General features: G+C 64.1%; 99 protein-coding genes and 1 tRNA gene (1 of these 100 cut by a window edge). 49 read left to right on the forward strand and 51 right to left on the reverse strand.

Going from position 1 to position 115,343, the window contains the following annotated elements; all coding sequences use genetic code 11:
- On the forward strand, positions 1–1,516 hold the 3' portion of the coding sequence (locus S58_RS34795) for a DHA2 family efflux MFS transporter permease subunit (RefSeq protein ID WP_015670136.1). Its footprint begins 32 nt before the window's first position; only the last 1,516 of its 1,548 coding nucleotides appear in the window; the start codon falls outside the window, past its left edge; the stop codon is at positions 1,514–1,516.
- 583 nt (positions 1,517–2,099) lie between these two features.
- On the opposite strand, the gene S58_RS34800 is transcribed toward S58_RS34795, so the two are convergent.
- The 6 genes from S58_RS34800 to pcaF form a co-directional block, all read right to left on the reverse strand.
- A complete protein-coding gene (locus S58_RS34800; RefSeq protein ID WP_015670137.1) occupies positions 2,100–3,806 on the reverse strand; it encodes a flotillin family protein in 1,707 nt (568 codons plus the stop codon).
- 36 nt (positions 3,807–3,842) lie between these two features.
- Positions 3,843–4,493, reverse strand: a complete 651-nt coding sequence (locus S58_RS34805; RefSeq protein WP_015670138.1) for an OB-fold-containig protein — start codon at positions 4,491–4,493, stop codon at positions 3,843–3,845.
- A gap of 22 nt (positions 4,494–4,515) precedes the next feature.
- Positions 4,516–5,685 carry a PspA/IM30 family protein gene (locus S58_RS34810; protein ID WP_015670139.1) on the reverse strand — a complete coding sequence of 390 codons (1,170 nt, stop codon included), beginning with the start codon at positions 5,683–5,685 and terminating at the stop codon, positions 4,516–4,518.
- A gap of 354 nt (positions 5,686–6,039) precedes the next feature.
- Positions 6,040–7,104: a phosphotransferase gene (locus S58_RS34815; RefSeq protein ID WP_042340430.1), complete on the reverse strand. Its 1,065-nt coding sequence runs from the start codon at positions 7,102–7,104 to the stop codon at positions 6,040–6,042.
- Positions 7,105–7,164: 60 nt separating this feature from the next.
- A complete protein-coding gene (locus S58_RS34820) occupies positions 7,165–8,058 on the reverse strand; it encodes a dioxygenase family protein (protein WP_015670142.1) in 894 nt (297 codons plus the stop codon).
- 112 nt (positions 8,059–8,170) lie between these two features.
- Positions 8,171–9,379, reverse strand: coding sequence for a 3-oxoadipyl-CoA thiolase (gene pcaF / locus S58_RS34825; protein ID WP_015670143.1), 1,209 nt, complete (start codon positions 9,377–9,379; stop codon positions 8,171–8,173).
- A gap of 553 nt (positions 9,380–9,932) precedes the next feature.
- On the opposite strand from pcaF, the gene mutS reads away from it, so the two are divergent.
- Complete coding sequence (gene mutS, locus S58_RS34830; RefSeq protein ID WP_042340431.1) at positions 9,933–12,665, forward strand: DNA mismatch repair protein MutS; 2,733 nt, start codon at positions 9,933–9,935, stop codon at positions 12,663–12,665.
- Positions 12,666–12,751: 86 nt separating this feature from the next.
- Here mutS and S58_RS34835 read toward each other — a convergent pair whose 3' ends face one another.
- From S58_RS34835 to S58_RS34860, 6 genes are all read right to left on the reverse strand, one after another.
- Entirely contained in the window at positions 12,752–13,264 is a 513-nt protein-coding gene (locus S58_RS34835; RefSeq protein ID WP_015670145.1) for a TIGR02594 family protein, read from the reverse strand.
- Positions 13,265–13,378: 114 nt separating this feature from the next.
- Positions 13,379–14,173: a hypothetical protein gene (locus S58_RS34840; RefSeq protein WP_015670146.1), complete on the reverse strand. Its 795-nt coding sequence runs from the start codon at positions 14,171–14,173 to the stop codon at positions 13,379–13,381.
- Between the two features lie 181 nt (positions 14,174–14,354).
- Positions 14,355–14,864 carry an OsmC family protein gene (locus tag S58_RS34845; protein ID WP_015670147.1) on the reverse strand — a complete coding sequence of 170 codons (510 nt, stop codon included), beginning with the start codon at positions 14,862–14,864 and terminating at the stop codon, positions 14,355–14,357.
- A gap of 57 nt (positions 14,865–14,921) precedes the next feature.
- The gene (locus tag S58_RS34850; protein ID WP_015670148.1) at positions 14,922–15,707 is read right to left on the reverse strand and encodes an ABC transporter ATP-binding protein; all 786 of its coding nucleotides are present in this window, start codon (positions 15,705–15,707) and stop codon (positions 14,922–14,924) included.
- Positions 15,707–16,552: an ABC transporter permease gene (locus S58_RS34855; protein ID WP_015670149.1), complete on the reverse strand. Its 846-nt coding sequence runs from the start codon at positions 16,550–16,552 to the stop codon at positions 15,707–15,709. The genes S58_RS34850 and S58_RS34855 overlap by 1 nt, the downstream gene beginning before the upstream one ends.
- Before the next feature lie 318 nt (positions 16,553–16,870).
- Complete coding sequence (locus tag S58_RS34860) at positions 16,871–17,845, reverse strand: aliphatic sulfonate ABC transporter substrate-binding protein (protein WP_042341095.1); 975 nt, start codon at positions 17,843–17,845, stop codon at positions 16,871–16,873.
- Positions 17,846–18,040: 195 nt separating this feature from the next.
- Between S58_RS34860 and S58_RS34865 the strand changes: the two genes are divergently transcribed.
- The 4 genes from S58_RS34865 (at position 18,041) to S58_RS34880 (ending at position 24,447) form a co-directional block, all read left to right on the forward strand.
- Positions 18,041–20,836, forward strand: a complete 2,796-nt coding sequence (locus S58_RS34865) for a [protein-PII] uridylyltransferase (protein WP_015670151.1) — start codon at positions 18,041–18,043, stop codon at positions 20,834–20,836.
- A 92-nt stretch (positions 20,837–20,928) separates the two neighbouring features.
- Complete coding sequence (locus S58_RS34870; RefSeq protein WP_015670152.1) at positions 20,929–21,294, forward strand: DUF1304 domain-containing protein; 366 nt, start codon at positions 20,929–20,931, stop codon at positions 21,292–21,294.
- 410 nt (positions 21,295–21,704) lie between these two features.
- Positions 21,705–22,931: an ABC transporter substrate-binding protein gene (locus tag S58_RS34875; protein ID WP_015670153.1), complete on the forward strand. Its 1,227-nt coding sequence runs from the start codon at positions 21,705–21,707 to the stop codon at positions 22,929–22,931.
- A 280-nt stretch (positions 22,932–23,211) separates the two neighbouring features.
- Positions 23,212–24,447, forward strand: a complete 1,236-nt coding sequence (locus S58_RS34880; RefSeq protein WP_015670154.1) for an ABC transporter substrate-binding protein — start codon at positions 23,212–23,214, stop codon at positions 24,445–24,447.
- A gap of 187 nt (positions 24,448–24,634) precedes the next feature.
- Here S58_RS34880 and S58_RS34885 read toward each other — a convergent pair whose 3' ends face one another.
- The 4 genes from S58_RS34885 to S58_RS34900 all read right to left on the reverse strand — a co-directional run bounded on the left by S58_RS34885 (position 24,635) and on the right by S58_RS34900 (position 26,837).
- Positions 24,635–25,240, reverse strand: coding sequence for an ATP-dependent Clp protease proteolytic subunit (locus tag S58_RS34885; RefSeq protein WP_015670155.1), 606 nt, complete (start codon positions 25,238–25,240; stop codon positions 24,635–24,637).
- 41 nt (positions 25,241–25,281) lie between these two features.
- A complete protein-coding gene (locus S58_RS34890) occupies positions 25,282–25,641 on the reverse strand; it encodes an SRPBCC family protein (protein ID WP_015670156.1) in 360 nt (119 codons plus the stop codon).
- The gene (locus S58_RS34895; protein WP_015670157.1) at positions 25,638–25,952 is read right to left on the reverse strand and encodes an ArsR/SmtB family transcription factor; all 315 of its coding nucleotides are present in this window, start codon (positions 25,950–25,952) and stop codon (positions 25,638–25,640) included. Before S58_RS34895 ends, S58_RS34890 begins: the two co-directional genes overlap by 4 nt.
- Positions 25,953–26,411: 459 nt before the next feature.
- Entirely contained in the window at positions 26,412–26,837 is a 426-nt protein-coding gene (locus S58_RS34900; RefSeq protein WP_015670158.1) for a DUF1330 domain-containing protein, read from the reverse strand.
- 154 nt (positions 26,838–26,991) lie between these two features.
- Here S58_RS34900 and S58_RS34905 point away from each other — a divergent pair, with 154 nt between their 5' ends.
- Positions 26,992–29,190, forward strand: a complete 2,199-nt coding sequence (locus tag S58_RS34905) for a transglycosylase domain-containing protein (protein WP_042340432.1) — start codon at positions 26,992–26,994, stop codon at positions 29,188–29,190.
- A 43-nt stretch (positions 29,191–29,233) separates the two neighbouring features.
- Here the strand turns inward: S58_RS34905 and S58_RS34910 are convergent, their stop codons facing one another.
- The 5 genes from S58_RS34910 to S58_RS34930 all read right to left on the reverse strand — a co-directional run bounded on the left by S58_RS34910 (position 29,234) and on the right by S58_RS34930 (position 36,304).
- Positions 29,234–31,885, reverse strand: coding sequence for an EAL domain-containing protein (locus S58_RS34910; protein ID WP_042341097.1), 2,652 nt, complete (start codon positions 31,883–31,885; stop codon positions 29,234–29,236).
- A gap of 317 nt (positions 31,886–32,202) precedes the next feature.
- A complete protein-coding gene (locus S58_RS34915) occupies positions 32,203–33,042 on the reverse strand; it encodes a M48 family metallopeptidase (protein ID WP_083938752.1) in 840 nt (279 codons plus the stop codon).
- Positions 33,043–33,250: 208 nt separating this feature from the next.
- Positions 33,251–34,579 (reverse strand): polyhydroxyalkanoate depolymerase, encoded by a 1,329-nt coding sequence (locus S58_RS34920; protein ID WP_042340433.1) that lies wholly within the window; start codon positions 34,577–34,579, stop codon positions 33,251–33,253.
- Between the two features lie 124 nt (positions 34,580–34,703).
- Entirely contained in the window at positions 34,704–35,516 is an 813-nt protein-coding gene (locus tag S58_RS34925; RefSeq protein WP_015670164.1) for an ABC transporter permease, read from the reverse strand.
- A complete protein-coding gene (locus S58_RS34930; protein WP_015670165.1) occupies positions 35,513–36,304 on the reverse strand; it encodes an ABC transporter ATP-binding protein in 792 nt (263 codons plus the stop codon). The genes S58_RS34925 and S58_RS34930 overlap by 4 nt, the downstream gene beginning before the upstream one ends.
- Positions 36,305–36,402: 98 nt before the next feature.
- Between S58_RS34930 and S58_RS34935 the strand changes: the two genes are divergently transcribed.
- Together S58_RS34935 and S58_RS34940 are read left to right on the forward strand one after the other, a co-directional pair.
- Entirely contained in the window at positions 36,403–37,737 is a 1,335-nt protein-coding gene (locus S58_RS34935) for an ActS/PrrB/RegB family redox-sensitive histidine kinase (RefSeq protein WP_042340434.1), read from the forward strand.
- A 159-nt stretch (positions 37,738–37,896) separates the two neighbouring features.
- Positions 37,897–38,451 (forward strand): ActR/PrrA/RegA family redox response regulator transcription factor, encoded by a 555-nt coding sequence (locus tag S58_RS34940; RefSeq protein ID WP_015670167.1) that lies wholly within the window; start codon positions 37,897–37,899, stop codon positions 38,449–38,451.
- A 34-nt stretch (positions 38,452–38,485) separates the two neighbouring features.
- On the opposite strand, the gene S58_RS34945 is transcribed toward S58_RS34940, so the two are convergent.
- The 3 genes from S58_RS34945 to S58_RS34955 form a co-directional block, all read right to left on the reverse strand.
- The gene (locus tag S58_RS34945) at positions 38,486–38,851 is read right to left on the reverse strand and encodes a hypothetical protein (RefSeq protein WP_042340435.1); all 366 of its coding nucleotides are present in this window, start codon (positions 38,849–38,851) and stop codon (positions 38,486–38,488) included.
- A gap of 255 nt (positions 38,852–39,106) precedes the next feature.
- Entirely contained in the window at positions 39,107–39,403 is a 297-nt protein-coding gene (locus S58_RS34950) for a hypothetical protein (protein ID WP_015670169.1), read from the reverse strand.
- Positions 39,396–39,665 carry a hypothetical protein gene (locus S58_RS34955; protein WP_015670170.1) on the reverse strand — a complete coding sequence of 90 codons (270 nt, stop codon included), beginning with the start codon at positions 39,663–39,665 and terminating at the stop codon, positions 39,396–39,398. Before S58_RS34955 ends, S58_RS34950 begins: the two co-directional genes overlap by 8 nt.
- 517 nt (positions 39,666–40,182) lie before the next feature.
- Here S58_RS34955 and S58_RS38760 point away from each other — a divergent pair.
- The 6 genes from S58_RS38760 (at position 40,183) to S58_RS34980 (ending at position 46,239) form a co-directional block, all read left to right on the forward strand.
- On the forward strand, positions 40,183–40,320 hold the full coding sequence (locus S58_RS38760; RefSeq protein WP_015670171.1) for a hypothetical protein: 138 nt from the start codon (positions 40,183–40,185) through the stop codon (positions 40,318–40,320).
- Between the two features lie 469 nt (positions 40,321–40,789).
- Positions 40,790–41,722: a class I mannose-6-phosphate isomerase gene (locus S58_RS34960; protein ID WP_015670172.1), complete on the forward strand. Its 933-nt coding sequence runs from the start codon at positions 40,790–40,792 to the stop codon at positions 41,720–41,722.
- Complete coding sequence (locus S58_RS34965; RefSeq protein ID WP_015670173.1) at positions 41,719–44,010, forward strand: glycosyltransferase family 4 protein; 2,292 nt, start codon at positions 41,719–41,721, stop codon at positions 44,008–44,010. The genes S58_RS34960 and S58_RS34965 overlap by 4 nt, the downstream gene beginning before the upstream one ends.
- A 35-nt stretch (positions 44,011–44,045) precedes the next feature.
- On the forward strand, positions 44,046–45,338 hold the full coding sequence (locus tag S58_RS34970; protein ID WP_015670174.1) for a glycoside hydrolase family 130 protein: 1,293 nt from the start codon (positions 44,046–44,048) through the stop codon (positions 45,336–45,338).
- A gap of 47 nt (positions 45,339–45,385) precedes the next feature.
- A complete protein-coding gene (locus tag S58_RS34975) occupies positions 45,386–45,628 on the forward strand; it encodes a hypothetical protein (RefSeq protein WP_015670175.1) in 243 nt (80 codons plus the stop codon).
- A 350-nt stretch (positions 45,629–45,978) separates the two neighbouring features.
- The gene (locus tag S58_RS34980; RefSeq protein ID WP_015670176.1) at positions 45,979–46,239 is read left to right on the forward strand and encodes a DUF1488 family protein; all 261 of its coding nucleotides are present in this window, start codon (positions 45,979–45,981) and stop codon (positions 46,237–46,239) included.
- 174 nt (positions 46,240–46,413) lie between these two features.
- Here S58_RS34980 and S58_RS34985 read toward each other — a convergent pair whose 3' ends face one another.
- On the reverse strand, positions 46,414–46,893 hold the full coding sequence (locus S58_RS34985) for an MmcB family DNA repair protein (protein WP_042340436.1): 480 nt from the start codon (positions 46,891–46,893) through the stop codon (positions 46,414–46,416).
- A gap of 123 nt (positions 46,894–47,016) precedes the next feature.
- Here S58_RS34985 and S58_RS34990 point away from each other — a divergent pair, with 123 nt between their 5' ends.
- Entirely contained in the window at positions 47,017–48,744 is a 1,728-nt protein-coding gene (locus tag S58_RS34990; protein WP_015670178.1) for an alpha-amylase family protein, read from the forward strand.
- Positions 48,745–48,822: 78 nt separating this feature from the next.
- Here the strand turns inward: S58_RS34990 and S58_RS34995 are convergent, their stop codons facing one another.
- A complete protein-coding gene (locus S58_RS34995; protein ID WP_015670179.1) occupies positions 48,823–50,421 on the reverse strand; it encodes an alpha-amylase family glycosyl hydrolase in 1,599 nt (532 codons plus the stop codon).
- A gap of 155 nt (positions 50,422–50,576) precedes the next feature.
- On the opposite strand from S58_RS34995, the gene S58_RS35000 reads away from it, so the two are divergent.
- On the forward strand, positions 50,577–51,245 hold the full coding sequence (locus S58_RS35000) for an MBL fold metallo-hydrolase (protein ID WP_015670180.1): 669 nt from the start codon (positions 50,577–50,579) through the stop codon (positions 51,243–51,245).
- Between the two features lie 48 nt (positions 51,246–51,293).
- Here the strand turns inward: S58_RS35000 and S58_RS35005 are convergent, their stop codons facing one another.
- Entirely contained in the window at positions 51,294–52,769 is a 1,476-nt protein-coding gene (locus tag S58_RS35005) for an extracellular catalytic domain type 1 short-chain-length polyhydroxyalkanoate depolymerase (protein WP_015670181.1), read from the reverse strand.
- 441 nt (positions 52,770–53,210) lie between these two features.
- Here S58_RS35005 and S58_RS35010 point away from each other — a divergent pair, with 441 nt between their 5' ends.
- Positions 53,211–54,449 (forward strand): LLM class flavin-dependent oxidoreductase, encoded by a 1,239-nt coding sequence (locus S58_RS35010; protein ID WP_015670182.1) that lies wholly within the window; start codon positions 53,211–53,213, stop codon positions 54,447–54,449.
- Between the two features lie 344 nt (positions 54,450–54,793).
- On the opposite strand, the gene S58_RS35015 is transcribed toward S58_RS35010, so the two are convergent.
- On the reverse strand, positions 54,794–55,204 hold the full coding sequence (locus S58_RS35015) for a response regulator (protein WP_015670183.1): 411 nt from the start codon (positions 55,202–55,204) through the stop codon (positions 54,794–54,796).
- Between the two features lie 130 nt (positions 55,205–55,334).
- Complete coding sequence (locus S58_RS35020; protein WP_015670184.1) at positions 55,335–55,760, reverse strand: MerR family transcriptional regulator; 426 nt, start codon at positions 55,758–55,760, stop codon at positions 55,335–55,337.
- Between the two features lie 87 nt (positions 55,761–55,847).
- Here S58_RS35020 and S58_RS38810 point away from each other — a divergent pair, with 87 nt between their 5' ends.
- The 5 genes from S58_RS38810 (at position 55,848) to S58_RS38765 (ending at position 59,099) form a co-directional block, all read left to right on the forward strand.
- Positions 55,848–56,567, forward strand: a complete 720-nt coding sequence (locus tag S58_RS38810) for a hypothetical protein (protein ID WP_015670185.1) — start codon at positions 55,848–55,850, stop codon at positions 56,565–56,567.
- Positions 56,568–56,623: 56 nt separating this feature from the next.
- A complete protein-coding gene (locus S58_RS35035) occupies positions 56,624–56,947 on the forward strand; it encodes a YnfA family protein (RefSeq protein ID WP_015670186.1) in 324 nt (107 codons plus the stop codon).
- Between the two features lie 580 nt (positions 56,948–57,527).
- Positions 57,528–58,304 carry an outer membrane protein gene (locus S58_RS35040; RefSeq protein WP_015670187.1) on the forward strand — a complete coding sequence of 259 codons (777 nt, stop codon included), beginning with the start codon at positions 57,528–57,530 and terminating at the stop codon, positions 58,302–58,304.
- A gap of 157 nt (positions 58,305–58,461) precedes the next feature.
- Positions 58,462–58,728: a hypothetical protein gene (locus S58_RS35045; protein WP_042340437.1), complete on the forward strand. Its 267-nt coding sequence runs from the start codon at positions 58,462–58,464 to the stop codon at positions 58,726–58,728.
- 215 nt (positions 58,729–58,943) lie between these two features.
- Complete coding sequence (locus S58_RS38765) at positions 58,944–59,099, forward strand: hypothetical protein (RefSeq protein ID WP_006610278.1); 156 nt, start codon at positions 58,944–58,946, stop codon at positions 59,097–59,099.
- Between the two features lie 176 nt (positions 59,100–59,275).
- Here S58_RS38765 and S58_RS35050 read toward each other — a convergent pair whose 3' ends face one another.
- From S58_RS35050 to S58_RS35060, 3 genes are all read right to left on the reverse strand, one after another.
- A complete protein-coding gene (locus S58_RS35050; RefSeq protein ID WP_015670189.1) occupies positions 59,276–59,674 on the reverse strand; it encodes a hypothetical protein in 399 nt (132 codons plus the stop codon).
- A 77-nt stretch (positions 59,675–59,751) separates the two neighbouring features.
- Positions 59,752–60,258, reverse strand: coding sequence for a hypothetical protein (locus S58_RS35055; RefSeq protein WP_144058445.1), 507 nt, complete (start codon positions 60,256–60,258; stop codon positions 59,752–59,754).
- Between the two features lie 22 nt (positions 60,259–60,280).
- Positions 60,281–61,756 (reverse strand): hypothetical protein, encoded by a 1,476-nt coding sequence (locus S58_RS35060; protein ID WP_160167624.1) that lies wholly within the window; start codon positions 61,754–61,756, stop codon positions 60,281–60,283.
- A gap of 881 nt (positions 61,757–62,637) precedes the next feature.
- Here S58_RS35060 and S58_RS35065 point away from each other — a divergent pair.
- A complete protein-coding gene (locus tag S58_RS35065) occupies positions 62,638–64,014 on the forward strand; it encodes a cytochrome P450 (RefSeq protein WP_015670192.1) in 1,377 nt (458 codons plus the stop codon).
- 177 nt (positions 64,015–64,191) lie between these two features.
- Here the strand turns inward: S58_RS35065 and S58_RS35070 are convergent, their stop codons facing one another.
- Positions 64,192–65,034 (reverse strand): SDR family NAD(P)-dependent oxidoreductase, encoded by an 843-nt coding sequence (locus S58_RS35070; RefSeq protein ID WP_015670193.1) that lies wholly within the window; start codon positions 65,032–65,034, stop codon positions 64,192–64,194.
- A 174-nt stretch (positions 65,035–65,208) separates the two neighbouring features.
- Between S58_RS35070 and S58_RS35075 the strand changes: the two genes are divergently transcribed.
- The 8 genes from S58_RS35075 (at position 65,209) to S58_RS35110 (ending at position 76,402) form a co-directional block, all read left to right on the forward strand.
- Complete coding sequence (locus S58_RS35075) at positions 65,209–66,177, forward strand: sensor histidine kinase (protein WP_015670194.1); 969 nt, start codon at positions 65,209–65,211, stop codon at positions 66,175–66,177.
- A gap of 191 nt (positions 66,178–66,368) precedes the next feature.
- Entirely contained in the window at positions 66,369–68,147 is a 1,779-nt protein-coding gene (locus S58_RS35080) for a putative bifunctional diguanylate cyclase/phosphodiesterase (RefSeq protein ID WP_015670195.1), read from the forward strand.
- A gap of 131 nt (positions 68,148–68,278) precedes the next feature.
- Entirely contained in the window at positions 68,279–69,472 is a 1,194-nt protein-coding gene (locus S58_RS35085) for a substrate-binding domain-containing protein (protein ID WP_015670196.1), read from the forward strand.
- A gap of 67 nt (positions 69,473–69,539) precedes the next feature.
- A complete protein-coding gene (locus tag S58_RS35090; protein WP_042340438.1) occupies positions 69,540–70,304 on the forward strand; it encodes an ABC transporter ATP-binding protein in 765 nt (254 codons plus the stop codon).
- A complete protein-coding gene (locus S58_RS35095; protein ID WP_015670198.1) occupies positions 70,301–71,023 on the forward strand; it encodes an ABC transporter ATP-binding protein in 723 nt (240 codons plus the stop codon). The genes S58_RS35090 and S58_RS35095 overlap by 4 nt, the downstream gene beginning before the upstream one ends.
- Positions 71,020–72,030 (forward strand): branched-chain amino acid ABC transporter permease, encoded by a 1,011-nt coding sequence (locus tag S58_RS35100; RefSeq protein WP_015670199.1) that lies wholly within the window; start codon positions 71,020–71,022, stop codon positions 72,028–72,030. Before S58_RS35095 ends, S58_RS35100 begins: the two co-directional genes overlap by 4 nt.
- The gene (locus tag S58_RS35105; protein WP_015670200.1) at positions 72,027–73,097 is read left to right on the forward strand and encodes a branched-chain amino acid ABC transporter permease; all 1,071 of its coding nucleotides are present in this window, start codon (positions 72,027–72,029) and stop codon (positions 73,095–73,097) included. Before S58_RS35100 ends, S58_RS35105 begins: the two co-directional genes overlap by 4 nt.
- Before the next feature lie 203 nt (positions 73,098–73,300).
- On the forward strand, positions 73,301–76,402 hold the full coding sequence (locus S58_RS35110; RefSeq protein WP_015670201.1) for an EAL domain-containing protein: 3,102 nt from the start codon (positions 73,301–73,303) through the stop codon (positions 76,400–76,402).
- Between the two features lie 42 nt (positions 76,403–76,444).
- Here the strand turns inward: S58_RS35110 and S58_RS35115 are convergent, their stop codons facing one another.
- The gene (locus S58_RS35115; protein WP_015670202.1) at positions 76,445–76,687 is read right to left on the reverse strand and encodes a hypothetical protein; all 243 of its coding nucleotides are present in this window, start codon (positions 76,685–76,687) and stop codon (positions 76,445–76,447) included.
- A 204-nt stretch (positions 76,688–76,891) separates the two neighbouring features.
- Here S58_RS35115 and S58_RS35120 point away from each other — a divergent pair, with 204 nt between their 5' ends.
- Both S58_RS35120 and S58_RS35125 read left to right on the forward strand, forming a co-directional pair.
- A complete protein-coding gene (locus S58_RS35120; RefSeq protein ID WP_015670203.1) occupies positions 76,892–77,296 on the forward strand; it encodes a YccF domain-containing protein in 405 nt (134 codons plus the stop codon).
- A 302-nt stretch (positions 77,297–77,598) separates the two neighbouring features.
- Positions 77,599–77,675: transfer RNA gene (locus S58_RS35125), tRNA-Arg, on the forward strand.
- Between the two features lie 197 nt (positions 77,676–77,872).
- Here S58_RS35125 and S58_RS35130 read toward each other — a convergent pair.
- Positions 77,873–78,109, reverse strand: a complete 237-nt coding sequence (locus tag S58_RS35130) for a helix-turn-helix domain-containing protein (protein WP_015670204.1) — start codon at positions 78,107–78,109, stop codon at positions 77,873–77,875.
- A gap of 718 nt (positions 78,110–78,827) precedes the next feature.
- On the opposite strand from S58_RS35130, the gene S58_RS35135 reads away from it, so the two are divergent.
- Positions 78,828–79,007, forward strand: coding sequence for a hypothetical protein (locus S58_RS35135; protein WP_015670206.1), 180 nt, complete (start codon positions 78,828–78,830; stop codon positions 79,005–79,007).
- A 295-nt stretch (positions 79,008–79,302) separates the two neighbouring features.
- Here S58_RS35135 and S58_RS35140 read toward each other — a convergent pair whose 3' ends face one another.
- The 5 genes from S58_RS35140 to S58_RS35160 all read right to left on the reverse strand — a co-directional run bounded on the left by S58_RS35140 (position 79,303) and on the right by S58_RS35160 (position 83,218).
- Positions 79,303–79,854, reverse strand: coding sequence for a hypothetical protein (locus S58_RS35140; RefSeq protein ID WP_015670207.1), 552 nt, complete (start codon positions 79,852–79,854; stop codon positions 79,303–79,305).
- 105 nt (positions 79,855–79,959) lie between these two features.
- Complete coding sequence (locus S58_RS35145; protein ID WP_015670208.1) at positions 79,960–80,688, reverse strand: SOS response-associated peptidase family protein; 729 nt, start codon at positions 80,686–80,688, stop codon at positions 79,960–79,962.
- 6 nt (positions 80,689–80,694) lie between these two features.
- Entirely contained in the window at positions 80,695–81,342 is a 648-nt protein-coding gene (locus tag S58_RS35915; RefSeq protein ID WP_015670209.1) for a hypothetical protein, read from the reverse strand.
- Positions 81,343–82,116: 774 nt separating this feature from the next.
- A complete protein-coding gene (locus S58_RS35155) occupies positions 82,117–82,851 on the reverse strand; it encodes an RES family NAD+ phosphorylase (protein ID WP_015670210.1) in 735 nt (244 codons plus the stop codon).
- Positions 82,832–83,218, reverse strand: a complete 387-nt coding sequence (locus S58_RS35160) for an MbcA/ParS/Xre antitoxin family protein (protein ID WP_015670211.1) — start codon at positions 83,216–83,218, stop codon at positions 82,832–82,834. Before S58_RS35160 ends, S58_RS35155 begins: the two co-directional genes overlap by 20 nt.
- Before the next feature lie 145 nt (positions 83,219–83,363).
- On the opposite strand from S58_RS35160, the gene S58_RS35165 reads away from it, so the two are divergent.
- The 4 genes from S58_RS35165 to S58_RS35180 are packed head-to-tail and all read left to right on the forward strand — an operon-like array spanning position 83,364 to position 86,323.
- Entirely contained in the window at positions 83,364–84,074 is a 711-nt protein-coding gene (locus tag S58_RS35165; protein ID WP_015670212.1) for a multiubiquitin domain-containing protein, read from the forward strand.
- Positions 84,067–84,504 carry a putative metal-binding protein gene (locus S58_RS35170; protein WP_015670213.1) on the forward strand — a complete coding sequence of 146 codons (438 nt, stop codon included), beginning with the start codon at positions 84,067–84,069 and terminating at the stop codon, positions 84,502–84,504. Before S58_RS35165 ends, S58_RS35170 begins: the two co-directional genes overlap by 8 nt.
- Positions 84,501–84,971 (forward strand): Mov34/MPN/PAD-1 family protein, encoded by a 471-nt coding sequence (locus S58_RS35175; RefSeq protein ID WP_015670214.1) that lies wholly within the window; start codon positions 84,501–84,503, stop codon positions 84,969–84,971. Before S58_RS35170 ends, S58_RS35175 begins: the two co-directional genes overlap by 4 nt.
- Positions 84,968–86,323, forward strand: a complete 1,356-nt coding sequence (locus S58_RS35180) for a ThiF family adenylyltransferase (protein ID WP_015670215.1) — start codon at positions 84,968–84,970, stop codon at positions 86,321–86,323. The genes S58_RS35175 and S58_RS35180 overlap by 4 nt, the downstream gene beginning before the upstream one ends.
- Before the next feature lie 950 nt (positions 86,324–87,273).
- On the opposite strand, the gene S58_RS35185 is transcribed toward S58_RS35180, so the two are convergent.
- The 6 genes from S58_RS35185 to S58_RS35210 form a co-directional block, all read right to left on the reverse strand.
- Positions 87,274–90,702: a TM0106 family RecB-like putative nuclease gene (locus S58_RS35185; RefSeq protein WP_015670216.1), complete on the reverse strand. Its 3,429-nt coding sequence runs from the start codon at positions 90,700–90,702 to the stop codon at positions 87,274–87,276.
- A 36-nt stretch (positions 90,703–90,738) separates the two neighbouring features.
- The gene (locus S58_RS35190; protein ID WP_015670217.1) at positions 90,739–92,976 is read right to left on the reverse strand and encodes a DEAD/DEAH box helicase; all 2,238 of its coding nucleotides are present in this window, start codon (positions 92,974–92,976) and stop codon (positions 90,739–90,741) included.
- Positions 92,945–94,276, reverse strand: a complete 1,332-nt coding sequence (locus S58_RS35195) for an ATP-binding protein (protein WP_015670218.1) — start codon at positions 94,274–94,276, stop codon at positions 92,945–92,947. The genes S58_RS35190 and S58_RS35195 overlap by 32 nt, the downstream gene beginning before the upstream one ends.
- Positions 94,273–96,594, reverse strand: coding sequence for a tellurite resistance TerB family protein (locus tag S58_RS35200; RefSeq protein ID WP_244440839.1), 2,322 nt, complete (start codon positions 96,592–96,594; stop codon positions 94,273–94,275). Before S58_RS35200 ends, S58_RS35195 begins: the two co-directional genes overlap by 4 nt.
- Positions 96,595–97,066: 472 nt before the next feature.
- Positions 97,067–97,282 (reverse strand): conjugal transfer protein TraD, encoded by a 216-nt coding sequence (locus tag S58_RS35205; RefSeq protein WP_015670220.1) that lies wholly within the window; start codon positions 97,280–97,282, stop codon positions 97,067–97,069.
- 1 nt (position 97,283) lies between these two features.
- Positions 97,284–97,610, reverse strand: a complete 327-nt coding sequence (locus S58_RS35210) for a conjugal transfer protein TraD (RefSeq protein ID WP_015670221.1) — start codon at positions 97,608–97,610, stop codon at positions 97,284–97,286.
- Positions 97,611–97,780: 170 nt separating this feature from the next.
- Here S58_RS35210 and traA point away from each other — a divergent pair, with 170 nt between their 5' ends.
- The 4 genes from traA to S58_RS35230 all read left to right on the forward strand — a co-directional run bounded on the left by traA (position 97,781) and on the right by S58_RS35230 (position 102,475).
- Entirely contained in the window at positions 97,781–100,792 is a 3,012-nt protein-coding gene (gene traA, locus S58_RS35215) for a Ti-type conjugative transfer relaxase TraA (RefSeq protein WP_015670222.1), read from the forward strand.
- A gap of 128 nt (positions 100,793–100,920) precedes the next feature.
- Positions 100,921–101,136 (forward strand): helix-turn-helix transcriptional regulator, encoded by a 216-nt coding sequence (locus S58_RS35220; protein ID WP_042340441.1) that lies wholly within the window; start codon positions 100,921–100,923, stop codon positions 101,134–101,136.
- A 246-nt stretch (positions 101,137–101,382) separates the two neighbouring features.
- Complete coding sequence (locus tag S58_RS35225; protein ID WP_244440840.1) at positions 101,383–102,042, forward strand: nucleotidyltransferase domain-containing protein; 660 nt, start codon at positions 101,383–101,385, stop codon at positions 102,040–102,042.
- Entirely contained in the window at positions 102,035–102,475 is a 441-nt protein-coding gene (locus tag S58_RS35230) for a hypothetical protein (RefSeq protein ID WP_015670225.1), read from the forward strand. The genes S58_RS35225 and S58_RS35230 overlap by 8 nt, the downstream gene beginning before the upstream one ends.
- Positions 102,476–102,487: 12 nt before the next feature.
- Here S58_RS35230 and S58_RS35235 read toward each other — a convergent pair whose 3' ends face one another.
- Genes S58_RS35235 through S58_RS35245 form a run of 3 tightly spaced genes read right to left on the reverse strand, consistent with a single transcriptional unit; the run spans position 102,488 to position 104,715 of the window.
- Entirely contained in the window at positions 102,488–103,855 is a 1,368-nt protein-coding gene (locus tag S58_RS35235) for an exonuclease domain-containing protein (protein ID WP_015670226.1), read from the reverse strand.
- A 12-nt stretch (positions 103,856–103,867) separates the two neighbouring features.
- Entirely contained in the window at positions 103,868–104,383 is a 516-nt protein-coding gene (locus S58_RS35240) for an ImmA/IrrE family metallo-endopeptidase (RefSeq protein ID WP_015670227.1), read from the reverse strand.
- Positions 104,384–104,385: 2 nt separating this feature from the next.
- Positions 104,386–104,715 carry a helix-turn-helix domain-containing protein gene (locus S58_RS35245; protein ID WP_052351236.1) on the reverse strand — a complete coding sequence of 110 codons (330 nt, stop codon included), beginning with the start codon at positions 104,713–104,715 and terminating at the stop codon, positions 104,386–104,388.
- A 194-nt stretch (positions 104,716–104,909) separates the two neighbouring features.
- On the opposite strand from S58_RS35245, the gene S58_RS35250 reads away from it, so the two are divergent.
- The 6 genes from S58_RS35250 (at position 104,910) to S58_RS35275 (ending at position 111,513) form a co-directional block, all read left to right on the forward strand.
- Complete coding sequence (locus tag S58_RS35250) at positions 104,910–106,085, forward strand: adenylate/guanylate cyclase domain-containing protein (RefSeq protein ID WP_015670229.1); 1,176 nt, start codon at positions 104,910–104,912, stop codon at positions 106,083–106,085.
- A gap of 85 nt (positions 106,086–106,170) precedes the next feature.
- On the forward strand, positions 106,171–107,577 hold the full coding sequence (locus tag S58_RS35255) for an adenylate/guanylate cyclase domain-containing protein (RefSeq protein ID WP_244440686.1): 1,407 nt from the start codon (positions 106,171–106,173) through the stop codon (positions 107,575–107,577).
- Positions 107,578–107,586: 9 nt separating this feature from the next.
- Positions 107,587–108,354, forward strand: coding sequence for an E2 domain-containing protein (locus tag S58_RS35260; protein ID WP_015670231.1), 768 nt, complete (start codon positions 107,587–107,589; stop codon positions 108,352–108,354).
- The gene (locus S58_RS35265) at positions 108,351–109,562 is read left to right on the forward strand and encodes a hypothetical protein (protein ID WP_015670232.1); all 1,212 of its coding nucleotides are present in this window, start codon (positions 108,351–108,353) and stop codon (positions 109,560–109,562) included. Before S58_RS35260 ends, S58_RS35265 begins: the two co-directional genes overlap by 4 nt.
- Complete coding sequence (locus tag S58_RS35270; RefSeq protein ID WP_015670233.1) at positions 109,559–110,692, forward strand: DUF2235 domain-containing protein; 1,134 nt, start codon at positions 109,559–109,561, stop codon at positions 110,690–110,692. The genes S58_RS35265 and S58_RS35270 overlap by 4 nt, the downstream gene beginning before the upstream one ends.
- Before the next feature lie 50 nt (positions 110,693–110,742).
- Positions 110,743–111,513 (forward strand): hypothetical protein, encoded by a 771-nt coding sequence (locus S58_RS35275; RefSeq protein ID WP_015670234.1) that lies wholly within the window; start codon positions 110,743–110,745, stop codon positions 111,511–111,513.
- Between the two features lie 262 nt (positions 111,514–111,775).
- Here S58_RS35275 and S58_RS35280 read toward each other — a convergent pair whose 3' ends face one another.
- Together S58_RS35280 and S58_RS35285 are read right to left on the reverse strand one after the other, a co-directional pair.
- Positions 111,776–113,146: a tyrosine-type recombinase/integrase gene (locus S58_RS35280; protein ID WP_015670235.1), complete on the reverse strand. Its 1,371-nt coding sequence runs from the start codon at positions 113,144–113,146 to the stop codon at positions 111,776–111,778.
- 402 nt (positions 113,147–113,548) lie between these two features.
- Entirely contained in the window at positions 113,549–115,243 is a 1,695-nt protein-coding gene (locus tag S58_RS35285; RefSeq protein ID WP_144058448.1) for a hypothetical protein, read from the reverse strand.
- Positions 115,244–115,343: the final 100 nt, after the last annotated feature.

The raw sequence follows: 115,343 nt of genomic DNA on the forward strand, positions 1-115,343 counted from the left end.
GCGCAACATGGTGACGATCTGCGCCATGACGGCGACGGTCATGCAGGCGCTCGACACCACCATCGCCAACGTCGCCTTGCCGTATATGCAGGGCACGCTGTCGGCGTCGCAGGACCAGATCAACTGGGTGCTGACATCCTACATCGTCGCGGCGGCGATCATGACGGCGCCGGTGGGCTGGATCGCCAACCGCTTCGGCCGCAAGCGCACCTTCATCGTCTGCTCCGCAGGTTTCACCATCGCTTCGGTAATGTGCGGGCTGGCGCAGGACATCACCCAGATGGTGCTGTTCCGCCTGCTGCAGGGCGTGTTCGGCGCCGCGCTGGTACCGCTGTCGCAGGCCGTGATGCTCGATTCCTACGCGCTGCACGAGCGCGCCAAGGCGATGGCGATCTGGGGCATGGGCGTGATGCTCGGCCCGATCATGGGGCCCTCGCTCGGGGCCTGGCTGACCGAGACCTATTCCTGGCACTGGGTGTTCTTCGTCAACCTGCCGTTCGGCGCCGTCACCGTGCTTGGGCTGATCGCGTTCATGGAGGAGACCAAGCCGAATGCGGAGCTGACCTTCGACTGGTTCGGCTTTCTCGCGCTCGCGATCGGCATCGGTTCGCTGCAGATCGCGCTCGACCGCGGCGAGGACCAAGGCTGGCTCGAGAGCTACGAGATCATCATCGAGTTCATCGTCGCCGGCGTCGGCTTCTACTACTTCCTGGCGCATTCGCTGACGACGAAGCGGCCGTTCATCCAGTTCGCGCTGTTCAGGGACCGCAACTTCGTCGGCGGCTGCGTGTTCATGACGGTCATGGGACTGGTGCTGTTTTCGACGATGGCGCTGTCGTCGCCCTATCTGCAGAACGTCATCGGCTATCCCATCATCACCGCCGGCGTGCTGCTGGCGACGCGCGGCTGCGGCACCTTCGTCGCGATGATGCTGGTCGGGCGTCTCTTGCGCTATATCGAGGCGCGCACGTTGATCGTCGTCGGGCTGGGGCTGACCGCGCTGTCGCTGTTCCAGATGACCGCGTGGACCGACCAGACCGGCGTGCCCGAGATCATCGCCATCAGCATCATGCAGGGTTTTGGCTTCGGCCTGGTGTTCGTGCCGCTGTCGACGGTGGCGTTCCTGACCTTGCCGGGCGAGCTCCGCACCGACGGAACCTCGATGCTGACCCTGGTGCGAAATGTCGCCAGCTCGATCGGCATTTCGATCGCGATCGCGCAGCTCACCGAGGCAACCCGGCGCAACCACGCCATCCTGGTCGAGCACATCAACCCGTTCAATCACGCGCTCCAGATGCCCAATGTCGCGGGCATGTTGAACCTGTCCACCGACGCGGGACGCGCGATGGCCGACGCGATGGTCATGGTGCAGGCCCAGATCCTCGCCTTCTCGCACGACTATCAACTCGTGATGACGTTCATCCTGGTGTCGATCCCGCTCGCGGTCATGATCGGCTCGACGCGGTCAGCATTGCGTGCGCAGTCTGCACCGACAGATCATGCCGTGATGGAGTGATCGTTCCCTGCGATGGAAAAAGCGTGCGCTGTTCCGACGCAATGGGGCCGGGGATAGCAAAAAGGTGACCACGACGTGATGGATTTGTAACTTCAATCCGGCGCGTTTCCGGCTATCTTGTCATCACCCCACTCGGTTCTCTGCGTATGAGTTGCGCGCAGAGACTGCACTTCATGAGCGCCCCACTCGTGATGTGCCGGGCGGGGGCGGTGGCTCCTCCAGCGCCGCCCCCAGCCCCCGGGGGATCTTTTCCCCGCGCACGCGTTGGACCTGTCCTCACCACCAACTGCCTTCCGGGTGAATGACCGCTCCATCGCTATGAGCGGTTTTGTTGCTCGACCGTTTCAACATCCAGCCTGCCCCCAGTGACATCACGCGGTATGGGTCCCGGGTCGGCGCCAGCCGACGCTGCGCATCGGCCGGCTTGCCCGGGACGACAGTCGTTGTTTGTCGCGTCAGCTCGGTTTGTCGCGCCAGCTTGGCTCTTGCGCCCAGCCCCATCCTCCGCTGTCGTCCCGGCGAACGCCGGGACCCATACCGCGTGATGTCACTTGGGGCAGGCTGGTTATTGATCCCCGTCGACCTACGATGACGGAGCCGAGACCGGCAGCGGCTCGATCTTGGCGGCGCCGCTCGCGCCCTTCGTCGGCGCGCTCGGCAGGATCACGCCCGCCAGTGCCTGCACCGGATCGTCGCCGGGCTTGAAGCCGGACTGCACCAGGATCTCGTCGATCAAGGGCTTCAGCGCATGCACGCGCAGCAGCTCGCCGGCGAGACCTTCGCCGAAGCCGACATTGCCACCGGCACCACCGCCATTGCCGCCGAAGGCGCCGCCGGTGTGCAGGATGCGGACGTCCTTCAGATTGGCGATCGGCTTCACCATCTCGCCCAGCGCCGCCGGCATGGTCGCGATGCGCTGCTTGGCGAGCTCGAAATCGATCACGTTGCTGCCGAGCTTGTTCTGGGCCTCGTTCTTCATCAGGATCACGGCCGCTTCCGCCTCGCCGATCTGGCGCACGCCGACGGCCTTGATCTTGTTGGCCTCGGCCTCCGCTTCGGCGAGCGTCTTGGCCGCCTCGCCGCGATCGACCGCGGCACGCTTCTCGGCCTCAGCGGCGACGGTAATGCCGGTCGAGCGCTGCTCGGCCTCTTTGCGCGCGGCCATGACCGCGGTCTGACGTTCTCGATCGGCGATCTCGATCGCGCGCGCCGTCGTCACCTTTTCCTCCGCAGACACCGCCAGCGCCTCGGCCTGCTTGGCCACCGCGCGCGCCTCCGAGGTTTCCTTGCTCTTGCTCGCGATCTGGATGTCGTTGTCCTGGGTGGCGATCTGGATCTCGCGGTCGGCGTCGGTCTTGCGGCGGTTGATGGCGAGATTGGATTCGATCGCGGCGGTCTCGCGCACCTTCAGCGCCTCCGCCTCGCGCTGGGCGATTCTCTGCTGCGCCTCGATGCGCGCGTTCTCCTCGGTCTGCCACGCCGTCTGGGTTGCGCTCGCCACCTCGGCGCGGGTGCTCGCCGTCTTGTTGGCGATGTCGCGCTCCTGGCTGAGCTCGGCCTCCTTCTTGGTGCGCTCGATCTGCAAGGTGAGCTGGCGCGCCTCGAGATCCTTCTGCGCGATCGCCACTTCATTGTCGCGCACGATCGCGTTGCGGTCGCGGCGCCGCGTCTCGGTCACGGTTTTCAACAGGGTCAGGCCTTCGGCGTCGAAGAAGTTCTCGGCATTAAAGAAGGAGATGTCGGTCTGGTCGAGCTTCGTCAGCGACACCGATTCGAGCTCCAGACCATTCGACTGCACATCGGCCTCGACCGCGGCCTGGACGTGCTTGACGAAATCTGAGCGCTTCTCCTGCAGCTCCAGGAGCTCCATCGTCGCCGAGACCGAGCGAAGGCCGTCGACGAACTTGGCCTCGACCTGGTCGCGCAGCAGTTCGGCATTGTTGGTGACGGCGCCGAGGGTTTGCGCGGCGAGCGCGATCGAATCGACGTCGGGCTTCACGCGGACATAGAACTCGGCGTCGATGTCGACGCGCATGCGATCCTTGGTGATCAGCGAGTCCTTCTTGGAGCGCTCGACCCGCAGCCGCAGCGTCTTCAGGTTCACGCGCGCAACCGAGTGGAAGATCGGCAACACGACGGCGCCGCCGTCGAGCACGACCTTCTTGCCACCGAGGCCGGTGCGCACGAAGGCCTCGTCGCGGGTGGAGCGGTGATAGAGAACGGCAAAGACGGTGCCGAGAACGATCAGCAGCACGACGCCGATCGACGCAGGCAGAACCAGATCAAACATGGGGATTACTTTCGGGTTGAGGAAAGTGTCGTGGAGCTAAAGCGTCTTGACATTCGTAAGCTCGTCGGTTGCGGCGATCGCGATGAAGCGGCCGTCCTTGCGGTCGACGAGCAGAACCGATGCACCCACCGGCAGCGGCGGCGAGCCCGGCGCGGCCGAGGCCGTCACCGAATGCCAGTTGCCGTGGATGTCCTTGACGCGGACACGGCCGGGCAGCCCGTCATCGAGCGGACCAACGGCGACCTCGCCGGTGCGGCCGACGAGATCGGACAGACCAACCGCATAGCTCTCGTCCTGCGGGACCAGCCGCGCCGCATAGCGCGTCGAGCTGCGCAGCAGCGGCACGGTGACAACGGCGGCGAGCACGCCCGCGGCCGTCGGCGGCAGTGCCACCGCCAGCAGTCGCGCGGCATCCTGGATCAGAAAGCCCGAGATCGAGAAGATGCCGAGCGCAAGCAGGATGCAGATCATCAGCGGCACGCCGCCGACATTGATCCAGGACAGCACGTGACTGATGGAGCTTCCGCTGCCGTCGTGACCGAGATCGACGCTCTGGCCAAGCAGCTCACTGATCGACAGGCCGATCAGCATCGAGCCGATTTCGACGCCGCCGACCAGCACGATCATCACAGCGGCGATCGCGAACGGCCGCACCTCGGGTTGCATGAAATGGTCGACGATGGTCATGGGACGACGCGCCCCTGCCCGCTCAGTTCTGCGACTTCAGGCGCGCCAATCGCTCGGCGATGTCCTTGTCGCGCTGCAGCTTCGACAATTCGTCGATATCCGGCGACGGCGTGATGCCCTCGGGCACACCGGTCGCGCGGGCAATGACGCGAGAGGCGCGCGCCGCCTTGGCGAGACCGGTGTCCCCGGCCCGGCGCGCCGTGGCTGTCGGCTGATGGGTGAGGGCTTCGCTGCGTTCGAGTTCGGCAAGACGTATCTGCGCATCCTGCAGGCTCGACAGGATCGCGCGCAGGGTCGTCAGGACGGCGTCGATCCGCTCGGCATTCTCGTCGATCGCCCGCGACAGCACCTCGAACTGCGCTTCGAGATCCATCTGCCGGGCGATGCCGGCCCTGGCGAGATCGTCGCGGCTCTCGATGATCGCAACGCGGATCTGCTCGGCCAGCACCGACGTCTCGCGCTCGATCTCGGCGCGTCGCGCGTTCAGCCGATATTCCTCGGCCCGCGCTAATGACAGGCCGTCGCGCGCCTCGCGCTCGGCCTGCTCGATCTCGCGGATCGCCTGTTTGACCAGCGCGACCCGGTTGTTGTCTTCGGCCTTCTCGATCGCCCCATAGGCGATGCCGGCGATGAGGCGCCCGGCGCGTGACAGGAGCGTGTCGGGGGCCGGCGCGTGTTCGGCGAGCATGACGTGGTCCTTTCCTGGGCTGATGGCTGGGTGTGAGTTCGAGGTGACGCCGAAGCGGACTTCGATGTCACCATTGTCGGCGCGCACAAGTTGCGCCGGCGTCGCGTGCGTCCATCCCGCGGCATAGCCGGTGACCGCGAACGGAATCGTGAAACGGCCAAGCGCGGTGCCGAGCGACAGCGTGCCCGCGTCCCTGACATTCACCAGGCGGTCGTCGAGCGGCAGTCGCGGGGTCGGCGCGGCGCGATAGGCAGCGCGGTCGCGCAGGCCGAGCGTGACCAGACGCGACGGCAGCCGGGTGGCTTTGCGGATCGGGTCATAGGCATGGCCGTGCAGCGCGACGAGGTTGGCGCCAATGCCTTTGGCGGCGGCGATCTCGTCGAGCATGTCCATCATCCGGGCATAGTCCGCGAAGGTCGCCTCGATCGCGTCCCTGGCCTCAGGGGTGAGGACGAGACGGTAGCGAATAGCCTGATCGTAGACAGTTCCGGCCATGGGGAACATGAAAGCACGCTTTCCGTGCTTTAGCAAGCTCTCCCTTGGTCCGAGAGAGCCATCCCCTGCCACGTCCACACCGAACGCCATGCACATGCGGATATGTCGCGCCGACCCCGCCGGGCGTTTTGAGGGCGAGCGAACAATCTCTGGTGATCGTTAAGACGGGTCGGTCGGAGCGCGACCGAACGCGTCCCAGTCGCCAGCGCTGTCATGCTGTGCGAAGGCGGAGCATTCAGTACTCCGCGGCAGACGATATTGAGCCGAGATGTCACGGCGTACTGGACCACCCGGTCAAGCCGAGCGATGACAGCGGGGGCTTCCATGTCCAGATCGATGCGACCGGGATTGGGAAACGGTCGTCTAATCCAACAACTCGCGGCAGCCGAGATCATCGAACGCGAGGAAGATGCGCTCGAGATTATTCCACCAGATCACCGGCGGGATCTGGATCGCCCATTGCCAGACCGGCTGGGCGACGTGCAAGAGCACGGCGAGACGATAGTCCTGATCCAGCGCCGCCCGGTCGTAGCCGGCAACGCCATGCGCAACCAACGTCTGATGATAGCCGTCGAGCAGCGGTCGCTCGATCCGCGCGCGCCGCTCGGGATAGAGATGCAGCGCGATCATATAAGCGAGGTCGTTGGCCGGCACGCCGATCCGCCACTGGTCGAAATCGAACGCGCGGACGTCGTCGCTGTCGGCGGCCTTCGGCACCAGAAAATTCCAGACATGCGCGTCGCCATGCGCGATGCTGAGGTTTCGCCGCGAAAGATAACGCTCCGAGAGCCGCGGCGTCGCCGCCATCAGGCGCTCATAGACGGCGCGCCGGTCCGCGCTCAGGCGGTCTCCCAATTGGTCGGCGAAGCGCTGATAGTGGCCGGCAAAGGTCAGGCTGCGCCCAGCCCTCTCGTCTGCCGTCGCGAAGCTGCCGATGGACACGCCAAGCCGCGGATCATCCCACCACGCCGCATGCAGCCGCGCCAGCGCCCGCACGATCGCCTCGGCCTGCGGCAGCGCCGGCGGCAGCGGCCATTGCGTCGCCGTCTGGTGCGTGTCGGTGAGATCCTCGAGCAGCAAGTGCCAGGTGAACGCCGCTTCGTCCCACGCGCCGCCGTAAGAGGCGGGCACCAGGCCCTTCGGCATGAGGCCCGCCAGCTCGCGATAGAAGCTGACCTCGTGGCGGCCGCCCCGCCACAGCGTCTTGGCGAAGGCCGGCATGGCGAGCTTCAGGATCAGCGTCCTCGGTGCATTCGGCGCCGCGCCATCATAAGTCAAGCCGAGGCGGATGATGCGCGAGATCAGCATCGGGCGGTCGCTGATCACGCTGACCTCCGCCACCGCGCCTTTGTCGAGCACGCCCGCCTCGCGCATCGTGGCCGTCAACGCGGCAGGCTCGGCAGCAGGCGGCAAGTCGGTGGAGGTCATGCGGGCGCCGTCCCTTCAGGGTTGCAGCCTGATCCACACTAGCATGGATATTGCGAACCGCTACTTGATCGGTGCGCGCGGCAGCACGGTGTCGCCGGCTTCCATCCGGTAGACATGTTCGAGCGAGTACCAGGGCGCGCGGACGTCCGCCTCTGTCGGATGCGGTTCGTCGTGGCGGATGAAATTGCCGAGCAGCGCTTGCGTCACGCCGAACTGCACGTCGCTGTCGATGTGCGGGTCGTTGGGATCGTAGACCTGCGAGATCAGCACCTTGAAGCCCGGCTTGACGATCAGCGCATGCAGATGCGCCGGGCGATAGGGATGACGTCCCTGCGCTTTCAGAAGCCGGCCAACGCCCCCATCCGTTGGAATCGGATAGCCAACCATCATGACGGAGCGAAACCAGAAGCGACCGTCGGCATCGGTCGTGAGCTTGCCGCGCAGGTTCATGTCGGCCTGCTCGGGGTCCTGATTCTCGTAGTAGCCGACCGGTGAAGCATGCCAGACGTCGACCTCTGCGTCGGCGACCGGCGCTCCCCGCGGATCGACCACCCGCCCGTGCACGAACAGCGCCGGGCCTGATGTCGCCGAACGCACGATCGAGCCGCCATTCTCGGTGCGCGGCGAGTTCAACCGCCAGAACGGGCCGAGCAGCGACTGCGCCGTCTCGGTGTTGCCGCCGTCGCCATTGTTGAGCAGGCAGACCAGCGGCGAGACGCCGAGCGAGCCGGCCATCAGCACCACCTCGTTGTGGGTGTCGTTGGTGCGCTGCCCCAACTCGGCGATGATGGCCGCGGCTTCACGGAATTCGGCTTCGGTGAGGCGAACATCGCGCACGAAGCCATGCAGGTGCCTGACCAGCGAGACCATGATCTCGCGCAGCCGCGGGTTGGTCGTCTGCTCCATCACTGCCAGCACGGCCGGCGTGACGTCCTGTTCGCGGGAGATGGTCATGGCGCGATCCCTCGTCATCTCCGTCATTGCGAGGAGCGAAGCGACGAAGCAATCCAGGGCCACGCGTGCGACTCTGGATTGCTTCGCTTCGCTCGCAATGACGGCGCAGTCGTCAGTTGATCATCTCGACCGCCAGGGCGACGCCCTGGCCGACGCCGACGCACATGGTGGCGAGCGCGCGTTTTCCCCCGCGCACTTCGAGCCCGTGCACGGCGGTCATCGCGAGACGCGCGCCGCTCATGCCGAGGGGATGGCCGAGCGCGATCGCGCCGCCATGCGGGTTGACGAAATCGGCATCGTCGGCGACGCCGAGCTGGCGCAGGCAGGCGATGCCTTGAGACGCGAACGCCTCGTTGAGCTCGATCAGATCGAAATCGGTGATCTTCAGGCCGAGCCGCTCCATCAGCTTGCGCGTCGCCGGCACCGGGCCGATGCCCATGATGCGCGGAGGCACGCCGGCCGAGGCGAGGCCGAGAATGCGCGCGCGCGGCGTGAGGCCGTGCTTCTTCACGGCCGCTTCCGAGGCGAGGATCATGGCAGCCGCGCCGTCATTGACGCCCGACGCGTTGCCGGCCGTGACGGTGCCGGGATTGCGCACGATCGGCTTGAGCTTGGCGAGACCTTCCAGCGTGGTCTCGGGGCGCGGATGCTCGTCCTTGTCGACGGTCACAGGTCCGGCCTTGCCGCCGGGCACCGACACCGGCGTGATCTCGGCGGCAAAATAGCCCGACGCGATCGCGCGTCCCGCGCGCTCCTGGGAGCGGATCGCGAACGCGTCCTGGTCGGCACGCGACACCTGGAATTCCTCGGCGACGTTCTCGCCGGTCTCCGGCATCGAATCGACGCCGTATTGCTGCTTCATCAGCGGATTGATGAAGCGCCAGCCGATCGTGGTGTCGAAGATCTCGGCCGAGCGCGAGAATGCCTCGGTCGCCTTGCCCTGCACGAACGGCGCCCGTGTCATCGATTCGACGCCGCCGGCGATCGCGAGAGCGACCTCGCCGGCGCGAATGGCGCGGCCCGCGGCGCCGACCGCGTCGAGCCCGGAGGCGCAGAGGCGGTTGAGCGTCTGGCCCGGAATGGAATCGGGCAGGCCCGCGAGCAGCAGCGCCATGCGCGCGACGTTGCGGTTGTCTTCGCCGGCCTGGTTGGCGCAGCCGAAGAACACCTCATCCACGGCAGCCCAGTCGAGATTCGGATGCTTCGCCTTCAGCGCCTTGAGCGGCGTCGCGGCGAGATCGTCGGTGCGCACTTTTGCCAGCGCGCCGCCGAAGCGGCCGATCGGCGTCCGCACCGCATCACAAATGTAGACGTCTCGCATCGCTCTCTCCCGGATCTCACTGTTTCTGGTCAGAATTGACGGCGGTTTTAGGAGTGCGCCGGGGGGAGGTCAAATGACGGGCGCGCGGGGAGGTATGCGTGGCAAAGGCGGATGCGCGCGATCTCGGCGCGGCCGGTGCGCCCCCTCCCCCGCTTGCGGGGGAGGGTCGGGGTGGGGGCAGCCCCAAGCGAGATCTTTCGAGCGGAGAGAATTCCCCCACCCGCATCGCATCTCCGATGCGATGCGACCTCCCCCGCACGCGGGGGAGGTGCAAAAGCTGCCACCATCCCAGCGTTGAAGACGGGAGCAGCCTCCGGTCTCTCCGTCATTCCGGGGCGACGCGCGAAGCGCGGCGAGCCCGGAATCCATCGGGCTGCATGACCTGCTGCACGATGGATTCCGGGTTCGTGCTGCGCACGCCCCGGAATGACGGGAGGATAGAGCTGCGATCATTTCCGGCACTCCCCTCGGGGGAAAATTGCCATCGTGGAAAACCGGGACATCGCCTGCAAAGCGGTAGGACCGTCCGGGCAAATTGGCTAGTTTCCGCGCCATGACGATCCAGCAACCCATCACCGCCCCGGTTCCGCCCGACGCCACGCCTGCCGAGGCGCCGGCCAAGCTCACGCCGATGATGGAGCAGTACCTGGACATCAAGGCGGCCCATCCGGGGTTGATGCTGTTCTACCGGATGGGCGACTTCTACGAGCTGTTCTTCGAGGACGCGGAAGTGGCCTCTAAGGCGCTCGGCATCGTACTGACCAAGCGCGGCAAGCACCAGGGCGCGGATATTCCGATGTGCGGCGTGCCGGTGGAGCGCTCCGAGGATTATCTGCACCGGCTGATCGCGCAGGGCATCCGCGTCGCCGTGTGCGAGCAGATGGAGGATCCGGCCGCGGCGCGGGCGCGTGGCAACAAGAGCGTGGTCAGGCGCGGCGTGGTGCGCGTGGTGACGCCGGGCACGATCACCGAGGACAATCTGCTCGATGCGCGCGCCAACAACTATCTGCTGGCGATTGCGCGCAGCCGCGGCTCGTCCGGCGGCGACCGGCTCGGGCTCGCCTGGATCGACATCTCGACGTCCGACTTCATCGTCACGGAATGCGCGTTCGCCGAACTCACGGCGACGCTCGCCCGCATCAACCCGAACGAGGTCATCGTCTCCGACGCGCTGTATTCGGACATAGCGTTCGAGCCGGTGCTGCGCGAGCTCGCCGCCGTGACGCCGCTGACCCGCGACGTATTCGACGGCGCCACCGCCGAGCGCAGGTTGTGCGACTACTTCGCCGTTGCCACCATGGACGGGCTGGCCGTGCTGTCGCGGCTCGAAGCAACGGCAGCAGCGGCCTGCGTCACCTACGTCGAGCGCACGCAAGTCGGCCAGCGCCCGCCGCTGGCGCCGCCGGCGCGCGAGGCGACCGGCAGCACGATGGCGATCGATCCGGCGACGCGCGCCAATCTCGAGCTGACGCGGACGCTGGCCGGCGAGCGGCGTGGCTCGCTGCTCGACGCCATCGACTGCACCGTGACCTCGGCCGGCTCGCGGCTGCTGGCGCAGCGGCTCGCGGCACCGTTGACGGAGCCGGGGCAGATCGGGCGAAGGCTCGATGCGGTCAACACGTTCGTCGCCGATGGCGCCGCCCGCGAGGACATCCGCTCCATCCTGCGCGGCGCGCCCGACATGACCCGGGCGATGGCGCGGCTCTCGGTCGGCCGCGGCGGCCCGCGCGATCTCGCCGCGTTGCGCGACGGCATCCTCGCCGCCGACCAGGCGATGGCGCGGCTATCGGCGCTCGACCAGCCGCCGCAGGAGGTCGCGTCTGTCACGGCCGCGCTGGCCAAGCCCGCGCGGACGCTGGCCGACGAATTCGCCCGCGCGCTCGACGAGCAGCTGCCGCTGATCAAGCGCGACGGCGGCTTCGTCCGATCAGGCTATGATGCGACACTCGACGAAACGCGCAATCTGCGCGACGCGTCGCGCCTCGTCGTCGCCTCGATGCAGGCGCGCTATGCCGACCAGACCGGCGTCAAGGCGCTGAAAATCCGGCACAACAATGTGCTCGGCTATTTCGTCGAGGTCACCGCGCAGCACGGCGACAAGCTGATGTCGGCGCCTTTGAACGCGACCTTCATCCATCGCCAGACGCTCGCGGGCCAGGTGCGCTTCACCACGTCGGAGCTCGGCGAGATCGAGGCCAAGATCGCCAACGCCGGCGAGCGCGCGCTCAATCTCGAGCTGGAGATCTTCGATCGTCTCTGTGGGCAGGCGCTGGCGATCGGCGACGATCTGCGCGCCGCAGCGCACGGCTTTGCGATGCTCGATGTCGCCACTGCGCTGGCCAAGCTCGCGGTCGACGACAACTATGTGAGGCCCGAGGTCGACGGCTCGCTCGGCTTCGCCATCGAGGGCGGCCGTCATCCGGTGGTGGAGCAGGCGCTCAAGCGCGAGGGCCAGCCGTTCATTGCCAATTCCTGCGATCTGTCGCCGACGCCGGGACATAAGAGCGGACAGCTGTGGCTGCTCACCGGCCCGAACATGGCGGGTAAATCGACCTTCCTGCGCCAGAACGCGCTCATCGCCCTGCTGGCCCAGATCGGCTCTTTCGTGCCGGCGAGCCGCGCTCGCATCGGCATCGTCGACCGGCTGTTCTCACGCGTCGGCGCCGCCGATGATCTCGCGCGCGGACGTTCGACCTTCATGGTCGAGATGGTCGAGACCGCGGCGATCCTCAACCAAGCCGGCGAGCGCGCGCTGGTGATCCTGGACGAGATCGGCAGGGGCACCGCGACCTTCGATGGATTGTCGATCGCCTGGGCGGCGATCGAGCATCTGCATGAGAGCAACCGCTGCCGCACGCTGTTTGCGACGCACTATCACGAACTGACGGCGCTCGCCGCCAAGCTGCCGCGGCTGTTCAACGCCACGGTACGGGTCAAGGAATGGCAGGGCGACGTGGTGTTCCTGCACGAGGTGCTGCCGGGCTCGGCCGACCGCTCCTACGGCATCCAGGTGGCGAAGCTCGCAGGCTTGCCGCCGGCGGTGATCAGCCGCGCCAAATCGGTGCTGGCCAAGCTGGAAGCGCAGGACCGCGGCCAGAGCGCCCGTGCCCTGGTCGACGACCTGCCGCTGTTCGCGGTACCGTCGCGCGCGGCCGCCGAGCCGGCGATGTCGAAGGAAGCGGAAGAGCTGATCGCCGCGGTGACGGCGCTGCATCCCGACGAGATGACCCCGCGGGAGGCGATGGACGCGCTGTATGCGCTGAAAGCGAAGCTCCTGAAGACCTAATGACCCGGCGTCATTCCGGGCGCGCGTCAGCGCGAGCCCGGAATGACGCCGGCGTTGGAGACCGGCCTTAGCCGCCGGTCAGAGCCTCAGTCGTTCGAGCCGACCGGGTGGCCGTCCTCGGACGCCACCTTGACGGCGCCGAGTTTCGGCAGCTCGACGGACTTCGGCCAGAAATAGCCGACCAGACGGGTCTTCGGCTCGAACTGCTCGCGAACCGCATCGCTCTCGTTGCCGCCCAGCGTCAACACCTGCGACCGCGTCTCGCCCATGTAGAAGCCGACATGACCGAGCCCGGAGTTCGGCTTGCCCCGCGTATAGACCGCGATCGCGCCGAGCGCGGGCTTTTCGAGCTTCACGAAATTCTTGTTGGTGCGGAAGGACTGCGACGAGGGGCTGCGCGTGCCGGGAACGCCGCTCTGCTCGAGCTTGGCATTGGTCCAGATCGCGCACCAGGGATCGCCCTCCGAGCCGCAATGCGCCTGATCGATGAACTTCTTGATGCCGCGGTTGTTGCCGGTCTCGTGAAAGCCGAGATCCTTCAATCCGTTCGCGAGCCATTTTGGCTGCCCATTGGTCGTCGTCCCATTTGCGGTCGGCATATCGCACCTCCTGTTGCAGTTCGACCGTTGACCCACCTTTCAGTTGCATTGTCTTTGCGGTAAGCACGGAGGTTCAAGGCGACGCGAATGCAACCGGAGCTCATGAGGTCGAAGTCAGGCCGTCCGGCGCCGCCGCCCGAGCCACCACAGGCCGAGATTCCAGCCGACGCAGGTCGTAAGTGCCCCGCTGAGACCCACGGCGGCGCCGAGGTGCAGGCTGCCGAGATGCAGCACGACGACGGCGAGCGAGAAGCCGATCAGGCCATAGGCGCCGTTGGCCAGCACGGCGGCGGTCGCGGGACCGCCGATGCGCGGCTGCAGGATCAGCATCATCGAGGTGAAGACGATCGGGAACAGCGCCAGCATGCCGGAGACGCTGGGGCCGGCCCAGCCTGAGACCGACGTGACGGTCGCGACGAGCGTTGCGACCAGCGAGGCGCGTAAGGGAACGTCGTACCAGCGTCGGGTGATCAGCGGCATCCTGGCGTGGCGATAGCGCCGCAATAGCGGCAGGCAGATCGCGAAGGTCACGACATTGGCGGCGACGCCCATCAGCAACGTCCACTGCACGGTCTTGATCAGTGCGGCGAGACCGAGCCACACGGCCACTGCGGTGGCGCTCGCGACCAGCACGCTGTGGCGCTGCGCCAGCACGGCATAGGCAAGGCTGAGGAAGATCGTGGCGGCATTGATCGGCAGGCTGGTCAGCGCGCCCTGCGCGATGAAGGCCGCGTCGTGGTCGAGCGCGAGGAAGACGTAGGTCGGCCCCGCCGAGATCGGCAGGGTCGCGACCAGGGCGCCGATCACCGGCCCGGTGCGCTCGGCGATCATCGACGCCGACACCACGAAGGCAGCGGCGATCGCCATGCGCAAGCCGAGCAGCAGCAGGAAGGAGGGATCGAGGGACATCAACTCACGCGGCAGCGGCAGTGGTCTCCCTCCCCCACCTGCGAGGGGAGGGCCGGGGTGGGGGCGCGGCTCGGGTGGTGCGCGTCGTGCGGAGAGAAGTTCCCCACCCGCCTCGCAAGCGGGGGAGGCGCAGACCGAGCAAGCCTCAACAGCTCGTCGTCAACAGTAGCAGCGGGTGCAGCTAGACCCGCTTCAAACTCACCGACACCTTCGGGCCGTTCTTGATGGTCTGATAGACCACGCAATAGCGCTCGGTGAGCTTGAGCAGGAGATCGAGCTTGTCCTGTGGGGCGTCGGTGTCGACCTCGAAGCGCAGCCGGATTTCCTGGAAGCCGACCGGGGCCTCCTTGTCGACGCCGAGCGTGCCGCGGAAATCGAGATCGCCTTCGGCGAGCACGCGCCCGCTCTTCAGCGGGACCTCGACCGCGGTGGCGACCGACTTCAAGGTAACGCCGGCGCAGGCGACCAGCGCCTCCAGCAGCATGTCGCCGGAGCACAGCTCCAGCCCGGAGCCGCCGGTGGCGGGATGCAGGCCGGCCACCGCCAGCGCGCGGCCGGTTTCGAGCTTGCAGGTCAGGCCTTCGCCGCCGACCTCACCCTTCGCCTTCAGCGTGATGACCGCGGCGGAAGGGTCGGCCTTGTAGCGTTCCTTGATCGGCGCCTGCATGGCGCGCAGCTCGGCAGCATCCATCGTCGTTCTCTCCCGGATTTCATTTCAGACGAGATGTACCGGGCCGCACCGCCGCTGTCACCACCACAGCCCGCCGCCGGCGTCACGCCTGCCCTGCATGTCGGGCACCGTCCGATCGAGCGAACGGTCGAGCGCGGTCAGCACGTGGCGCTTGAACTGGTCGAACAGCGGCGCGTTGCGGTCGCGGGGGCGCGACAGGTTGATGGTGATCTCCTCGAACAGCCGGCCGGGATGCGGCCGCATCACCAGCACGCGGTCGGCCAGCACCACGGCCTCTTCGACATCGTGGGTCACCAGCACCAGCGTCGGACGCGTGTCGGCCCAGAGGTCGAGCAGGTGATCCTGCAGGTCCTTGCGGGTGAAGGCGTCGAGCGCCGAGAACGGCTCGTCGAGCAAGAGCACCTCTGGCTGCGCCACCAGGGCGCGGGCGATCGCGACGCGCTGCGCCTGGCCGCCGGACAATTCGCGTGGCCAGACCTTGGCCTTCTCGGTGAGGCCGACCCGTTCGAGCGCACGCGCAACGCGCTCGCGGCGCTCGGCCGCCGGCAGCTCGGACAGGCCGAAGCCGATATTGTCGGCGACGGTGAGCCACGGCAGCAGCCGCGGCTCCTGGAAGATGATGCCGACCTTGGGATGCGGCGCCGCAATCGCCTCGCCATCAAGCGTGACGGTGCCGGCGCTGGTGCGATCGAGCCCGGCGATGGCGCGCAGAAGCGTCGACTTGCCGCAGCCGGAGCCGCCGATGATGGCGATGATCTCGCCGAGCTGGATCTCGGCCGAGAACCTCTCCAGCGCGTGGACGCCGTTGGGATAGACCTTGGTGACGGATGCGAGCTGCAGCATCACGCCGCTCCGCCCTGGCGCGCAAAACTGTCCTGCCAGCGCAATAGCGGCGCGGTCGATAGCTCCAAGAGCCAGTCGGTCGCCTTGCCGATAGTGGCGAAGATCACGATCGCAGCCACGATCTGCGCCGGCTTGCCGAGCTGCTGGCCGTCGATCAAGAGGTAGCCGAGGCCTTCCGAGGCGCCCATGAACTCGGCGGCGACGACGAACATCCACCCCAAGCCGAGGCCGACGCGCAGCGCCACGACATAGGCCGGCAGCACCGCGGGCAGGAGGATGCGGCGGATCATGGCCGGTCCGGACAGACGGAAGATGCGGCCAACCTCGACGATCTTGCGGTCGACCGACAGGATCGCGCCGGTCACGCCGAGATAGACCGGGAAGAACACGCCGACCGCGATCAGCGCCACCTTCGAGGTCTCGAAGATGCCGAGCCACAGGATGAACAGCGGCACCCAGGCGATCGACGGGATCGCGCGCAGCGCCTGCACGGTGGGGTCGATCAGCCGGCGCGCGAGACCCCAATAGCCACAGATGCCGCCGAGGACCGTGCCGGCCACGACGCCGAGGCCGAAGCCGACACCGACGCGGATCAGGGTCGTGGTGATGTGACGGGCGAGCTCGCCGGAGCGGGCGAGTTCGGCGATGGTGGTGAAGACCTTTGAGGGCGGCGGCACCAAGCGACCGTTCGACCACCCGGCCCAGACCAAGAACTCCCAGGCCAGCGCCAGGGACAGCGGCAGCAGCAGCCCGAGCAGCGGCCGCGCCAGGCGCGTGGACCACGGCGTGCGAGCGGTCTGGGGGGCGGCGACGGTGGGCGCCTGCAGTTCGGCGGTCATGGTCATAGTGAGAACGGGTCAGGGGTGGGAATGCAAGGCGTGTTGGATGCCGATGTTGGCGCGCGTCGAGGGGATCCAAAAGCGCCGCCACAATCTCGGTGTCGTCCCGGCCTCCGCGCCGGGACCCATACGCCGCGGCCGTTGTGGTGAGGGCGAGATGCCGCTCCAGCGTGCCTCAAAACACCTTCACGGCGTATGGGTCCCGGATCGGCGCTCGACAACGCTACCGCGTTGTCGAGCTTGTCCGGGACGACACCGGTGTTTTATCGCGCCAGCGGTTCGTATCGCGCTCAATTTGCGGGCAGGCACGAGCGTGGGCTTACGTCAATTCGTCGGCAGCGGCACCTGGTCGTCGATCAGGGCGTCCAGCGTCGCCTTCACATCGACCTTCGCGTCGACGACGCCGGCCTGCTGCAATGCCAGGCCAGCAGCCAAGATCGACTCGCGCTGGGGTGCGCCGATGCGGCTGTGGGTCAGCTCGGTGCGCTCCTTGAGCTGCTTGTCGACGACGGTCTCGGGCAACTTGGTCACGGAGATGAAGGTCTTCTTCAGCTCGTCGTAATTGGCCAGCGCATCCTTGCGCGCGACCTCGTAGGTGGCGAGCACGCGGCGGACGATGTCGGGATTGTCCTTCAGGAACTGCTCACGGACGTTCAGGATGCCCCAGGTGTTGGCGTCGGCCTTGCGGTAGAACAGCCTGGCGCCCTCCTCGATCTCGGCCTGTGCCATCATCGGATCGAGCCCGGCCCAGGCATCGACATCGCCGCGGATCAGCGCCGCCTTGCCGTCGGCATGCTGCAGCAACACCGGCGTGATGTCCTTGTCGGTCAGGCCGGCCGACAGCAGCGCGCGCACCAGGAAGATGTGCGGATCGGTGCCGCGGGTGACCGCGACGCGCTTGCCCTTGAGGTCGGCGACCGAGGCGATCTTGGAGTCCTTGGCCGTGACCAGCGCGGTCCATTCAGGCCGCGAATAGACGTAGATCGACTTGATCGGATTGCCGTTGATCCTGGCGACCAGCGCAGCAGAGCCTGCGGTCGAACCGAAATCGAGCGAGCCGGCATTGAGGAATTCGAGCGCCTTGTTGGAGCCGGCCGACTGGACCCAGACGATGCTGATGCCGTCCTTGGCGAACTCCTTCTCCAACAGCCCCTTCTGTTTCAGCACCAGCGACACCGGATTGTAGGTCGCCCAGTCCAAGCGGATCTCCTTCACGGGCTCGGCCGCGCGTGCAGCGCCGCATCCCAGTAGAACCACGGCCGCAACCGCAGCAAATCCGCGCCTCGTCAATCCACCCATCGCCATCCCTCCAGCTTCGAGAAACATTGCTGTTGTTTCAAGGAGTTATGCCAGGGGTGCGCGAGAATTGCTTTTCCTTTCGACGGCATCGTTCAGAACGATCATCATGCCGTGACCACCGATGGCAGCATGGATCGATTGTTGCATTGGAAGTTTCGTGACAGCACAGGCCTTGTTCGATATCCGGTTGCAGCCATGGACAGCGTCGCCCCGAATTCCCACCCTGATAGCCTTTCCGATTTCGACAGCACCGGCATCGCGGCTGCGGTCGACGCGCTGGCCGCGCAGCATTCCGGCCGCGAGGACATGTTCCGCGCCGCCGTGGTGCAATTCCTCAAGGCCGAGCTGGTCAAGGCGCGCGCCGCAGCGCAAGCACAGCTGCTGAAGGACCGCCACGGGCGGCGCTGTGCCGAGCAGCTCTGCTTCGTGCAGGACGAGATCATCCGTATTCTCTATGCCGCCGCCACCCAGCACCTCTATCGCTCGCAGGTGCCGAGCGGCGCCGAGCGCATGGCGGTGGTGGCCACCGGCGGCTATGGCCGGGGCCTGATGGCGCCGGAGTCGGACATCGACCTGCTGTTCATCCTGCCCTACAAGCAGACGGCCTGGGGCGAGCAGGTCGCCGAAGCCATCCTGTATTCGCTGTGGGACATGGGGCTGAAGGTCGGCCACGCCACCCGCTCGGTCGATGAATCGATCCGGCAAGCGCGCGGCGACATGACGATCCGCACCGCGATCCTGGAGACGCGTTATCTCGCCGGCGACCGGCCGCTCTATGACGAGCTGGTGCAGCGCTTCGACACCGAGGTCGTCCAGGGTACCGCGGCGGAGTTCGTCGCCGCAAAGCTCGCCGAGCGCGAGGAGCGGCATCGCCGCGGCGGCCAATCGCGCTACCTGGTCGAGCCCAACGTCAAGGACGGCAAGGGGGCCTTGCGCGACCTGCACACGCTGTTCTGGATCGCCAAATACGTCTATCGCGTGCGCGAGACCGCCGAGTTGGTCGAGCGCGGCGTGTTCGACGCGCATGAGTACCGCACCTTCCGGCGTTGCGCCGATTTCCTGTGGTCGGTGCGCTGCAACCTGCACTTCGTCAGCGGCCGGCCCGAGGAGCGGCTGTCGTTCGATTTGCAGCGCGAGATCGCGGTCCGGCTCGGCTACACCAGCCATCCCGGCATGCAGGATGTCGAGCGCTTCATGAAGCACTACTTCCTGGTCGCAAAGGAGGTCGGCAACCTCACTGCGATCCTGTGCGCCAAGCTGGAGGACCAGCAGGCCAAGGCGGCGCCGGTGCTGAGCCGGATGATCTCGCGCCTGACCACCGGCTCGACCTGGCGGCGCGTGCCGGAGAGCGACGACTTCATCGTCGACAACAACCGCATCAATCTCGCCGCGCCCGACGTCTTCAAGCACGATCCGGTCAACCTGATCCGCATCTTCCGGCTGGCCCAGAAGAACAACCTCGCCTTCCATCCGGATGCAATGCGCGCAGTCACGCGCTCGCTGAACCTGATCAATACCGAGCTGCGCGACAATCCCGAGGCCAACCGGCTGTTCATGGAGATCCTGACCTCCAACGACGCCGAGGTCGTGCTGCGGCGGATGAACGAGACCGGCGTGCTCGGGCATTTCATTCGCGCCTTCGGCCGCATCGTCTCGATGATGCAGTTCAACATGTATCATCACTACACGGTCGACGAGCACCTGATTCGCTGCATCGGCTTCCTGCAGGAGATCGAGCGCGGCGGCATCGACGAGTTCACGCTGGCCTCGGACCTGATGCGCAAGATCCGACCCGAGCACCGCGCCGTCATCTACATCACCGTGCTGCTGCACGACGTCGCCAAGGGCCGGCCCGAGGATCATTCGATCGCGGGCGCCAAGGTGGCGCGGCGGCTGTGCCCGCGGCTCGGCTTCAACAATGCCGACACCGAGCTGATCGCCTGGCTGATCGAAGAACATCTGACGATGTCCACGGTGGCGCAATCGCGCGACCTGTCCGATCGCCGGACGATCGAGAAGTTCGCCGCCGTGGTGCAGTCGGTCGAACAGATGAAGCTCCTGACGATCCTGACCACCGCCGACATTCGCGGGGTCGGGCCCGGCGTCTGGAACGGCTGGAAGGCGCAGCTCTTGCGCACGCTGTATTACGAGACCGAGCCGGTGCTGACCGGAGGGTTCTCCGAGGTCAACCGCGCCAAGCGCATCACCGCGGCGCAGGCCGAATTCCGCAACGCCTTCACCGACTGGCCGGAGGACGAGCTCACCACCTATATCGGTCGGCACTATCCGGCCTACTGGCTCAAGGTCGAGCTGCCGCGCAAGATCCGCCACGCCCGCTTCGTGCGATCGAGCGAGGATGCCGGCCACAAGCTCGCGATCAATGTCGGGTTCGATCCGGCGCGCGGCGTCACCGAGCTGACGATCTTCGCGATGGACCATCCCTGGCTGCTGTCGATCATCGCCGGCGCCTGCGCCTCGGCCGGCGCCAACATCGTCGACGCCCAGATCTACACCACCACCGACGGCCGCGCGCTCGACACCATCGCGATCTCCCGCGAATATGAGCGTGACGAGGACGAAGGCCGCCGCGCAACCCGGATCGGCGAGACCATCGAGCAGGTGCTGGAAGGCAAGCTGCGGCTGCCCGACGCCGTGGCGCGGCGGACCACGCGCGGCAAGCAGCACAAGGCGTTCTCGGTCGAGCCGGAAGTGACGATCAACAATCAATGGTCGGAGCTCTACACCGTGATCGAGGTCTCCGGCCTCGACCGCCCCGGCCTGCTGTATGAGCTGACGACGGCGATCTCGAAGTTGAACCTCAACATCGCGTCCGCCCATGTCGCCACCTTCGGCGAACGCGCCCGTGACGTGTTCTACGTCACCGACCTGCTGGGCGCGCAGATCAACGCGCCTACGCGGCAGGCCGCGATCAAGAGCGCGCTGCTGCATCTGCTGGCGAGCGACGACTCGGCGGCGCAGCCGGCGGCATGAGCGAACGCCGTGCGGCATTCGGCCGCTCGGGGCAGATTTGATCGAGGGACCAGCACCACCGCCGGTCCCGGCAGGCTTGGGGGAGCCGAACCATGGCATTGATTGCAAACATCGTCGTCGGACTAATCGGCCTGCTGCACGTCTACATTCTCGTGCTCGAGATGTTTCTCTGGACCAAGCCGGCTGGCTTGAGGGCCTTCAACAACACCCCGGAGCGGGCGGAGGCGACCAAGGTGCTCGGCGCCAATCAGGGCCTCTATAACGGCTTCCTCGCCGCCGGCCTGTTCTGGGGCCTGGCGCACCCGGCGCCGGCGTTCGCTTTCCAGATCAAGATCTTCTTCCTGCTCTGCGTGCTGGTCGCCGGGCTCTACGGCGCCACCACCGCGAGCCGCAAGATCCTGTTCATCCAGAGCGTGCCGGCCACGATCGGCTTGATTCTGGTCTGGCTCGCGGGCTGAGCCGGGCTGCACCGCCACCACAGCTGTCGTCCCGGGCTAGCACGGCGGCGCAGAGCGCCGGCATGCGCTGACGCGGGACCCATAGTCCCAGGCGAAGCTTGGGGCAGGATCGCCACTCCGAGTCCTCGCCACACGACGGCCTGCGGCTATGGATCCCGGGTCTGCGCCCTGTCGTCGCTACGCGACGTCAGGGCTTGGCCGGGACGACACCTGGCTTAGGGAAACAGCCTGGCTCGCACGGCTTGAATTCACGATCAGAGAGCTCGCATCCTGGGCCCCGTGCCGAGCGGAACTGCCGCACCCCTGCCCGCTCGCCTTGCGTCCGCCAAGCCGTTCCTCCACACTGCCGGCAGCGATGGCGCCCTTTGGGCAGACCAGCCGCATAACAATCAGGAGGAACGATAGACCCCATGAGACAGGGAATTTTCCGTCTTGCAGGGGCGGCCGCTTTGGCCGTCACCCTCTCCGTGACCTCGGCTTCAGCCCAGAAGAAGTACGATCCCGGTGCCTCGGATACCGAGATCAAGATCGGCCAGACCGTGCCGTTCTCGGGTCCCGCCTCGGCTTACGCCTCGATCGGCAAGACGCAGGCCGCCTATTTCAACATGATCAACGAGCAGGGCGGCATCAACGGCCGCAAGATCAAGCTGGTCCAGTATGACGACGCCTATTCGCCGCCAAAGGCCGTCGAGCAGGTGCGCAAGCTGGTCGAGGACGACGAGGTGCTGCTGACCTTCCAGATCATCGGCACGCCATCCAACGCCGCCGTGCAGAAATACCTCAATACCAAGAAGGTGCCGCAGTTGTTCGCCGCGACCGGCGCGACCAAGTTCACCGACCCGAAGAACTTCCCCTGGACGATGGGATACAATCCCAACTACTTCACCGAGGGCCGCATCTACGGCCAGTACATTCTGAAGGAGCATCCCAACGCCAAGATCGGCGTGCTCTATCAGAACGACGATCTCGGCAAGGACTACCTGAACGGCATCAAGGCCGGCCTGGGCGACAAGGCGTCAACCATGATCGTCGCCGAAGCATCCTACGAAGTCTCCGATCCCACCATCGACTCACAGCTTCTCAAGCTGAAGGCGGCCGGCGCCGACCTTCTGTTCTCCGCATCGACGCCGAAGCAGGCCGCGCAGGCGATCAAGAAGCTGCACGAGCTCGATTGGAAGCCGGTGCACATCGTCGACATCAATGCGACGTCGGTGGGCGCGGTGCTTCAGCCGGCCGGCCTGGACGCGTCCAAGGGCGTGATCTCGGTCAATTACGGCAAGGACCCGCTCGATCCGCAGTGGAAGGACGACCCGGGCATGAAGCGCTATTTCGACTTCATGGCCAAGTACTATCCGGACGGCGACAAGAATTCCAACTTCAACGTCTATGGCTACGGCAACGCACAGCTCCTGGTGACGGTGCTGCAGATGTGCGGCGACAACCTGACGCGTGAGAACGTCATGAAGCAGGCGGCGTCGCTCAAGGACGTCGTCGGCGACCTGTCGCTGCCGGGCATGAAGATCAATACCTCGCCGACCGACTACCGCGTCAACAAGCAGTTGCAGATGATGCGATTCAACGGCGAGCGCTGGGAGCTGTTCGGCCCGATCCTGGAGGACAAGGGCGCGGCGGGTTAGTTCACGCTCACTGTCGTTCCGGGGCGCCGCGCAACGACGAACCCGGAACCTCGAGGTTCCGGGTTCGCGCTGCGCGCGCCGCGGAATGACGTGATCAACATCGAAGGTACGGGGCTGCGCGAAGGCGCGGCCCCGTTTTGCGTTGCGGCACGAATTGCGCTCTCTCGCCGCTCCTTGAAACGTTGCCTTGTCGACTTGCTTCCTCCACACTCGCGTGCAGCGATGGCGACATAACAACCAAGAAGAACCATCGACAAACATCACCGGAGGGAGGACTCGCATGAGAACGTCACTGTTCGGTCTCGGTGCAATGGCGCTCGCTGCGTCGCTTGCCATTGCTCTGCCTGCGTCATCGGCCGACGCCCAGAAGAAATACGACACCGGCGCAACCGATACCGAGATCAAGATCGGCCAGACCGTGCCGTTCTCCGGTCCGGCTTCCGCCTATGCCGGGATCGGCAAGACCCAGGCCGCCTATCTGAAGATGATCAACGAGAAGGGTGGCATCAACGGCCGAAAGCTCAACCTCATCCAGTATGACGATGCCTATTCGCCGCCCAAGGCGGTCGAGCAGGTGCGCAAGCTGGTGGAAAGCGACGAGGTGCTGTTCACCTTCCAGATCATCGGCACGCCCTCCAACGCCGCCGTGCAGAAGTACCTCAACGGCAAGAAGGTGCCGCAGCTGCTGGCATCGACGGGCGCCTCGCGCTTCACCGACCCGCAGAATTTTCCATGGACCATCGCCTACAATCCGAACTACCAGTCGGAGGGGCGCATTTACGCGAAATACATTCTCGCCAACCACCCCAACGCCAAGATCGGCATCCTCTACCAGAACGACGATCTCGGCCGCGACTACATCGCCGGCCTGAAGAGTGGCCTCGGCGCCAAGGCCGACACGATGATCGTCTCGGAGGCGTCCTACGAACTGTCCGATCCGACCGTCGACTCGCAGATCGTCAAGCTGAAATCATCCGGCGCCGACCTGCTCTACAACGCCTCGACACCGAAATTCGCGGCGCAGGCGATCAAGAAGCTCGCCGACCTCGGCTGGAAACCGGTGCACATCCTCGACATCAATGCGAGCCCGGTGTCGGCGACGCTGAAGCCTGCCGGACTCGACATCTCCAAGGACATCATCAGCACCAATTACGGCAAGGACCCGGCCGATCCGCAATGGAAGGACGATGCCGGCGTGAAGGCGTATTTCGAGTTCATGGACAAATATTACCCGGAGGGCGACAAGCTCAACACGGTCAACACCTATGGCTATTCGACCGCGGAGCTGCTGGTGCAGATCCTGCGCCAATGCAGCGACGACCTGACGCGTGAGAACGTCATGCGGCAGGCCGCCAGCATCAAGGGCTACGTGCCGAGCCTGGCGCTACCCGGCCTGTCGATCACGACGTCGCCGACCGACTTTCGCGTCAACAAGCAGATGCAGATGATGAAGTTCAACGGCGAGCGCTGGGAGCTGTTCGGCCCGATCATCGAGGATACGGGGGCGGCGGGGTAAGCCCGCGCTGCTTCCGCATCCACAACTGTCATGCCCCGCGCAGGCGGGCATCCAGTACGCGGCGGCCTCTCCGCTGATCACAACTGCCTCTGGAATACTGGGTCACCCGCTGGAGCCTGTCATCGGGCGGCGCGTCCGCGCCGACCCGGTGGCGGGTGACGACACCGTTTGTTCAGGCGAAGACCGGCTATTCGCCCATCTCCCTCTGCTTCGCGACCCGGTCGATCAAGCCCCACTGCAACGCCTCGTCCGCCGTCATGAAGTGATCGCGATCCAGCGTGCGCTCGACGTCCTCATAGCTGCGCCCGCAATGCTCGGCATAGAGCCGGATCATGCGGCGCTTGGTCTGTTCCATCTCTCTGGCGTGGATCATGATATCCGACGCCTGGCCCTGAAAACCACCCAGCGGCTGATGCACGTGAAGGCTGGCATTGGGCAGCGCCGTACGTTCGCCCGGCTCCCCCGCCATGAGAAGAAACGACCCCATGGAGCGCGCCGTTCCCATGCAGAGCGTGTGCACCGGCGCCTTGACGTATTGCATCGTATCGTACATCGCGAGGCCGCTCGTCACCACGCCGCCGGGCGAATTGATGTAGAGATGGATCGGCCGCTTGGGATTCTCCGCCTCGAGAAACAAGAGTTGCGCGCAAACCAGGGCGGACACGGTGTCGTTGACCTCGCCGTTGAGGAACACGATCCGCTCGCGCAGCAGCCGCGAATAGATGTCGAACGATCGCTCTCCCCGGCTTGATTGCTCGATGACCATAGGGACGAGTTGCATCGTGTCGCGCATGCGCGAGCTCCCGTTCACTGCGTGGATGAGGAGGTGAAGCGTCAGGCCGCGCGCAAATAACTGCGCGTGTTGCTGTTCGCCGCCGGCGGCGTCAGCCGCATCAGCTTCGGTGCAGGCGGGCCGTGGATGATTTTGAGCCGCGTTCCGCCGTCAGCATTGGGGCTGAGCTGGAAGGTCACGATGCTTTCGAGATAGGGCGGCTCGTCATCGCGCATCCGGTAGCGAACTTCTTCGCCCGGCGTGGACGAGAGCGGGGCGGGATCGGCGAGATCGCCGGATGGCAGCCATGTGTCGCGCAGCGCGGGGCTGCTGATCGCACGCCAGACCTTCTCCGGCGGCGCATCGAGCTCGTAGTCGAGCACCAGTTCGTCGCCCTGCTGATCCGTCTCGACATCGCTCATTGGTCCATGTCCTTCAGAAGGATTTTCAGCGCATCGATGCGTGACGGCCAATAGGCCCGGTACTTCGCCAGCCAGCGCGCGATCAGCGCCAGGCCGTCCGGATCGACCTCGTAGTTGACGAAGCGGCCCTGCCGCTCTTCCCGCACCAGTCCCGCGTTGCGCAGCACCGAAAGATGCTGCGACATCGCCGGCTGGCTGATCGTCAGCCCCTCGCGCAGCGCGCTGGCATTCATGCGGCCGGCGGCGAGCTTCTCGAAGATCGCGTAGCGCGTCGGATCGGCCAGCGCCTTGAAGATGTCACTCTCGATCATGGCAACACATAAGCATAAACTTATGTGTTGCACAAGCTGAGAGTGCGAGGGACGCTACGCTCGGAGCTACCCTCGATGTATCGGTGCAGCCCGGATATCGCTCCGTCACCGGTGTCGTCCCTGCGAACGCAGGGACCCATAACCCCGGGAGGCGTTTGGGGCACGACAGGTTCAACGTGCGACCTGCCACCAGAGGGATCACGCGGTATGAGTCCCGGGTCGGCGCCCGCTGACGCGTTGCGTCACCGGGCTTGCCCGGGACGACAGCTTTGATGATCGCCAGCTTCACGGAGGCGGCGGCCGCGGGATGGGCATGCGCTGCCACCTCACGTATCCATGTCATGCCCCGCGCAGGCGGGGCATCCAGTACGCCGCAGCCTCTCGGTCAATCACAAGTCCCTCGGAGTACTGGGTCACGACACCTGTTGTTGCGGAGACGGCTCGTCACGGGCAGGACTATCATTCCGGCACCTCGCCGAAATTCTTGCCCACCGGCAGCACCGCGTGGCGGATCAACCGCGAATCCTCCACCGCGGCCTGCCGGTGCTTCACCGCCTCGCGATAGACGGGATCCCTAATCATCTCGACGAACGCCTGCACGGACGGATACTCGGCGATGAAGCAATGGTCCCAGCGCTCCTGCTGCGGGCCGATCAGCATCAGCTCGAAGCGGCCCTGCCAGACGATGCGGCCGCCGAGGCGTTCGAACACCGGGCCGCTCTCGCGGCCATAGGCGGCGTAGGCTTCCGCGCCACTCACCTGGCGTCCGTCGGGATAAGTGGCTTCCTGGCGCAGCCGCACCAGGTTCAGCATGTGGATCGGACCCGGCCGATCGTTCTCGCGGAATAGCGCGAACACCTCCTTGGTGGGATCGATATGGCCCATGATCTCCCTCGCCTGATTGTTGTTTACCTCTGCTTAACCATAACGCCGCGTTGACGCCGCGAAACTCCTAATCGGGCGTTAAGCTCTTCCTAACTGCCCCTTAAACTCCGAACATTAACGTAGGCGGACGGCAGGTCGCGGGCTCGGGTTGCGTATGGCGCGGGGACGGAAACAGAGCGGCGGACGCAAGGAGCCGCGATTCGGCCTTGCGGCAGCGATGGCCGATCTGCGCCTCGATGCGAAGGACCGGATTCCGGCCGGCGAGGACGCGCCGAAAAAGTCCGCAGCCAAGCGCAAGCCGGTCGAGCCGGATGATGACGACGACGTGCCGGAGCGCGAGCCGAAGCCACGCGCGCCGAAGCCGAAGCCTGCCCGCGGCAAGTCGCGCTGGGGCCTCTCGGTCGGCCGCATGGTCTACTGGGCGGTCGTTTGCGGCCTGTGGGGTGTCATCGCGCTGGTCGGCGTGGTGATCTGGGCCGGCGCGCATCTGCCGCCGATCCAATCGCTGGAGATCCCGAAGCGGCCGCCGACGATCGAGATCACAGGCTTCGACGGCAGCATCCTGGCGCAGCGCGGCGAGATGGCCGGCGCCAATATCGCGCTGAAGGATCTGCCGCCCTATCTGCCGAAGGCCTTCATCGCCATCGAGGACCGCCGCTTCTACCAGCATTTCGGCATCGATCCGATCGGCATCGCCCGCGCCCTCGTCGCCAACGTCCTGCATCGCGGCGTGTCGCAGGGCGGCTCGACCCTGACGCAGCAGCTCGCCAAGAACCTGTTCCTGACCCAGGAGCGCACGCTCGCGCGCAAGCTGCAGGAGGCGGAGCTGGCGCTATGGCTGGAGCGCAAATATTCCAAGCGCGAGATCCTCGAACTCTATCTGAACCGCGTCTATTTCGGTTCCGGCGCCTATGGCGTCGAGGCCGCGGCCCAGCGCTATTTCGGCAAGTCGGCGCGGCAGGTCACGGTCGGCGAGGCCGCGATGCTCGCGGGCCTCGTCAAGTCGCCGTCGCGGCTGGCGCCGAACCGCAACCCGGAAGGCGCCGCCAAGCGCGCCCAGACCGTGCTCGCGGCGATGGCCGACGCCAAGTTCATCACCGAAGCCCAGGCGCAGGCGCAGATCGCGCATCCGAGCGTGGCGGTGAAGCCGGCCGGCGCCGGCACCGTCAACTACGTCGCCGACTGGATCGGCGAGGTGCTCGACGACCTCGTCGGCCAGGTCGAGGAGTCGATCGTGGTCGAGACCACGATCGATCCGAAGCTGCAGAGTGTGGCGGAGGCCGCCATCATCGATGAGCTCGCCGCCAAGAGCGTGAAATTCAACGTCAGCCAGGGCGCGCTGGTGGCCATGACGCCCGATGGCGCCGTGCGCGCCATGGTCGGCGGCCGCAACTACGCGGACAGCCAGTTCAACCGCGCCGTGACCGCCAAGCGCCAGCCCGGCTCGGCCTTCAAGCCGTTCGTCTACCTCACCGCGATCGAGCAGGGCCTGACGCCGGAGACGGTGCGGCAGGACGCGCCGCTCGATCTCAAGGGCTGGAAGCCGGAAAACTACACCCGCGAGTATTTCGGCCCGGTGACGCTGACCCAGGCGCTGGCGATGTCGCTGAACACCGTCGCGGTGCGCGTCGGCCTCGAGGTCGGGCCGAAGAACGTGGTGCGCACTGCGCACCGCCTGGGCATCGCCTCCAGGCTCGATCCCAACCCGTCGATCGCGCTCGGCACCTCCGAGGTGTCGATGATCGAGCTGGTCGGCGCCTATGCGCCCTTCTCCAATGGCGGCCTCAGCGTCTCGCCGCACGTGGTGACGCGGATCAAGACGCTCGACGGCAAGCTGCTCTACATGCGCCAGGCCGAGCAGCCGGCGCAGGTGATCGAGCCGCGCAACGCGGCGATGATGAACCAGATGATGCAGGAGACGCTGGTCTCGGGCACCGCCAAGAAGGCCGAGATTCCGGGCTGGGTCGCCGCCGGCAAGACCGGCACCAGCCAGGATTTCCGCGACGCCTGGTTCATCGGCTACACCGCGCATCTGGTCACCGGCGTCTGGCTCGGCAATGACGACAACTCGCCGACCAAGAAGGCGACCGGCGGCGGCCTCCCGGTCGAGGTCTGGACCCGCTTCATGCGCGCAGCACATCAGGGCGTGCCGGTTGCATCGCTGCCGAACGCGCAGGGCGCAGGGCTGGTCCCGACCTTGGCGCAGATCGCCTCGCAGATCACGGCGCCCTCAGCGCCAGCCCCTGCCGCGAGCGCGCGTTCCGCTCAGCCGAGCCGCAGCAATGCGCGGCCGGAAGCCGCCGCAGGCCTCGACGGCTGGCTGGTGGACCGGTTGTTCGGTGGACAACGCTGAGGTGAGATCGGCCGCGTGATCGCGGCCGACAATTTGCGGCTGATCAGCCGGCTGCTACGGCCGAGGGACGCGGCTTGCGCTCGGCCTCGGTCGAGCCGGCCTGCGCCAGCGCCCGTCCGACCTGCCGCAGCATCAGGCTCGCGCGGTGCGCGCTGTAATCCAGCAGCCAGCGGCTGAAGGCGCTGGCGGCCATCGGACGCGCGAACAGGAAACCCTGCATCGCATCGCAGCCCAGCTCGGCGAGCAGGCGCCGCTGCGGCTCGGTCTCGACGCCCTCGGCGACGACGGCGACGTCGAGGCTCTGGCCGACCCTGACCACCGCGGTCACGATCGCGCGGGTGCCGTTGTCGTTCTCGAAATCGCGCATGAAGCTGCGGTCGATCTTGAGCTCGTCGATCGGCAGCTGCGCCAGCCGGCTGAGGCTGGAATAGCCGGTGCCGAAATCATCCAGCGACAGGCCGACGCCCATGTTGCGCAGCTCGTTCATGGTCGCGATCACGGTGGCGCGCTCATTGAGGATCACGCCTTCGGTGATCTCCAGCATCAGCATCTTCGCCGGAAGATCGTTGGCCGCCAGGATCTGCGCCACCATCGCCGCCAGATTGACGTTCTGGAAGTTGATCGGCGACAGGTTCACCGAGATGCAGGGGATGTCGAGACGGGCGCGCCGCCACGACGCCATCTGCTGACAGGCCAGCTTGATCGACCACACGCCGATCTGCTCGATCAGGCCGCACTCCTCCGCGAGCGGAATGAATTTCGACGGCGAGACCTCGCCCAGCACCGGATCATGCCAGCGCGCCAGCGCCTCGACGCCATGGATGGCGCCGTCCCGGGTGCGGATCTGCGGCTGATAATGCAGGGTCAGGGCCTCGCTGGCGATCGCCTCGCGCAGCGCGGTCGAATGCATCAGCCGTTCTTCGGCGAGCTTGTCGATGTCGGCGCTGAAGAAGCGGTAGGTCGCGCGGCCGCCGCGCTTGGCCTTGTACATCGCCGCATCGGCCTGCTTGATCAGGGTCTCGATGTCCTTGGCGTTGTCGGGATAGAGGCTGAGCCCCATGCTCGCCGACATCGGCACCTGCCGCTTGCCGATCGTCAGCGGCATGGCGAGGGCCGCGGTGATCCGCGCCGCGGCCAGCGAGGCCTCGAGCGGATCGCGATTCTGCAGTACGATCACGAACTCGTCGCCGCCGAGACGGCCCAGCATGTCGCCGTTACGGATTTGCGCGCGCAGGCGATTGGCGAAGCCGACCAGGAACTCGTCGCCGGCGGCATGGCCCAACGTGTCGTTGACGTCCTTGAAATTGTCGGCATCGAGGAAGGCCACGGCGACATGGCCGCCCGCCGGACAGGCCTTGATGGCCTCGGCGATCAGCGACGGAATGCGGGCGCGATTGGGCAGGCCCGTCAGCATGTCGTGATAGGCGACCTGCGAGATCGTCGACCTGACCTCCTGGCGCTCGATCGCGAGCGCGCCGAGCTGGATGCAGGCGGCGACGATCTGCTCGTGCCACGGGCTCGGGCCGCGGCATTCGCGGAAGTAGAAGGCAAAGGTGCCGATGACGCGGCCATCCTTGCCCTTGATCGGGGACGACCAGCAGGCGCGAAGACCGGCGCCCAGCGGCCCGGCCTTGTAGGGCTGCCAGCGCGGATCATTGTCGATGTCCTGCGACAGCACCGGCTCGCACAGATAGGCCGCGGTGCCGCAGGAGCCGACATCCGGCCCGATCGCGACGCCGTCCAGGCTTGCGGAATAGGCCGGCGGCAGGCTGGGTCCGCCAAGCGGATGAATCAGCCCGTCGGAATCGACGTGGAGGACCGAGCAGACCACGTCGGGCGCGAGCTCCTCGACCCGGCGGCACAGCTGGTCGGCGATCGTCGTGATCGACAGGTCGGAGGCCAGCGACGACATGATCAGCTGCTGCAGCGAGCGCAGCTGCTTGGTCTCCCTGATGTCGGTCAGCAGGCCGAACAGGTACTTCACCTTGCCGCGCCTGGTGCGGTGTGCCTTGACATAGGCCGTGGTCCAGAGCTCGTGGCCGTCCTTGTCGTAGACAAGCACGTCCTCCTCGATGCCGCGGTCGTCGTCGGCGCATTGCCGCAGCCGGTCGACGGTGGCGGGATCAGTGCACGGGCCGATCAGCAGCTCTTCGGCCCGGCGCCCGATCGACTGTTCGGGCGTGTAGCCGAACAGGTTGGCGAAGGCCGCGTTGGTATAGAGGATGGTGAGGTCGCGATCGGTGACGATGACGGCCCGGTTGGTCCGGTCCGCCACCGAGGTCAGCAGCGCGTTGCGCTCCCGCAGCTCGATCTCGGAGGTGACGTTGCGGACCATGACGAGCCAATGGCGGGGCTGGTCATCGGACGACAGGTCGGAGGCGGACAGACGCACCCAGTCGCGGGAGCCGTCGTCGTGCTTCAGCGTCAATTCGCGCACGACGGTGGCGCCGGGCCCGGCCGCATCACTCCGTTCGACGCTGCGCGCCTGTTCGAGGATATCATCGGGCAGGCCCAGACTGGCCAGGTCGACGCCGATCAGGACCGCGGGATCTTTGCGGAAGAGGCGGGCAGCTTCCGCATTGGCGTGATGGACATGACCGTTCTCATTGAGAATGAGGACAGCTTCGCTGGCACGGTCGAGCGCGGCCGAGAGCAGGTGAGCAGATTCGACCGGTTGGAACTCGCTTGCACGCATCATTCGATTTGAGCCGCGCTGCACGTTCCGAGCGAAACGATCTGCGCTTTGGTTGCAGCAACGACCCGGAGCTTGGGGGGCCGTCACCTCGGGGGCTGGTTGCGGTAAATCTGACGAGGGTGGCGTTACGGCCACGTTAAAGCGACGCCGCATTGGCCGATATCTTCCGGTTGCATGCAGGAAGGCTTAAGAATTCGATAGCCCTTGTCGCCGTTCTGACATCACCGATCGCAGTTGGAACCGGATGCAAAAATGGCCCGGACCAGAGGGCCGGGCCATTGCGAATGGGATCGCCGATCTCTCGATCGCCGGATGCGTCAATCGTCGATGCCGTAGCGATGCAGGTCGTTGCCGCAGGTGTCGAGCCACTTCTTGGCGCGTTCGACCGACGAGCAGACCTTGCCGCACACCTTCCAGAACCGCGGCGAGTGATTCATCTCGATGAGATGCGCGACCTCGTGCGCCGCGAGGTAGTCGAGCACGAACGGCGGCGCGAGGATCAGCCGCCACGAAAACGACAGCGAGCCGGCGGACGTGCACGAGCCCCAGCGGCTGGACTGGTCGCGGATCGACAGCCGCTTCACCTTGACACCGAGCTGGTCGGCATAGGCGTCGGCCGCCTTCTGCAGGTCGCGGCGCGCCTCGCGCTTGAGGAAGTCGAGCACGCGGCGCTCGATATGCTCCAGCCCACCGGCCACGCAGAGGATCTTCTCACCGCTGTCGCGCGTCTCGCTCCACACCGTGCCGCGTTCGCCGGCGCGATGCACGATCTTGTGCGGCACGCCACGCAGCGGCACCAAAGTGCCCGGCAGGAACGGCGCCGCCTTCGGCAAACGGCCGAGACGCGCGGCGATCCAGGCGCCATGACGTTGTGCAAAGCCCTTGGCTTCAATGATCGTGCCGCGCGGAGGCATCGTCAGGATCGCTTCGCGATCCGACGGATGAATTCTCAGGGTATAACGTCGCGCACGACGGTGACGACGCAATCTAATCGAGTAGATTTGCGAGCCGTGCTTGACGAGAAGACGCGAAGGTTCGGCGGGCCGCCGATAGAGTAGCGCGCGAGTGGCCATTTCTGTCAGTCCGGGAGGGAAGAACTCGCCCGGATTCTGCCATATCCACCGCCAGGGAAAGCGCTCGGCGCAAAAACAAATCATTTGCCCAACATACAGCGGTCGGGACGGTTCCGTACCCTACCGGTTGGGGCTCTCGCGCCCTCGAAAAGATGAACTCAGATTCAAAAGCATCGCTCAAAGAGCGACGCCACATTCACTGCTTGAGTCACTCCTGAATTCCGGTTTCTACCGTCGCTTCAAAGAGTTAACGCGCAACCGGATTCGGATGCGCGGAGAGTGTCGTTGTCGATCATTCGGCCGCAATGGCGAGCAGCGACTTCGGATCCGCTGCCGAGAGCATGAAATCGCAAATGCGTGGCACGATCTCCGACTTGAATCGCGATCCGTTGAACACGCCGTAATGACCGACGCCCGGTTGCACGTAGTGAACGCGGCGATGATCGGGGATCGATGAGCAGAGTCCATGTGTCGCTTCGGTTTGACCGAGACCGGAGATGTCGTCCTTCTCGCCTTCGACCGTCATCAACGCGACGCGCGTGACCTTCGACGGATCGACCAAGGTGCCGCGATGGGTCATCTCGCCCTTCGGCAGCGCGTGCCTGATGAACACCGTTTCCACCGTCTGCAAATAATATTCCGCAGCCAGGTCCATGACGGCGAGATACTCGTCGTAGAAGTCGCGGTGCTTGTCGACCTGATCGCCGTCGCCCTTCACGAGGTTGGCGAACAGCGCCTTGTGGGCGTCGACGTGGCGGTCGAGGTTCATGCTGATGAACCCGTTCAGCTGCAGGAAGCCCGGATAGACGTCGCGCATGACGCCGGGATGCGGGAACGGCACCTTGGTGATGACGTGGTTGCGGAACCAGTCGATGCCGCGCTCCTGGGCGAGATTGTTCACGCCGGTCGGATTGCGCCGCGTATCGATCGGGCCGCCCATCAGGGTCATCGAGATCGGTGCGAACGGGTCGCGCTCGGCCTCCATCACCGACACCGCCGCCAGCACCGGCACCGCCGGTTGGCAGACCGCCATCACATGCATGTTGGTGCCGAGGAAGCGCAGCATCTCGATGACATAGTCGATGTAGTCGTCGAGATCGAAGCGGCCTTCGGCCAGCGGCACCATCCGGGCATCGGCCCAATCGGTAATATAGACCTCGTGGGTCGGCAGGAACGCTTCCACCGTGCCGCGCAACAGCGTCGCGTAATGGCCGGACATCGGCGCCACGATCAGCAGCCGCGGCTGCGGGCTGCGCAGCGGCCGCGTCAGCTTGCGATCGAAATACAGCAGCCGAGCGAACGGCTTTTCCCAGATCGAGCGGACCTCGACCGGGGTCCTGACGCCGTTGACCTCGGTCTCGTCGAGCCCCCATTCGGGCTTGCCGTAGCGGCGCGTGGTGCGCTCGAACAGCTCGCAGGCCGCCGCGATCGACTTGCCCATCTCGGTATGGGTCCAAGGATTGAGCGGGTTTTGAAACAGGATCTTGGTGGCATCGGTGACGGCCCGCGCAGGATTGAGCGAGGCGTGCGCCATCTCGTACATCCAGTACATCGGTGTCGTCAGGACGGGACTGCCTTCCGACGCCAGGGGCGGTGCACCGCCAAACTCACCTATCGGCATTCTTGTTCAACCCTCTCTGCAACGCAGCATACTGCCGAATGCGTAATTAAGCGTCAATGCGGTGTTGTACGTGTCAACGCCGCAAAGGTGCCAAATGAGCCCGGAAATCCACGGGAAAACGCGATTATTCACCCGATGACAGCAGCGAGCCGGCGCGGCGTGCGCTGCGCAACAGGGCAATGAATGCTGCAAACGACGCCAGCAGCAGGGCGGCATTGAGCCCGAACGCCGTCAGCATCAGGTCAGCCCGGAAGGTGCCGTCGATCAGCAGGGCGCGCATGCCCTCGAATACGTAGGTCGGCGGCAGCGACCATGCGACCAGCTGCAGCCAGTGCGGCAGCACCTGCACGGGATAGTACACGCAGGCGAGCGGCATCAGCGCGAACATCAGGGTCCAGACGATGCTCTCGGCGCCGAGCCCGTTGCGCAGCACGAGCCCGGACACGAAGATGCCGACCGCCCAGGAGGTGAAGATCAGGTTGCAGAAGAACGCCACCAGCGGCAGGCCGAGGCTGTAGAAGTTGAAATCGAAGAACCAGACCGCGATCAAGGTCATCGGAATGATACCGATGGCGAGCCGGATCAGGCTCATCGTCATCAGCGCCAGCAGGAACTCCAGCGGCGTCAGCGGGCTCATCATCAGGTTGCCGATGTTGCGCGCCCACATCTCCTCCAGGAAGGAGATCGAGAAGCCGAGCTGGCCGCGGAACAGGATGTCCCACAGGATGACCGCGCCGATCAGGGTGCCGCCGGCCCGGGCGAAGAAGCCGGCATTCGAGGCGATGTAGGTCTGCAGGAAGCCCCAGGTGATGATCTGCAGGGTCGGCCAGTACATCAGTTCCAGCAGTCGCGGCCACGACGACAGCAGGAGGTACCAGTAGCGCAGGATCATCGCGCCGATCCGGTGCGGCGCGATGCTCAAGGACAGGTCGTTCATTGCGCCGCCTCCCGGTCACGGCCGCGGGCGACGTCGAGAAACACCTCCTCGAGCGTCGAGCGATTGTAGCGCGCCATGATCTGGGCCGGGCTGTCGTCGTCCTCGATGCGCCCGCGCTTCATGATGATGACGCGATCGCACAGCCGCTCGACCTCCAGCATGTTGTGCGAGGCCAGCAGGATGGTGGCGCCACGGCGCTGGCAATAGCGCTCGAGATGGCCGCGCACCCAGTCGGCCGTATCAGGATCGAGCGAGGCCGTTGGCTCGTCCAGCAGCAGCAGCTCGGGATCGTTGATCAGCGCCTTGGCCAGGGCCACGCGGGTCTTCTGCCCGGCAGACAGCTTGCCATTGGCGCGATCGATGAAATCGGTGAGATCGAGCTGAGCGGCGAGCTCGGCAATCCGCTCCTTGAGATGCTCGACCGCGTAGAGCCGGCCGAAGATGGTGAGGTTCTGCCGCACGGTGAGCCGCATCGGCATGTCGACATAGGGGCTCTCGAAATTCATCCGCCCCAGCACGGCAGCAGCCTCGTCCGGCATCCTGTGGCCGAGCACCTCGACCTCGCCCGACGTCGGCTGCACCAGCCCCATGATCATCGCGATCGTCGTCGTCTTGCCGGCGCCGTTGCCGCCGAGCAGTCCCGTGATGCTGCCACGGCGGATCGCGAACGAAACGCCGTCGACGGCCGTCGTCGTCTTGTAGACCTTGGTCAGCCGCGACACGCTGATCGCGGGCGAGCCCGGAGGAGAAGCCGACGATGGCGTCGGCGCTGCGTCATATTGCGTCATGGCGAGAGTTCATTGAGGCATTGTGCCGCAAACCGCAACAGGCCACCAACGGCCGGCCCGATTTGTCGCCGCGCCTGCCCGGCATTAAGTTCCGATCCATGACCGACGCCCTGACCATCGATACGCCCGACATCGACTACCGCCATCCGCGCCAGCGCGTCCGGCTCGACACCATCCTGCGGCTGCGCTGGCTGGCGGCGCTGGGTCAATTGAGCGCGATCTTCATCGTCGTGCAGGGGCTGGAGTTCGACCTGCCGGTGGTGCCCTGTCTCGCCGTGATCAGCGTGTCGGCGCTGCTCAATCTCGGCCTGCAGATCGCCTTCAACCCGATGCAGCTGCTGGAGCCGGCCCATGCCGGCGGCCTCCTCGCGCTCAACATCATCGAGCTGACGATCCTGCTCTATCTCACCGGCGGGCTGGAGAACCCGTTCTCCTACATGTTCCTGGCGCCGGTGCTGATCGCGGCGACCGCCCTGCCCGTGCGCCTCACGATCACCCTCGGCCTGCTCGCCGTCGCCTGCGCCACCGCACTGTTCTTCATGCATCTGCCGCTGCCGTGGGAGGGCGAGGAGCCGCTGATCTTCCCGCCGATCTACCTGTTCGGCGTCTGGCTCTCGATCGCGCTGGCGATCGGCGTTACCAGCCTGTACGCGTTCCAGGTCACGGAGGAAGCGCGCAAGCTGTCGGACGCACTCGCGGCCACCGAGCTGGTGCTGGCGCGCGAGCAGCACCTCACCCAGCTGGATGGCCTCGCCGCCGCAGCCGCGCATGAGCTGGGCACGCCGCTCGCGACCATCGTACTGATCTCGCGCGAATTGGAGCGCGCGCTGCAGGACAACGGCCAAGTGACGTCGGACATCAAGACCCTGCGCGAGCAGGCGCAGCGGTGCCGCGACATTCTCGGCAAGATCACGCAGCTGTCATCCACCGGCTCGATGTTCGACCGCATGAAGCTGTCGACGCTGATCGAGGAGACGGTCGCCCCGCACCGCGATTTCGGCGTCGACATCAAGGTGCGCGTCGCAGTGACCGCCGCGAAGGAGCCGGTCGGCACCCGCAATCCGGCGATCCTCTACGGCGTCGGCAACATCCTGGAGAATGCCGTCGACTTCGCGCGCAATGCCGTCGAGGTGAACGCCTGGTGGAACAACGACACGGTCGAACTCGTGGTCTCCGACGACGGTCCGGGCTTCGCGCCCGACATTCTCAAGCGGATCGGCGAGCCCTATCTGTCGCGCCGGCGCAGCACCGAGGACAACCAGGGTGGCGGCCTCGGGCTCGGCGTGTTCATTGCCCGCACCCTGCTGGAGCGCACCGGCGCCAAGGTGTCGTTTTCCAACCGCACCTTTCCCGACCATGGCGCCGTGGTCCAGATCGCCTGGCCCCGGCGGCGTTTCGAGGCCAGCGAGGACGGCGACGCCACGGAACCCTGATCGGCGGAAAGCCGCCGCTGGTATACGAAGCCGGCCCGCGCGGCGTCACGCCGCAGACTGCGGCAAACCCGCGACCTTGGCAGGCCGCCAAGCGAGGGCCATATGTCTCCTATGACAGATCGTCTCGCAACACCGAGCCTTCTTCTCGAGGATATGCCTGTGGGCGCCATCGCCGAACTGACGAACCACCCGGACCGCTCTCTTCTGATCGTGGAGGACGACAAGCCGTTCCTGGAGCGGCTGTCGCGCGCCATGGAGACCCGCGGCTTCACCGTGACCTCCTGCGAGAGCGTGGCCGAAGGCATCTCGCAGATCGGCAAGTCGGCCCCGGCCTTTGCCGTGGTCGACCTCCGGCTCGGCGACGGCAACGGCCTGGACGTGGTGTCGGCGCTGAAGCGCAAGCGCCCTGAGGCGCGCGCCATCGTGCTAACCGGCTACGGCAACATCGCCACTGCCGTCACGGCCGTGAAGATGGGCGCCGTCGACTATCTGGCGAAGCCCGCGGATGCCGACGACGTCGTCGCCGCCCTGCTGTCGACGGTCAGCGACAAGTCCGAGCTGCCGCAGAACCCGATGTCGGCCGACCGCGTGCGCTGGGAGCACATCCAGCGCATCTACGAGATGTGCAACCGCAACGTCTCGGAAACGGCGCGCCGGCTCAACATGCACCGCCGCACCCTGCAGCGCATCCTCGCCAAGCGCGCGCCGAAGTAAGGCCCTCTCGCCCGCACCTCGGTACGCCAGTCCGTCAATGCGACTTCACGAACGCCTGCAGCGCATGGAACACCGTGCGCCGCTGGTTGCGGCTGCACCAGTTGCGCATCCAGCTGTCCATCTCGGTGAGATCGAGCTTGATCTGCATGCCCTCGTCGCCGCGCGCGGCGTTGACGGCCGAGACGTAGCCCATCATCCATTGCTGATATTTCGATATCGCATTGACGTACGGACCGTCGGGATTGCCGATCGCCTTGTAGGTGCCGGGCGGCTGCTCCTCGGCGGCGGCGATGAAGCGCTCGCAGGAATCGGCGCCGACGCCCAGGACGTAGAACGCCATCTCTTCAGCGCGGACCGCGGTCGCGAAGAGCAGTGTCACCACCAAGACCACCCGTCGCATCTGTCGTCCCTGTCCGCACCCCTGGGCTGGATACTGCTCAAGCCTTAACGATGTTCCGATATGTTGCGCCGAAGGCGGGGCAATTGTCGGGCAAAGGCAAGAAAATGGGCCCAACGGCCGGACGCCCCGGAAGTTGTCGCGCGAGGGCAACAGTCATGGACCGCGCGCCGGGCTGTTTTGAGGCGCGGGCGTTTGAGCCGGCCAAGCCGCACGCACTGCCTAGCACGGCACGCGGCTACGACAGCGCCGGTCCCGTCAGCTGTCCCCGGTCAACCGGGTGAAGTCCGCCAGAACGGCGGCGATCAGCTCTCGGTGCCTGGTATCCTGGTCCGACAGGCTCGCTGCGTAGAGATTGAGCAAGTAGCGCGCCTTTGCAGCCGCTTCCGGCCAAGACGCAGCTGCATTCGCGAGCAGATGCTGCTCGAGAGCGGCCTGCCGCTCGCGCAGCTCCCGCGCATGATTTTCGGCCTCTGCCAGCGCGCGGCGAAGATCCACCGCCTTCTGCTCGCTCATGCCGCGGCGCCTGTCGAGATCGAGCGGTTCGTCAGTCATCCGATGCACTCGCGTCGACGCGCTGCGCGTCCGCAAGGTCGACCGAGCTGATCGACACCATCTCCACGGCGGCCCCGTGCGAACCCAAGACGGGCACGATGATCATCGTCGCAACCCTGCGATAGGCAGCGAAGGACAATCCCTCGATGGTCTCCTCATCAGTGACCACCTCATAAGTACCTTCGGGCAAGAGGTTCTCGATGCTCCTGATGCGAAACGGATGTTTGAAGGTGACGAATTCGCGCCGTGAGCGAGTGCTCATATACGCCTGCCTTTCGGACGAACTCCGCCGAACTAATCGCGAATGATTGCCGATCATGCGCCTTGCGGCCGCCAATAGCCAACGCTTTCTCATCGCAGGAAATAATGAGCGTCTGGCCCGTGCCCGACGGGGTCGCCGCACTTTGGTGCTCGCTATTGCACGAGCCAGGGTGTACAAATGCGGATCATCGCCATTCCGACGGCATTCACCGGTGACTGAGGGTTACGAGCGCTCCCGCCGCAAAACACGCGAGGAGTGACCTATGCCGCAGCTTCGTCTGAGCGAGTGGATCGTTCCACCCATCGTTGTTCCGCTCCTGCTGTTCCTGATCGTGCTCGCAGCTGCCGCACTCCATTCGTAGAGCAGACCACCACGACGCCCCTGTTGGCAGAGGGTGGACGACAGCGACCCCGCCGACTGCCCTCGCGGGCAGGGCTGACGCGCGCTTCGCAGACTGTCTGCGGTGTCTTCGTTCGCCGAATTGAACCAGCCTGAAACATCAGCCAAGGAGACCGACATGGCCAAAGGTCAGCAAAAAGGCAATCGCGAAACCAAGAAACCCAAGAAGGAGAAGCCCAAGAGCATCGCCACAGCGCCGAGCCAAAAAGCCGGAGCATGGCAGCCGGATTTTTCCGCCGACAAGAAGAAGCGGTAGGACGTACGCCACGTCCTCATCGTTCTCGATGATCCTCGCCGCATGCAACCGCGCGACGCTGTTGCTGTCTGCGCCCATGCCGGTCAATCATGCCGGACTCGCTGATATTCACGCGCGGTGAACATCTTCCACGCGTCCGCCACCCCAGATGCCGACCTGAAAGGCGCCGCGCCGCGGACAATCCGCGCGCTGTCACCGCAGAACGTCGATCGCAGAAGCGATCGCCGGCTGGTCCGCGATCACGAAAGGGATCACGCCGTGAGGCGCTGCCCGTCGTTTTCGCCTCATCGATCGTACGCAGCACGCAGCTGTTTGCCGCGGACAGCTCACGTCTCAGCATGACTGACGAAATCATCGTCTTCCAGACGGCGCGTCCGACACCGCGACGTCCCGACCAGACACATCGTAACCGACCACAAAAGCAGCGGCACGCCGCGCCGGCGTGCGCGCCACCCGTTGAGGACAATTCATGACCATTGAACAGACGCGGGTACGGGCAGTGCGCAAGCCCTGGGGTGCCACCGATCTCCAGCCGTGGAGCGACATCAGCGGCGCCGTCGACGCCGTGGGCGAGCTGTGGTTCGAACGCACCGCCGAGCACGGCCCCGCACCTGCTCTGTTGATCAAGCTGCTATTCACCAGCGCGCCGCTGTCGATCCAGGTTCACCCGGACGACACCTTCGCGCGTGCCATGGGATTGCCGAACGGCAAGAGTGAGGCGTGGTACATCATCTCGGCGAAGCCGGGCGCACAAATCGGGATTGGCTTGACGCACCGGGTCACGCCCCAGCAATTGCGAACATCGATCACCGACGGCTCGATCGTCGAACTGGTCCAATGGCGTTCGGTTGCGAGCGGCGACGTCATCTTCGTTCCGGCCGGCACCATCCACGCGATCAGCGCCGGGCTGGTGCTGGCCGAAATCCAGCAGCGCAGCGATACGACGTTCCGTCTGTTCGACTATGACAGAGCGCGTGACCTGGATATCGACAGCGGCATCGCCGTTGCCCATGCGTGGCCGCTGCGACCTCAGGCCAATCCGATCCGCCTCTCGGATGAGAGGGTCGCGCTGATCGCCAGCCGGCACTTCGTCCTCGAACGCATCGACCTGCAGCCGGCGTCGAGTTGGGCGTTGTTGGCGGAGCCGGAGACTTGGATTCTCGTGATCGGCGGTCATGCGGCGATCGGGCTTTCCCTGGTCTCGCTCGGACAGGCCCTCTTCGTCGGTGGCGGTCGTAACAGCATCGAGGTCGGAAGCGATGGGCTGACCGTCCTGGTTGCGTATCCGGCAGCCCGCCCGGTTGCAGCACTGCTGCAGCGCCTCGGGGGCCGCTCCGTCGACATCATCGAACCAGCGCTGCCCGATGCCGCGGCATCCGCTCTTTCGGAGGCACAGACATGACGCCATCCCGCAGGATTGCGCTGATCGGTAATTCGTTGCCTCGCCGCTGCGGCATCGCGACATTCACGACCGACCTGCACCGCGCGATCTCGAATTCAGGACAACATCCGCAGGCCAGCATCGTAGCGATGACCGACCGTAATCAGGCCCATGACTATCCCGCCTCGGTCGTCCTGCAGGTCGAGGACGACAATCTCCAGGACTATGCGCGCGTCGCAACCGCCCTCAACGCCGGTCGCTTCGATGTCGTCTGCCTGCAGCACGAATTCGGGATCTTCGGCGGCGACGCAGGCGCCTACATCCTGGAATTGTTGACCCGCCTGAGCATGCCGGTCGTCACGACGCTGCATACGGTGCTGGCGAAGCCCAGCGCGATCCAGCGCATGGTGACCGAGCACGTCGCGGAGGCGTCTGCGAAAGTCGTCGTGATGGCCGAGAAGGGGCGCGAGCTGCTCCATGGCGTCTATCGCGTGCCACAGGACAAGATCGAGGTCATTGCCCACGGCATCCCCGACTTTCCCCTGGTCGCGTCGGACGCGGCGAAGGCAAGGCTGGGGTTCAGCGGCCGCTCGGTCATTCTGACATTCGGCCTGCTGTCCCCCAGCAAAGGCATCGAGGTCATGATCGATGCCGTCCCTGCGATCCTGAAGCGGCGGCCGGACGCGGTCTATGTCGTGCTCGGCGCGACGCATCCGAATCTGGTCCGCAACGAAGGCGAAGCCTATCGCGAGAAGCTGATGGCGCGCGTGCGCGAGCTCGGCGTCGAGAACCACGTCGTGTTCCTCGACCAGTTCGTCGATCAGGCCACGCTGCTCGAATTCATCTCGATGTGCGACGTCTACGTCACGCCCTATCTCAACGAAGCGCAGATGACGTCGGGGACGCTCGCCTACAGCTTCGGGCTCGGCAAACCGGTCGTCTCGACCCCGTATTGGCATGCGCGCGAGCTGCTGGCCGAGGGACGCGGCGTGCTCGTCCCCTTTGGCGATGCGGCGCGGATCGGTACTGAGATCGCGGACTTGCTGACCGACGACCGGCGTCGGCAGGCAATGTGCGAGCGGGCCTACGCCGCCAGCCGGCCCATGACCTGGCAGCGCACCGCCGAGCGTTACATGACGATATTCGAGCACGCGCGGCAGGGGCACCGGCTCAAGCTGATCGCGCAGACCGCGCCCGCCGTGATCGCGCCGCTCTGTCCGGCCCCGCCGCCTCCCGACATGCGATTGGAGCATTTTCTGTCGATGTGCGACGACACCGGCCTGTTTCAGCACGCCGTCCATTCGGTGCCCGATCGCGCGCACGGCTATTGCGTGGATGACAATGCCCGCGCTCTGCTGTTGGCTTGCGCTCTCAACGGAGCGGGCGAGACGTCCATGCCGGACGGGCTGACCGCGCGCTTTGCCGCCTTCGTACAGCACGCCTGGAATCCCGACACGGGGCGATTTCGCAACTTCATGGGCTTCAACCGCACATGGCTCGAACCCAGCGGCTCGGAGGACAGCCATGGCCGGACCTTGTGGGCGCTGGGCGAATGCACGCGCAGCGACGCCAGCCCTTCGCGGCGCCGCTGGGCGCGGGCCCTGTTCGCGCAGGCCTTGCCCGCCGCGGCAGGCTTTCGTTCCCCGCGCGCTTCGGCCTTCACGCTGCTCGGGCTCGACGGCTACTGCATGGCGGCGCCCGATGATCACCGCGCGCAGGATGTCCGCCGCGCTCTTGCCGGACAGCTGCTGTCCATCCTGGCATCGGTCGAAACGCCGGACTGGCCGTGGTTCGAGGACGGCCTCGCCTACGACAATGCGCGGCTGCCGCAGGCCTTGATCGTCACAGGCCTGGCAACGCAAACACCCGTCCACATCGACGCCGGGCTGAGATCCCTGCGCTGGCTGATGACACAGCAGACTGCACCGGCGGGCCATTTCCGTCCCGTCGGCACCGGCGGCTTCGGTGAGTTGCGGAAACCTCCCCACGCCTTCGATCAACAGCCATTGGAGGCTGCTGCGACCATTGCGGCCTGCCTGGCCGCTGACCGCGCCGACAAAGATGCCGGATGGAAGACAGCGGCAACGGGCGCGTTCTCGTGGTTTCTCGGCAACAACGACCTGTCGGTCGCACTTGCCGATCCCGAGACCGGCTGTTGCCGCGACGGATTGCATTTCGATCGCGCCAACGAGAATTGCGGGGGCGAGTCGGTCGTGTCGTATCTGCTGGCGCTGGCCGAGATCCGTCAATTGGCACGCGCTGACGTCAACCCGCCCCATCCCGTGGCGCTTCGCGCCGTCGTCGCCTGACTCAGCATTCACCGCGCCAAACAAGGGGCACCTCGTTGCACGTCACCTTTCTCAATCGGCAAGCGCTTTATCTACGCCCGGACCCCGCCCGCGTAATCGTACGCCCGTTCAAGCCGGCGACCGAACCGCGCGACCTCAACCCGACCGACAAGACGCGCGCCAACCACATCGTCGAACGTGTTCTCCGGCTGGATAAGGCGGCGGCAGCAAAGCAGCTCGCGGACGTGCTGGAGAATTTCGAGGGCCGGCATCGCAATCTGCTGGAGGCATTCGAACACCGTGCCAACGACATGGAAGACGCCCTCGTGGCGCACTGCACATTCTCCGTCGTGCAGCGCCAGCTCATCGGCGCCTATTTCATGCATGAGTATTCCTTTGAAGCGTCTGCCCTGTTCAATCCCAGCATCGTCCCGCATCCTGATCAGTCGGGGACGCCGACGGGCGGCGTGCGCTTCATTCTCAGCCTCCGTGCCGTCGGCGAAGGACATATCTCGTCGCTGACGTTTCGTGCCGGCACCGTGGCGGCCGACGGCAGCATCGCCATCGAGCCGACCGCCCGGTTGGCATCGACACCGCGGCTCAGGACCCGGACGCCCGGACCGATCGGTGACGAAGTCGAGGTCGACTTCAATCCCGGCCAGGACATCAGCGAGCGCGTGATCTTTCCGGTGACGGAGTCGCAGTCGAACGGCATCGAGGACGCGCGCTTCGTCGCGTTCAGTGACGGCGCGCGGACGACCTATTACGCGACCTATACCGCCTACAAGGGCACGGCGATCCGCTCGGAGCTGATCGAGACCAGCGACTTCCTGTCGTTTCGGATGTCGCCGCTGCAGGGCTCAGCCGCGCGCAACAAGGGCATGGCGCTGTTCCCGCGCCGGATCGACGGCAGGTTCGCCATGATCGCACGCCAGGACAACGAGAACCTCCATCTCGTCTACTCGGACGATCTCTACAGATGGGACGGTGGGCAGGCGATCATGAAGCCGCAATTCCCCTGGGAGTTCGTCCAGATCGGCAATTGCGGGTCTCCGATCGAACTGGACGAAGGCTGGCTGCTGCTCACGCACGGCGTCGGCCCGGTCCGGAAATATTCGATCGGCGCCGTTCTGCTCGACAAGCAAAATCCCGCCAAGGTGCTGGCGCGGTCGAGCGAGCCGCTGCTGCAGCCGGAGCCGGCCGAGCGCGAGGGATATGTTCCGAACGTGGTCTATACCTGCGGAGCGATGCGGCACAACGAGCAGCTCATTCTGCCGTACGCGGTGTCGGACAGCTTTTCCAACTTTGCGACGATGAAGATCTCGGCGCTGCTGCAGGCCATGTCTTGACGCTCAAACCGCCCACGCCCGTTCAAAAAAAGCCCGGAGGACAGCAAATGGCTCGCGAGACGATCTATTTCGTTCAGGCGTTCAGCGCCGGACGGGGAGGACGACCGAAGGCGGAGACTCCGATCGCCTGCAAGACGGAAGCAAGCGCGCTCCGTACCGCGGAACGGCTGGCGCCGAGCAAAGCGGGCGTCATGGCCTTCTCATCCTCGGGTGATCCCGACATGGGTGACTACGACGACGAGCCGACCATCTTCTTCCGTCACGGCGAACTGCCATCGGCGTTCGATTGAGATCGGCCGTTTCGTCGTTGCCGGCGGCTGCCGCAATGCAATGCCCCGTGGACGAGCCGTGCGCTATCAGGCGTCGACCGGCGCCATGGCCGGCCCGACGAGACCGCTGCAACTTATTCAACGGGGCTTGGAGCAAACAGACTTGCAATCCTTTGTGGCGTAGCCAAGTTGAGTGTGGGGCAGTTCGACCGTTCGGCGCCATTGACGTGGGGCGACCGCTCGATACGGACGATAACACCGGCGCGGCCTGCTGCAATGCGCGTCACGGGTTGGATCGCCATCATCGTCCAACACGTATCCATGGTCCCGCAGGGGTGGCGTGCATCTCGACAACCTGATCGGTCCATCACATGATTGAATTTCCAAACCACAGCCGTTCCTATGACCGGACGCGGCGTGCCGTGCGGTTCTGGGGATATGACAGCGCGATGGAAGCATCGTTCTTCATCGACGAAGGTGCGCTGAGGCGCATTCAACCCGATGCGCCCCCGGATGAATCCGGCTTTCTGACCGCGTTCGATTCCAACCGCGATCGCATCTGCGCCGCCGCTGCCAGGCTCTATGTCCGCGGCAGCAGAGGCTCCTACGATCTCGTCGCGGCCAATTTCTGACGTCGACTTTTTCTGACATCGGCGCAAGCGGATTGGTGCTGCGGATCGGCACGCGCCGTCCGGCATCTCTCACGCCGAAAGCCGTGACGCCGCGCAGCTTCCGTCTTTCACTTGCGCCGTGAAAATTTGCGCGGTGAAAATCCCGATCTGCCGAACCGCACTGAAGATCGTCGATCAGTCGGCATGACCTTGCGGGTCGATCAGCCGGTTCATCCGCTGGGCCGCCGCGAGGGCGAAGCGGACCGTCATCAGCTTCCGCGTCGGCGCCGGCAGTTTGTGCTCGGGCGCCTCGCAATGCAGGTGGGCACCATAGGCGTCGGCGACAATCAGGCCGGTGCCTTGCGGAAACAGCTCACATGGCAGATCCCGTGTGAAGGCGAAGAACAGCCGGTCGCAATGGGCGCGATAATCCTCCCATTTGTGATCGGCGCGCAGATCCTCCAGCGACGATTTGATCTCCACGATCCAGATCTCGCCACGCTCGCTCAGCGCCACCAGATCGGCACGGCGTCCCGACGGCAGCGGCAACTCGCTGATGGTGGCGAAGCCGAGGGAACGCAGTAGCCGCGACGTGCCGCGCGCGATCGCCAGCGCCGTCTCCGACTGGCGGCGGTCGACCGGAACGAGGCTGATCCTGGCGGCTGACGAGTCCATGGGGCGCAGCATAGCCGATTCCGGCGCCATCCCAAGCCCGTGGTTTTAGCGGAACCGGAACCCGGGCGGCGCTGCCCGCTTATCAAGCGGCCGCTAAACAGGCGGCGCAGCGGGGCGCCGTCGATGATCGATGATCTCTGGTACAAGAATGCCGTGTTTTACTGCCTGTCGGTCGGCACCTACATGGATGCCGATGGTGATGGCATCGGCGACTTCAAGGGACTGACACGTCGCCTGGATTATCTGCACGGGCTCGGCATCACCGCAATCTGGCTGATGCCGTTCCAGCCCTCGCCGCAGCGCGACGACGGCTACGACGTCGCCGACTACTATGGCGTCGATCCGCGCTACGGCACGCTCGGCGATTTCGTGCAGTTCACGCATGGCTGCAAGCAGCGCGGCATCCGCGTCATCATCGATCTCGTCGTCAACCACACCTCCGACCAGCATCCATGGTTCGTCGAGGCACGCAGCGCGAAGACCTCGCGCACTCGCGACTGGTATGTGTGGTCGGACAAGAAGCCGGCAAACGCCAACACCGGCATGGTGTTTCCCGGGGTGCAGAAGTCGACATGGACGCGCGACAAGGAGTCCGGCGCCTGGTACTTTCACCGCTTCTACGATTTCCAGCCCGATCTCAACACCTCCAATCCCGAGGTGCAGGCCGAGCTCCTCAAGATCATGGGCTTCTGGATCCAGCTCGGCGTATCCGGCTTCCGCATGGACGCCGTGCCGTTCGTGATCGCGACCAAGGGCGCTGATGTCAAGAAGCCCGTCGAGCAGTACGACATGCTTCGGACCTTCCGCGAATTCCTGCAATGGCGCCAGGGCGAGGCGATCATCCTGGCCGAGGCCAACGTGCGGCCCGAGACCGACATGGAGTATTTCGGCGCCGACGGCGACCGCATGCACATGATGTTCAACTTCCACGTCAACCAGCACCTGTTCTACGCGCTCGCCGCCGCCGACACCCGGCCGCTCGCCAAGGCGTTGGTCGAGACCAAACCACGCCCGGCCTCCGCGCAATGGGGCCTGTTTCTGCGCAATCACGACGAGCTCGATCTGGGCCGGCTGACGAAGCAGCAGCGTGAGGCCGTGTTCAAGGCGTTCGGGCCCGACAAGAGCATGCAGCTCTACGATCGCGGCATCCGGCGGCGGCTGGCGCCGATGCTGGGCGGCGACCGGCGCCGCATCGAGCTCGCCTACAGCCTGATGTTCACGCTGCCCGGCACGCCCGTGATCCGCTATGGCGACGAGCTCGCGATGGGCGACGATCTCTCCCTGCCCGAACGCAACTGCGCGCGCACGCCGATGCAATGGTCGACCGAACCGCAGGGCGGCTTCACCAAGTGCGAGACAGCCGTCTCGCCGGTGATCGACCATGGTCCCTATGGCTACGAGCACGTCAACGCCGCCAAGCAGCGGCGTGATCCGAACGCGATGCTGAACTGGACCGAGCGCATCATCCGCATGCGCAAGGAGGTGCCGGAAGTCGGCTGGGGCGATTTCGAGGTGATCTCCACCAAGGATCCCGCCGTCCTGATCATGCGCTACGACTGGCGCAACAACTCGGTGCTGTTCGTGCACAATCTCGACGAGAAGCCGCGCGAGATATCGTTCGACGCTGGCCTGCCCGACGACGGCGGCAAGCTGCTGATCAACCTGCTGTCCGAGGATCACAGCCACGCCGACGACCGCGGCCGTCACACCCTGGTGCTCGAGCCCTACGACTACCGCTGGTACCGCGTCGGCGGGCTGGACTATCTGCTCAGGCGGAGCGACATCGAGACGAAGAGCCCGGCGAAGCGGGCGCGGAAGGCGAAGCGGGTACGGAGGTCACGCGGGCGGTAGCGCCACCACGCAGCTGATGAGTTGACCAACCGGCCTCCTCACATTCAATGTCGTCCCGGGCAGGCACCACGCCGCTAGCTACATCACCCGCCCGATCACCACGCCCTCATTGCCGCGCAGGTCCAGCGTGCCGGCGACGCGCTCACCATCGCGGTCGAGCCAGGTCGAGAGCAGGATCTCGCCATCGAGGCCGCTTCCTCCGGTCGCGATCGACACCGGCTGGTCGCCGAGATTGAGCGCGATGGTGAGCATCTCACCGTCGCCCTCGCGCCGATAGAGCAGGAGATCGCCCTGCGCCGCGACCGGCCGGTAGCTGCCGGTGACCAGCACCCGGTGCGCTTTCCGCAGGCGAATGAGCGCGCGGGTGAGATTGAGGATCGAGCGCCGATCGGCGGTGAGGTTGACGACGTTCTCATGGGTGAAGTCGTCGGCCAGCGGCAGCCATGGCGTGGCCTGGGTGAAGCCGGCCTGCGGCAGTGCGCTCCACTGCATCGGCGTGCGGCAGCCGTCGCGGCCGACGCCGACGCCCGGCACGTTCTTCTCGAAGGGATCGCGCACCTGCTCGGGCGAAATGGCGACCTGATGCATGCCGATCTCGTCGCCATAATACAGCGTCGGCGTGCCGCGCAGTGTCAGCAGCAGCATCGCAGCCACCCGCGCCTGCTCCGCCCCGACGCGGCTCGCCAACCGCGGCCGATCGTGGTTGCCGAGCACCCAGTTGGGCCACGCGCCGTGCGGCAGCGCGGCTTCGTAGTCGGCGATGATCTTCTCGATGTCGCGGGCATGCCAGGGCGCCGACAGCAGCGCGAAGTTGAACGGCAGATGCGCGCCGCCGAGGTCCTTGCCGTAATAGGCTATGAGCCGCTCGAGCGGCAGATAGATCTCGCCGATCAGGACGCGGTCGTCGAACTCGTCCATCACCGCGCGCATCGCCGTGATGACCTCATGGACCTCGGGCTGGTCGGCGGAGTAGCGCGAGATGATCTGTTCATGCGGCGGCCGGCCGCCGTGATAGTCCGGGTTCGCCGGATTGTCGCGAAATTCGGCATCCTTGATCAGGTGCCAGATCACGTCGACGCGGAAGCCGTCGACGCCCTTGCGCAGCCAGAACCGCATCACGTTGTGGATCGCCGCGCGCACCTGCGGATTGCGCCAGTTCAGGTCCGGCTGCTGCGCCAGGAAGGCGTGGTAGTAATACTGCCCGGTCGCGGCATCGAACTGCCATGCGCTGCCGCCGAATTCCGACAGCCAGTTGTTGGGCGGCCCGCCGTCAGCAGCCGGATCGCGCCAGATGTACCAGTCGCGGCGCGGATCGTCGCGCGCACGCCGCGCCTCTTGAAACCACGGATGCTGATCAGAGGTGTGGTTGGGCACGAGGTCGAGGATGACCTTGAGCCCGCCATCATGGGCTGCCTTCACCAGCGCGTCGAAATCCGCCATCGTGCCGAACAGCGGATCGATGCCGGTGTAGTCGGCGATGTCGTAGCCGAAATCGGCCATCGGCGATGTGAAGATCGGTGACAGCCAGATCGCATCGACGCCGAGCGTCAACAGATATGGCAGGCGGTGGATGATGCCGGTGAGATCGCCGACCCCGTCGCCATCGCTGTCCTGGAACGAGCGCGGATAGATCTGGTAGAAAATTCCCTCGCGCCACCAGGCGCCCCGCTCCGTCATCTCGACAACTTTCCTGCTCGCGACCGTGCGGCCCAACGCAGGAACCGGCGGCAGGTTCACGGCGCCCTGGCAGGGTCATCCCGGAGGAGGCTTCAAGCCCGGGGAGATGCGATGTTTTCCCTTGGCGCACTGCGAAAAATCGGCATGCTGGCGCCATGACCGAGCAGAACCAGACCAAGGCGAAGGCCGGCGCGATGATCGTGCCCGTCACGCCGTTCGAGCAGAACTGCACCATCCTGTGGTGCGAGGCCACCCGCAAGGCGATCGTGATCGATCCCGGCGGCGACGTGCCGAACATCCAGGCGGCGATCGCGCAAGCCAACGTCACCGTCGAGAAGATCTGGCTGACGCACGGCCACATCGATCACGTCGGCGGGGCGGCCGAGCTGCGCGATGCGCTGAAGGTGCCGATCGAAGGCCCACATGTCGCCGACAAGTTCCTGCTCGACAATGTGGTGGCGAGCGGCGCGCGCTTCGGCATCACAGGCGTACGGGATTTCGCGCCGGATCGCTGGCTCGAGGAGGGCGACCGGGTCGAGATCGGCGAGCTCGCCTTTGACATTTTCCATTGCCCCGGGCATTCGCCGGGCAGCGTCGTGTTCTTCAATAAGGAGATGCGCTTCGCCCATGTCGGCGACGTGCTGTTCAACGGCTCGGTCGGCCGCACCGACCTTCCGGGCGGCAGTCATGAGACGCTGATCCGGTCGATCAAGGACAAGCTGCTGCCGCTCGGCGACGACATCGGCTTCATCTGCGGCCATGGTGCCGGATCGAGCTTCGGCCAGGAGCGGATGACGAACCCGTTCCTGACCGGCGAGGCCTGATCGCGCGTCCCTCGCGAGCGAGCTCTGAACGGCTGCGGTTGCGGGCGTCTACTTCAGACCGGCGGCTTGCAGGGCGCGGTCGATCACGGCGGCGACGTCGATCGTCCGGCGCCGCGGCCTGGCGGTCGCGCCATTGCCGTTGATCGAGGCTTCGACGGTCGCCGACTCCAGCCGTTTCGGCTCCGGGGCCTTGGAGACGGCCACAAGCTTGGACTCCGGCTTCGGGTCAGGCCTGGGCTTGGCCGCTTTCCGCGACTCGGATGCCGGCGACTCCTGCGCGACCTTTGGCTGCGGGATCGCGGCGGATGCCGGTCCCGAGAGCAACATGCCGGTCGGCGATACTCTGGGCTCGACCACTTTGATCTCGGCTGGCTTGACGTCGACCGGCTCCGCAGCCGGCGACGGCGCGTCCGCGGCGCGTCGCAAGATCTTGGTCAAGGCCGGCACCGCCGAGATCGGCGACACCTGCGGGATCAGCTTCGTGCTCGGCGATGTCGTGGCCGCCTTGAGCGGACGAATCCAATCAGTGACGCCGAAGAATTTCGCGATGTGATAGGATGAGGAAATGCCGGCCTCTAGCAGGAACGGCCCCGCCTTGCCGTAGCGCTTGTCGTTGGCCGCGATCCCGATCGGCGTGCCATGCGCCATGTTGGTGATCGTGTAGGACTCGACGATCGGTTCGCCGTCGTCATTCCACCACAGCTGGCGCGGATAGCCGTCCACGACGGTTTTGGCCATCGGCGCCAGCGGCAGATGATGCAGGTCGAGCCATTGCTTGACGATCTCGCCGGCATTGTCCGGATGCACCGTGTAGTCGGCGGTGCCGTGCCACACCGACAGCTTCGGCCATTTGCCGCGATGATTCGATGCGCGTCGCACGAGATCGCCGAGCTCGCCTGCGGGACGCGCCGGCGGCATCCGCATCTGCAGGATCGCATCGCGCATGTTGCGGGCGGTGCCGAACGGCAGGCCTGCAATGATCGCGCCGGCCGCGAACAATTCGGGATGCGCCGACAGCATCGCCATGGTCATCGCGCCGCCCGCCGACAGGCCGGTGACGAAGATCCGGCGCGGATCGATCGCGCAATCCGCCACCATGCGCGCGATCATTTCGCGGATCGAGGCGACCTCGCCCTGGCCGCGGCTGATGTCCTCGGACTGAAACCAGTTGAAGCAGCGCTGCGGATTGTTGACGCGCTGCTGCTCCGGCAACAGCAGCGCGAAGCCGAAATGTTTGGCGAGCGTCGACCAGCCGGCGCCGAGATCATATTCGGCGGCGCCCTGCCCGCAGCCATGCAGCACGACGACGAGCGGCGCCAGCGGCTGGCGCTGCGCCGGCACATAGGCGAACATCTTCAGCCGGCCGGGATTGGTGCCGAAGTTCTCGATTTCGATCAGCGGACACTCGGGCACGGGGCGCGGCTGGCGATGGAAATCGCCAAATCCGGTGATGCCGTTCAGCTCCCGCAGCCGTCGCAAATACTCAACATTTTCGGCGAGGGACAACGGCAGCTCCTTCGGCATTCACGTATTCACGTCAGCGGGTAGACAATCCACCATCACCCAGATGGTTGCTGCAGTGCAAAAGAAAAAGCCCGCAGCGCCACGGAGGTCGGCAATATGATTGCGAATTTCGGTCTTGCTGCGATCTAAATGTCACGTGAAGGCGACGCATGACATTGCAGCGATCGAAAAGTGATACAAACACACTGATATCCCGGACAGCTTGAACATGAGCGATCGCGCAACCCATAGAGGCGATGACCGCAATTCTACTGCTCATCATCCTCGCCGAATCACGATCGGCCATGTCGCCGTGAAGTCTGACGCATCGATCGCCGATCAGTAAACAACAAATGGCAGGCATGCACCGCTGCTGCGATCGCAGCAAGACGATTGCCTGACAACGATGCGCCATCTAGCCTGATCAGCAAGCAACAACGAAAATTCCGCTGGGAGAAACACATGGCGCGGCTCAAATTCGGAGCCTTCCTCGCTCCGCATCATCCGATCGGCGAGCATCCGATGCTGCAATTCCGCCGCGACCTCGATCTCGTCGCGCAGCTCGACGCGCTCGGCTATGACGAGTTCTGGTGCGGCGAGCATCATTCGAGCGGCTGGGAGACGATCGCTTCGCCCGAGATGTTTCTCGCCGCCGCAGGCGAGCGCACCAAGCGCATCAGGCTCGGCACCGGCGTGATCTCGCTGCCCTACCATCACCCCTACAACGTCGCGCAGCGCATGGTGCAGCTCGACCACATGACCGGCGGCCGCGCAATCTTCGGCTCCGGTCCTGGCGCGCTCGCCTCGGATGCTCATACGCTGGGCATCGATCCGATGACGCAGCGCGACCGCCAGGACGAGGCGATCGCTATCATCCGCCGACTGTTCAACGGCGAGCGCGTTACCGCCAAAACCGACTGGTTCACGATGAACGATGCGGCCTTGCAGATACTTCCTCTGCAGGAGGAGATGCCGTTCGTCGTGGCCTCGCAGATCTCACCGTCCGGCATGACCCTCGCCGGCAAATACGGCATCGGCATCATCTCGCTCGGCTCGATGTCGACGCAGGGGCTGATGGCGCTGCCGCAGCAATGGGAGTTCGCCGAGGACGCCGCGAAGAAGCACGGCACCAATGTGAGCCGCGCCAACTGGCGCGTGCTGCTGTCCTGGCACATCGCCGAGACCCGCGAGCAGGCGCGGCGCGAGGCCGGCCCCGGGCTGATGCGCTGGCACAACGAGTATACGGTCGGCACCTTGATGCGGCCGGGGCTGAAGCCGTTCGCCTCGCCAGATGAAGCCGTCGACAAGACCGCCTTTGTCGAGGGCGCGGCATCGACGATCGGCACGCCCGACGATCTCGTCAGGACGATCAAGACCCTGATGCAGGTGTCCGGCGGCGTCGGCCACATCATCGGCTTCGTGCACGACTGGGCCAATCCGGAAAACACCCGGCGCAGCTGGGACATGGTTGCGCGCTACGTCGTGCCGGAGATCAACGGCTACATCGACGGCCTGCGTCGCTCGCAAAAATTCGTCATCGAGAACCGCGCCATCTTCGAGCGCGCCGGCCAAGCCGTGATGGCCAAGATCATGGACAACGACAAGGCCGCCGCCGCGCTGTCACAGACCGGCCCGGGCCGCGTCGCGATCCCAGCCGTCAATGCGCCGGACCTGCAGGAGGCGGCGAAGCAAAGGGGATGAGGGATGCGGCACTCAGCTCCGCAAGGCGGCCGGAACATTGGCTCGGCGTAGTTTGAGCCTGCCGTAGTCGCGCAAAGAGTGCCGCATTGAGCCTCACCATCGGCCCGAGGATTGCGCTCCCTCGTGACAGCCAAGAAGCGGCCGTGACGAGGAGCGCACAATCTCTCCTCCGTCATTGCGAGCGCAGCGAAGCAATCCAGAGTCCCGCCCACCACCCTGGATTGCTTCGCTGCGCTCGCAATGACGGCTGGGGCGACGATCACGCCACGAGCCCGGCCTCGACGCCTACGCCTTGCCCCGGGGACGATGGGGATAGCAGTAGTAACTCGATCCCCCCTTGTACCTTACCTCACCGCCGCGACGAGGCGCTCGCAGTCGGCGAGCGTCGCGATCTGCTTCAGCGTCTCGCGCAGCGCCGGCAGGTCGACCGGTTTCTGGAATTGCGGGTAGACGACAAGGCCAAGCACGGTGGCGAGGCGAACATGCTCTTCGCGCGTGCCGTCCTCGGCGCCACTGATGAAGATCACCGGGGTGCGCGATTTCAGCTCGTTGAGCAGCAGCAGGACGTCGGCGCCGCATCGCTCACCCAACGACAGATCCAATGTGATGCAGTCGAACGTCCGCTGCCGCAGCATCTCGGCCGCCGCCTCGACCGACGTCACGCAGGTCGCCTCGTAGCCGCACTGCGCGGCGATCTTGCGCAGGATCGAGAGATGAACCTCGGTATCCTCGATCACCAGCAACTGATTGCTCATGCCTTGGCCCTCGTTGCCATTTCGCCAGACCTTCAGGTCTGGCTGTTCGTAAGGGGGCGCCGATGGCCGTGAGGTAAAGATCCTGGCCCGTAGATCTACGGAGCTGCGGGCGGGACGCGCGGCTCCAAGTCTACGACGATCGCGCCCGGAGTTGCGCCAGATCGTCGAGGATGACGCAGTCCGGTCCCGGCCCGCCGGCGCAGGATGCATCGCAATTGGTGACGAAGGCGGCCATGCTGCGCTCCAGCGCTTTCAATTCGGCAAGCTTGGCCCGCACGGCGTCGAGATGCGTCTGCGCGAGATCGCGCGCGCCGACACACGAGCTCGCCGGATTGCGAACCAGCGCCATGAGCTCGCGCACCTGGTCGATCGAGAAGCCGAACGCGCGGCATCGCCGGATGAAGGTGAGGCTCCTGACGTCGCCCTCGCCATAGATGCGCTGGTTGCCGGACTGGCCGCCGGCGGACGGCAGCAGCCCGATCTCCTCGTAGTAGCGAATGGTCGGCGCATTTGTGCCGGTGAGCTTCGCCAAGGCTCCGATCTTCAGGGACGTCATCACGGTCGATCCATGCTCGAATTTCCGCTTGAAGCTCAAGCTACTTGAGCCTGTACGGTCGCGGCAACTCACATCAAGGAGATGCCGATGTCGACCGCCGAAGCCCCCGTTATTGCCTGCACGCTGACGTCAGGAGCGATGAAGGACCGCATGGCGCGGATCGCGGCCCTCAACCGCGACGCGCTGTTTCATCACGAGCGCGACGATCTCGTGCTGCGGCTGACTTACGCGCCGGAGGCCTCGCCGCGCGTGCAGCGGCTCGTGAACGCCGAGCAGAGCTGCTGCGCCTTCCTCGCGTTCGATCTGCAGGAATCGCCGGGCGCGCTGAACCTGACGATCACGGCGCCGGAGCGCGCGCGCGACGCGGCGGATGCGCTGTTCGAGACGTTCCTGTCCGGCGCACCGGCATCGCCGCCCGCGGCATCGTCCTGCGCGTGTGCGACAACCAAGCGACCAACAGCCAAGCTGCTCGGCCCGCGGGCAGCCGGCGCCACCGCCATGACCCTGTCGACCGGCGCCGTCGCATGCGGGGCCTGCTGCGTGCTGCCGTTCACGCTGCCCGCGGCCTTGCTCGCCGGCAGCGGCTCGCTGCTATCGACCCTGGTGCACATGCATTGGTGGATGACGGGGCTTTCGGTGCTGGCGGTGGTGGGCGCATGGGGATGGCTCGTCTGGCAGGTCCGCCGAACGGGATTCAGACCAGCGACGGCCACCCTGGTGACGTTGAGCGCATCGACGCTGTTCATGACGATTGCGTTGATGTGGCCGCTGATCGAGAAGCCGCTGATCCGCGCACTGCGCGTCTAGATCACGGATCGCGCGGCCTTCGAACGGCAGGGATGGCGCGGAGGACGTCGACAGTCATGAGGACCGCACTGATCTACATCGGCGCAGCCATCACCGAGATCGGCGGCTGCTTCGCCCTCTGGAGCTGGCTGCGCCTCGGGAAACCCGCGTGGTGGCTGTTTCCCGGACTGCTCTCGCTTGCGGCCTTCGCGTCCCTGCTGACGCTGGCCGACAGCGATGTCGCTGGCCGCGCCTACGCCACCTATGGCGGCATCTACATCGCAGCGTCGCTCGCCTGGCTATGGACGATCGAAGGCGCGCGTCCGGACCGGTGGGACGTCGCGGGAGCGTGCGTCTGCCTGATCGGTGCAGCCATCATCCTGTGGGGTCCGCGAGGCTGACGCGGGCAATGGATCTGACGCAGCCTGAAATCATGCGTGTCCGCCTGCGCTCGCGGCGGCGATGATGGCGCTCCAGCTATCCCGATGAGCCCTTGAGCGAGGGATGAGGCTGATGCCCTCGCCCTCCCACCTTCGTCATCCCCGGCAAGCCGCCGGCAGCGCAGAAGCGCTGGCGGCGACGCCGACCCGGGATCCATAGCCGTGACGCCGGTAGGAGGCATGATCGTCACGACCAGCCGTCGTCCCACACCCGCCCGTGGCTGGATCCCGGCTCTGCGCCCCGCAGTCGCTGCATGAGCTCAGCGCTTGGCCGGGACGACACCTGTTGTCCGGAGGCGGCCATCACTCACAGCGGAATGTCGCCGGTGCCACGCCTCGGCTGAGCTGCTGCAAGCTTTAGCCGCCGTGACCTCGCAGTGTCCCGTGGGCCACACTGCGAACTTTTTGGCTCGGTATTCCATGATGCAATTGTGGCACTGACTACAACCAGCGATGGTGGCGCCGATCGCGTCGAATCGACGTCGCGCGCTGGGGCAAGGCATTGACGAAATCAAGGGCATTGGCGACTGCAGCGGCACTGATGAGCGTCGTGCTCGCGGGCTCGGCGCTGGCGGCCGACCTGGCTGTCAAAGCGCCGCCGGTGGCCGCGCCATCATGGACCGGCTTCTACGCCGGCGTGTCGGTCGGCGGGCGCTGGGCCGACAATGACTGGCGGACCAGCGATATCGCCCCGGCTTTTGGCGCTGGCACGTTCGTCCCGACGGCCGGCACCAGCGGCCCGATCGATAGCGTCGCCGCCAGGATCGGCGGCTATCTCGGAATCAACTGGCAATTCGGGCCCACCTGGGTCGCGGGCCTCGAAGGCGACTTCGGCTGGGCCGACAACAACAAGACCGCGAGTCCTCTGCCGGGCACGGCCGGGCTGTTCTTCGGCACCCCGATGGTTGGCCTGCCCGCCGGCTCGGTCAAGGACAGCTGGGACGGCAGCGTGCGCGCCCGGCTCGGTTATCTGGTCGCGCCCGATACGCTGGTCTATGGCAGCGGCGGCGTGGCGTGGCAGCGCGTGGAACTGAACGCCAACTGCGCCCTCGTTCCGGGCAACGCCTTCTGCTTCGGCAATCCACACAACGAGACCTTCGGCTCGACCCGGGTCGGCTGGACCGCCGGCGGCGGCATCGAGCACATGATCGGCGGCCACTGGATCGTGCGCGCCGACTATCGCTACGCCGATTTCGGCACCTGGACCCAGACCTTCTTCATCCCCGGCGGCGTCGGCCCCGGCTTCGACGACCGCTTCACCGCCCACGTGACGACGCGCACCCACACCGCCACCATCGGACTCGCGTATAAGTTCTGAGACGCGGTTGGTCGTAAAGCGAGCCGTCTGCACTCGCCGACGAAAGTGAGCGCAGCAAACCATAGGGACGACGAGGCTTGGCTCCAAACGCCCGGGCGCTAGTTTGGGCGCCATGCCCGCTGCCAAACCTCAGTGCCGTCCACAGCCGCCCGCTCCCTTGTCTGCAGATGACATCATTGTCATCAAGGACACGATCAAGCGGTTCTATGGCGACGACGCGATCGTCCGCAACTTCGGCCCAGACCCGGCCCGCCTGCAGTTGTACGTCGAGACCAGCCGCGACATAGGAGCGGCGAGATACGACTGCCTCGGCGTCTTGATGAACCGAATCGACCGGGATCAGATCGCCCTCGAGGTGACGCGGCGGGGCACACGGATCTACGGCCACGGAAAGCTCGCCTACCGTCAAGGCGTCGCGCTTTGAAAATCGAGGCCTTGAGGCGAACCGACGGCGCGCGCGACGCGACCACGCGCGACCGACGACGCATCGGCGATCGGGCGTCACGAGGATTTTCTTAACCCGACCCTGCCATCCTCGCGGCAAATCGAGCACGGTCTGCAAGGGACCGCTCGCGCGTGTGATGCGCCAGGCAGCCCGCCGTCTCGACCCGGCGGGCTTTTCCGCGAGAAAGGTCGCAAATGTCGCTCTCCTCAGCCAAGAACTACGCGCTGCGCGCCGAACGGTCGCAGGATCCCAAGGAGGCCGCCGACCTCCTGGCAAAGGCGATCCTGGAGTTGGCGGCCTCGATCGAGGCAACCGACGCCAAGGTGAAAAAAATCAACAAGTCGGGCTGATCGTCTTGGCGTCCGCACCCGAATGCGTCGGGGCTCCTGGCGGCTGCGCGGCTTCTCGCCTCGAAAAACGATGCACTCATCTTGCTTCGATCGATTGCGGGGTATCGCGGACCGGCGCAGGCGACACGTGACGACGACGCCGTGCCTTGATCGGCAGTCGTTCGTGGCGGGATGGGCTATCTCTCCGCTGCTCCGAGCTTTGCAATAACGTCGGCTTGCGACGAGAGACCCCTCTTGAAGTCCTCCACGCTCCAGGCGCGAGTATCTCCACGAACTTCGCCATAGGCCCCGCGTTGAACATCGACGACCGGCTTTTCGCCCGCCGCGACGGTCACCCAGATGCAGACATCGCCGACCTGGAGCCAATAGACCTTGTCGTCCATCTGCTCGATGTGGAGCCAATCGTCGACGACGAGTTCATCGAAGATCCCCTGGTTCCAAAGTTCGATGCTTCGACCGCCGACGCGAACCGCACGAAAGCGCCACCGTCGGCCCGGCTCGCTCGATGCCGCTTTCGGCTCGATCGCATATCGTCGCTTCAGCACTGCCGACAGTCTTCGGATCAACGCCAACATCCTGAAGTCTCCAGCCAGCAGGTGTCCCTCGCCGAGGGCTCGACCGGACCGGCCTCATTCGATGCTGCCGCACCGTGTCAGGCCCTGCCCCCGGGCACGCCTCGGTCTCCTGCGGCCTGGAGCAATGCCTTGGCCTGTGCTTCGGCGCGCTGGATCTCTTCTGACTGAAAGAGAAACGCGCCCAGCGCACCCGTCGTGATGTTCATGAAGGAAATGATGATCGTGACGTAGGTCATCAGCTGCGGGAACGTCATTCCCTGGCTGTATCCCGGCTGATTGGAGACGTAGAAATAGAACAGCACCGCCGCAGCAAGGCACCAGAACACGGCGAACGGCGCGTAGATCAACATCTTCAGCAACCCCTGGTCCGCAATGGTGCCGGAGGCAGGGTTGCCTCGAAAGAGAAATAGCACAGCAGACCCGATATAGCCGGCGAAGACGGGAAAGACGACCTGAACGACCTGCAACGCCTCCTGCGGACCAAACGGCGTAAACAGCGGCGAGACGATCAGGAAAGCAGAAAAAAGGACGGTCGTCACGAGGCTCAGAAAAATCAGCTTACGTCGCGCCTGCTCTGCGGTCATCGGCCCCTCCATGATTCATCTCTCAGGTCCCGCGCTGGGTCTTGCACTTGAACGACGATGCCAGCAGCCGCACGACCTTGCGGCGCATGGCGGTCGCCTCATTGTCCTGCAGAAGCTTGTAGCCGTCCTGATTCGGGCTATGTGTCGAAGATGTCGCCGCCGTGAGCGACACCGTCGCGGTCATGCCGCTCTGCTCGTCGCTGTAAATATCGACCCTCGTCGTGGAGATTTCCCATGTCGTCTTGTCGGTAAAGAAGGCCGACAGGCCATAGCGGGTCGCCATGAGAACGGTGCGATTGGCACCCTTCTTCGAAATCTCGACGGCGTATGACGGGTCCGCGGGGCTTGCATTGACCTTTCGGAGGTCGCTGGCGACCGCTTCAGCGAGCGTATCGACGTCCACCTTGCTCAAGGCCGCGACCGGCTCACACGACACCTCGTCACCCCCGATGCCGTCGAGGCCACTGACTGCGTTCAAGTAGAGCGACACGCGGAGGTAAGATGCCTTTCCGTCGGACGTGAGAACCGTGTAGCAATTCTCCGGGCTTCCGGCGACCCCTGCGACACTTACCACACTGCAATGCGCGATCGAGCGAATGTGGTCCTTCGGAGATACAAGCTCGATGGCGATGCTGCAAAGATTAGCGCAGGCCCGCAGATCCGCCGTCTTCGAAAACGCGACGTAGTTCTCCCAGAATTCGACGATCTTTGCACCGTCGGCCACGCGCCTGCTGTCGGCAAAATCGCCGAACAGATCGTGCCCCTTGAAATCGAACTCCTTGTGAAGAAGCGTCTCGAAGCGGTTTGGGATCGTCGAAACCGCCATATCCTTCAAGTCCGGCACCTTTGCGTCATACATCGTGCCGACGACCCAATCCTGGGCGATCTTGTCGAAGCGCTCCTGCTCCGGTTTCGGCGCCTCGTTGTTGTACTCGAAGGAATGGTTGAGCGCGTCGTATGTCGGCGACACCGTGCCGTCATAGGCCGCGAACGGGATGAAGCCGGGATAGGGTGCCGACACCAGAACCGGCTGCACCGTATCGTCTCTGTCCTTCGACGACCTGAAGGCGTTGACGATCGTCAGGCGATTCATCGGAGGATAATCGTATTTTCGAAGGACCCGGACGGCCTGCGGCACCGCCCGCGCTGCTGATCTTTTGACTTTCGTCTGCTCCGACAGGCTGAGATAGCGGCGCGTACAAAGCAGCCGATAGCCGAAGAAGTCGCATGTCCGAGCGTCCTGCTTGCTCAACAGCGTGTCCACCGCGGCGCTTGCAGCGTTGGAATATTCGGCCTCTGCAAACACCTCGCGAATGCGGGCCGCCGAGCCCTCGCCGGCCTCTGATTCCCGCTGCCCGGCGATCCAGATCGCCAGGAGAACGCATCCGAGCCCAAGTCCGCGACGCATGCCCCGCCCTCCGATCCGTTTTGGACTCACTCCATTGCAAACAAGAAGGTCGCCAACGGCGACACGACCAGTCTTGACGAAAACCGGCAAGAGAACGACCGGAGGTCGGCGCCGGCAGACCATCCCCGAGGCGGTCAATAACACAGCAACCTGGAATTCGGCGCAACAGCCAAAGGGCCGGCGGCCCGACCCGACGACCAAATCACTTCGAAAAACGCGCGGTCTCCTCCGCGCAGGTCGCCGGCAACCGTTGACAGTTCGGCCAGCGCCTGCGCGCGGAAAAGACTGTTTCGCGTGTCGGCTCAATCACATCACCCGTGTCCAGTCCTGCTCGCAAAAATATTCCAATTTCTTTTTATCGGAATTCATACTTATGTCTCCCCGTCCCGTCTCGATAAGAGGGGCGCTTCGCGGTCGTCACGAACGTTGAGGCGGGATGCGGTGGGCGTGTCGATGTCGCAGCGTGGCTGATGCCGCGCGGACGAACGGCGGCGATGCGCACGGTCAAGTCGCGTGGTCCTGGCCTCCCGATGCTGAGGTCAAGTTTGTGGTGATGCGCTCAAGCGCTCGCGCAGATGACGGTGGCCAACAAGCCCGGCGCACCGGGGAGAACGCGGAGCAGCCGTGAAAACCATCGCGCGGGGAATGCCGGGATGCCTCGGCTGAACCTGTGGTACCTGCCGCCTGCATTTTTTTCTGCAGGCGGGCCATGGGTGCGGCCAGCGCCCGGCATTCCCCGTGCCCTCTATCTGGAGGGCAGCAGTTCCAGCAGGCCTCGGACGCATCGCGCGCGTCGCGAGATCGCGGACGCGTGCGATGCAGCACAACCGAGCCGGGACCAGATAGCGCAGCGTATTGCATCATCGCTGCAACCGCCTATCAATGAGGGCCACCGGGTCCGCCACTGCGCCGCCAATAGAAGCGAGGTCGGATCTGCTACGCCAAGCGTTTGGACGAGAGGGAACCCCGCGATGTCGATGCAGCATGTGGTCTCCGATGCGATCAGGCTGACCCCACCCCGGCGCAATTCGCTCACTCATATCCCCGGCGACGAAGGCTGGCCGATCATCGGCAAGACCTTCGATGTGCTCGCCGATCCGAAGGGGCATGTCGAACGCAATGCCAGGAAATATGGCCCTGTCTATCGCACCCACATGTTCGGCGACGTCAACGTCGTCCTGCTCGGGCCGGAGGCCAATGAGCTTGTGCTGTTCGACCAGGCAAAACTGTTCTCCTCGGCGCATGGCTGGGGCCACATTCTCAACCTGCTGTTTCCGCGCGGACTGATGCTGCTCGATTTCGACGAGCACCGGATGCATCGGAAGGCACTGTCGGTCGCGTTCAAGGCGGGGCCGATGAAGTCCTATCTCGCGGGGCTGGATCGCGGCATCGCGGCGCGCATCGCGCAGTGGAAGCAGGCGCCCGGCGAGATGCCGTTCTATCCGGCCATCAAGCAGCTGACGCTCGATCTCGCCGCGACCTCGTTCCTGGGCAGCGACATCGGGCCGGAGGTGGATGACATCAACCGCGCCTTCATCGACATGGTCGCGGCTGCGGTCGCGCCGATCCGCAAGCCGTGGCCGGGCACGCAGATGGCGCGCGGGGTCAGGGGCCGCCAGCGGGTCGTCGCCTATTTCTCCGAACAGATTCCGCTGCGCCGCGCCAAGGGCGATGGCGACGACCTGTTCTCCCATCTCTGCCGCGCCACCGACGAGCAGGGCGCGCTGCTGTCGACGCAGGACATCGTCGACCATATGAGCTTCCTGATGATGGCGGCGCATGACACGCTGACCTCGTCGCTGACCTCCTTCGTCGCCCAGCTTGCCGCGCATCCGCAGTGGCAGCAGAAGCTGCGCGCGGAGGTCGCGAGCCTCGGCCTCGCCAACGGCGACCCGATGAGCTCCGAGCATCTGGAGCAGATGAAGCTCACCGAGATGGCGTTCCAGGAGACCTTGCGGCTGATGCCGCCGGTGCCGTCGCTGCCGCGCCGCCCGATCCGGGACTTCACCTTCAAGGGCTATGCGATCCCGGCCGGCACCGGCGTCGGCATCAATCCGATGTTCACCCATCACATGCCGGAGATCTGGCCCGAGCCCGAGACGTTCGACCCGATGCGCTTCACCGATGAGGCCCAGCGCGGCCGCCACCGCTTCGCCTGGGTGCCGTTCGGCGGCGGCGCGCACATGTGCCTCGGCCTGCACTTCGCCTACATGCAGGCGAAGTGTTTTGCGCGGCACTTCCTGTCCAATATCGAGGTCTCGTTTGCGCCCGGCTACCAGCCGAGCTGGCAGGTGTGGCCGATCCCGAAGCCGCGCGACGGGCTGAAGGTGATCTTGAAGCCGGTGTGATGGGTACGCATCGATGCCCGCAAAATACAGAGGATTGAGGACTCTCGTTTGGCGCAGGCTCTCTCCTCGTCATGGCCGGGCTTGACCCGGCCATCCATGCTGCGGCAACGCGCGGGGAAAGAAACGTGGATGCCCGGGTCAAGCCCGGGCATGACGAAGAGCAAACTTCGCAGCCTCCTACTCCCCTGCATCGCCCAGCAGCTTGCGCATCGCGGCGTAGCCCTGCTGCTGCTGGCTCCAGTTGCGGCCACCGGTGATGGCGCCGTCGATGACGAGATCATGACCGTTGATGAAGCTGGATTCGTCGCTGGCAAGGAACACCGCGGCATGGGCGATATCGTCGGGCAGGCCGGCCCGTGGAATCGGCTGTGCGGTCGCATAGGCGTTGCGGATCGTCTCCGGCGTCTTCTCGGCGGCCTCGGTCGACAGTCCCAGCGCCTTGCCGAAGATGCCGGTCGCGATCAGGCCGGGCGAAATCGAGTTGACGCGCACACCGGACTCGCCGAGCTCCATCGCCACGCATTTCGTCAGATGGATCACGGCGGCCTTCGCCGTGCTGTAGACCACCGAGGTCGAATAGCCGGCGAGGCGGCCGGCGATCGAGCCGTTGTTGATGATGCTGCCGGCGCCCTGCGCCTTCATGTGAGGCGCGGCGTATTTCATGCCCAGCATCACGCTGCGCACCAGCACCGCCATCGCCTGATCGAAGCGATCAGCGTCCAGCCCTTCGATGCCGCCGGTCTGCGCCGGACCACCGGCATTGTTGAACAGGCAATCGAGCCGGCCGAACCGCTCGACGGCGAGATCGATCAGCGCCCGCATCTGATCGTCGACGGTGACGTCCGTCTGGCGGAATACGCAGTTGGCGCCGAGACGGCTCGCCAGCGCCTCGCCCTCGCCGCTGCGGCGGCCGGCGACGATCACCTTCGCACCTTCGGCAATGAAGATCTCCGCGGTCCGCAGGCCGATGCCGCTGGTCGCTCCGGTGATCACGGCCACCTTGCCGTCCAGTCGTCCCATTCCCTCATCCTCTTGTTGGTCGATTGACACTCGATCAGTCCAGACCCAGAAGTTCCTGTCGCGGAACCATCATTCGCCAAATTGCAACTTGAAACACAAGCAAGGCGTCTTCCATCGACCGGACAAATTACCGCCACGTCGGCCTTAATTTGGTTGCGCGATTAAGGCTCATGGATGTTCATGACGCGACTCATTGACGACATCAAGCGGACCTGGCGTGGCGAACTGCAGCCGCCTCTGGTGTGGAGCTGCATGTTCGCGGCGATGTGCCTGGTCGTCGCCACCGTGGTCCGCTTCGGCATGGCCCATCTGCGGCCGGACGTCTTCTTCACCCCCTATATCCCGGCCGTGTTCTTCGCCACCGCCATGGGCGGATCGGCCGTCGGGCTGGTCACGGCGCTTGCCGGCGCAGCGCTCGGCATGACGCTGGATTTCGGCGGCGCCCCGGTCGATGTGGCGCGGGTCGCGCTGATGATGATGTACCTCAGCGTTGCGGCCCTGGTGATCTGGGGCGTCAACCACTATCGCAGCCTCGCCGCCAAGCAGCGGGAGATCGCGCGGCGGCTGACCGAGGAGGAGCAATATCGCAAGCTCCTTGTCGACGAGCTGCATCACCGTCTCAAGAACAAGACCTCGACGATTCACGCCGTGCTGCATCAGGTGCTGCACGACCAGCCGCAGGTCTGGAGCCGCATTGACCAGCGCATCCGTGCGCTCGCGACCGCCGACGACCTGATTGCGCGGGCCGACGGACAGGGCTGCGACCTGAAGGATCTCCTGACGTCGGAGCTCGGGCCCTACGGCCACGTCCGTTTCGAGCTCAACGGCGAGCCGCTGTTTCTTCCCGCCAAGCTCGCGGTCAGCCTCGCTTTGATCTTCCACGAGCTCGCCACCAACGCCGGCAAGTACGGCGCCTTCGCCTCGCCGCGCGGCTTCCTGCAGGTGTCATGGACGATGCAGGACGACCGCCTCAAGCTCACCTGGGACGAGGCGGAGGGGCCGCCGATCGGCCAGATCGGCAAGCCGGGTTTCGGCAGCAAGCTGCTCAAAGCCGCCCTGTCGTCGTTCGACGGCAGGACGGAGACCGCATTTCTCAAGACCGGCATCCACTGCACCATGCAATGTCGTGTGCCGCCGAGCTGAAAGGCGTGAAGGCGGCAAGTATGGCCTACGACTTTCGCAGCATCCGCGCGGCCGGGTCATGGACCGCGTTGAGGATCCGTTAATGACGCCGCGGCACAAAGCGCCGCCATATCCGATACTTGGTTTCCGCGTTCCGTGTTTCTACGTAGCGCTTAACTAAAATGAAGCGGGAACTTCGCACAATCGGTGGCATGTACAGCAGCGACCGATTCAACTTTTCCTCCGAGGCACCCGAGGGGCTGGGCACGGCCGAGGCCGAGCTGCGCTTCCTGCGCAGCGTCGTCAGCCAGCTGCCGGCGGGCGTCACGGTTCAGGACGAGCATGGTCGCTTTATCCTGGTCAACGACACCGCCGCCGTTCAGCTCGGCGCCGCCGCCAACTGCGTCGACAGCGTGTCGACGCCGCACCTCGACGGCAGGCGGGCGGCCTGCCGCGAGATCCTCGGCCGGGAGCGAACCGTGATCGCCGAGGAAAAAGTCGTCGGCGAGCGCGGGCCGCAGACCTTGCTGACCGCGCATCGGCCGGCCCGCATCGGCGACCAGCGGGTCCTGATCTCGAGCTCGGCCGATATCAGCGAGCAGAAGGAATTCGAGGACCAGTTGTTCCGCGCCGCCTATTATGACGAGCTGACCGGGCTGCCGATGCGCCGCGTGGTCGAGCATCGCGCCGACCATCTGGTCCGGCGCGGCCGCGTCGACGGGCGCTTCGCACTCGCCTTTCTCGATCTCGACAATTTCAAATACATCAACGACTATTACGGCCACGCCGTCGGCGACACGCTGCTGGTCGAGCTTGCCAAGCGCATCAGCCGCGACCTGCGCGAGTCGGACCTGCTGTCGCGCATCAGCGGCGATGAGTTCCTGCTGCTGCTGCATCCGATCGAGCGTCCCGAGGAAATCGCCGAATTCCTGCAGGCCCTGCTCGACCGTCTGGGCGCGCCGTTCTTCATCGATGGCGCCGAGGTGTTCGCCTCCGCCTCCGTCGGCGTCAGCCTGTTTCCCGAGCATGGCGCGAGCTACGACGTGCTGCGCCAGAACGCCGATCTCGCGATGTATCGCGTCAAGAACAGCGGCAAGGGCGCGCTGGCCTTCTTCTCGAGCGCGATGGAGCACGAGGCGCTGGCGCGCATGAAGGTCGAGCAGTCGCTGCGGCTCGCGATTCTCGAAAAGCGCTTCTGCTGCGCCTTCCAGGCGAAGGTCGACATTCGCACCGAGGAGATCAAGGGCATCGAGGCGCTGGTGCGGCTGCGCGACAATGAGGGCGTGATCCAGGCCCCCGGCTCCTTCATCAATCTCGCGGTCGAGCTCGGTCTGATCGACGAACTGGCGCATCTGGTGCTGGACGAGATCGTCAAGTCGATCGACCTGATCAACGACACCTTCGGGCCCGACGCGACAATCAGCATCAACGTCGCGGCGAAGCAGGCATCGAACCCGGATTTCATGCAGCCGTTCGCGCGGGCGATCGAGGCGACCGGATTCCCGAAGCGGTTCATGATCGAGGTCACCGAGGATGCGTTCGTGACCCGCAGCCACTTCCAGGACGAGATCGTGCCGCTGCTGCGAGCGATCGGCGTCGGCATCTCGATCGACGATTTCGGCATCGGCTATTCGTCACTGTCCGCGCTCGCCGACATCACCGCCGACGAGATCAAGATCGATCGCTCCTTCATTACCGACATTCATAAGCGGCCGCGCAGCCAGGGCATCCTGCGCGCGATCGAATCCTTGAGCGAAGCCCTCGGCATGACCGTGATCGCGGAGGGCATCGAGTCCTTCGAGGAGCTCGCCTATCTGCAGGCCGCGACCAAGATCCGCTATGCGCAGGGCTACTACTTTTCGCGCCCGATCTTCCTGGAGGAGCTGAAGCCCGCGACCCCGCTTGCAAGCGAAGCGCGCATGAGTCTCGCCAGTCGCGCTGTGCAGGAAAACCGCCAGGCTTACGCGCGCAGCAGCCGCTATCGGCGCTGACATTTGCTCAGAGCGCGGGTCCGCACAAAGTATGAGCGTTTCCCGACTGCCGCCGAAAGCGCCTTGACCCGGCCCGAGCCTGCACACTATCAGTTGCAGACAACAGCCGCCGGTAGCTGGGAGGAAGGCTCGTGCGAACGATACATATATTCAAAGGTATTATTTCATCTCTGACTGCAGCCCTGCTGGCCACCGCCGCCCAGGCCGACGATCTGAAAATCGCTCTCATCTACGGCAAGACCGGCCCGCTCGAGGCCTATGCCAAGCAGACCGAAGCGGGCCTTCGGCTCGGCTTCGAATATGCCACCAAGGGCACCAACATGATCGACGGTCGCAAGATCGTCATCATCACCAAGGACGACCAGGGCAAGCCCGATCTGTCGAAGGCCGCGCTCTCCGAGGCCTACCAGGATGACGGCGCCGACATCGCGATCGGCACGACCTCGTCGGCCGCTGCGCTCGCCGACCTGCCGGTCGCCGAGGAGAACAAGAAGATCCTGATCGTCGAGCCGGCGGTCGCCGACCAGATCACCGGCGAGAAGTGGAACCGCTACATCTTCCGCACCGGGCGCAATTCGTCGCAGGATGCGATCTCCAACGCGGTCGCGATCGGCAAGCCCGGCGTCACCGTCGCCACGCTGGCCCAGGACTACGCCTTCGGCCGCGACGGCGTCGCCGCCTTCAAGGAGGCGCTGGCCAAGACGGGTGCCACCTTGGGCGCCGAGGAATACGTGCCCACCAGCACCACCGACTTCACCGCCGTCGGCCAGCGCCTGTTCGACGCGCTGAAGGACAAGCCCGGCAAGAAGATCATCTGGGTGATCTGGGCCGGCGCCGGCGATCCGCTCACCAAGCTGCAGGACATGGATCCGAAGCGCTACGGCATTGAGCTGTCGACCGGCGGCAACATCCTGCCCGCGCTCGCCGCCTACAAGCGGCTGCCGGGCATGGAAGGCGCCACCTACTATTATTATGACATTCCCAAGAACCCCGTGAACGATTGGCTGGTGGCCGAGCACCAGAAGCGCTTCAACGCGCCGCCGGATTTCTTCACCGCTGGAGGCTTCTCCGCGGCGATGGCCGTCGTGACCGCCGTGACCAAGGCGAAATCGACCGACAGCGAGAAGCTGATCGCGGCGATGGAGGGCATGGAGTTCGACACGCCGAAGGGCAAGATGATCTTCCGCAAAGAGGATCACCAAGCGCTGCAAAGCATGTATCACTTCCGCGTCAAGGTCGATCCGAACCTCGCCTGGGCCGTCAACGAGCCGGTGCGCGAGATCAAGATCGACGAGATGGCGATCCCGATCCGCAACAAGCGCTGAGATGCTGAATTCCGTGCCCGGCCCTCGCGCCGGGCACGTCCACTTTGGAAGTCATACGGCTGGCGACATGGCCCTCACCCTCGAAACACGCGACCTTACCATCCGCTTCGGCGGCCATGTCGCGGTCAACTGCGTCAGCTGCAGCTTCCGGCCGGGCGAGCTGACCGCGATCGTCGGCCCCAACGGCGCCGGCAAGACCACCTATTTCAACCTGATCTCCGGCCAGTTGCGCGCGTCGTCCGGCTCCATCCTGTTCGACGGCCGTGACATCACCAGTCTCTCAGCGCCGCTGCGCACCCGCGCCGGCCTCGGCCGCGCCTTCCAGCTCACCAATCTGTTTCCCAATCTGAGCGTCGAAGAGAACGTGCGCTTGGCGGTCCAAGCGCAGAGTGGAGTGCATTACGATCTCCTGCGTCCCTGGATGGCCCGGCGTGATCTGATTGCGCGCGCCGATGCAATCCTCGATCAGGTCGCCCTCGGCAGCCGCCGCAATATCACTGCGACGACGCTGTCGCACGGCGACCAGCGCAAGCTCGAGGTCGCGCTGATGATGGCGCTGGAGCCGAAAGTCTTCATGTTCGACGAGCCGACCGCCGGCATGAGCATCGACGAGGTGCCGGTCGTGCTCGACCTGATCGGCAAGCTCAAGCAGGACAAGAGCCGGATCATCCTGCTCGTCGAGCACAAGATGGACGTCGTGCGCTCGCTCGCCGACCGCATCATCGTGCTGCATAATGGACAGCTGGTTGCCGACGGCAAGCCGGCCGAGGTCATCGCCTCGCCGATCGTGCAGGAAGCCTATCTCGGCGTCTCCACACGGAGCGCCGCATGAGCGCGCTGCTGAAGCTCACGGGCGTCGAGACCTATATCGGCCGCTATCACATCCTGCAGGGCGTCGATTTCGAGGTGCCGGAGGGGCAGACCACGATGCTGCTCGGGCGCAACGGCGCGGGCAAGACCACGACGCTGCGCACGATCATGGGGTTGTGGCAGGCCAAGAACGGAACCATCGCGCTCGCAGGCGAGCCGATCGAGAAGCTCGCGACGCCCGACATCGCGCAGCGCGGCGTCGGCTACGTGCCCGAAAGCATGGCGGTGTTCTCCGACCTCACGGTCAAGGAGAACCTGGTGCTGGCGGCGCGCAACGGCCCGCTCGACGATGCCCAGCTCGCCTGGATCTTCGGCTTCTTCCCGGCCTTGAAGAAATTCTGGCTGTCGCGCGCCGGCAGCCTGTCCGGCGGCCAGAAGCAGATGCTGTCGATCGCGCGCGCGATCGTCGAGCCGCGCAAGCTGCTCTTGATCGACGAGCCGACCAAGGGGCTGGCGCCGGCGATCGTCATGTCGCTGATCGAGTGTCTCAAGGAGATCAAGCGTCGTGGCGCCACCATCCTGCTGGTCGAGCAGAATTCCCATGCCGCACGTGAGCTCGGCGACCAGGTGCTGGTGATGGATAATGGCAGCATCGTCCATCGCGGCGAAATGGCGGCACTTGCCGCCGACGTGCCGCTGCAGGAACGGCTGCTCGGCCTCAGCCTGGAGGCACACCAATGAGCGAGCTTGCCGTCACCGACGCGCTGCCGAAGCCTAAACGCGACATCGCGCCGCTGCTGCTGCCGATCGTGCTGGCCATTGTGATGATCCCGCTGGTAGGATCGGCGAGCTCCTGGGTCACGCTGACGGTCGCGAGCCTTGCGATGGGCATGATGATCTTCATCATGGCCTCCGGCCTGACCCTGGTGTTCGGGCTGATGGATGTGCTGAATTTCGGCCACGGCGCCTTCATCGCCGTCGGCGCCTATGTCGGAACCCTGGTGCTGCTGCCGCTGGCGAGCTGGGCGCAGGCGGATTCGCTGCTGACCAACCTCGCCGTGCTCGTTCCGGCCGCGATCTTGTCGATGGGCGTGACCGGTGCGCTCGGCCTGGTCGTCGAGCGCGTGCTGGTGCTGCCGGTCTATGGCCAGCATCTCAAGCAGATCCTGATGACCACCGGCGGCCTCATCGTCGCCGAGCAGACGCTGTATGCGCTATTCGGCCCGCAGATCATCCCGCTGCCGCTGCCGTCAGCGCTTCGTGGCTCCTTCATCCTCGGCGACATTGCGATGTCGAAATACCGGCTGCTGGCGATGCTGGTCGGCTTCGCGATCTTCATCGCGATCGAGCTGGTGCTGAACCGGACCAAGATCGGGCTGCTGATCCGCGCCGGCGTCGAAAATCGCGAGATGGTCGAGGCGCTCGGCTATCGCATCCGCCGCCTGTTCCTCGGCGTGTTCATGACGGGCTCGGCGCTCGCCGGTCTCGGCGGCGTGATGTGGGGTCTCTATCGCGAGCAGGTTCACGCCTCGCTTGGCGACGAGCTGACCGTGCTCGTCTTTATCGTCGTGATCATCGGCGGGCTGGGCTCGATCACCGGCTGCTTCATCGGCGCGATCCTGGTCGCCATGGTCGCCAACTATGGCGGCTTCCTGGTTCCGAAGCTCGCCCTCGTCTCCAACATCCTGCTGATGGTCGCCGTGCTGATGTGGCGGCCGCGCGGCCTCTATGCGGTGACCAGCCGATGATGATCCTGTCCGGCGATCCGCCCCGCAGCCGCGCGCTGTCCATACTGCTCGCCGTCATCATCCTGGCGCTGCTGGCCACGCCCTTCATCTTCCCCGGCGCCAAGGCGCTCAACGTCGCCGCCAAGATCTGCATCTTCGCGGCGCTGGTCGCGTCTTACGATCTCTTGCTCGGCTATACCGGCTCGGTGTCGTTCGCGCATACGATGTTCTACGGCATCGGCTCCTATGCGATCGCGATCGCGCTGTACGGCCTCGGCCCGAACTGGACCGCGGTGGCGGTTGCCGTCGCCGCCGGGCTGCCACTGGCACTGCTGCTGGCGCTCGCAATCGGCCTGTTCTCGCTGCGCGTCGAGGCGATCTTCTTCGCGATGATCACGCTCGCGGTCGCCTCCGCCTTCCTGGTGCTGGCCTCACAACTCTCATGGCTGACGGGCGGCGAGGATGGTCGCAGCTTCCAGCTGCCCGAGCTGCTGCGCCCCGGCACCGTCTTCATCGGCAAGGAGTGGTTCGGCTTCCCGATCAATGGCCGCATCCTGACCTACTACCTGGTGCTGACGGCCTGCGCGCTGATGATCCTGGCGCTGCTGCGCGTGGTGAACTCGCCGTTCGGCCGCGTGCTGCAGGCGATCCGCGAGAACCGCTTCCGCGCGGAGGCGCTCGGCTACCGCACCGTTTTCCATCTCACTTACGCCAATTGCATCGCCGCGGTGATCGCCGCCTGCGCCGGCATGTTGAACGCGCTATGGCTGCGCTACGCCGGACCCGACACGTCGCTCGCGTTTTCCATCATGCTGGACATCCTGCTGATGGTCGTGATCGGCGGCATGGGCACCATCTACGGCGCGATCATCGGAGCGGCGATCTTCATCCTGGCGCAGAACTATCTGCAGGCGCTGATGAGCATCGCATCGAGCGCCGCGGCCGACGCCGGATTGCCGCTGCTGCCTGGCCTGCTGCACCCCGACCGCTGGCTGCTGTGGCTCGGCCTGCTGTTCATCGCCAGCGTCTATTTCTTCCCCACGGGCGTCGTCGGCCGCCTCCGCAACAAGCCGGGCGCCGCACGCTGAGCTGCAAGTACCCTTAAGAATCTGCGTCGCCGCGGCGTGAGGGACAGAGGCGGCGCGGTATTCGCATGGAGAAACTACCATTTTCCAACAAATCGCATGGCGCGTTAAGCTTCGGCTAACCGCTTTTCCTAACCGCTCCGGCACCAGTGTCTTGTTATCAAGCCTGCTTGCAACAAGTCATTACTTCCCGGGTCGATCAACGCATGCAGGGCGCAGCAGACAGGTCAGAGGCCGGCGGCATCGAGCCGGAACGGATTGGCACGTCCCTCTGGCGCGGTCCGGTGCCTTGGCTGATCGCATGCGGCGCGCTTCTCGTCGCCGCCATCGTGATCGGCACGATCGTAATGGCCAGCGGCTTCAGGCAGCGCACGATCGGCAACAATGAGCGCGAGCTCGAGAACACAGTGGTGCTGCTGAGCCGTCATTTCGCGCAGCAGTTCGAAGATGCCGAGACCGCCGTCTCCCAGGCGATCCGCCGCATGCAGCCGGAGTCGATCTCCTCGCAGGAGGCGTTCCGTATCCGGATGGCGATGCCGGACATCCGGGATATGCTTCGGTCCCAGGTCAACGGCCTGTCCTACATGGGTGAACTCACGATCATCGACGCCGACGGCAACTTCGTCAACTGGTCGTCGAACGATCCGCTGCCCGCCATCAACGTGACCGACCGCTCCTACTTCAAGGATCTCAAATCGGCATCGCGGCCGGACAGCTTCGTCATCGTCCCCGTCATCAGCCGCGTCACCGGCGGCTGGGTCACCATCGTGGCTCACCGCCTGAGCGGGGCGAACGGCGAATTCCTCGGCGTGCTATCCCGCCGCGTCGATCCGAACACTTACGAGACATTCCTGGAGGCGATGGCGCTCGGCAAGGGTGCATCGATCACGCTGCTTCATTCCAACGGCGCCGTGCTTGCCCGCTATCCCCACATCGAGTCGATGATGGGAGCCAAGATCGGCAACTCCGATATGCTGAGCGGCCTGACCGATGGCGCCGTCCGCACGACGCAGATCACGAGCCGCGTCGACGGCCTTGACAAAATCGCGTCCGGCGCCGCGGTGGGGCGCTTCCCGCTCGTGACCGCGGTGACCAGGACGGTCGACGACGCGCTGGCGGACTGGCGCTCGCAAATGGTGCTGCTGGTGGGCGCAGCGATGCTCGCCGTTATCGTCATCGCCGTCATGTTCAGCCTGATGATCCGGCAGATCGTACGGCAGAACCGGGTCGCGCGCCGCCAGCTCGAAACCGAGAAGCAACGGGTCGAGACTGCGCTCGACAACATGACGCAGGGTCTCATCTCGTTCGACGCGAATGCGTGCGTCGTGATGTTCAATCAGCGCGTCATCGACCTGCTCGGCCTGTCGACCGACGTGATCAGGCCTGGCGTCCACCTCAGCGAGGTCGTCGCACATTGCAAGGCGCAGGGCGCCTTCAAGGGCGACGTAGCGGAGTTCTGCAACGAGGTCATCGACAGGCACGCATCCGGCGGACCGTCGCAGATGGTCGCCGAGGGAAGCTCCAACCGCTTCTTCAACGTCATCGACAAGCCGCTGGCGTCGGGTGGATGGGTCACCACGATCGAGGACATCAGCGAGCACCGCAAGCTCGAGCAGGAGCGCGACCGCAGCTATGCGTTCCTGCGCGAGATCATCGATCACATTCCCTCGCACATCATGGTCAAGGACGTCCGCGACCGCCGCTATGTGCTGGTCAATCAGTCCAGCGAGCAGCGCTTCGGCCGGCCGCGCGATGAGATCGTCGGCAAGACGGCATTCGACCTGCTGCCGAGGTCGACGGCCGAAAAGGTGACCGCGGACGACGACCGCGCGCTGGAACAACCCGAGGGACTGTTTCTCGGTGAGCATCCCTGGCAGACGCCCGCGCTTGGCCTGCGCTACATCACCTCGCGCCGCATTGCCGTCGCCGACGAGGCGCACCGGCCGCGCTATCTGATCAACGTGATCGAGGACACCACGGAGCGGCGGCTGGCCGACGAGAAGATCGCGCATCTCGCCCATTTCGATGCGCTGACCGAGCTGCCGAACCGCGTGCTGTTCCGCGAGCGCATCGATGAAGAGCTGGAGCGCGCGCGTCACGGCACCTTCTTCGCGCTGCTCTACATCGATGTCGACGAGTTCAAGGGCATCAATGATTCGCTCGGCCATCATGTCGGCGACGAGCTCCTGAAGACGATCGCGCGCAGGATCGAGAGCTGTCTCGGGCCGGAGGACATGGTTGCCCGTCTCGGCGGCGACGAGTTCGCAGTGCTGCTGACCACCGTCGCGGACCAGGACGAGGTGATCGTGGCCGTGCGGGAGATTCTCGAGACGATCCGCAAACCGTATCGCTGCCTCGGCCACCAATTGTCGACCGATGCCAGCATCGGCATCGCGCTGGCGCCGCAGGACGGCGTCGAACGCGACCAGCTGACCAAGCATGCCGACCTTGCGATGTACGCCGCCAAGGCCGGCGGCCGCCGCACCTTCCGCTTCTTCGAACCGTCAATGGACGAGAACGCGCGGGCAAGGCTGCAACTGCAGCAGGATCTGCGCCGCGCGATCGCGGAAGGCCAGTTCGAGCTGCACTACCAGCCGCTGCTCGGCTTCAGCTCCAACGTCATGACCGGGTGCGAGGCGCTGTTGCGCTGGCGACACCCGGAGCGCGGGATGGTGCCGCCGCTCGACTTCATCCCGCTCGCCGAGGACACCGGGTTGATCAACGAGATCGGCGACTGGGTGATGCGTACGGCCTGCGCCGAGGCAGCCAGCTGGCCCTCCAACATCCGCATCGCCGTGAACGTATCCCCGGTTCAGCTGAAATCGCCGACATTGGCACTGCGGATCGCGGGCGCGCTGGCTGCAGCGGGCCTCCCCCCGGAACGGCTCGAGGTCGAAATCACCGAGGCGGTGCTGATCAGCGACGACGACGTCGCGCTCGGCATCCTGCATCAGCTGCACGACATGGGCGTGCGGATCGCGCTGGACGATTTCGGCACCGGCTATTCCTCTCTCAGCTATCTGAAGCGGTTTCCGTTCGACAAGATCAAGATCGACCGCTGTTTCGTCAGCGATATCAGCGCCGGCAGCTCGTCGGCGATCGTCCAGGCGGTGGTGAGCATCGCGGCGGCCAGCAACATGACGACCACGGCCGAAGGCGTCGAAACCGGGGCGCAGCAGTCGGCGCTGCGCGAGCTCGGCTGCACCGAGATGCAGGGCTATCTGTTCAGCGCGCCGAAGCCGGCCGCCGAGCTTCACAAGCTGTTTGCGACGGAGGCGGCCGCGGAAGATCTGCAGGCCGCCGGCTGATCCAGGCCGGACGGCCACCTGCATCGCCCGAGAACCAGCCTATCACCTGCCGAACGCCGGATAGCGGGAGTTGCACGCCGTGACGATCGAATCGTGGATCTTGCGATCGTTCCTGTATTGCGGCAGCAACTGCGCCTGGACGTCGTTGACGCACTTCCTGTAGCGCGGGTTCATCCGGTCGAGAAAGCCGAGATCGATCGCCGCGGCTCTCCGGCTCGACCCGAGCAGCGTGGTGACGGCGGCGGCGATGACGAGCACGACGAGTGCGTTTCGCGACAGCAACATGGTCCTGGTCCCCTTTTTGATCGGCCGCATTGTGCGGCCCGCGTGAGATCCATGCCGGATCCGCAGCGCGCCGTTCGTGACAGGGGTCACGCATCGGCTGCGTCAGAGGGCCCCACGTGTCAGGACCGGCGCACTGCCGCTCCCGCCTTTGGACCTGCCCGAAAACGACCTATATAGACGGCGTCGCAAACCAGCAGGTGGCCCATGCAACCCGTCTCATTGCTCCTCAACGTGCTCTGGATCGTGCTCGGGGGCGCCTACATGGCGTTCGGCTGGCTGGTCGCCGCGGTCGTGATGGCCATCACCATCGTCGGTCTGCCATGGGCCCGCGCCGCCTTCAACATCGCCGCCTATACGCTGCTGCCGTTCGGCTCGCGCGCGGTCCGTCGCGACGAGCTGACCGGAATGGAGGATGTCGGCACCGGCTTGCTCGGCCTGCTCGGCAACGTCATCTGGTTCGTGCTGGCCGGCTGGTGGCTGGCGCTCGGGCACCTGCTGACCGCGATCGCGCTTGCGGTGACGATCATCGGCCTGCCCTTCGCCTGGGCCCATCTCAAGCTCGCCGGATTGGCGCTGTGGCCGATCGGCAAGACCATCGTGCCGGCCTGACCGGCAGCCCGGACCGGTTCCTCAGCCGATCGTCCCGCCTCCCGGAGGCAGGCCGCCGCCGGCCGGAGGTTTGGACTGCGGTCGCTCAAAGGCCGTTGCCGACCGCCGGCCAATCGGCTAAACGGATTTCCGCACGCACCCGTAGCTCAGCTGGATAGAGCGTTGCCCTCCGAAGGCAGATGTCAAGCTGTTTTGCGGGAGCGTCAGACCGAAAAGAGACTTTACTTTCAGACACTTGAGAAATCGGCGCGGATCGCTTCACAGCCACGAAGTTTCCGCGTAAGCACTGCGTAAGCAGGCAGGCACCCGTAGCTCAGCTGGATAGAGCGTCGCCCTCCGAAGGCGAAGGCCACACGTTCGAATCGTGTCGGGTGCGCCACCCAATGAATAGCTCTCTCGGAAGCCGGGATGAGCTAGCAGCACATTCCCCGCCACTCTTTAGAAATTCGTTCAGCGCGAAAGGCGCCATCTCGCGCGTGCGTGTGGTCGTTAGAAGCCAATTCATTTGCTTGAGTTGCGAACCTCGGTCTTGACGCCGTCGATCAAGACAGGTGGGGCGCATAGATTTAGGGCTAGTTAGGCCTTTGGGCTTTTGAGCCTCACGCCTTCGCCCTTCTGGTCGGCATCGAGAAATTCTATGCCGGCTTTGACCAAAGCGTCCTGAACAGCTTGCACCGTACTTATCCGAGAATCCACAACACCGCCTTCCAGCCTGGCAACCGCGTTCAGCGACACGATCGCCTTGTCCGCGAGTTGCTGCTGGGACCAGCCAAGCAACGCTCTAGCAGCCCGAATTTGTCGAGAGGTGATCATAAGATCACCATCGACACCCCTAGCAAAAGCGCCACTATAAGGTTATAAATACACCTCTTAAGGGTATCATCCACCCGCATGAGAATGAAATCTCATGTGGATAGCCGCGAGATATCCGAACTGGGCCCACGGCGCATTTCCGGCGCAGATGTTGCCGTCCATTGAGGATGCCGGAGCAATGAAGACCCCCTCGTCTCGACCGTCTTACAAGTCTCAGACCAAAGTCGGTTCTCGCTCCGGCCGTTGCGATGGCGAGAATCCTAACTACGGTTCTAGACGCTCAAATTCAGACCTCGCTAACATACGGTTCAATGCAACCGACGACGATTTCGGCTTGATCGTGTTGGGCAGGCAGCTCGAAGAGGCTCTTGCCAAGTTACGAGCCTTGGACGATCCGGCATCACAAGACCATCTTGAACAAATTGAGACCTTGCTCGCTGGCCTAGCGCCCATAGAGCAGGCCATAATTGCCACACCGGCACGAACTATAGCCGGTCTGGGCGTAAAAGCTCGTCATGCATCTTACGTCAATTCCGAACACTGGGATGCGCCCATTGACCGGATCGACTGGAATGCTCGGACCGTTCGTTCCTTGATTGAAGCGGTGTGCGACGTGGCCGCAATACCATGCTCATTGAGGTCGAACTCCAAGGAAGAGAAATAGTCGCGCGGTACAGACCTTGCTGCCGTTCAAGTTTCGAGTGAAGGAGTGGAGCGAATGAGCATCGTGTCGATCATGGCCGCGTTCCTCGAAGAGGAGTTACGAGAACATGGTATCCGCGGATTAACCAAACGCGAGCATGAAACGATCGTCATCAGCATGATCAAACGCACCGCCGAACTCGAGACCGACGTCAAGCAGCGTCGTTCGGGAGCACGCCTCGATGATCAGAACTGAGGGATTGTTGGTGTGTTGCGGATGGCTTTTTTAGCGTGGAGGAGAGGGACGGACTCCTGACCAGCCGCTACGAAACCCCAGAAACCCCGCAAAACAACTACCGCCTGAAGGATAGTACGATCCCGAGAGCAATGGGCCCGGCGACACCCGCGGCCTCGCCGCCGGGCGACCCGCGACGAAGCAGAGGCGCTCGAACTGCAGCCGTCGCATGCTGACCGGTTCGACGAAATAGCGGAAGCGCGGGTGCTGAAGGAGCACGGCTCGTTGCGTCCGGGTCCCTAGCGCGGTATTCGCGCTACTCGGCGGTGAGGTTCGTCGTCTTCGGCACCTCGCCCGCGTTCGTAGCGAGAAGGCTCCGCATCGCGCGCGCCGCCGGCACGAACGCGTTGTCGTATGAGAACGCGTGCCAGTCGATATTCTCGCGGGCGCCTAGCTTGTCCTGGTGCAGTTTGTCCCTGACGTCCTTCACGCTGCCGACGTCCGCCGCGAGACCGAGCTTCTTGTCGGGGTCGAATTTCCTCTCGAGGGACACCTTCCAGTCCTCGATGCCGATGCGTTCCGCCTTCGATCCGTCCAGACCCTTCTCCCTCAGCCAGAGCGCTGAGCCGAGCCCCTCGCACACAGAGAACGTGCCGACACAAAACTCAAAGTCGAGCATGTGGAAGTAGGATTCGAAAAGGAGCCTGCCTCGCTTCGCGTGCGGAACGATCAGCGCGGCCTTCATCTCCATTGCGACCAGCACGTGCTTGAGGTTGGAGACCAGCCGTAGCCGCACGTCCTCATGAAGGCCGTCGGGCAGACATTTCCGGATCCAGTCTTGCCATGCCGTGGCGGTCGACAGATGCACGTAACCCGAGGCTCCGTCGGGGCAGTTCGATGAGTTGGAACAAGTTCGTCTCCTTGTCTGCTCGTGAAAGTTTTTCAGGCCTTTTCTACAACGTGTGCTGCGCGGTTACGCCGCCGGCGTCGGGCCTTCCTTCACGCCGCGGGCGACGATCCGCAGCGTCCCGTCCGGCAGCGGCCGCTGCAACTTCAGCGCTTCGTCCGCGGGCGCCGTCATCCAGGTCTCGACCTCTACTGGCGAGGTCAGGATCACGGGCATCGCCTTCGGGTGGATGGCGCCGATCTCGGCGTTCGGCTCCGTCGTGAGGAAAGCGTAGAGGTCGTTGATGGTCTCGCCTTTCTTGACTTTCCTGACGGACGTCCAGTTGGTCCAGATGCCGGCGAAGCACGCGAGCGGCCGGGTCTCGTCGAGCGCGAACCAGACGTCGCCGCCTTCGGCCTTGTTGAACTCGCTGAACGACTTGAACGGGACCACGCAGCCGTGGTCGGGACCCAGCCAGCGCTTCCATTGCGCGCTGGTGACGTTCCTGATGTTAGTGGTCCCGCTGTCCGGCTCCAAGCGCAGCAGCTCCTTGAAGTCGACGGTCTTGCCCTTGGCCTCCAGCTTCTCGGCCCGCCTCTTGGTGGCGTCCATGAGCGCCTTCGCCGACGACAGCATGCCCCAGCGGGCCATCGCGAGCTCAAGGCCGACGGCCGAGTTGCGGACGATCGGCGCCGAGTAGTCATGGAAGAGGCCGGGGAGCGAGGGCAAGTTGCCGGTGCGGTCGTTGCCCGTCGGCACTCCGAAAAGCCGCCGGATCGCGTCGGCGTTCTTTGTCATCGAGTATAGGTTGCACATTCAGCTTTATTCCGATTCATCGCCGGTGGTGACCTGAGCGCCACGCGCTGCGGCGGACCGGGGAGCCGTGTTTCGTGCCGCTCTCGCCGCCTCGCTATCGATTCTGAGCGCGAACGATTCCGGCCTCGCTTGCAGATCCTTGAAGAGCGTGCGGACGGTTGCCTGATAGACTTCGAGCAGCAGCTCGTTCGTGTCGAAGAGCAGCTTCCCGGTCAGAGTGATGCCTTCGTCGAAGACGGTCTGGATCATATACAGAGGTGGTTCGCTATCCCCTTCCCACACGTCGAAGGGCTCCACCGTCATTCGCATCATGTCCTCGTCCGAATGGGCCATGATCGTATTGCGCATCTCGACCAGTCTTTCGTGCAGTGACCGCTTTTCGTCGGAAAGCTTCAGGCCCACCATCTTCATGGTGAGCGGCATGGTCCCGCCCCGGGACTGGGCGAACGGCCGGGTGTAGGCAACGACGAGAGTGGTTTCGAAGCAGCGGAAGCGCCGAAGATCGACTTTGGAGTAGCTCGCGTCCTCGTCGCATTCGTAAAGGAACGCGCACGCGCTCAGAGCCTGCTGCAGGTCGTTAAGCGAGTACAAGAGGCGGCGTCTCCGCGCGTCCGCGTGCTGGGTCGCCTTCTCCTGATCCGGTGGCGCGGACATGATGAGGTATCTACCTTGCGGCTGGCCTCACGACGAATGAAGATCGTGTCGGGAGCGGACGGACAGTTGTAGCAGTGTCGCGGCCGGCCGGCGATTGGCCGCCGCGCACCGGCTGCAGCGGAGCCGGCCAACCAGGTCGTGGACGAAGTTGGGGGCAAGGTCAGCGCCAGCTGGCGGGGCGCTCGGTCACGCTCACGAACAGAACAGAACATAGCATGAACATAGAGTCGAGTCCGCGATAACCGGAGGCATCGCTCGATCCTATGCGCCCTTAACGTCTGATTGCATAAGCGATGGCTGGAAATTGTCCGATCGAGCGCTGAAAGCGCACGACTATCTCTTTCTGCTAAAGTAGCGACAGAGAGAGATTATTTCAGTTGTTCCAGATTCGGGAGGAAACGCCCTCCCGCAATCATGCTACGGGGGGCGCAGATGGCATTCTTCCGAAATCTCTTGACCGCTGCTTTTCGCTTTTTCAGGGGATCGGAGTTCAAGCCTCAGACAGGTGGCACATACCGACCGATCGTTCAGCTGAACCGCTGGTCGGGCCAAGATCGACCACCATCTCTGATGTGGAAGGATTGCCATCCGCGAACCCGTGCGACCTTCAAGGCGGAGCTCACTTGCTCGAACGGTCATAGCGTCTCGCTACGCGGTCATTCCGTGGGTGAGGACGGACGTGTATCGCCGAGTGTCGTCTGCTTAGCCCCCGGCTGCGACTTCCACGACTTCGTGCTTTTAAAGGAGTGGTCCGCGGGAGCTCTCCGGTAAAGCCTACGCAGCCTCTAGGACGTCTTCGTGGCCGGCCAACCTGCCGGCCTCGATGCGTTTACCCTGGTTGTCGAAGGCATAAAGCTCAGAAATGCGACTTCCGTCCCAAACGTAGCGAAAATGCACCGTCTGCTGCGACCGTTGCAGCACATCTCCCGTCAAGATTGCTACACAAGCGCCGGTAGGACGCTCGATTGGGCGATAGAGAATGCCATTTGCGTTTTCGGGCATTCTCGTTCCGAGATCGTAACGAGATAGCTGATCCATCGCCGCCACGGATCTCGAGACCTGACGCAAGTCCCAAAATACTCCATTGATCGGAGTACAGAGCATACGCATGTCGAGTCCGATCGGAGCTTCACTCGTGGCTTCCATGAACGACTGGCGCTTGGCGACCGATACGGCCAAAGCCGTCTGCTGCTCCAGGGAAAGTTCAAGACACGGACGCTGTTCGTCAAAAAACGTGCTGCCGTCAGGATTGCCGTAGGCGAACGGCGCCAAATTCCAGTTCTGCAGCTTCGGATCGGCGTTTGCTCCGTCGGCTGCATTCCTTTGCAATCGATCAAGCGACCGCAGACGCGGGTTTGTGATATTTTCCACCGAGACGATCTCATCGAGTCGATCGCTTGCGATGAGGCCGTCATAGACGTTGACTGGCGGAAACCTTGACGGGATCAGTCGATAAGCGTTTCCCGACCACGGCACGATAGGAGCGCTATCAACCACCTCGTTGGGCATCCAGATATCTCCTCACGCGGATTATGCCCGTCATGCCTTCCAGCATCACGTCCATAGCGCTGGCCCCATCGAAATAACGATTCTTGGCGCGAATCCAAGCTTCGCCGCGGTCGTCCTGCGTGAACAGGATCCGCAACGATTTCCAGATCCCCAGGATGTGCGAAAGCCGCTCCCGGGTGTCCGCAGGGATGCCCCCGCCATCCTTTTTCCATTTGAAAAACGTCGAGCGCCCCGGTGAGCCGAGCAGGGCGATCTGTTCATCAGTCGTCAAATGCCAGAGTTCGGAGATCCGCAAGAAGGTCTCTAGCTCGGCCGGAATCCTGGATTGCCCGGCACCCCCATGAGGGACGGGTGTTGCTGTGACCATAGATGCTTCCTGTCTTATTTTGGACTTGACAGACGTTTTAGTCCAATTATAGATATAGTCCAGATCAGGACTACATGAACACGATAGTCCAAAACGAGCGAGCGTCAAGCTGAAACGGTCCGCATCGGCGGAAAGGGGAAGTCACGTGGTAAATGTTGAGGAGAGCCGCGTTCGCGGCACGGAATACCAGGTCAATGGAGTGGGCGTTGCATTCTCGGACGGTATCGTGACCGGGCGCGAGGTGTTGACCCATTCGGGAAATGTTCCCGCAAGCGAGTTCCAGCTGATCTTAGTGCGAAACGGTCGTACCCACCTCATCGGGACCGATGACGAGGTCGATCTCGACAAGGAGCACGGAGGTATGTTCCGTGCATTTCCCTCTGATCGCAACTACGGCTTCACCGTCGACGAGGTGGCCCAGACCTGGGGCGCGGTGGACATGGAGGTGGACGAATTCCTCCGTATCTGGCCGCCTCGGGTCGGTCATCACTGGGTGCTCGAGCGTGATGATGAACCGGATACCGTGCTTATGACCGGCGGTATCTTGTCGTTCGGCCCCGAAGGTGTCGAGGATGTCGTTTCGCGCAAGGACGCCCATCCTGAAACCGTCATCGTAACGGTGGTGACCACCGCCGGCACTTACCCAGCGGAAGGTGCCAAGCGCTATCCGACGTCGACCCGGATTGGAGATGTGCTCGTCGAGGCGGCTCGGAAGCTGGACATCCGCGACAGCTCGACCTGGATCGTCACGGTCGCGGGACGCGACGTGAATCCCGCTTTCACGTTCTCCCAGGCTCATTTGACGGGCAACATCGCGCTCGAGTGGGGCCCTCGCGAAGGTGGCGGCGGTGCTTAAGGCTCTTTCCAAGGCAGCGTTCGACCGGGACGTCGGGCGGATCGATGTGCGGTCCGCCCGGATGAGGGGATGGACGATCCTCGAAGCGAACTATCCCATCCTAGATGTTCTTTTCGATCACGCAGCCGCTGCGCCGCTGCGGTTGCGATTTCGCTGCGACGACTGGGACGAAGTTCCGCCTTCGATCGAATTGCTGAACAGGGAAGGGCACCATTTGACGACGGCGCCGCCAAATGTTGGCAACGTCTTCCATCCTGGTGGGCATCCGTCAACGGGCCGTCCGTTCGTCTGCATGCGGGGGGCGCGCGAGTTTCACACCCATCCCAGTCACACCACCGAGCTATGGGACAACTATCGCGGTCAGTCCGGCATGGATCTCGGCGGCATCGTATTTCAACTTTGGCAGGCATGGAAGAGGAGCGTCGGATGAGCTCGATCCTATGCAGCAGTGATGTCCTGAAGAAGACCATCGCCCTCCTTCGTCGAGAAATGAAGGAGGGCCAGGAACGGGTCGCGCTTTGGCTTACGTCGTCGGTCGTCCGTTCTCCTGCAACGATCGTCGAAGTATACGAACCCGAGCAGGTCGTCGACGTCGATTACTTTCGGATCCCGCCGGCGTCGATGCGGACATTGATGGACCATCTGCGGTCGACACGTCGACGTATCGCCGCGCAGATCCATACGCATCCCGGTCGGGCTTACCATTCCGAAGTCGATGCCGAGTGGGCAATCGTGCGGCATGTGGGCGCTCTTTCTCTGGTGCTTCCTCGCTTCGCAGCCTCAACCACCCCGAAGAACTTCCTGGAAGAGGTCATGACGTACGAATACTCGCACGACGGCGAGTGGGAGCATCGTCCGAATTTCGGCGCCGACGCGCGGGTGAAAGTAACGTCATGACCAAGGCCGCCCAGCAAAATGCCCTGATGCTCGCCTCTCTTCTAGGTGTCGACGAGGCCAAAGCCAGCGAACGGCTGGCACGGGCTGTTCTGATCACCGCCCCTCCGGGGGAAAAAGCGGAATGGGCCTTCGAGATCGGCGAGCTCCTAGGACGCACCGTGAACGTGCGCTTTGCGCAAGCGGAAGCACCGCACCCGGAGGTGGAGTTGGTCATCGCGGACGCAACTCCCCGCACCGGTGCCCTTCACTTGTACGCGGACTTGGGTTTCACCAACGCCGTCGCAGCCCTGCATCCCATTGCCGGTCTGAGCGGTCGGCCCCATCCTCTTCACGCCGCCGCAGCCGCGTGCGCCGTCACCGCCGCTGTCGTCCATACCGTCGTCGGCTCGGAATCTCTTCCTCAAGTCCGACTGCCCATGCGGCTGGACTATTCGCAGCTCGGTATTCCGCCCGGCTCTCTCGACCGTCCGCTTGATATCGGAAGCGGGGCAATGGCCGGCGCAGGCGCGATCGCCCACGCATTTCTCCGTGCTGCCCGGCATGTGGACCTACGTGGTGAACTGACGGTCATCGACCCCAAGACGGTGCAGGCCGGCATCTTGAACCGATGTCTCTATCTCCGGGAAGAGGATATAGGCAGCGATAAAGCGACTGCTCTTGTGACGCGGGCGCAACCCGACTTTTCCGAACTACGGCTTCGTGCTCACGTAGGCGATTTCAAGTCTTATGTTCGCCCGCTTCCGCGTCCCCCGGAGACGACGTTCGTTACGGTCGACAGCCGTCACGTCAGGCGCCATATCCAGGGGGAGGTCCCACGCCGCATCGTGGATGCATCGACCACCGACGCACGCGGCGTCGTGATTCACTCGAACGTGCTTCCCACCGATAATGCTTGTCTCGCATGCATCTACCGCCACGTCCCTGAAGAGCATGCTCGCGAGCGATCGATCGCTGAAGGACTCGGAGTGGATCTGGCGGATGTCAGGACCGGTCTGATCACTGCCGAAATCGCGCAGCGGATCGTTCGCACGCACCCTGCAATCGTCGCTGAGGACATCGTCGGCATCGCGTTCGACAGTCTGTTCCGGCAGCTGTGCTCGGAGCAGGCGCTTGCCTTGCCAGAGGGACGTCAGGTACTAGCGCCGTTCGCCTTCGTGTCGGCGTGGGCCGGCATTCTGCAGGTAGTGGAGATGCTGCGCTCATTCGCGGGGATGAAGGAAACAAACTACTGGCAGGTCGACCCTTGGAATACTCCGGTCGCACGGGCACGAACGCTGCGGCCTCGTCATCCCGAGTGCCAGTTTTGCTCAAAGCCAGAGTATCGGCCAATTATTCACTCGCTTTGGGGTTAGGCGATCTTGACCAGCCCTGCCAAGCCGACCAGCAGCCGGGCTGCCTCGCATCGACGGAGCCAACTGGGCAAGTTTGCCGCGGCGTCGCCTTGAAGGCGACGAGGTACTGAATCTCGACCTCGAGCCTTGCCCCTGTGCCTCGGCGCGCCACACGCGCAGCACCGCCCCCGTGGGTCCCTGGTCCGATGGGCGGCCCTCAACGTGGTCGCCGAACACACGGCCTCTTCCTCGGAAGACATGGGCCCGCTTCCGTCCTGCCGGCGCCGGATCGAAACTGCCCGCCCATGCAGGCACCGGATAGTTCTCCCGGGAAATCCGCAGGGCGCGGCAACCCGCTTTGCTATGAGGGCAACAGCTCCCGATCGCTACATCCAGCGCCCGCTCGACGCCATTAGCCAGATCTGGCTCCGCGTTGGGTCGCGGTGCAGGACGATACGCGACACCCCGCGCAGTCGGCCCCCGCCTGCCTTTACCGAGGAAAGCGGAATCGCACGTTGCGTATCACGTGAGCTTGACGCCTGCGGTTGAATGGACCGATGAAAGCGGGGCTGTCATTGTTCTGCTGCGGCTGACCCGCGCTGGTGTCGTGTTCGGTTGGGCGGCAAGCCGCTCCTGACAATGGCTCGGCTGCGCCCACTCCTACCCCGGCCGGCCCAAGTCGAGCGCCATCGGAACTTGCGAGCAGACGTTCTTGAACGTCGGCACCGATAAGCCCACGTATCTGCCGCTTCGGCCAGGTTCAACGCCGCGAGCCACCGCTCACTCATGAGTCACAACCATTAATCGCTGCCCCTTTGTTCCGGCTTACTAAACCCGACATGGGCGCCGCCACCGACGCAGCAACAATGGTAGCGCGGCTATCGTTGGCGCGCTGCAGCCTGACGAGCCAGGATGCCAGCGAGCGACTGCTTTTTTCTATGTTGTAGGGCTCGCACACGATCGCCTTGAGCTCAATGAGATTTTCGCATCTCCGAAGGGTGCCATTCCAGGCGCGTAGATAATTCGAGATATCGACAGACCGCGTTCGCTAATTGCATCTGTCTCGGGGTCCGGCACTCCGCTTCGAAGAGCCGCGGCGACGCGATGATCGCGCAGATGCATTTCGCTCGCGAGGTCGCGACGTTCAATCGGTTTGCGCTATACAGAAACTCCATACCCCTGGGTGCATCGGCATGACTCGATGTCGTCATCGAGTAGATCACGATCGGTGCCTCGCGGCCCTGGAACTTGTCGACCGTCCCTATCCGTGCGCCGGGAATGCGCTCCTGTAGTTCGAACACCTGAGCATTGTAGGGCGCTATGATCAGTATGTCGTCCAAACCGACTGGCGCCTCTACACCTTCGCGGTTCGTCCAGGTCGTCCCGCATTGCAGTATCTCCGAGACCAAGTCACGAACGCAGTCGGCCTCTTCTCGCGACGAACTCTGGTTGCCTTGGTGCTCGACGGGCAAATATCTAAGACCCGATCCTTGGAGGCGTCCGCCCGATCGGATCGACTGGTTTTCCAGTCCGGGGCGCGGATAAAGACGACTCTCGTAGAACATCTCCGAATTGAATGAACATATCGACGGATGCAGCCGCCACGTCTCCGGCAGGAATAGTCCGCGGTCGGCCGGGACCGTCGCATGAACACCGAGGATATGATCGAGGGAAGATACATCGACGCCGTCGGGATGACTGCCTTGGATCGGCTGCTCGAGCTGCCGGGGATCTCCAAGGAGAACGATACTCTTAGCGGCCTGTGACACGGCTAGCACGTTCGCTAGCGACATCTGCGCGGCTTCGTCAATGAAAAGAACGTCGACGCTTCCCGCGGCATCGGTCCTTGCCCAGAACCAGGCCGTCGCGCCCCCGACGTTGCAGTCCGAGCGCAGAGCGTCGAGAAAGTCCGCGTTATCGGACGTAAACCGGAGTGGTGGCCGGTCGTCCTCCATTTCTGATACCTTCTGGATACATCCGAACTCGATACCTTCTTTGCGGGCCGCCACGAGGACCTCGTCCAGAAGGTTGCGGATCACTTTGTGACTGTTCGCGGTTACGCCTACGGACTTTCCGTTCTTCGCCAACCCGCAGATCATGCGAGCGCCCGTATATGTCTTCCCGGCGCCTGGCGGTCCCTGCACCGGAAGGACGCTTTGCTCGAGATTTAGCGCGGCTCGAATGGCCGCGGTGAGCGTCTCCTCGCCCTCGACCTGAAACGCTTGTCCGCGCAGCCGAGGCGCAGCGCCCATGAGCAGATCCCGCGCCGCCTTGTGATCGCCGTCGCCCTCCATCCCATGGTCCGCCACATACTCGCCGAGCCGCATCAGGGAATCGGCGAGCACCTGGGTGTCAACGTAGCTATGGGCGAAGATGGCCTCGGGATGATACGTCGCCGTATCTCCGCGCTTCTTGATGTCGATCGTTCGTTCGTCGAGTGAAATCCCCACCGTGCGCCCGAACTTGTCGCCTCCGATGCTCCTGAGTTCATCACCTTCCCGGATGTCCGTGTCCTGAAGCACGAACGCGTACCGGTGGATGGGTGCCTTGGCGGTGCCGCCCACTTGGCTCAGGAAGATCATGTCCGACAGGCCATCGCGCTCGTGAAGCAGGTCCTCGGCGGACAGGTCGCGAAGCCGGAAGTATTCCCACCAGACGGCTTTCTTCTCCCGGCCGTGCCAGTCGAGCATGAAGGCGAGAAGCCAGCGGGCTTGCTGTTCGGGGCTGCGTTGCAAGACGTCGTCCGGCACACCGAGGGTGAGCCGTGCCACGAGTGCGGCGACCTTCTTCTGCCACTCGTCGAGCTCGGCGCTGATCTCGGCGGTCGGCCCCGCCGGCCGCTCGACTGTCGCTCCGGCGGCGACCAGAGCCGTTCGAACCGTCTCCAGCCAGTTCCGCAAAGCTTTGGTTGAGACGCAGTCGTCGCGATTGTATCCTTTGATCGCGATCTTGTCGGCTTCAGGAACGCCCGATGGGTCGGCGAGTTCTAGCCGCGCCTGCGTCCTGGCCATCACGGCTCCAACGTCTGCCAACGGCACGCTCCGGACAAAGCCGTAGAGCGGCTCGAGCTTCTTTATCGAATAGCTTTCCACGCTCGCCCTGATGGCATGGCGTACGACCGAGAAGAGATCGACGAAGATCTGCCCTCGAAGAAGATTATCGACTTCGTTTTCGCGGGTCGCGTAGCGTCCCATCAGACGCTTCATCGCCGCCGGTTCGTATGGGGCGAAGTGAAAGATATGCAGGCTCGGGTATTCCTTCAGACGCAGTGTCACGAAGTCGACGAAACGTTCGAACGCCGTCCGCTCTTCCTGCCTGTTGGATGCCCAGTCTCCGACGTATCGCTCCGACCCATCCGCATCGATGAAGACGTATCCGAACAGAAATTCGAGACCCCCATTGCCCACGAACGGATCTCCTTCGAAGTCGAAGAAGATGTCGCCGGGCGACGGCTCAGGAAGACGCGCCAATCCGAACCCCGGCACCGGAGCGAGCGTTTCGTACAGAATCTTACCGGCTCTGATCCCTTCGATCTGGATTCTCGCCTGTTCGCGTATTTTCTCGAAGCTCTTGGCTGCACCGCGATCAGGTCTCCAGGGAAGCGGCAGAGGGACCGCCGCGAGCTCCGTGGTGGTGTTGACCCCTCGCCTTTCCAATTCGCCGATTTGGGATTTGCTGACGCCAGCGACCAGCGACATGTGGTCGTCGGCCCTCCTTCTGTCGTCGCACTGGCGACGCCAGCGGCAGATTTCACAATGCTCGATCGGTTCGGGATAGGCGGCGACGGCGTCTCCGCCGGAGACGGCACGCTCGAGGCTGGCCCTCACATGGCGGTAATAGGCGGCGTAGTCGGCGACGCGATGCTCTTCGGGCGAGAAATCGTTTCCCGGCGTGACGACGAAAGCCGACTCAGGTTGGCAACCCTGCATCTTGGAAAGAAGATCGGAGTACAGCGATATCTGCAGGACCGTGTTGCCCTTCGTTTCCCGGGACAGCTTCGTGTCGGTCACCTGGTACGACCATGGACCCAGCTGGCTGGGCTTCTCCACGCGAAGAAGGACGTCGGCCCGCCCGCTCCATACGCCGTCTTGCAGTGCCGCCTGAACGATAATGGCGTCGCCCCTGCCGAGGGCTTCGCGGGTGGCGGCAACCGAGATCGCGTCAACGCCCACGCCGTCGATCAGGGTCGCGACCGTACCGGTCGAGGTGAGGTGATGGACGTAGTCGCGTTCGTGCACGGCGCCGCGCTCCGCCAACGTCTCAAGCACCGGGTCCCAGATCTTCGGCTTGGCAAGCTCGCCGTTCGCCACCTTGACGTCGAGCGCGGTCAGATAGCGGCAATTCAGATGCCCGACCAGATCGCCGGCGCTGAGAAAAAGCTTCCCATCCGCTTTGTGCATACTGCCTCCCCACCGATCGCGATCGCCTTGAACTAGCTACGCGCCGGCGGCCATCGCTGATATATCGGCTATCCGGCCGCGGTTCTGCTTGGCCCACAGCGAGCGCGCCAATCCTTCCGGCACCTGCTCTCTGAATTTTCCGGTCTTGACGTTAGCGACGAATGCCGAAACGTCCGCCGGATCGATCTCACGCATCTGCGCGAGCTTTTCCAAGATGGGCCGGAGCTCTTCCTGCTTGATCTTGGAAACCGACACCCCCAATTCGTGGACGCCCGATTTGAGACCGGCCATAGCCAGAGCCGCGCTGAAGACCGCCGTCGCCTGAGAACCCCGCCAGAGAAAGACGTGCATGTCCCGGTCTTCGGGCACGAGCCAGCGGTGCTGCAAATCCAGATTCTTGAACATCTCGCGCCCTTCGGACAGAAGCTTCCGAGCCTTCTCGTCCAGATAGGGCGGCACATCGTTCGCAAGATAGACCGATCGCATTTCCGCCACCAGCCTGTCGTGTGCGGGTTCGCCGGAAGCTGGTTCGAAGCGCGGGACGACGCCGCCCGGATGCGGTGCGACGACCAGCGTCATCGTCTGCTCGTCAAGGTCCTGCACGATCCATCGTCTCCCGGCGAAGACGACCAGGCCGTCCTTATGGACGGGATGGGTGATCGGCAGCGTTCCGAGAGTCCGCCCGCCGACCGTCAGCCGCCACTCTTCGCCGGACTCGAAAACCGCGAAGAAGCTGCGCGACTGCGCCGCTTTTTCACCCTCCTGTCCGAGCATGAGCGTACCGTCCGCGGCCTGCTCGACGAAGCGCACGTTGCGTGATCCAAGATGGCGCAGCAGGTTCACGAAGTCGTTGGTCGAGATTGACGCGAAAGGACCAGGTCCACACAGAAGGTCGTACAGCGGCTTGGGTCTGATGCCACCGCGCTCGACGATGACTGAGAGTATCTGGTGGATCAGCGTCGAGGCGATCTCTGGTGACGTCCCGGCTTCCTCGACGAACCCCTGGAGAAGAAGCCTAACGACCGCGACAGACCTGATCGTGTTCGATCGAAGGCGGTCCAGTATCCCCGACTTCCGATCGATGTTCGGTTCTCTCAGGTAGATGCGCAGGACGGACGGTGTACCGCGGCGTCTGCCGGTCCGACCGAGTCTTTGCCTAAGCGACGCCAGCGAACGCGGCGCTCCTATCTGAGCGACCGACTTCACCGAGCCGATGTCGACGCCTAACTCGAGTGTCGACGTGCAGACCGCTGTCGTGGGCCGCTTCCCATCCTTGAGGCGATCCTCCAAATCCTCCCGCAATGTCTTCGAAAGGCTGCCGTGGTGAGGATAAAATTCGTTTGGCACGTTCAGCTTTTCGGAGCGTCGGCGCAGCCGGTCGGCCGTCGATTCCACAGTCCGCCGCGATCCTCCAAAGATGAGATTGTTTTCACCTCGTAGCGTCTCGAACAGATGATCCGAGATCCAATCGAGCGCGATTCGATGCGGCAGACCGTCCTCGCTCTCCGTCCCTCCCTCGGCGTGATCGGGATCGTCGAGATCGGGTGGCTCGACGTATCCCCTGACCTGGAGCCTCAGTTCCGGCGCGTCGGACTTCGCCAGAAGTTCGGCCACACGATCCGGATCTGTGGGCCGCAGCCAAGTGCGCGCTTGCCCTAGATCACCGATCGTCGCAGAGAGACCCACCCTTCGCGCCGGGCGGGCCGCCATTGCGTCGATGCGGCGGAGCAGGCTCGCGACATGCAGACCTCTCGGTCCCTGGAGGAAGGAGTGGAGTTCGTCGACGACGATAAACTCCGCAGCCGACAACAGCCGCTTGGCGTCGGCAGGACGGCGGACGAACATTGCCTCGATGGACTCCGGCGTGATGAGCGCGATGCCGTCCGGCTTACTCATCGCTTTCTTCTTGTCGGCCTGTGGCGCATCGCCGTGCCACTTGACGACGGGGATCTCCATGCTTTCGCAGAGCTCTTCCAGACGCCTGAACTGATCGTTGATGAGTGCCTTGAGCGGACTTACGTACAGAACCGAGAAGCCGGACGCCTTCCTTTCAGCTATCGAAGTCAAGATCGGCAGAAACGCCGCCTCGGTCTTTCCGGCGGCGGTTGTCGCCGCAATCAGGATGTCGCTGTCGCCGTCGAGCACCTCGACGATCGTACGGGCCTGGATTTCGCGCAGTTCGTCCCAGCCCTGATCGCGGATCCAGCGGCGGATCTTCGGGTGGAGCCGGTGATAAGCGGATTCAAGTCCCGATGCGGAAACTGGTGAGCTCATCCTCGTCTCCCGGTTGCGGTCCGCCTTCGGGCACCATCTCCTCCTGGCCGTGCAAATCGGCGGTGATCTGAACTTGCCCCAGCAGATCCTGCCACTTGGCGCCGGGATTCTGCTCCAGAACCGAAAGCAACTGGACGAACGCCTTCACCGTCGTCCGGGGCATCCGGAAATACGCTTCACCAATCCGGCGATCGCAATGGTTCATGAACGCCTTCAGAGCCTCGTCCGGCACCAGATTGTTGGATGGATCGCCTCCTGCGAAGACGTTCCTGATGTTCGACAGCAGGACGAGGAGGTCCTCTGGCGTCAAGTTCTGGAGGTTGATGACCGGTCCCGAAAAGTCCACGAGACCTCCCGTCGCGAACTGGTTCTCGGCGAGACGCGACTGCAGCGCTTCGTAGCTGAATAACCCTCGCCGGGTGTCCATCAAGAACGGTGGCGTTCCGCACATCATGAATCCGATGTTGGACGTATTCCCCTGGAGGGCGTCGTTGACGATGCGCAGTATCTGCTCGAAATTCAGCTTCCGCGCCTGGGCACTTTGCAGCTTGTAGATGTTCACCATCTCGTCGAACACGACGAAGAGCCCGGCATAGCCGGCCACCTTGGTCAGACATGCGAGCGATTTCAGAGAATCGTACACGCTGTCGTCATCAATGATCGTACGGACGCCGAGCGACTTGTTCGCCTCTGTCTTCGTCGAGAACTCCCCGCGCAGCCAGCGCAAGGCAGCGGTCTTGAGCTCTTCGTTCGACGTTTCACTGCCGCGCCAATAGGCCTTCAGAACGGTCGCGAAGTCATAGCCGCCGACGAATTCCTGTATCGGCGCCAGCCTCTCGTCGATGATCTTCTCGACGGCGATCTGCCGCTCGCTCGCCTCCTTCACGGCGTCCGTCACTAACCGCTCCACGACGGCCGCCAACGCGCCGCCTTCCGGCTTGGTCCGCGTGGCCATGTTCCGGACCGCTTCGGAATACAGTGCTCTGGCCTGGCCCCCTCCGGCATGGATGCGGCGGTCGGGCGCCAGATCGGCATGGACGGTGACGCACTTCCGCTCCAGCGCGATCAATCGGATCAGGTTCGCGAAGAAGGTCTTTCCTGCGCCGTAGTCGCCGATCACGAACCTGACGGCGGCCCCACCGTCAGCGACACGGTCGACGTCGCGAAGGAGAGCACCGATCTCCGCGGCTCTGCCGACCTGGATATGCGGAAGGCCCACTCGCGGAACCACACCTGCGCTGAGCGCCTGAATGATCGTATCCCGTTCCTTCGGCTTGATTGCCTTCGGCGCCTTGCTCATGTCGTCGTCTCTCTCAATTCGGCCAGCCGCGGCCGCAGCTGGGGTGCCATGACGATCTCATCGCCCTCCTCCAGCAACGGCTCGTCGAAGTGGTCGAAGGACCAGTCGTTGATGCGTTCAAGAGCGCCTTCGGGAAGGAGCTTCATGGCGCGTGCGCGCTCTTCGAATTCGGCTTTGGAAATGGAACCTTTGAGCTCGACCTGCTCGAGCAGTTCGGTATGCTGGCGGTCCAGTCCTTCAAGGGACGCGCCGTTCGCCGTGAAAGCGACGGGCGTCTCGTCTTCCGAAGGTGCCGGTTCTTCCTCGAAGATGTTCGCCAGCAGTTCGGATACGGCCGCCGTTTCGCGTTGCGTCCGGGCGAGACGCACGGCATCGATCTTTATGCCGGCAGCATCATCCGGCGGGGCGAGAACTTCCTTAGGAATCGGAATGCCAGCCTCGCGCCTTTCGTCCGAGACCGCCACAGGTTCGTCGCTTCTTGGCGCCGCCCGGTGCAGTTCGGAATAGATACGCTCCTTAGGCAATCCCAAAGACTTGTGCAGCCGTTCGAGAAACTTGACGTCGTCCGCATCGACGTTGCCGCTGCCACCCACGACGGCAAGCGCGGCGTCGGCGATCGCCTCGCGTTCGGCATCGCTCCGTTCCGCCAGCCGCTTCATTACCCTCGACAGCTTCGGCGGACTGTTGAAGGTCGTAACGGCGAAGGCGATAAGGCGGGCACGCTCGATCGCGCCGAGGTCGTTTCCGTCTCTGATCCCGTCGATCACGCGGGACATCTCGTCTCCGGATGTTTGGCCATCCGCCGCTGCGGCGAGTACGGCGACTTCGACTTGAGCCTTCATCGTGCGGTAGGCCGGACGCTCGAAATCGACGTGACCGCCGCCTGGAGCGCTGAATAGGAAAACCTGATCGTCCAATTGCGGAACGGCGCTACCAAACCGGCGATCCGGCTCGATGGCGATGTCGACGAGATCAAGCACCTGACTCAATTGCTCGGCGAGACCCGGCGCCACTTTGTCCCGCACCTCAAAATTCGCCGCCTGTAGAACCGTCCGCATCTTGGTGCTCGCGCGGCCATGGCCGCCCATGATCTCCGACAGACGCGCCTTGAATTGGTGCAGGGCCTCGAACCCGATCTCCGACAAGAGATCTGCAGGAAGCATGAGCGCGGCCTGCACCGAATTTCTCGCGTCCGGCCGCTTTCCCAGCAATCGGCTGAAGCTATCGAGCTCGTCGGTACAATCCTGCAGCAGCTGTCTCAGCGGCTCCGGTGACATCGTCGTCTTTAGGATGTCCGGATAGGCCCTGTGTGGTCCCTCCACCTGGACGCTGAAAGCGCCGCTTGCCGCTTGATATCGGACGTCGATACTGCCCGTCGTCTCGACAACGAACCCTTCGGGGAACTTCGCCCGAAACCGGAGGTGCCACAAGGTGACGAATTCGTCGAAGCAACGGACGGCGGCCGTACGCAGGTAGACGTCCTGCAGCGCCAAGATCCAGACAAGGGCGTCCTCCGACAACAGAACCCGCGACTGCGACAGGCGACGTCCCAAATGGATACGCACGCCGAGGTCCATCTCAGACGAATGCGTCCGTTCAGGCGACAATGCGGGGATGGGAAGCGGGATGCCGGCCGCGCATCTCGCTGCATCGAGGAAACGTTTCGCATAACCTTGGAAGGAGTCGCTGTCCGTTCGCAACGCCACAAGTCTCTCGACTTCGGCAATGAGTTCCGGAGCACTGGCAAGATCGCGCTCAACGAACAGCCGGTGCTCCAATCCGTAGAAGCACAGAAAGACATGCCCGATGCCGTACGAGGTCGACCGACGCCCTGTGGACATCCAATCGAGAAACGCGCGCCTCGCAGCAGGAGACACGTCGGCGTAGGACGGCCAGTAAGGCATCGAATTCCCGGCAACGTCCGGCCTGGGCGATTTCGCGCTAAGCTGCGGGTTCACAGCGTAGCCGTCTATTTCACGGTCTTCGAAGGAAAGAGCGCGTCCGAGATAGAAGAGCCCCGAGGATATGTCCGTGCCTTGAACCGTTACCATTTCCCCCGATCGAATCCACCTGGCCGAGCTCGGTCGCTCGCGAGAGATTCCTGCGTTGGATTGTCCGGACCTGACCTTCTGCAGGGAGCCAATCCCCGCCATGCTTTCGACCGGACTTACGACAGGGACCGGAGACTCCTTGCGCTTTCCGAACCTGACGAGAAAGAAAACGAGCGCGAGAAGGACGCAAATCGTCCCAACCGCGGCCAGATGTTCCATGACGAACTGGTAGACCGCCGTCAGGACCGCGAAAAGCGCGCCCAGCACGATCAGCAAGCCAGCCCCAGCGTTTGATCCTCTCCTACGCCGCCCCATACCCCGTCAGTCCGATGTCCGGTCGATTTATTAAAGGCATAGCGTGTGACGGGCGACCAATGCAATCGGCCATTGTTCGATAAGACCCGCCAGCAGCTGCTCGCGATGTCGGGCTTCGCAATGTTGGGACTGACATAATCCGTTGAATAGGCGTGCGTTTTCAATCGCATCGAAATTGATTGTCGGTTAGCTGATTGTCCGGAGAAGTGACATCCGCGAGCCTCATCCGGAGCACGCGTCTGACAGGCGGTAATCAGGGACGTCTAGAAGCCGTGCTGCGGGCTGTACCGCATACTCTCGCCACCGCTCCCAACTCGAGCAACAGACCGCAGCGCCTTCGCGTTCTCCGGAACAAGTGCACCGCCTTTTCGGGCCGTCCACGTCATCGCGCTTCGGCGCTGCCAAACATCACGGTGATGCGACTTCAGTCGTTCTCTAGAGCGTACTTCCCCTTTGCGGCCCAGAGCGCTCGTGCCCGTTCGCTCTGGTCGCTTTGGAGCTTTTCGGCCACCCACAGTAACGCGCCGAAGATGGTGGCGCGGTCGCCGGTGAGGCTGACAAGGCCGGCCTTGACGACGAGGCCACCCAATTCAATGAGGTGCCGCGTACGCTTGCGACGTTCGACCTGCCAGTTGCGCATGTCAAGCCGTGCCCTTGCGGACTGATGCCGATTGCGGGCCGCTCTGTTGCGCAGCAGCGCCTTCTGTGTTGCGGTCAGTTGCTGCCGAAGTTCGCCGTGCTCTGCTTTGAAAGAACGCGGCCCCGCGCTTGGCCCATGCCTCCCTCTTTCCGGCCTCTTTCGTCTCGGCCAGCACAATGAGCGCGCCCACGAGTTCGTCAGCGCTGAGCGCGTCAGCTCCCGTAACAATGACGAGCTCGCCTAGCTGTCGCACCTTGCGGGTTTTCAGCTCGCGTGCCTTATCGTCAAGCGCTTTCAGGTCCGCATCAAAATCCCTTGGTTTGCGCATGGTCGCCTCCATCGTGTCGATGGAAAAATGATAGTCGAGTGCCGATCGCAATGCTGTAAGGTCGTCAGGACGAGCTGAGACGGGGTAGTCCCTCCCGAGATTTTTTCGAGGGAGGGCGCGCTTATACGTCGATCCGACGTGCGCTTCGCTGTGCCAGTGATTGGGTCGCGATGGCGATCTATCATCTTCACGTCAAGGTCATTGGCCGGAAGGCCGGGAGCAGTGCGGTGGCGGCCGCGGCCTACCGCTCCGGCTCGCGGCTGCGTGACGAGCGGCTTGGCCGTGATCAGGATTTTTCCGGCAAGCGGGGTGTCGTTCATTCCGAGGTGATATTACCCGAGAATGCGCCGGAGGCCTGGAGTGATCGCGCACGGCTTTGGAACAATGTCGAAGCGTTCGAAGTCCGGAAGGACGCCCAGCTGGCCCGTGAGGTCGAGTTCGCCCTTCCGCGCGAGATGAGTGAAGCGCAGTGCATTGAGCTGGCCCGGGACTTCGTTCGCGGCGAGTTCGTGGCTCTGGGCATGATCGCCGACCTAAATGTGCATTGGGACAGGGCCGAGGACGGCCTGCCCAAGCCCCACGCTCATATCATGCTGACGATGCGCGCGGTCGACGAGAAGGGATTTGGCCAGAAGGTGCGAGAGTGGAACCGCACGGAGATGGTCGAGCGCTGGCGCAAACGCTGGGCGGAGCTCGCCAACGACCGGCTGGCGGAGCTCGATATCGACGCGCGGATTGATCACCGCAGCCTGGAAGACCAGGGCGTCGCGCTGGAGCCGCAAAGCCAGATTGGCGCGCCCGCCAAACGGATCGAGGTTAGGGGCATCGCTGGCGAAGGCGGCGAGGCGGATCGCGCCGAGATGCACCGCGAGATCGCGCACAAAAACGGCGCGCGGATTATCGCCAATCCCACCATAGGGCTGGACGCCATCACCCAGCAGCAATCGACATTCACGCGTCGCGATATGGCGAGGTTCGCGCACCGGCATAGCGACGGGCTCGACCAGTTCAATGAGGTGGTGGGCGCAATGCAACGAGCGCCCGATCTGGTCGAACTCGGCAAGGACGCGCGCGGCGAGGATCGGTTCACCACCCGCGGAATGATCGAAGCGGAACAGCGCCTGTACCGCGCTGCCGAACTGATGGCTGAACGGGAGCGCCATGAGGTGCGCGATGTCGACCACAGGGCCGCTTTGGCGCGTGCGGAAACGCGCGGCCTGGTGCTTTCGTCCGAGCAGGCTGAAGCATTGACGTGTGTTACGGGCAAGCGCGATCTTAGTGTCGTGGTCGGCCATGCCGGGACGGGGAAGAGCGCGCTGCTGGGGGTGGCGCGGGAGGCCTGGGAAGCAGCCGGCTTCGAGGTCCGTGGTGTGGCGCTGTCCGGCATTGCAGCCGAAAACCTCGAAGGCGGATCGGGCATTTCGTCGCGCACGATCGCCGGCCTGGAACATGGCTGGGAACAGGGCCGCGACTTGCTCAAATCGAGCGATGTGCTTGTCATCGACGAGGCGGGCATGGTCGGCACGCGGCAGCTGGAGCGCGTGCTGTCCCATGCTGCCGAGGCTGGAGCCAAGGTGGTGCTCGTCGGCGATCCGCAACAGCTGCAGGCGATCGAAGCGGGAGCGGCCTTCCGGTCGATCTATGAGCGTAACGGCGGCGCTGACATCGGCGAAGTGCGCCGTCAGCGGGAGGACTGGCAGCGCGATGCCACGCGCGATCTAGCGACCGGCAAGGTGGGGCATGCGCTCGAGGCCTACCGCTCCCACGGCATGGTGCACGAGGCGCGGACCCGGGAGCAGGCGCGCAGCAATCTGATCGAGCGCTGGGACCACGACCGGCAGGTGTCGCCGGACCGGAGCCGGATCATCCTCACCCACACCAATGACGAGGTCCAGGTGCTGAACCAGGCAGCGCGCGAACGCATTCGAGCCGCGGGTGATCTGGGCAACGAGGTGCGTGTGACGGTCGAACGCGGCGCGAGAACCTTCGGCAGCGGGGACCGCGTCATGTTCCTGCAGAACGAGCGCGCGCTTGGCGTCAAGAACGGCACGCTCGGGACTGTCGAACAGGTGAGCGCGCAATCCATGACCGTGCAGACCGACGATCGCCGATCCGTGCGCTTCGACCTCAAGGATTACAACCGGATCGACCATGGCTATGCGGCGACGATTCATAAGGCGCAGGGCATGACGGTCGACCGCGTTCATGTCCTGGCGACCCCAGGCATGGATGCCCACAGCAGCTATGTCGCCCTGTCGCGTCACCGCGACGAGGTGGACCTGCACTATGGCCGTGACGATTTTGTCAGTGCGGACCGGCTCACCCGCGCCCTGTCGCGCGACCGCGCCAAGGACATGGCCTCGGATTACGAGCGCTCTGATCCGCTCCAGAGCTACGCCGAGCGGCGTGGGATCACCCTCCGCGATCGCGTGGCCGAGATCGTGCGCAAGATTGTGCCCGAAGAGCTGCGCGACATCTTCGCCGGCCTGCGCTCTGCGGCTGATGTGGCCGGACTGCATATCGGACGGAGGCCGGAACGGGCAACGCCGGAAAGGGAAAGCAGCGATCCCGCAGCCGACCGGCGCGGAGCCGAAGTGCCGGTAAGCAACGTGGCGCAAGATCCCGAAGCGGAGGCGCGTCGCGTCCGGACACGAGCGCTGGTGCGCCATGCCCGCGCGGTGGATACGATCTTCGCAGCGCGAGAGACTGGCGTCACAGCGAGCCGCGAACAGGTGAGAGAGCTGCAAGAGGCGCGTCAAGCCTTCGAGGAGGTGCGCCCCTTTGGCTCGCACGACGCCGAGGCTGCTTACAGGAAGAACCCGGAGCTGGCTCGCGAGGCTGCCGGTGGTCAGGTCAGCCGGGCTGTGCGCGCGCTCCAGCTCGAAAGCGAACTGCGCAAAGATCCGAGCCGCCGCGCCGACCGCTTTGTGGAGCGCTGGCAGAAGCTCGAGCAGACCGGTCAGCGCCTGTATCGGGTCGGCGATATGATCGGCTACAAGGCCGCGCGCGCGGCAATGGGCGATATGGCCAAGAGCCTCGAACGCGACCCGCAACTGGAATCCATCCTCGCCGGCCGCAAGAACGATCTCGGCATCGCATTCGAATCAGGCCGACGGCTCGGCCAGGATCTGGCCTTCGTCCATGGCATCGATCTCGGGAGAGGCCGAGGCCTTGGAATTTGACCCATCCCGTTTGCCTCCGGCTCTACGCCACGCCTGGCAATGCGCGAGCTCCTATTGCCCGCCTGCACCTGTTTGGCCTCTCTGGTCTCACAAGACGTCAGAAGCAACCAGCGAAAGGCATCACGGCCATGCGCGAGCCGGACCGTATCATCAGGCTGAAAACGGTCCTTGCCAGGACTGGGCTGTCCCGATCCACGATCTACCGCAAGATTGCCGAAGGTACGTTCCCGCCTCAGATCAAGATCAGCAGCAACGGGACCGGCTGGCATGAATCGGAGATCAACGGCTGGATTGCAGATCCCATCTCGTGGCGTCCAAGTGGCAACTCCGACGAAGTCCGGTGAGCCTCGATCCGCACCGCTACTTCAATGGCGAGGCAGTGCTCTTGCTCGGTGTCTTCGAAGGGCTCGTTGACGGCTTTTCGTGGGAAACAAGCAAGTGTCCTTTCGAGAATCGCAGTCACCGACGTAAGGGTCTTCGGTCGCCGCGCACGGAGCGCGTGTGCGCTAGACTGCACAAGTTGCATTAGCATTTAGTTTCCCAAAATGGGTAGGATAATCCCTATTTTGGGTATAACATTGTATTTGCTTGTGTTTCTGATTCAAGGGATTGACTTTCCCAAAATGGGGCCTATCCTACCCAATATGGGCATTAATTCGGATAAATTGAATATTTCTGATGCACTTTTTTCGAGTACGCAGCAACGTGTTCTCGGCCTTCTTTTTGGAAATCCGGAGCGAAGCTTCTACACCTCTGAAATCGTGAAGCGTACCCGCGCGGGTACGGGTGCCGTCGAACGCGAACTCTCACGCCTGTTGCGCAGCGGGCTGGTGTCCGTCTCGAAGGTCGGCAATCAGAAGCACTATCGCGCGGACAGGGAGTCTCCTGTTTACGAAGATCTCCGGGGTCTCGTTCTGAAGACGTTCGGCCTCAGCGAACCCTTGCGCGAGGCACTTGCGTCTTACGCAGAGAAAATCGATGCCGCCTTCGTCTATGGATCGGTCGCGAAGAGAACCGACACGGCCCGCAGCGATATAGACGTGATGGTGATCGGCGACGATCTGAGCTACACTGATCTCTTCGCGGCGTTCCAGCAAGCAGAGACGATCCTCGGTCGGCAAGTTAATCCGACCTTCCTTTCCCGCGACGACTGGCGGCGCAAGCTGGCTCAAAAGGACTCGTTCATCGACAAGATCAGCATGCAGCCGAAGATCTTCCTGTACGGCTCGGAGGAACAACTTCATGGGTAGGCAGGAACTCGACAATCTAGTCAAAATCAAAAAGCTCAAGGTAGAGCCTGGAGCACGCGCCGAATTCGACGGCCTCGTCGATTCGGCGCGGAAAAGGCTGGCAGATTCCAAAAACGAAGACCTTTCGCCGGAGAGCCGCTTCGACTTGGCCTACAACTCTTCGCACGCATTCGCTCTCGCCGCGCTGCGTCAGAACGGCTACCGCTCAGACGATCGTTACGTCGTGTTCCAAGCCCTGGCACACACTCTCGAGGGCCTCGATCCCACGGTCTCGCGCGTGCTGGCCAAATGCCACAACGAGCGCAATCTAGCGGAATACGAAGGCCGCACCGAGGTAGATGACAAGCTTCTGGGCGCCTTGATCGAATGCACCAAGAAACTAGAGAAGGCGGTGTTGGCGCTCGATCCGCCGCCGGCCGCGAAGCCGAAATGAGCGCGCGGGGCTCTACTGCAGATCGCGAAACGCCAGCTTGAACGCCTCTGACGCCTCGTCGCCCATGGCGTCGAGCTCGGCCTGCGCCTGGGCGATGGTCGTCCACGGCGGAAAGACGTGCTTACCTTCTCCGCGACGCCTGAGCGAGATGTCCTCCGCGATAGCACGGCGATCCGCTTCCTCGAGAAGGTGCGGGCTTTCATAGTATATCAGCCGGCGCGCGAGCCGCTTGAGGCGTCGGTCGTCGAACCGAGCCACGAATTCCGTTCTTACCTCCCAAGGGCTGGCGTGGAACCGCCGACACAGCTCGAGATCGGCGTCGGAAAAGAAGTTGCCCCCGTAGATTTGTAATTCAACGTGCTCCGAAGGGGCGAACACCGGCTCATGGGAAGCGGCAGCCCGCGTAAGTGCTGACATGAACCCCTCGTCGGCACGCACCGATGATGCGCGTCGCGTTAGTTCATCCTCCGTTAGATCCAGGAAGCGGTCGGCGTCTATGTCCCATAGCGGATACAGCAGCGGAGAGGAATTGATCTTGAGTCGTCGGATCGGCTTCGGCTCCTGCGCCAGTCTTTCCGTGAGTGCTGCGTCGTTGAGCCTACGCAGGCCGTCGATGTCGCACTCAAGATCGAGGCAATAGTGGGCGTTAGCGTCGTTCGGGCTCACTCCCACCCCGGTCAGAAAGTGCATGACCCGCGGCGTGCCGAAGAAATCGAAATAAGCGAACGCTTCTTCGTCGCGCACGAGATCGGCCACCGCCGCCTTCGACGAGTAGCGGAGAAAGGCCGACCAAAGCGCGGGTGCGCCGTCGCGGACAAGCCGACACAAGCCGAGCATGGCATCAACATCCGCCTCAGCATCGTGAGCACGCCCCTGAGCGACGCCATTCGTGGCCGCGAGCGGACCCAAACGATGACTGAGACGCCCGTCGATTTCTATACCGGGACGAATGACCGTCGGGTACAGAGTCGTGGCCGCCCTCATGAGATTAAGGACATCGGCCCGCGCGTTGCCGTTGGTATTGGTAAGGAAGACAGGATGAAGGCATTGGTAGAACGCCTGCCGCAGAAATTCCTCGTCGAAGCGGATCGAATTAAAGCCTAGGAATGTTGCCGGACACCACGACGCAAACGTGTTCGCGATCTCGCAGACCATGGAATAGTGAGACGGACGCGACGCGCTGTTCGCGTCGTCAATCGTCAAGCCGGTGATGTGCAGCGCCATCGGCGACGGAATGACGTGCGGCATCAACCGCGACCGCGTCTCGAATCTGCCGGTCTCGACGAGATCAGCATCGGTCCTGACCGCCGCGAACTGGAGTATCTGGTCGAAGCGCCTGTTGAGACCCGAGGTTTCGACATCGTATAGAACGAAAGCCATGTCGTTCCGCCATCAGACGCGCTGAAGCCGGTACTGCAGCGCCATCAAACTGACCTTGAATCGTTTCGCCAGAGCGAGCAAACGGTCGTCGTCGAGGTCGACCATCCGATCGTCGAGTGCACCTGCAAGAAGTTTTTTTGGCATCAGGAGCTCGGCGGCGAATGCATTCGCCTCCCGCTCTAGCGGGTCGGTCCCCTCCTGGGACACGAGGTCCCTTCTCAGCGAATTGACGGATCCCTGATCCACGTGGACTCCCGCCTGCAGATGGGCACGATGGAGACAGATGTGCGCCAGCTCGTGCGCGAGGGTATAGCGCTGACGGTTAGGGTGATGGTTGGAATTGATGCCAATGATCTCGGCCCCTTCCTTGAGAAAGGCCATTCCTGAAAGCTCATCGTCGAACGGCGCGTACCGCACGATGACCCCAAGCTGCTTTGCGATCCGCTCCACCGGGACGGGGGGAGCCTTGATACCGAAACGCTCGACGAGCTCTGCGGCCCGAGCTCTCGCTGCCGCGATGTCAGCCATTGTCAGGGCCTGACTGGCGCGCGCCGAACGAATTGTTCAGCCTGTGCTCTCAGATCATCTCTCATGCCGGCTTCCGCGAACACCACCGGCTCATCTGGCACGGACATCGAGAAGCGCGGCGGGGCAAGATCGAGTATCGAATCCACCTGGAGTACCTCTGCGATCTTGTAGATCTGATGCAACATTATCTTCTGACGTCCCTTCTCGATATTGGCGAGAGATGCGCGCGTCAGACCTATGTGTTCGGCCACTTCGACCTGCTTCAGCCGAAGGTGTTTCCGCCGAGCCGCGATGCGCGAACCTATCAACCGATAAATTTCCAAATCACTCATGCACACGAGAGAAGCGGAAATCAGTCATCGCGTCAACATCACAAACAAAAAAGATTGTATTGCAAACATCTATTATGATTTGTTTTGTAAAACTTGACACAACCACACAATCCGGTCACCTTTTCGGAACCTGTCGGCCGCGAGTCGGGCGGTTCCTTCGACAGCCAGTGCAACCCAGACAGGGGGCAAGTGTGATGGAGCTGAATGAACGCAAGCCGCGGAACCACAAAGCCGGCCTGGCGCCGGCCCACGGATACGCAGCCTTTCCGAAGGAGGTCGAAGACGCTCTTCATCTCTTTCTCGAGCAATTCTGCCCGGATCCGGAGGCGATCCAGGATGCACTGAATCGTACCTGCCTCGGCACCGTGCACGACTTCCTGCCTGGTGAATCGATCTGCAAGCGCGGCGGGCGGGTCCAGGGCTGTTGGCTAATAGTCAGCGGTCACGTCGAGGTTCGCGCAGACGAGCAGATCATCGTCATCCGCGGCCCCGGCGAACTGTTTGGCGAGCAGGGACTCGTTCATATGCTTTCGGGCAAGGACGGCACTCGGACCGCGGACGTACGGGCGATCGGCTCGGTCAAGCTGCTTTGCATCGACGCCTCGCTCCAGGAGCGCCTGGAAGACCGCGAGAAGGTTGTCTGGACGCTTACATTGGCCCGTGTCATCAATGACAAGCTTGAGCAGGCGACCCAGGCGCGCTCAGAATTGCGCGGCATAGCCGCCCAGCGCGAACTGCTTCTCCGCCGGTTCTGCGACGGCGACGCCCTCGGCCTCGTGAAGATAGCGACCTGCGGCGAACGGCCATCCATTCAGAACCGCCGCGCAATTGTTCTATTCAGCGACATCGCCGGCTTCAGCGTCTGGGCCGCGTCCAAGACTACAGATGAGGTTGGCCGTCACCTCGGCGCACTCGCCGGCATCCAGATCAACGCGGTGCGCGACTGCGGCGGTCAGATCGACAAGCTGATGGGCGATGGAGCCATGGCCTACTGGTTCGTCGACTCCGGCGACCGCGAAAAGTGTGAGCCGGCAGCTGTGCTCACCTGCGTGCTGAAGATCGCATCGGAATGCAAGGCCTACTTCGAGAAGCACGGTCTACCATTGGGCCTGCGCATGGGTCTGCACGTCGGGGATGTCTCCTTCGGCGACTTCGGCGCAGAGAACCGGATCGCGGTGACGCTGCTCGGCGCCGCCGTCAACACCGCTGCTAGGTACGAACAGGCGAAGTCCGCCGAGCTCGGCGAAATTAGGATCAGCCCGGCCCTGCACGACCTGATGATCCGGTCTGGAGCAAACCCCGACACCTTCCGGGGCCCGACGAAGGTGGAAGTGAAGCACGGCGTCGCACTCGACGTCTTTTCCATCTGAGGAGACAGCGATGTCCTGGAATGCAGACCGCGCCAAATTGAGAATCGGTGAGCACCTCAAGACGGTGCCCGAAGTGGACCGCAAAGTGGCGCTCGACAGCGCCACTCTGGCGAAGCGTGGGCTGTTGAGCCGCATGCCGCTCAGCGAGGCCTTTGTGGTCGAAGGCGCGCACCTCTACGGCCAGCTTCTAGATTTCGAAGATTTGGTGGCTGATGAAGGCCAGGAGACCGAGTCGGCGCACCGCCGCCTGCTGCGCTTCCTGAACATGCACTACCGGGTGTGGGACTCCATCGTCGATGGCGATGACGGCGATCGGGTCGACTATCACGGCGCTCGGCTTCACGCCGTTGTAACCTCCCCCGTCGGGGATCCCGCGGCCCAGATCGAGCGGGCCGTCGCGCTCGCCCGCAAGCTCACCGAAGCGGCGCGCAAGGTCGGCAGCGCGCACGGTTTTCCCTCGCGCATTCGTTTCGGTATCGATCATGGCAAGTGCGTTGCCATGACCACCGGCCGCGGCGCCCATGAGAAGGACACTCTGTTCCTGGGGCGCCCCGCCAACCACGCGGCGAAGCTCGTCGCATCCGGTTCCGAACAGGGCATCTTCCTGACCGACACGGCGCAGAATCGCGTGGGCGCCGGTGCCGTCCGCAAGCACGCCGGAAAAATGACGCTCGATGAAGCTTATGTGCAGATCGCGGCAAGAAAATATCCATTCGAAAAGCTCGACCGGACCGCGACGGAGATCGCGCTCGATCCCTCGGACCCGATGTTCCGCTTCAAGCGCCCTACACTGCCGCTATCCACCGTCAAGTTCAGCGAGCTCTCGCCGGCGAACTCGATCCGTATGGGCATGGCCTCGATCTTTGCGGACATCGACGGCTTCACCAATTTCGTCGACCAGTCGATCCTAGGGGGCTCCGAGAAGATCCGTGAGGCCGTCAAGATCGTTCACGTTATTCGCGAGGAGCTCAACTCCGTCCTGAAGGAGGATTTCGGCGGCAAGCGCGTGCGCTTCATCGGCGATTGCATCCATGGCTGCGTGGCCGAAGGCGAACGTGTCGACGATGCGGCCAAGAGCGTGCGTGAGGCAGCGCTGTGCGCCTCAGCGATGCGGTCCTCATTCGACCTGTGCCTGGAGATTGTTCGTTCCGACGCTGCGATCGATCTCGCGGTCGGAATCGAGTACGGCCCGACGCCGATGACCCGGCTCGGCCACCGCGGCGACGACAGCGTGCGCTGCGCCGCCAGCCGCGCTACCATCGAAGCCGAGCGGACGCAGCAAGCCATTGAGCACGGCGGCGTGCGCCTGGGTGCGGTGGCGGCCGCGATCGCCGATCCGGCAGTCCGCAAGCACTTCTCAGCCGGCCAGCTGATGTCGTTCGACTCTGCCTCGGACCTGCTTTGGACGGCGCAGGCACCGGCGGTGCAAATCCTCCGCAGCGAGCCGGCGGCACGCTCTCATGCGGCGCCGCGCAAGTCGTCGCGGCGATGACGGCCGGTCATGTCGCTCTCCGCGCTCGCAGCCTCCTGTCCAACCTGGGCCGAATTCCGGTTCATCGACGCGCGCGAGGCGGCGGTGGACTTGGTCGCAGTGCGCACCAGCAAGACGTTCACCAGGCTCTTCGAGCTTAGGCTCCTCCACCTGGGCGACTCGGTCACCGTGTCCGAGCGCGAGATCGGCGGCACGCTGCCTGCTTGTTGCCCTGAGCGGCACATTAATCCGGACGGCTCCTTCTGCACCGGGCTTCGTGCGGGTGAAGGCATCACGGCCGAGACGGCCCCGGCGTGGTGGGACAAGCTGCATGCCTTCGCGCTCTGCCAGGAGACCGCTGCGGAAACTGGCTTCTGGCCCAGCGAAGCGCAGCTTTCCCACGGCTACGCTGGCGAGGTAGAGCTCGCAGCGGAGAACGCGGCCGACCAGCTCGGCCTGCGTGCCATTTATCGCGAGGCCGTGGCGTTCGACACCGGGCTCATCGCGTCCGGCTTAAACAAGATCGACGCGAAGACCGGAAAATTGAGAAACGGGCGCAGCGCTTGCGTCTGCGGCCGCACCGACCGACGCGGACGCATCCTGTTGCGGCGAGACTGTCACCGGGTCGGGCTCGGTTGTCCGATCGCGCTCGAGCACCAGCGGCGTGTCATGGTCGCGCGATACTGGCGCGGCCTGCGTGGCCAGGTGATCTGTTGCGGTACGATGCGGGAATGCCCGCTGAGGGAGACCAGTGATGGCGCCGGTTCCGCTACCGCCGCACAAGGAAAGACGACGTGACCGTCTTCTCAACTCTCACCGCAACCGAGGCCATGTCCACGGCCGAGGCCATCGAAACGCTCCGACCGTTGTCGTGGGCGGTCGCCTTGGTCGCGCGCGCCGGCGAGCGCGGGGGCCTGTCCACCAAGAACATGTCGACATTATTCGAGGTCCGCTTCGGGCGCGCGCTGCATGACTGCGGGATCACGCCGATCTACGAACACGCCACGGGCGTCGGCGAAACCAGCGTCGATTTTGCCTTCGACGGTTGGAACATCGAACTCCTGTCGTTCGACGAATCCGACGCGGCGAAGGCGGCGACCTGGGAAAACGGAGCCTTCTTTGGCAGAATGCTGACGTCCCCAGAGCCGCCTACAACCGACGAGGCGTCGCTAGACGAGGGCGAGCGGCGGCGGCGAAGCGAGGCGAGAAAGCAGAGCCTCGAAGGCGAGACGCTGAAGGCCATCGAGAGGATCGTCGGCAAGGCACAGAACGGCGGTCAGCCGTCCAAATTTCCTGTACCCGACGGCAAGTCTAGGTCGATGCTGGTCGTCGACGCCCGCGCCGCGGGGAAACCCGATCGCATCGATTGCCGCCAGATCGCCTATGGTATCGATGCCGTCCCGGAATGGGCCGGGTACCGATGGATCGGCGACGACGGCAAGGAGTTTCCGATCATCGGCACCTTCGACACGCGCAATCGGATGCGCGGAGCCCGGCATTTCCGCGAACGGGTCCATTTCCTGGGCATCGTCTCCGAAGAAACGTTCGAGCGCGAAGAGCTTCAGTATTTCATCCGATTCTACCACAACCCCGCGCTCTTCGCCTCGGAGGGCGACGCACTATCGATCCTGCAGACCTTCCCCCTGTTTCAGCCGAAAAAGACACGCGCCCGCCGCCCGGATCTCTTTCTGCACGAAGTATTCGAGGTGCACGACACCATCGTGCAATTCGGTATCGTAGCCGAAAGTGCGACGGTGATTTGCCGTGCGCACCGCGACATCTTGGAGGACATCGAAAAGCGGGGACTTCCGCCGGGATCGCGACAGATGACCGAAGCATTCCATTGGCACGAAATTCTGCTGCGCCGCTTGGCACTAGAGAAGGCCACAAAGGGTCTGATCGAGCGCGACGGCACGATCTTTCTCGGGCCGAAGGATCTCGATCTGGTCGAACATCGCGACGGCCGGCCGCTGTTGCAGCGTACGAGGGCAAGGAGGCGCCTATGAAACGGCTCGCGATCTTCCTGGACGGTACCTGGAATACGCTGAACAACAACACAAACGTCTGGAGGTTGAAGTCCCTTACCGCCGAGACCGCCGACCAGCGCGTGTACTATTCGCAAGGAGTCGGGACACGGCGCGGCGAATCGGCGCGCGGCGGCATCACGGGGTGGGGCATCGACAGCGAGATCATCGAGGCCTACACGTGGCTCATCCAGAATTTCGACGACGGCGATGAGATCTTCATCTTCGGCTTTAGTCGTGGAGCCTATACGGCGCGCAGCCTGTCGGGACTGATCTCCAAATGCGGCGTACTCAGGCTAGGCGCGCCGCTGTCGATCGAGCAGCTCTACACGCGGTATCGCATCTACGATGCCCCGACCATCAGGTCGCTGCGGGGTAAGTCGCTGCCGGACGATGCATCGCTCGAGGATCGCTGGCTTTCGACCTATTCGCGACCGACCAAGATCAAGTTTGTCGGCGTATGGGACACGGTCGGCTCGCTCGGCCTACCGGTATGGAGCATGGCGGCCAAGGTACGCAAATATCGGTTCCTCGACACGCATTTGCGGCTCGACAACGAGTATGCCTTTCACGCTCTGGCACTGGACGAGCACCGGAGAAATTTCGAGCCGACGTTCTGGACCAGGACCGACCGGGTCGGGCATGAAGGAGCAGCCGAACGGCAGATCGACAAGGTCGAGCAGCGTTGGTTCGTCGGGGCCCATGCCAACGTCGGCGGCGGCTATGCCAGCGATCCGCTGGCGCAAAAGCCACTGAAGTGGCTGATGGAAAAGGCGACCGGCCGGGGACTCGTCTTCCGCAATGAGGTCTTGCTCGATATCTCGCAGGTCGCGCCGCCCGTCACGGATTCCTATCGAGACTTCGCTTGGGGTCTTTACCGCTTTGCCTCGCGACCTTTCTACCGGCCCGTCGGCTTGCCGCCGGAAAAAGGAACGCAGGCCACCACCTCGCGCATCAACGAGACCATCGACGGTTCGGTCTTCGACCGCTGGCGCGCCGACGCGACCTATCGTCCGCCGAACCTCGTCGAGTGGGCGCGGAAGATGAGGATCGATCCAGCCGAGCTGGCCGGCGCGGTCATGGCTTCCGATCCAAAGGTTATCGTAGCGTGACTAGCACGTCGTCTACATCGCCGCCGGTCGCAACGCCGAGGGACGCCCCGATGCTCGACATCCTGCGGATGGATGTGGGCAAGGACCTGCTGCATAAGATGGCAAAGGAGGAGCGGTGCCTCTTTCTCGCGCTCGGCCACGCCTCGAACCAAGTGAACGCGCTTTGGAAACTGGTGATCGTCCTGACCAACGGCGACGAGGCCGATCCGGTCAAGCAGAGACTCGAGGGCGCACAAACGCAGATCTTTGTGAGATTTACGATTGGCGCGATGCAGGAGGCATGGCGCTTGGTCGAAGGGCGATTCCTAAAGAGGCCGCTGGGTCGAGAATACCTTCCGTTGCTGGACGCCCCGGCGGCCGCTGCGCTGGAGCGGCTCAAGAAGCGGTTCGGGAAGCTCAACCGGCTCGCCGTGATACGCAACAACTATGCGTTTCATCACCCCGAGACCGACGAGGTCGACGCGGCCTTCCAAAAGGCGGCGGCAGAGCCAGACAGCGAGGACGCTGATTGGGCCGTTTACTTCAATAAAGCGGTGCTGAATACGTTCTTCTTCGTCTCGGATTTCGTGCTGGTCCACGGCATGGCTAATGCCCTCGCCGAGGCCGATGTCAACGAGGCGAACCGGCAACTACTTGGCGAGATGGCCCCCGTTGCGCACGATCTTTCGGAGTTCACCTTCGGCTTTGCTCTGGCAATCCTCAAGCGTTATGTCGGCGACGAGTTGACGATGAAGCTGGTGGCTCAGGTCAAAGGGGCCCCGGACATTGACGATTTAAGACTTCCGTTCTTGGTCCAGACACCTGGCCTTCGAAACGGCTGAGCGGGATCAATCGGCCAGATCGGTGCTTCCAGAGCCCTGGTCCAGTGGCTCGCAATGGCGCCGTCGCGGCAAATCGTATCGCCCAAAACAGACCGTCGGCGCGCGTCGTGCGAAATATTTCCTCAGACTAACACCCTGACTAAAATCGAAACTTGGTCTGGGCCCATTTTCGAGCACTCTCGAGATCAACTGCACTGGAGTAATTTAGATGGCGCGCCCGAAACGATTCGAACGTCCGAGCCTCAGATTCGCTATCTGCGAGTCACAGGGATTGCTCAGCGGCGATGCTATCCGAATCTTGAACCTCGGCGGCCCCCTCACCAACAGCTCGGGCTAAGAAGCGAGCCAACGCTGCTTTGCGCGAATCGCGATCGAGTGCGTAGGCAGTCTGCTTGAATTTTACTCCGTCGAGAAGTCCTTGAATGTAGCATGAAACTGTGTCGGCCGCCATGATGAGCGCGGTGTCGAGTGTGTGGATGTACTTGCTGGTGACGGAGCCCTTCGAATGACCAACCAGCGCTGCGATCGTAACCTCGGTGAAGCCGAGATCATTCGCGATGCTAGCAAAGCTGTGACGCAGCACGTGAGGCGTGAAGTTTAAAAGCGAAGATTTGCTGAACAACTGTTCCCAGTGGTTTGGGAAGCTGCCGAATGCGTTATCATCCCTGTATCCAGGGAAAACGTAAGAGCCGACTTTCTTCCTCTTTCGGGCGTCCATGAATTCCACCACAGGAAGCCCAATCGGTCGGATTGAGGCACCCTCCTTGCTGTCCGCTAGACGCAGACAGCTCGACTCGGTATCCACTTCCGACCACCTGAGGCCGATAATTTCACTGCGACGGCAGCCGGTCAGCGCGATCTGGCGAATGATGTCGACCGTTATGGCGTACTTTTCGTCCTTTGCTGCTTCCTCCAGCATCTCGCCCAGCGTCCGGTACTCGGCCTCCGTGAGCCGACGATTGCGGACATTGTCCTTCGGCTTGCGAATGCCGTGGGCTGGATTGTGCTCGATGATCCCGGCCTCGACCGCATAGGTGAGAATGCCCCCGAGGAGACCGACGGTTCGCGTTGCCGTGCCGACGCCGCCACGTACATTGGCCCTGCCACGAAGCTTCTTGGTCTTGACGCTGGCACGGGTCTTCCCGGCCATGATGTCCTTCAGGACCTTGTTGACGTCTGCTTTGACGAGATCCTTGACGCGGCGCGTGCCAATCAACGGAATGATGTGGCGATTGATGCGTCCAGTGTCCGTCACCAACGTTGTCGACTTCTTCGGGCGTCCGCCCTTGCCTAGAATAAGGCCCTCTTCATAGTCTTTGAGGTAGAGTTCGCAGAGCTCCTTGACCGTGACCGCCTTATGATCGAGCTGCCGCTCCTCGGCCGGGTTGTCGCCTTGTGCCACCCGCCCCAGCTGAATCTTGGCTTCCTTACGGGCAAGCTCAGGCGTCCAAACACCGTGAACCCCGATGCTATAGCGGCGAGAGCGGCCCGCTGAACGGTATTGAATTAGGTAGCTGCGCTTGCCCGACTTGAAGACGCGCAGGCCAAAGCCAGGGAGTTCGTCATCCCAGATCACGTAGTCCGTGCTTTGAGGTTCGGCGCCTTCGACAACGCGTTTACTGAGCTTAGGCATGGATTTTCTCTCCTCCGAAGCCCGTCTTCCGCGTAAGCACCACGTAAGCACTTGGAGGAAAACCGGCGCGTGTCGCAGGATACGGCCGGCGGAGGCTCATTCCAGATTCGACAATGATTAGAGTGGGATATCGTAGAATTGGATGTCCTGGCGTTTTCTCGCGCAGCACAACTTAAAATGCTCCGAAGGCAAAGGTCACACGTTCGAATCGTGTCGGGTGCGCCATGCCGATGGAACCGGCGAACGCCACGACAGCCGGCGATTGTTGCTGGAGCCGGGCACGTTGATGCGCGGGGCAGCCAAGGATGGAATGGTCTGCAGGCCCCCCCTGCCAAGCCGCGTGATCCGGCCCATTCGAGCGGATCACACGCCATGACGCTGCACGTGATTTGCGTTGCTGGTCTATACAACAATCCGCTCTTGCGGATTGTTCAGAAGGCCAACCGCGTCGTCGTATCCATCAACCCCTTCGCAGGCTGCAGCGCGCGGTGTGCGGCCCCCTAGCTGCACAAATGCCCCTTCGAGCCATTGCTGCGCAGCCTTGGCATCACCGAAATTCGAACGAGCGACCTCCTCCAGCTTATGTACGCGCGCGATGCGCACCTCGGCCAACGGATCGTGCGGATCCTGCTGCACACCTGCCGGAATGTACCAGCCGAGGGAGCCACCAATCACCGCACCGAACAACGTCACGAGGATGACGAGATCGTAGCCGGTACGCGGATCGTCCCCGACGAGGGCGAACCAGGCACTGCAGGCAAGCAGACCAAAAAACGCGGTGGCGCACGCCTGCAGGGTGATCTCGAGCCAGCGCGGTGGCCTGCGGTGCAGCTCGACATTGTCGAGCGCGAACGCATAGAACGCACCGGTCGTCGCCGGCATCATGGCGTAGGCAGCCATGCCCTTCAACAACGCCGGCGTCACGATCTCCTGGTACATCGCGCCCCACGACACGAGAACCGCATAGCCGCCGAACCCGCAGACGATGCCGACCCGGATCAGATTGGCGAGTGGCGAGATCGGGCCGTGCGCGTCCCTGCGATACCATCGCCCTCTCGCGAGCGCGCGTGTCCGCACGCGGTCTGCCAACAGAATGGCAGCGCCATGGGCCGAAACCGCGGAGAGACACCACAGAAACGCGTCGGGCGCCGAGGCCGGAAAATTGCGCGACGCATGCCACCAGCCGCTCAGCCCGGCAGCGGCCATGACCAGAACGAGCACGCTGGCGGCCATGACACCCAGCCCGCCGATGATGAGATTGCCGCGCTCCGACACCGGCTGCTGCGACTCCGCGCACAGGAAGCCGAGCCGGACGAGCGCAAGCGTGACGTCGGCCCCCGGAGCGAGCCCGCGACGCACCGCGCCCGCGAGAAGAATGTGGTACGCGCGCAAGGTCTCGCGGATACGGGCTTGCAGCTGCGCGGCGGAATAGCTCCGGCCCAGCCGCAATTGCGCGCGATATTCGACGACGTCGTCCGCCAGGGTCTGGCGCTCCGTCTCCAGGGTCTGGAGGACGGGATTTCCGAGCAAGCCGACGAGGGTCGCGGACCTGCCGGCGTCGAGTTCGTAGCTCAGCACGCACAGCCGCGCCCAGCCGTATTCGAGCGATCCGCGAGGCCTGGTGAAATCGCCCTGCTCCACCCCCGCCATTGCGGGCAATGCCAGCATCGCACCATCCTGATACGGTGCGAAGTCGAACTCCGCGGCGGCCATCTTGTCGGCGATTGCGAGTGTCGCCGCCGGGATATAGGCGCGCTCGCGCGCGAACTGCCCGAGGTTGCGCTCGATCTGTTCGAGGTAACCGACCCGGCGGATCGCGCCGACCAGGATGAGCGCGATGAGCAGCGGCAGCACGGGAACGAGCGCTGCGGGCGGCGTGAATCCTCCGATCTTGAGCGCTGCCGGACCGAGGACCGACAGCGCCACCAGCGCCACGATCATGGCCGTGACGTAGACGATCATCGCCCGCTTCAGTTCGTCGCGCGAGGCGAGGATTCGCGTGGGAAACTTCGCGACCACATTGTCGGCGCCGCCAATCGGCATCGCGCCGAAATCGTTCATCGCGAAGAGAACGACGATCAGCCCGCCCGTCGCCAACGCCAACATGAACTGCAGGAATCCTGCATCATAGTCGTGGCTGACCTGAACCCAGGTACCGAGCCACTCGAATAGGTTCGCCATGGCTTTCTCCCTTCAT

Origin of the sequence: Bradyrhizobium oligotrophicum S58, assembly GCF_000344805.1 — a bacterium.
GTDB classification, from domain to species: Bacteria; Pseudomonadota; Alphaproteobacteria; order Rhizobiales; family Xanthobacteraceae; genus Bradyrhizobium; species Bradyrhizobium oligotrophicum.

Bases quoted from the DNA above. Each gene is read 5' to 3' on its own strand.
- S58_RS34800 (WP_015670137.1), bottom strand. From the start codon at position 3,806: ATGTTTGATCTGGTTCTGCCTGCGTCGATCGGCGTCGTGCTGCTGATC.
- S58_RS34805 (WP_015670138.1), bottom strand. From the start codon at position 4,493: ATGACCATCGTCGACCATTTCATGCAACCCGAGGTGCGGCCGTTCGCG.
- S58_RS34810 (WP_015670139.1), bottom strand. From the start codon at position 5,685: ATGTTCCCCATGGCCGGAACTGTCTACGATCAGGCTATTCGCTACCGT.
- S58_RS34815 (WP_042340430.1), bottom strand. From the start codon at position 7,104: ATGACCTCCACCGACTTGCCGCCTGCTGCCGAGCCTGCCGCGTTGACG.
- S58_RS34820 (WP_015670142.1), bottom strand. From the start codon at position 8,058: ATGACCATCTCCCGCGAACAGGACGTCACGCCGGCCGTGCTGGCAGTG.
- pcaF (WP_015670143.1), bottom strand. From the start codon at position 9,379: ATGCGAGACGTCTACATTTGTGATGCGGTGCGGACGCCGATCGGCCGC.
- mutS (WP_042340431.1), top strand. From the start codon at position 9,933: ATGACGATCCAGCAACCCATCACCGCCCCGGTTCCGCCCGACGCCACG.
- S58_RS34835 (WP_015670145.1), bottom strand. From the start codon at position 13,264: ATGCCGACCGCAAATGGGACGACGACCAATGGGCAGCCAAAATGGCTC.
- S58_RS34840 (WP_015670146.1), bottom strand. From the start codon at position 14,173: ATGTCCCTCGATCCCTCCTTCCTGCTGCTGCTCGGCTTGCGCATGGCG.
- S58_RS34845 (WP_015670147.1), bottom strand. From the start codon at position 14,864: ATGGATGCTGCCGAGCTGCGCGCCATGCAGGCGCCGATCAAGGAACGC.
- S58_RS34850 (WP_015670148.1), bottom strand. From the start codon at position 15,707: ATGCTGCAGCTCGCATCCGTCACCAAGGTCTATCCCAACGGCGTCCAC.
- S58_RS34855 (WP_015670149.1), bottom strand. From the start codon at position 16,552: ATGACCATGACCGCCGAACTGCAGGCGCCCACCGTCGCCGCCCCCCAG.
- S58_RS34860 (WP_042341095.1), bottom strand. From the start codon at position 17,845: ATGGGTGGATTGACGAGGCGCGGATTTGCTGCGGTTGCGGCCGTGGTT.
- S58_RS34865 (WP_015670151.1), top strand. From the start codon at position 18,041: ATGGACAGCGTCGCCCCGAATTCCCACCCTGATAGCCTTTCCGATTTC.
- S58_RS34870 (WP_015670152.1), top strand. From the start codon at position 20,929: ATGGCATTGATTGCAAACATCGTCGTCGGACTAATCGGCCTGCTGCAC.
- S58_RS34875 (WP_015670153.1), top strand. From the start codon at position 21,705: ATGAGACAGGGAATTTTCCGTCTTGCAGGGGCGGCCGCTTTGGCCGTC.
- S58_RS34880 (WP_015670154.1), top strand. From the start codon at position 23,212: ATGAGAACGTCACTGTTCGGTCTCGGTGCAATGGCGCTCGCTGCGTCG.
- S58_RS34885 (WP_015670155.1), bottom strand. From the start codon at position 25,240: ATGCGCGACACGATGCAACTCGTCCCTATGGTCATCGAGCAATCAAGC.
- S58_RS34890 (WP_015670156.1), bottom strand. From the start codon at position 25,641: ATGAGCGATGTCGAGACGGATCAGCAGGGCGACGAACTGGTGCTCGAC.
- S58_RS34895 (WP_015670157.1), bottom strand. From the start codon at position 25,952: ATGATCGAGAGTGACATCTTCAAGGCGCTGGCCGATCCGACGCGCTAC.
- S58_RS34900 (WP_015670158.1), bottom strand. From the start codon at position 26,837: ATGGGCCATATCGATCCCACCAAGGAGGTGTTCGCGCTATTCCGCGAG.
- S58_RS34905 (WP_042340432.1), top strand. From the start codon at position 26,992: ATGGCGCGGGGACGGAAACAGAGCGGCGGACGCAAGGAGCCGCGATTC.
- S58_RS34910 (WP_042341097.1), bottom strand. From the start codon at position 31,885: ATGCGTGCAAGCGAGTTCCAACCGGTCGAATCTGCTCACCTGCTCTCG.
- S58_RS34915 (WP_083938752.1), bottom strand. From the start codon at position 33,042: ATGATTTGTTTTTGCGCCGAGCGCTTTCCCTGGCGGTGGATATGGCAG.
- S58_RS34920 (WP_042340433.1), bottom strand. From the start codon at position 34,579: ATGCCGATAGGTGAGTTTGGCGGTGCACCGCCCCTGGCGTCGGAAGGC.
- S58_RS34925 (WP_015670164.1), bottom strand. From the start codon at position 35,516: ATGAACGACCTGTCCTTGAGCATCGCGCCGCACCGGATCGGCGCGATG.
- S58_RS34930 (WP_015670165.1), bottom strand. From the start codon at position 36,304: ATGACGCAATATGACGCAGCGCCGACGCCATCGTCGGCTTCTCCTCCG.
- S58_RS34935 (WP_042340434.1), top strand. From the start codon at position 36,403: ATGACCGACGCCCTGACCATCGATACGCCCGACATCGACTACCGCCAT.
- S58_RS34945 (WP_042340435.1), bottom strand. From the start codon at position 38,851: ATGCGACGGGTGGTCTTGGTGGTGACACTGCTCTTCGCGACCGCGGTC.
- S58_RS34950 (WP_015670169.1), bottom strand. From the start codon at position 39,403: ATGACTGACGAACCGCTCGATCTCGACAGGCGCCGCGGCATGAGCGAG.
- S58_RS34955 (WP_015670170.1), bottom strand. From the start codon at position 39,665: ATGAGCACTCGCTCACGGCGCGAATTCGTCACCTTCAAACATCCGTTT.
- S58_RS38760 (WP_015670171.1), top strand. From the start codon at position 40,183: ATGGCCAAAGGTCAGCAAAAAGGCAATCGCGAAACCAAGAAACCCAAG.
- S58_RS34960 (WP_015670172.1), top strand. From the start codon at position 40,790: ATGACCATTGAACAGACGCGGGTACGGGCAGTGCGCAAGCCCTGGGGT.
- S58_RS34965 (WP_015670173.1), top strand. From the start codon at position 41,719: ATGACGCCATCCCGCAGGATTGCGCTGATCGGTAATTCGTTGCCTCGC.
- S58_RS34975 (WP_015670175.1), top strand. From the start codon at position 45,386: ATGGCTCGCGAGACGATCTATTTCGTTCAGGCGTTCAGCGCCGGACGG.
- S58_RS34980 (WP_015670176.1), top strand. From the start codon at position 45,979: ATGATTGAATTTCCAAACCACAGCCGTTCCTATGACCGGACGCGGCGT.
- S58_RS34985 (WP_042340436.1), bottom strand. From the start codon at position 46,893: ATGGACTCGTCAGCCGCCAGGATCAGCCTCGTTCCGGTCGACCGCCGC.
- S58_RS34990 (WP_015670178.1), top strand. From the start codon at position 47,017: ATGATCGATGATCTCTGGTACAAGAATGCCGTGTTTTACTGCCTGTCG.
- S58_RS34995 (WP_015670179.1), bottom strand. From the start codon at position 50,421: ATGACGGAGCGGGGCGCCTGGTGGCGCGAGGGAATTTTCTACCAGATC.
- S58_RS35000 (WP_015670180.1), top strand. From the start codon at position 50,577: ATGACCGAGCAGAACCAGACCAAGGCGAAGGCCGGCGCGATGATCGTG.
- S58_RS35005 (WP_015670181.1), bottom strand. From the start codon at position 52,769: ATGCCGAAGGAGCTGCCGTTGTCCCTCGCCGAAAATGTTGAGTATTTG.
- S58_RS35010 (WP_015670182.1), top strand. From the start codon at position 53,211: ATGGCGCGGCTCAAATTCGGAGCCTTCCTCGCTCCGCATCATCCGATC.
- S58_RS35015 (WP_015670183.1), bottom strand. From the start codon at position 55,204: ATGAGCAATCAGTTGCTGGTGATCGAGGATACCGAGGTTCATCTCTCG.
- S58_RS35020 (WP_015670184.1), bottom strand. From the start codon at position 55,760: ATGACGTCCCTGAAGATCGGAGCCTTGGCGAAGCTCACCGGCACAAAT.
- S58_RS38810 (WP_015670185.1), top strand. From the start codon at position 55,848: ATGTCGACCGCCGAAGCCCCCGTTATTGCCTGCACGCTGACGTCAGGA.
- S58_RS35035 (WP_015670186.1), top strand. From the start codon at position 56,624: ATGAGGACCGCACTGATCTACATCGGCGCAGCCATCACCGAGATCGGC.
- S58_RS35040 (WP_015670187.1), top strand. From the start codon at position 57,528: ATGAGCGTCGTGCTCGCGGGCTCGGCGCTGGCGGCCGACCTGGCTGTC.
- S58_RS38765 (WP_006610278.1), top strand. From the start codon at position 58,944: ATGTCGCTCTCCTCAGCCAAGAACTACGCGCTGCGCGCCGAACGGTCG.
- S58_RS35050 (WP_015670189.1), bottom strand. From the start codon at position 59,674: ATGTTGGCGTTGATCCGAAGACTGTCGGCAGTGCTGAAGCGACGATAT.
- S58_RS35055 (WP_144058445.1), bottom strand. From the start codon at position 60,258: ATGACCGCAGAGCAGGCGCGACGTAAGCTGATTTTTCTGAGCCTCGTG.
- S58_RS35065 (WP_015670192.1), top strand. From the start codon at position 62,638: ATGTCGATGCAGCATGTGGTCTCCGATGCGATCAGGCTGACCCCACCC.
- S58_RS35070 (WP_015670193.1), bottom strand. From the start codon at position 65,034: ATGGGACGACTGGACGGCAAGGTGGCCGTGATCACCGGAGCGACCAGC.
- S58_RS35075 (WP_015670194.1), top strand. From the start codon at position 65,209: ATGTTCATGACGCGACTCATTGACGACATCAAGCGGACCTGGCGTGGC.
- S58_RS35080 (WP_015670195.1), top strand. From the start codon at position 66,369: ATGTACAGCAGCGACCGATTCAACTTTTCCTCCGAGGCACCCGAGGGG.
- S58_RS35090 (WP_042340438.1), top strand. From the start codon at position 69,540: ATGGCCCTCACCCTCGAAACACGCGACCTTACCATCCGCTTCGGCGGC.
- S58_RS35095 (WP_015670198.1), top strand. From the start codon at position 70,301: ATGAGCGCGCTGCTGAAGCTCACGGGCGTCGAGACCTATATCGGCCGC.
- S58_RS35100 (WP_015670199.1), top strand. From the start codon at position 71,020: ATGAGCGAGCTTGCCGTCACCGACGCGCTGCCGAAGCCTAAACGCGAC.
- S58_RS35105 (WP_015670200.1), top strand. From the start codon at position 72,027: ATGATGATCCTGTCCGGCGATCCGCCCCGCAGCCGCGCGCTGTCCATA.
- S58_RS35110 (WP_015670201.1), top strand. From the start codon at position 73,301: ATGCAGGGCGCAGCAGACAGGTCAGAGGCCGGCGGCATCGAGCCGGAA.
- S58_RS35115 (WP_015670202.1), bottom strand. From the start codon at position 76,687: ATGTTGCTGTCGCGAAACGCACTCGTCGTGCTCGTCATCGCCGCCGCC.
- S58_RS35120 (WP_015670203.1), top strand. From the start codon at position 76,892: ATGCAACCCGTCTCATTGCTCCTCAACGTGCTCTGGATCGTGCTCGGG.
- S58_RS35130 (WP_015670204.1), bottom strand. From the start codon at position 78,109: ATGATCACCTCTCGACAAATTCGGGCTGCTAGAGCGTTGCTTGGCTGG.
- S58_RS35135 (WP_015670206.1), top strand. From the start codon at position 78,828: ATGAGCATCGTGTCGATCATGGCCGCGTTCCTCGAAGAGGAGTTACGA.
- S58_RS35145 (WP_015670208.1), bottom strand. From the start codon at position 80,688: ATGTGCAACCTATACTCGATGACAAAGAACGCCGACGCGATCCGGCGG.
- S58_RS35915 (WP_015670209.1), bottom strand. From the start codon at position 81,342: ATGTCCGCGCCACCGGATCAGGAGAAGGCGACCCAGCACGCGGACGCG.
- S58_RS35155 (WP_015670210.1), bottom strand. From the start codon at position 82,851: ATGCCCAACGAGGTGGTTGATAGCGCTCCTATCGTGCCGTGGTCGGGA.
- S58_RS35160 (WP_015670211.1), bottom strand. From the start codon at position 83,218: ATGGTCACAGCAACACCCGTCCCTCATGGGGGTGCCGGGCAATCCAGG.
- S58_RS35175 (WP_015670214.1), top strand. From the start codon at position 84,501: ATGAGCTCGATCCTATGCAGCAGTGATGTCCTGAAGAAGACCATCGCC.
- S58_RS35180 (WP_015670215.1), top strand. From the start codon at position 84,968: ATGACCAAGGCCGCCCAGCAAAATGCCCTGATGCTCGCCTCTCTTCTA.
- S58_RS35185 (WP_015670216.1), bottom strand. From the start codon at position 90,702: ATGCACAAAGCGGATGGGAAGCTTTTTCTCAGCGCCGGCGATCTGGTC.
- S58_RS35190 (WP_015670217.1), bottom strand. From the start codon at position 92,976: ATGAGCTCACCAGTTTCCGCATCGGGACTTGAATCCGCTTATCACCGG.
- S58_RS35195 (WP_015670218.1), bottom strand. From the start codon at position 94,276: ATGAGCAAGGCGCCGAAGGCAATCAAGCCGAAGGAACGGGATACGATC.
- S58_RS35205 (WP_015670220.1), bottom strand. From the start codon at position 97,282: ATGCGCAACTGGCAGGTCGAACGTCGCAAGCGTACGCGGCACCTCATT.
- S58_RS35210 (WP_015670221.1), bottom strand. From the start codon at position 97,610: ATGCGCAAACCAAGGGATTTTGATGCGGACCTGAAAGCGCTTGACGAT.
- traA (WP_015670222.1), top strand. From the start codon at position 97,781: ATGGCGATCTATCATCTTCACGTCAAGGTCATTGGCCGGAAGGCCGGG.
- S58_RS35220 (WP_042340441.1), top strand. From the start codon at position 100,921: ATGCGCGAGCCGGACCGTATCATCAGGCTGAAAACGGTCCTTGCCAGG.
- S58_RS35230 (WP_015670225.1), top strand. From the start codon at position 102,035: ATGGGTAGGCAGGAACTCGACAATCTAGTCAAAATCAAAAAGCTCAAG.
- S58_RS35235 (WP_015670226.1), bottom strand. From the start codon at position 103,855: ATGGCTTTCGTTCTATACGATGTCGAAACCTCGGGTCTCAACAGGCGC.
- S58_RS35240 (WP_015670227.1), bottom strand. From the start codon at position 104,383: ATGGCTGACATCGCGGCAGCGAGAGCTCGGGCCGCAGAGCTCGTCGAG.
- S58_RS35245 (WP_052351236.1), bottom strand. From the start codon at position 104,715: ATGAGTGATTTGGAAATTTATCGGTTGATAGGTTCGCGCATCGCGGCT.
- S58_RS35250 (WP_015670229.1), top strand. From the start codon at position 104,910: ATGGAGCTGAATGAACGCAAGCCGCGGAACCACAAAGCCGGCCTGGCG.
- S58_RS35260 (WP_015670231.1), top strand. From the start codon at position 107,587: ATGTCGCTCTCCGCGCTCGCAGCCTCCTGTCCAACCTGGGCCGAATTC.
- S58_RS35270 (WP_015670233.1), top strand. From the start codon at position 109,559: ATGAAACGGCTCGCGATCTTCCTGGACGGTACCTGGAATACGCTGAAC.
- S58_RS35275 (WP_015670234.1), top strand. From the start codon at position 110,743: ATGCTCGACATCCTGCGGATGGATGTGGGCAAGGACCTGCTGCATAAG.
- S58_RS35280 (WP_015670235.1), bottom strand. From the start codon at position 113,146: ATGCCTAAGCTCAGTAAACGCGTTGTCGAAGGCGCCGAACCTCAAAGC.